Source organism: Liquorilactobacillus satsumensis (assembly GCF_964065465.1).
Taxonomy (GTDB): Bacteria; Bacillota; Bacilli; order Lactobacillales; family Lactobacillaceae; genus Liquorilactobacillus; species Liquorilactobacillus satsumensis.
In genome coordinates this window covers 2,249,190-2,364,532 of record NZ_OZ061606.1, presented here as the reverse complement: position 1 = coordinate 2,364,532, position 115,343 = coordinate 2,249,190, and the positions used below count along the sequence as shown (strand labels likewise).

Sequence of the window (115,343 nt, the reverse complement as noted above, 5' to 3'; positions counted from 1 at the left end):
AGCGGTAGTAATCAAAGGTTCCTTGGGTAGACCAAAGCGTGCTTTTAATTCATAGGCTAATTCAGCTGTAATACTTGAATATCCTGAGTCTGCTATAATTGCCTTAACCTGCCGCGGAAGTTTTTCACCACTGGTCATCATAACAGTTGCTGCGCCCATACTGACACCGAATAACCCAATTTGCACCTCTTGGCCTTGGCGTTTAATTAGCAATTCTATCCATTTAAGATAGTCCAAGCGATCAGGCCAGCCAAATCCAATATAACTTCCCTGACTCTGACCTGCACCGCGATCATCAGGTGCCAAGACATTGTATCCTTGGTTATGCAGCATTCTAATATAACTAGCCATTAAGCGATGATTTTCTTGATAGCCATGGGCAACAATGATTGTCTGCTTGCTGGAGTGCTCTGCTGGAAGATAAAAAGCCTTCAATTTCAACTTTTGGGTAGCTGCTGTTTCAGTCCAGACTTGTTGGCTTTCATTTTTCAACCATCTCTGGTCTGCAGCCAATCGCACTTGCTTTTTACGCGGCAATTTCCCATTGAGCGGTTTTTGCGGTTCAAAAGCAAAATAATAAAAATAGGCACTTGCAGCAGTAATTGTCCCTGCCAGCAAAAGACAAACTATGATGAGCCCGCCAACTATTATTCTTTTTGATTTCTTTTTCACTTCAGTCTCCTTGATTCCTAAAAATCACTTTTTTAATACTCTAGATAAACAGAAGGCTTTATACATCAACTTCAAATCCTGAATAGCCCTTTAAGGCTACATCCACTCTGAGGTCGACCCACAAAGCCTCTGAATTATTGCACTTAATCTTTAACAAGCTGCTTATAAAATAGGTGAAAGCAATCGTGAAAAATACTGTTTAAACTTCAGCCAGTATGATTGTGCATTAAAATCAGCAATCGTCAACTTAGTTGAATGCAGCATATCGTTTTCAAAAATGGTACGTAATTGTGTGCTAAGTTCCTGATCATATAGAAAGGCGTTCACTTCAAAGTTCAGTTTAAAACTGCGATAATCCATATTAGCTGACCCCACAGATGCAATCTTTCCATCGACCACCAAGGTTTTTGAATGTAAAAATCCATTATTGTAACGATAAATTTCCACATTGTTTTCAAGCAATGCTTTGGCATAATATTGCGTTGCACGATACACAAAGGCGTGATCTGGTTTCGCAGGAATCATAATCTTAACTTTCACTCCAGAAAAAGCTGCTAGCGAAAGGGCTTCAAGCAGCGAATCATCAGGAATCAAGTATGGTGTTTGAATCAAAACATACTCAGTAGCATTGTTGATCATTTTGATATATCCCAACTTGATTTTTTGAACCTCGTTATCCGGTCCACTAGAAACAATTTGAATACTCGTATTTCCCTGGCGATGGATTAAAGGAAAATAATTCTCCTGATAATCTACTCGGCGCTGGGGAACCGTAGCATTCCAATCCATAAAGAAGCGTGATTGCATCGCCTCTGCAACATTGCCGACAACTCTCAAATGAGTATCACGCCAGTAACCAAATTTGGGACTGCGTCCAAGATACTGGTCACCAACATTGAATCCACCGATGTACCCAATTTGGCCATCAATAATTACTAACTTTCGATGGTCGCGGTAGTTCAAGCGAAAGTTGGAAAAGGAATGATGTCCACCAAAGAATGATTCTGCCTCTCCTCCCAATTTTTCCAAACGTTCGAAAAAGCGCTTCGTAGTCCCGCGTGAACCAAAGCTGTCATAAATGACGCGGACTTTAACTCCCTGACGTGCCTTCTCCTCTAATAAATGCAAAAATTCATTACCAATTTTATCGTTATAAAAAGTGTAATATTCCACGTGAATATGATCTTTTGCATTTTTTACATCTGCAAAAAGGCGCCGGAATTTTTCCTGACCATCAATAATAATTTCAACATGATTATGTTTGGTCAAAATTGCACTGTCTGTTTCCAAAAACAAGTGGACCATTTCGCGCGCAGTATCAGACATTTCGTCAGCCGGCAGCAATTCCTTTTCATTCCACTGTTCTTTTTGGAGTTTAACTAACTGGTCGATTCCCATCTGTTGTTGTGTCCGAATATCATAAATCTGATTGCGGGGCAATTTTTTTCCGACAAATAAGTATAAAATAAAACCAATAATTGGCAACAGCACCAAAACAAGCAACCAAGCCCAAGTGGCTGCAATTTCACGTTTTTCTTTAAAAACAGTAATAACTGCTGCAACAAGGTTAGCAACAAAAATGAGCTGCAGTGCTAAATTAACATACGACAACTTACCCACCTCTTTGGTGTTTCCAAATTACTCCTAGAGTGCAGAGTTTAAGATCTAGTTAAAAGTTTACACTTTATCGGCTTTTTTGTCATGCTATTCCCCTACTTTGACAGAATTATCGACACCAAACCACTTCTCACTGATCCTCTTTAAAGTCCCATTTTTTGAAAGCTCATATAAAGCGTGATTAATTTTACGACGCAACGTCTGATCGCCTTTTCTCATGCCCACTGCAAAGTCTTCTTTTGGAAATCCAATTGGCGTTTTTTCATAATCGGCTGCCTGAGTTTGATGCTTAATGTAATAATTTGCGTACACACTATCAATTAATAATCCTTGAATTCGGCCAGCATTCAAATCCATAAAGGCATTGTTAAATGTATCATACTGCACTGAACTACCTACATAATTTTTTAAAAGTTTGGGGCTATCGGTATATGATTGATACCCTGAAGATCCGCTCTGCAGGCCAAGGACCTTGCCTTGCATCGCGGCTGCATTTTTAATATTATTAGCTTTTTTTGTTACCAGAATTTGTTCATTTTTCAAATAAGTCTTACTAAAAGCAACGTTTTTTTCACGTGCAGGTGACTTAGTATAACCATTCCAAATCAGATCAATTGTGCCATTTCTCAGCTCGGTTTCTTTCATCGACCAATCAATCGTTTGAAAGTCAACCTTAATTCCATAGCGCTTAAAAACTGCACGTGCCAAATCGATATCATAACCTACAAGTTGTCCATTTTTTTCGCGAAACCCCATTGGAACAAAACTATCGTCTAACCCGATAATTACCTTGTCTCTTTTTTGGACTGTTTTCCACGTATCTCTGGTATTCGCGCGTTCACGTACATTCGTACAGCCAGTCAGCAAAACCGTCAACAAGAACAAACCTAATAGTGCAGACAGAGTCAATTTAATTTTAGTTTTCATCATGCCAATCCCTCTTCCGCAACTATTTCTTTAAAGCTTCGACTTTAAGAATCTTATCTGCAATCTGTTGTGCAAACTCCATATCATGTGTAACAACAATTTGTGACATTCCTTCACTCTTGAGGCCCAATAAGAGATCCTTAACAGCATCACGCAAGGCAGGATCCAGTGCAGAAGTTGGTTCATCATAACACAGAATTTTAGGCTTCATTGCTAATGCACGTGCAATTGCTAGGCGCTGTTTCTGCCCACCTGACAACTGATACGGGTATAAGTCTGCTTTATCCGCTAGTGATAACTTCTCCAACAGCACCAACGCTTGCTTTCTGGCTTCTGCCTTTGATTTTTTTAAAACTAGCTCAGGCGCTAACATAATATTTTCTAGGACCTTCAAATGAGGAAATAACTGAAACTCCTGAAAAACAACACCGATCACTGAATCTTCATTTTTTGTACTAACAGGATCAATCTGTTTGCCGTCCACCAGAATCTGTCCACTGTCTGGCTTTTCAAGCCCACTCACACAGCGTAGCAATGTAGTCTTGCCTGCACCGGATTGTCCAACAACACAGAGAATCTTACCGTCTTCAAGTGACAAATTCACATTATCTAAAATTATGCGTTTTCCAAACCGCTTTGTGATATTTTTAAGTTCTAACATTTACTTGGCCTCCTATCTCCAGTAACTGTAATGCTGCTCTAATTTACGTAAGATATATGTGCACAAGGCCGTTAATATCAGGTAAATTACTCCTACTAAGATTAGCGGAGTTAACGTAACGTCGCGACTTGTTGCAATATTGCCTGCCCGTAATAAATCACCTAGGCCAATTACATAAACCAAACTGGAGTCTTTAATTAAGTTAATGACCTCATTTCCAATTGAAGGAAGCACAATCTTAATGACCTGAGGAGTTACAACTTTGCGAATTGTTTGCCAATATGATAAGCGTAAAACCTTTGCACTTTCATATTGACCCCGGTCAATTGATTGTAAACCACCCCGGAAGATCTCTGCAAAATAGGCAGTATAATTCAAAATAAAAGCAAAAAGTGCAGCATCGTATCGCTGCAAGGTTAAAACTCCATTAGCGATCAAAGGCAAGCCATAGAAAACAAAGATCAGCTGCAATAAAAGCGGGGTTCCTCTCATCAACCAGACGTAAAAGCGTAGCACTGCACGCAGTGGCGTAAACTTAGAAGTTAATCCAAGTCCCACGAGTAGCCCCAGCGGAAGTGCACCCACTAACGTCCAAAAAAAGATTTCAAGTGTTAATTTTGCACCTTCTAGCAAAGAAGGCAAGACTTCAAAAATATAATTCATTCTTTCAACTCCCTCAATTTATTTAAAATCTAAGCGCATTGTAACGACAAAAAGCCCTCTTGGATACCTAAAAATATCCAAGAGGGCACAGGAAAAGCGCGATTCCACCTCAACTTGCTAGTTTCTCACGAAAATAGCCTCAGCGAGTTTAAAAAACTCAAATTGTTAACGGTCTTTACACCGAGCAACCCTACTAATACTTCAAGTCACTAACTTGCAGACGTGGTTCAACCATTCCTTCTCTATCTTCACAGCAACCAGATAGTCTCTGAATTCAGAAATTGCCTACTCTTCTGTTCATTGTCTTTACGAATTCTTTATAATTAATTATTTTTAAATTATCATTAATACTCTAAAAAGTCAATGTCATTTTTTGCCAAACCAGTTTTTCAAGCGGCTGAAAAAACCTTGTTTTTCGAAAGACTCAAGATTCATTAACGGAACTGTTTCGCCTTGCAATCTGCGTGCAATATTGCGATAACCTTGCGCTGCCGGATTATGTTCATCAAGAACAATTGGTTCTCCCTTGTTAGAAGTACTAATCACTTGATCATCATCAAAAACGATTCCCAGAAGTTTGATCGAAAGATGACGCGTGATTTCATCTATATCCATAGCTTGCCCATCATTCATCATATGCGTTCTAATCCTGTTGATTATCAACTGTGGTGCCTCGCTTAACGATTGCTTTTCCAACAGTCCGATTACACGATCAGCATCTCTGACTGCAGAAATTTCAGGTGTAGAAACCACGATGGCTTGATCAGCCCCTGCAACGGCATTCACAAATCCTTGTTCAATGCCTGCAGGACAGTCGAGTAGCACATAATCAAAATCTGGTTTGAGCTCCGCAACTATTTTTTGCACTTCTTCGGGTGCCAAGGCCGATTTATCAGCATTTTGAGCTGCCGGTAAGAGAAAAAGCTTATCTTCAAAACGTTTATCCTTAATCAACGCTTGGTGCAGCTTCGCACGTCCTTTGGCCACATCGACAATATCGTAAATAATACGGTTATCAAGGCCAAGAATTACATCCAAGTTGCGTAGGCCAATATCAAGGTCAAGCAAGCACACTTTTGCACCTGAAAGTGCGAGGGCCGTTCCCAAGTTTGCGGTGGTCGTAGTTTTACCTACACCACCCTTTCCAGAAGTCACAACAATTGCTTTCCCCATTTTAATATCCTCCCATACGTGCAAATAGCTTTGGTCGAATGGTCTTAACCTCTGTATGCTTAGTGTAGTCTAAAACATGCAGATCATTCACATACACCACTGTTCCTTCATCATCCGCAACTTGTTCTTGTGCAACAATTGCCACAGCATCCGCAATCCTAACCTGCTGTGCTGCGTGCACATTTCCGACAATGATTGCTTCTGCATTACTAGGATAACCAGCGTGCACGATACCTTCACAACGCCCTAGCAAAAAGACATTTCCGGTTGCCCGCAGCATGCCGCCTTGATGCAGATTCCCGATGAACAAGACATCACCTTTAACATGCTCGACCTGACCATTACGAATAGTATTGGCATTCAAGTGAATTGACTTGCTTTCGATCATCTCAAGTGCATCTTGAACACGCATCACTTCGGAAGTAATTTTATGTATCGAAAACAGCGGATAGCGACTGACGATTTCCTCAATTTTTTGCTTCTCGGTCGCATCCAGCAGACGCATCCCCGTTGTGATGTTAAAAGAAAGCGGTTCACTATCCATTTTTTTGTCCTGTTGCAGCTGTTCAAAAAGTTCGGTCAACTCACGCAAAATATCAACAAATTTTGCATCAGCTTTTAAGTTGATCACGTAGCCATCCTGATGCCCTTTTAAAACAACACTCTGCATTTTAACACTCCATTCATCTTGAAAAAGTCTCGATAAAGCGCTGCAGTGGGAAGTAACAAATCACAAAAGCAGCGAGATTGTATGCTAGCGTTGGTCCCAGTGTTGTACTGATAAAACTTGTTAATGAACTGTTAGTAAAGCCGATCATTACATTTATCCAGTAAAATAAAAGGGTCAACAGAGCAATATCTATCAAGTATATTAATAATACCACAATAAACGAAGGCTTAAAAAAGCTATACATTATTTTCGTTAAATAAACAATCAGCGGAACAATCATTACAAATGGACCAATAATTCCAGTGTAATACAGATCGAAGACAAAACCTACACAAACTGCCCAAAACATTGAGTGTTCAACCTCGCCTAAACATACACACATTACCAACCATAAAACGAAAAGACGGCTTTCAATTGAAAAATTAGTGGAAAACATCTGTTTTGAAAAAAGATTGCTGAATGTTCCATCCAAAAATAAACCGAGAAACAAACCTAGTGGGAAAAAGTAACGCATTTTTGAAATTCTCATTTTCTCACCCTCTAATCCGTACGCTTCGCAACAGTCACAACATCCAAGTTCGTTAAATCAGCCGCTGGTTTGAGCTCAACTTTTGAGGCTAATCCATAGTCATCTTTTGCAACCTTAACAACTGTACCTACTAAGATTCCTTTAGGTGAATTTCCACCCATTCCTGAAGTAATCACCTGATCACCTTTTTTAATCTTCTTTTGCGAGGTAATCTGCCCCATCAATAGTCGATTAGTGTCACTGTTGTAACCAGTTATCAAACCATTAACTACTCCTGAGTCAGTCTGAATCTGAGTTGCAAAACGGTTAGCGGAATCATTCGTAGAACTCACAAGTTCAACCTTGCTGTTGGTTTTATTAACTTCGACAACTCTCCCGACCAAGCCCTTTTCAGATAAAACAGCGGCATTTTTTGTCACACCTGCCAACGATCCTTTGCTAATAACAATCTGATTTTGCCATGAAGAAGGCGCTCTACTGATCGTATATGCAGAAATTTTCTTGAAATCTGTCAATGATTTGTTAAGCTTAAGCTGTTGTTTTAACTGGGAGTTTTCTCTACGCAGCGCTTCATCACTTGCCTTTTGGGTTGCCAGACTATCAACCTGTTGCTTGAGCTTTTGGTTTTCACTGTAAGTGTTCAAAAGATCTGAGACTGTCCCGCCAGCACCCTTAACAAATGCAACTGGATACTCAACTACCCGGTCCACAATTCCCACAGCATCATTTCCAATTTGCTGGACAAGTGGTGGTGTCGCCTTATTATTTCGGACAGTGATCGACAATGCTATTAGTAAAAAACCGATAATCAGTGACACCAATATAATGATGAGTCTTTTATTGAAAAAAAATCTTTGCATAGTTCCCTCCACTAAAGTTAAAATTGTATCAAAAATTAAGAGGTTGGATAACTAATCCCCAACCTCCTACACGATACTTTTTAAGCGCCACTATTATTTTTTCTTCATAACATCGATACTCTTCAAAGATTCACCAGTACCAATTGCAACACAGTCGAGTGGCTCAGAAGCAATAAAGACAGGAACTTTGGTTGCATCGGAAATTACTTCAGGTAAGTGCCGCAATTGAGCACCACCACCAGTCAATACGATTCCATGGTCAATTACATCGGCTGCAATTTCTGGAGAGGTCTCTTCTAAGGTCTCCTTGATCGCCGAAATAATCTCTTGAATGACTTCTTGAATAGCCTTTGCGACATCAACTGCCTCAATTTCAATTGTCTTAGGTAATCCACTAACCAAATCACGTCCACGGATAGTTTGATTATCCAACTCCTTGGCAGCTTCAACTGAAGCAGATGCAACGTCCATCTTAAGTTGTTCGGCAGTTCTTTCCCCAATCAACAGATTATTGTGCTGTCTGACATAATAAACAATGGCATCATCAATCTTGTCGCCTGCCATTCTGATTGAACGACTTGAAACAATCCCCCCAAGAGAAATTGTTGCAACATCTGTCGTCCCACCACCGATATCAACAACCATACTTCCCGTTGGGTCCATCACGGGGAGCCCGGCACCGATTGCAGCAGCAAATGGCTCTTCAATTACATAAGCATCACGCGCACCTGCAACTCGGGTAGCATCAATGACCGCTCGTTTTTCAACTTCAGTCACTCCGCTTGGTACACAGACCATAACATAAGGCTTGCCAGTTTTATGACCTAAAGCCTTATCAATATAATACTTCATCATTGCTACCGTGGTATCATAATCAGCAATTACTCCGTCCTTCATTGGGCGAATCGCAACGATGCTGGCAGGTGTCCTTCCGATCATATCACGTGCCTCAGAACCTACTGAGACAATTTCTCCGGTTTTAGTATTTTTAGCTACGACTGATGGTTCGCGCAACACAATGCCTTTGCCCTCAGCATAGACAATCGTATTGGCAGTTCCCAAGTCGATTCCAATATTCTTAGTTCCGATTCCGAACACTATTTTTCATCCCTTCACATTGGCCATCTTTAAAACTGATGACTCTTTCGCAATACACGTATTATATCATACTTGCATGCTCTCGTTTAGTCCAAATTAGCTACTATTCAAGCATACTTAAATCGTTCCTGAAAGTCCTAATTCAGCTACATTCTTAACCAATTATTTACAATGTTTCAATCAAGTAAAACAATCTTTAGTGCCTGTGGGCCCTTTTTACCGACTGCCACGATAAATCCCACTCTTTGTCCTTCTTCCAAGCTAATGACTTTTTGCTGTTTTAATTCCACTATTGTGAATAAAAAAATTCTCTGTCCTCATCTTTGCAGTGATAAAACCACAGCCAATATCCTTAGTAAAAGACCGGACTTTCTCTGTTAGCATCTTCACACATCCTTATTTCCAACTATCAGAATTTTAGCATATCCCTACACCTTGAACAAGAAATAGCAGAATAACTAATTTATAATTTTCTCCTCACGCATGCTGAGATAGTGAACCGACCCCACAATTAAATGGTCTAAGAGATTGATCCCCATAATTTCACCGCATTTGCGTAATCTGTTCGTTAACTTAAGATCATTTTGCGAGGGCGTAGGATCTCCGCTAGGATGATTATGCACGACCATGATATGCGCTGCATGGTAACGCAACGCTAAGCTGAAGATTTCGCGCGGATGTACCGTTGCCGCATCGAGCGTCCCTTTGAAAACCGAACGACTTTCTAAAATCTGATTTTTAATATCCAACAAAATCACTTGCAGAGTTTCTTGCTGCAGCATTCCAAGTTCAGCCACCATTCGTTTGCCAATCTCCTGACTGGTATAAATGCGCCCCAAGGTTAGTTTAGGACAGCGTCTAAGTCGAATGGCAAGCTCGCACAAAATTTTTGTCACCATGATCAGTTGTGGATTCCCCCAGAGAACAGCCAGCTCCGTCTCAGTTAAATAGCGCAATTGTCTAAGATCGGAATACTGTTTAAAAAAAAGTTCAACCTTTTTGGCAGCCATTTCTTTTTTTAAGAAAAAATTCAAACACAAAAACAAAAGTTCATGATCGCTTAGACTGCCTGCGGTATAGTTTTCAATCTGCTTAAGTAAGCTACTAGGTTCAATTCTATTGGTCAACAAACTAAAACCTCCCTTTACACTAAAATACGTGTTTCGGGGAAGCTCTGCTTACTTTTGGATGAAGGTTTTAACTTCAGCCAAGTTTGGCAGAACTGCCAATGTTTGTGCACTAACCTCAGCTGTGGCCGGCATCAAGTCTGGAACCATAATTGAAGGAATTCGGGCATTAAAAGCAGCCTTGATCCCATTAAAAGAATCCTCAAGCACAAGTGCTTTTTGTTTTGCAGGAGTTCCCGCTAACGTCCATGCCCGTTCAAAAATATCAGGATCTGGCTTGGAATGCTGCACATCATCGGCTGAGACAATATATTCAAATTGATTGTCAATTTTGGCTGCTTGCAGGAAAAAATCAATTGCAGTGCGATCATTACTAGAAGCTAGTGCTTTTCTTACACCATGATGGGCAAGAAATGTGCTAAGCTCCAAGAAACCCTTTTTGAGGGGTAAGCCATTTTCTTTGATGACATCGAACACAAATTCATGACTCAAATCAATAAACTGCTCAACCAAACTGCGACTGCCATAATCTCGAGTCATGGCATTAATCATTTTTTGCGTACCAGTGCCAATGTATTGTCGATAATATGCAAGTGAATAATTCATTTTTAACTCATCCGCTGCGCGCTGATTAGCAGCATAATAGATTTTTTCAGAATCCACGACGAGTCCATCCATATCAAAAATAACCAGATCTAAGTTCATTGCAATTCTCCTTCATTTTTAGTATTTTTTACTTAAAAAATTGACGGACCTCTGAAATAAAATAAAGCGATCCTGTTACTAATAACACATCATCAGTTGACATTTGCTGCACAGTCTTCACAAGTGCTGGCTGCCATTGCTTTTCATATTGAATCAGCTGATTGTTTGCTGCCATTGCTTGCACATCTGCGACTTTGCGGGGTCCGTTAAAAGTTGTAGCAATCACCGTCGTATTAGCGAGCTGTGCCAGTTCAGCCAGCATTTCACGCGGTTGTTTATCTGCCAGTATCGCAATCAAAATATAGACATGTCGTCCTCGAAAGTCCTGTTTGAGTGATAAAACTAATTCATCGATTGCAGCTTGATTGTGAGCACCATCAAGAATTATCAATGGTTCCTGATTAACAGGTTCAAACCGACCTGGCCAGCATGTTTTCCCCAGCGCTGCTTGCACTTCACGGCGCTTAATTACGCTATGATTTTGGTGTGCCCAGACCAGATAGCTTGTCACAGCAACCGCAGCATTTTCGACTTGAAAATGTCCAGCTAAATCTGTGTGCAACTTTCCAAAGCGTTCTCCAAGACCGGCATAAGAGAAGTCTTCTCCCCAACTGCTTTTCACCAATCTTTGGACGTGATAGTCTTCATTAAAAATATACAGCGGAGCATTCAAAGTGGCTGCCCTTTGACGAATCACTTTTAAAGCTGGTGCTGGCACATTTCCTACCACAACTGGACAGCCTTCTTTGATGATTCCTGCTTTGTGCTGTGCAATTGAAGCAATCGTTGGCCCCAATAATTCTGTATGATCATAGGCAACAGTCGTAATCACAGAAAGAAGTGGAGTTACTACATTTGTTGAATCAAAGGTCCCTCCAATTCCAACCTCAATCAATGCGAGATCAAGCTGGGCTTTTGCAAAGTAAACGAACATCATTGCAGTCAAAATTTCGAACTCAGTTGGACCGCCCTCGGCAGCGGCCAACTGCTGATCCAATTGCAGCGCAACGGGGCCGACCTGATTCACTAGAGACACAATTTCTTCATCAGAGATCATTTTCCCATCAATCTCAATTCTTTCATTGAATTTTACAATAAAAGGAGACGTATATGTTCCAACTCTTAATCCCTGCTGCTGTAGGAGTTCACGCAAAAAAGCAACGGTCGAACCTTTACCATTTGTACCAGTAATATGAATTATAGGAAACTGCTTTTCTGGGTGTCCTAGCGCCTTAACAAAGCGCTGCATTCTTTGCAATGTCGGGCTTTTCTTAAACTTTGTTCTGCCATGAATAAATGAAAGTGCCTCTGCATAGTTCTTTACCAACATCTAGCTGTCCAACCTTTCTCTCACACCTGTTATTTTACCCTAAAAACGCTTTAATAACAAAAAACTCATTTATTGTTGCCGGTGAATATGACCTCCCTAGAAAATTAGAGATGCTCAATTGCACCGCAAAAAGTGAGCGCAAACTCTGAAACATTAAGTTCCAACTGCAAAATTTAAGGAAGGGGCTGTGACAAAAATTAAATTTTGTCACAGCCCCTCTTTTATTCCGGATAAACGTGTTCCATAAGCCAAAATTCTCCGTCTAACTTCGAATTAGCACTCAAATTTTCCCGACTTATGTCACACACTCTCTCTTATGACAGGCTTTTGCAGACGCCTGCTATTTCATTGTTAATCCCTTTATCCTAGTACTATTAATTATTTTTTAACTGTTTAATCCGTTCATTAGTAGAAAGCAGTTTAGCTTTGTAATCTGTCAGTTTTTGGCGTTCCTTTTCAACTACTGCATCAGGAGCATTTGCAACAAAGCGTTCATTCGCAAGTTTCTTTTCTGCACGTGCCACTTCGCCAGCAAGCTTCTCAGCTTCTTTTTGCAGCCGTGCACACTCTTCATCAAGGTTAACCAGATCAGCCAATGGCAAGTAAACTTCGGCACCTGTAATGACTGCAGTAATTGCTAATTTTGGTGCAACTAACTGAGCTCCGATTTCAAGCTTCTTTGGATGACAAAAACGTTCAATATATTCAGTATTGGTCTCAAAAATCTGCTTGGTCTCATCGCTTTTGGTTTTAATAAAAATATCAATTGCACTTGACATTGGTGCATTAGCTTCAGCTCTGCTGTTACGAACAGCTTTGATCAATTCAATTAAATTCTCCATTTGTGTCTGTGCAACCGGATTGTCATATTCAGGATGTACAATTGGATAAGCTGCCGTTACCAACGAAGCCCCCTCATGTGGCATCTCTAACCAAATCTTTTCAGTTACAAATGGCATAATTGGATGCAGTAAACGTAAGGTCTGATCCAATACATAGCACAAAATATCTTGTGTATTCTTCTTTAAGCGCTCATCTTGACCATTAAGGTCTTCTTTTGCCATTTCGATATACCAATCGCAAAAATCATTCCAGATAAAATTGTACAAGGCCCGCCCTGCTTCTCCAAATTCGAAGCTTTCAAATAAACGTGTCACATCAGCTACAGTTTGATTAAGTCTGCTGATAATCCATTTGTCCGATAATTGCCACTGTTCTTTTGCGGGCAACTGTGCCTTAGTATTTTCTGCGAGATTCATGATCACAAAGCGACTTGCATTCCAAATCTTGTTGATAAAATTCCAAGCTGCATCCATCTTGGTATAACTAAAGCGAACATCTTGACCAGGCGCAGAACCATTTGATAAGAACCAGCGCAATGCATCTGCACCATATTTATCAATGACATCCATTGGGTCAATTCCATTTCCAAGCGACTTACTCATTTTACGTCCCTGTTCATCACGAATTAAACCATGGATTAAAACATGCTTGAATGGGCGTTTTTGCGTAAATTCAAGGCTTTGGAAAATCATGCGTGAGACCCAGAAGAAGATAATATCATACCCTGTGACCAGCGTATTAGTTGGGAAATAGCGCTTGAAATCAGGTGCATCTTCATTAGGCCACCCCATTGTAGAAAATGGCCAGAGCGCACTTGAAAACCAGGTATCCAACACATCTGGATCTTGCTTCCAATTTTCAAGATCTGCAGGAGCTTCTTCACCAACATAGACTTCCCCAGTCTTTTTATGATACCAAGCTGGAATCTGATGCCCCCACCACAACTGACGTGAAATTACCCAATCATGAATGTTATCCATCCACTGCGTAAAAGTATGTTCAAACCGCTCAGGCACAAAATCAACCCGTGCAGCTGTCTTTTGATTCTTGAGGGCTGCCTCAGCTAAAGGTTTCATTTTCACAAACCACTGTGTTGAAAGCCGTGCTTCAACCTGTACCCCAGTTCTTTCTGAGTGCCCAACACTATGCACGATTGGTTCAATTTTTAACATATAATCACCATCTTCAAGATCCTTGACAATGGCCTTACGTGCCTCAAAACGATCCATTCCTTCGTACTTGCCTGCATTTTCATTCATTGTTGCGTCTTCATTCATGGTGTTAATACGCTCAAGGTCGTGGCGATTTCCGACTCCAAAATCGTTAGGATCGTGGGCTGGAGTAATTTTAACCATCCCAGTTCCAAATTCAGGATCAACATATTCATCAGCAATAATTGGAATATGACGTCCTTGCAAAGGCAAGACCAACATTTTGCCTACAAGCTCCTGATAACGCTTATCACTCGGGTGAACCGCAACCGCAACATCTCCCATCATTGTTTCCGGACGAGTAGTGGCGATTTCAATGTAATTTTTGCCGTTAAAAGTTGTGCCATCCGCAAAGGGATACTTAACATGGTAAAAAGCACCTTTAACATCCTTGTGAATAACTTCAATATCGGACAAAGCAGTCCGCGCTTTCGGGTCCCAATTGATAATATAGTTTCCCCGATAAATTAAGCCTTTCTGATAAAGATTTACAAAAACCTTCCGCACAGCCTTAGAAAGCCCCTCATCCAGCGTGAAACGTTCACGGCTATAATCAAGTGATAAGCCAAGTTTCTTCCACTGTTGATGGATAATATCAGCATATTCACCCTTCCAATCCCAGACAGTTTGAATGAACTTCTCTCGCCCGAGGTCATAACGTGTAATCCCTTTTTCTGCTAAGCGGGCTTCAACCTTCGCCTGTGTAGCAATTCCAGCATGATCCATTCCTGGCAGCCATAAAGTATCAAAACCCTGCATTCTTTTTTGTCGAATCAACATATCCTGTAATGTTGTATCCCAAGCATGCCCTAAATGTAGTTTTCCAGTTACATTTGGTGGTGGAATAACAATTGAATATGGTTTTGCCGTCTGATCAGCACTTGGTTTGAAAACATCTTGATCAAGCCACTCTTGGTAGCGTCCCGGTTCAACCTGTTGCGGATCATATTTAGTTGACATCGAAATCTCTTTTGTCATTTTTTTCACCCTTTCTCAACTCTGCTAAAAACAAAAAAGCCGCCCTAAAAATAGGACGACTGTGCCGTGGTACCACCTAAGTTGGGTTTTTACCCCACTCTTTCCTCGTTAACGAACAGGTTTCGGTCACACTTACTAATTTCAGTGCAACAGCTCACAAGCTACTCATCTTGCTAAAAGTTATGAGATATCCCAGCAAAAAAATTATCTCTTCTCTGGTAACTTCAGTACAAGATCTTCTTGTTCAAAGCTTATGAAGATATCATAACTTTCATTGTAAGCATCGTCAAGGAGTATTAGAGCAATTCTGCAAAAGTATCACTATTTTCAGTTAAAAACTTCTCGCCACTTCTAATTTCTGTGACCTTGACTCCAGCTAAGGCCCGCTTTATCAAAGCGTCAACCGCTAGCCTTGATTCATAAAGACGAGCACGTTCTAACCGGGGTTTTGTTTTGGGAGCCGGTGGAGCAAAGATTGTACAGCAGTCCTCAAAGGGCATGACCGACAATTCAAAAGTGCCAATTTTTTGAGCAATCTCGATAATTTCATTCTTATCTAACGAAACGACTGGTCTTAAAACTGGAAGAGTTGTCACATCGTTAATTGCTACCATACTTTCCAATGTCTGCGAAGCAACTTGTCCCAAAGACTCTCCATTAAAGATTGCAAGATCATCCCGCTTGTCAGCTAACAAAGCTGCAATCCGCAACATAAAGCGGCGCTGAACCGTCATTAAATAACCTGCCGGAACATCATGCTTGACAGTTTCTTGAATTTCAGTAAATGGAACCTCAATAAATTTAATTCTTCCAGCAAAGGGTGCTAGTTTAGCTGTGAGTTCCTTTGCCTTATTTAAAGCCTGCTCGCTAGTATAAGGGGGACTAAAGAAATGAACCATTTCTAGTTCAACCCCTCTTTTAAGTGCTAAATAGCCCGCAACGGGTGAATCGATTCCTCCCGAAATCATCAACATCCCTTTTCCAGCTGTTCCAACTGGCAACCCACCCGCACCATCAATGGTCTGACTGGACAAGAAGATCCCGTTTTGCCGAATTTCTACACGCAAAATCAGATCAGGTTGCTTCATTTTAACCTTGATGCCCGGGATTGTACGCAAAATGTGACCACCTAAAAGGTCGTTCATTTCATTAGTGTCGAGCTTAAAATCATGATCAGAACGACGTGTGTTGATCTTGAACGTCATTCCCGCTTGATAATGCTCTTTGATCATTGCCACAGCAGTTTGCTTAACCGCCTCAACGTCACGCTCAACTTTAATTGAAGGTGAAAAATTCTGAATTCCAAAAACCTGCTGCAATCTTGCCATAACTGCGCTGCTGTCTTCACCATGTAACTGGATATGCATCCGATCACGATTGGCCTTCACCACCAGATCAGGAAAGTCATGCAGTGTTTCACGGACATTGAATCCAAGACGATCAATGAACGCACGCCGATTCTTTCCTTTGGTTGATAACTCGCCATAGCGAACCATTATTTCTGTATACTGCACGTTGGTATTTCCTTTCTTTTATAAAAAACTAATTAATTTTTGCAAACCGTTGATACAGCTGCTCAAATACTCGCACAAATTCTTGTGCTTCTTCCAGTGTATTATGCTCATCGAGACTTACACGCACCGCCGAAGTAGCAATTTTTTCTGGAACCTTCATTGCATTCAATGTCCCAGAAATCACATGCTTTTTCGAAGAACAAGCGCTTGTAGTAGACAAATAAATCTGGTGTTCCTCAAAAGCATGTACAATCGTTTCCCCACGCACACCATCAATTGTGAAACACAAAATATGCGGTGCAAAGGTCTGATCGAGCTGCGAAAACATGGTTACTTTGGGATACTTAATTACATTTTCATAAATAAACTGCTTGATCTTAGCTTGGCGTGCAACTTTTTCCTGTTCGTCTGTCAATAATAAACGCAAGGCCTTTGCCATTGCCGCAATTGCGGGCAAATTTTCGGTGCCGCTGCGCAAATTCTTTTCTTGACCACCACCACTCATTAATGGTGCAAGCTTACGTCCACGTCTCTTGTACATGAACCCAATGCCTCGCGGAGCATGGAATTTGTGACCTGAAAAAGTTACGAAATCGACCCGCTCGTTCATGATCAACTTTTGAATCCCTTTGCCAATCCCCTGAACAGCATCAATGTGAAAATGAATTTTCGGATAATTTTGCAAAACTGCTGCAATCTGCTCAAGCGGTTGAATTGCTCCAATTTCATTATTAACCGCCATGATTGAGACAAGGATAGTATCAGGGCGCAATGCCTGTTCCAAGTCAGTAAGCGAAACATGCCCATGCTGATCAACCGGCAGATAAGTCACTTCAAAACCAAGTTTCTCAAGTTGAGCCATTGAATTCAAAACTGCTGGATGTTCAATACTTGAGGTAATTAGATGTTTTCCGTAGATCTGTTTTTCAATTGCCGTCCCTTTAATTACCCAGTTGTCGCCTTCTGTCCCACCACTCGTGAAATAAATTTCATCCTGTGCAACACCTAACAACTTCGCAATTTGTAACCGCGACTGTTCCAACAAGCCAAAAGCTTGTTCACCTAATGCATGCAGGGAAGAAGGATTTCCCCAAATACTGCTGCTAACCTTCGAGTACGTCTCCAAAACTGCTGGTGCAACTTTTGTTGTTGCGCTATTATCAAAATAAATCATTGCTACCCTTCCTAATGGCTACCTTATTATTAACTAAAAATACCTGTTTAATCAAAAACCTACTAGTCATTTTCCTATAATATAAGCTTCTAAAAACAAAGTCAAATTCTGATGAAAACAAAAGTTCATTGACCAGCAACTGTTCCCCATTGCAGCAATACATCTCAAACGCATTGCAACTAGTTGCTCAATTAATGGCCATTACTCGTACAAAAAGACAAAACTAAAGGACTCAGCCAAAGTATCTTGACCCAGTCCCATTCCTTAATTCTACTTCAAAACATTTACAAGACTGCAGACTCGCAGTTGACATTAAGCTCTACCTTTAGAGCGCATTTTAATGCTACTCTTGTTCCTTACCATTTTGGGTGTGGTAATAACCATCTTCAATTTTTTTATACGCTCCTGGTTCAACTTTATCAACTGCAGTTGCAATTTTTTCAAGGCTGGCAGCATAATCAAATTTTTGATTAAATAGTGCGTAAGCCTCATTAGCTGCCTGTGCAACTTCAGGATAACGCACACGATACCGGTTAGCGTACTGTAACACGCGTTCCGTCAATGCTGAACTATCAACAATATCATTTGTCTTTTCGCTAAGTGCATCTAAATCAGCTTGAACATCTAGCAACGCTTTAGTAATTTCTTCCATATTAATTTTTGTTTTTTCAAGGCTGACACTAAGTGCTTCGATTTCATCACTCACAGTATAGAAATAGTCGAGATATTCCTTAGACAAACCTGGAAGATGTAATTTTTCAAGGTCACGTTTTAGCCGATGGATCTCAAGATCAAACTCTTTAACAGCATTTCTGGCCGCTTGTTCTTCTTGCCATAAATCTTGAACACTATTTCCAATCTGCGTCTGTTTTTTCTCAATTTGTCGGAGCTGTTCGGTCTGTTTGTTCCGTTTTGCAAGCACCTCGGAATAAACAACTGCTTCTTTTGTGACATCTTTTTTGAAAGTAGCCAAGTCTTCTTCAATCGTCTTAAGTTGCTGCTCCAACTCCTGCGCCTCGGCAAGCTCATTATGATTAAATGTATAATTTTGATTCAGGCGGTCAAGTTCTAACAATAATTCATGCTGATTACTGCGCGCATGTTTAACAAATTGCGAAAAAGTTTGTTGCCCCTTTTCAACGTGTGCACGCGCCTTGAGCTCAGCTTCCAGTTCATCATAGAGTTGATTAATCCCCTGATCAATCTTCTGATCATAATTAGCAGCTTCTACTGTCTCAAGCTTAGTCAACCCAATAATACTTTCAGCTACTAAATTCTTTAATTCAGTAATCTTTTTAGCTGGATCATCTTTGAATCGATATCCTTGGCCTTGCATTTGCTGGCTGCCCGCAGTGATTTCTTTTAATTGCACCGGAAAAACATTTTTCAAGTTTCTATAAATAGGTGGAATCGCCTTGAGCATTTTCTCAAGCTGTACCGTTTCTTTGGTCAGTTCATTTAAGATCTTTGAAGACTTGATGTAGTCCCCACCAAGAGCAGTCTTTGTATATGTATCAAAAGTTTTCTCAATACTTGCAAGTCTGTCTTCAAGTTGATCAATACTTGGCCCGTAAGAAAAATTCTTTGCGAGGAGTGTTTTACGCAAATTCTGATACTTTTTTTCCAATTCTTTGATTTTCTTTTGATGTTCAGAATTGCTCCGTTTAAGTGCTGTTAATTCTTTTTTCGTTTGCAGCTCAAGTTTTTGAGCAGCTATAATTTTCGCCTCAATCAGCTTTAGTTCACGTCCCACCTCGAAAAAACGGTAACGCTCATTGCTGACACTCAATTCATCCAAGCGCTCTAAGATTTCCGGCATGTCATGATTAACCATGTATCGATAATCTTGCTTGGTTTCTTCAAAGTGAGACAATGTTTCACCTGCTAATTTGCTTTTTTCAGCATCTTGCAGTTGCTCTTGTACAGTTGAACCTGTAAACTTATTGATTTCTTCTTTCTGCAACGCGATTTCATGTGCATATCTACGTTGAAAGTAGAAAAATGAAAAATAGACCACCACCGCAATTATTACAATTGCACTCAAAACTAGCATCATCCAGTCCACACTCCTAAATATTCACCAGAAGTTCCCCACTTTCCCGAGACTTTCCTTCTTAGTGAAAACACTTAATTCTTTTTAACTTGCTTTAATCTTCCCTTAAGTCTAAAATCTATTTAATTATAGCATAGTATCACCTACACATACACTAGATAACCATTATTAAAGGAGTTTTAAAATGACAAACCACTTGCTGCTTGAGCAACTTGATGCCCTAATTGCAGAAGAAACTAATCCGATTGCTAACATGGCAAATACTGCCGCGTTGCTCTATCACTCTCTTCCAGCGCTTAATTGGGCTGGCTTCTATCTTTACGTTGAAAATACAGATGAGCTTGTCCTGGGGCCCTTCCAAGGAAATGTTGCATGTGTCCGCATTAAAGCTGGTCAAGGAGTATGTGGTAGCGCCCTCGCTGCCGCTAAAACAATTCGGGTTGCTGACGTAACGGCTTTCCCCGGACACATCGCATGCGATGCAGCCAGCCGGGCGGAAATTGTTATTCCGTTGAAGAAGGGAACTCGTATTATAGGTGTGCTTGACATTGACTCCCCCCAAAAGGAACGTTTTAGTCAAGCAGACACCGTTTTGCTAGAAAAAATAGCGCGACTACTGACACGTCGTTCCAACTGGTCTGAAGGTCTGTACATCAGTGCTTGACTTCAAAAAAAAGTTTGGTTATACTTGAGGTTGTGTAAAATAATGCAGCAGTCTGCGGTAAGCTCGTCAACAGTTTATTGCCCCAATCTTGGGTTCAATCAGTACCTCTTCGGCTGCAAGAGTGAACATTGTAAAATAAACTGCACGAATACTAAGCGGACATTAGCTTATTTTACTCCAAAAAAATAATTGGAGGAACTCAATTTATGTCTCGTTATACAGGTCCAAGTTGGAAAGTTTCCCGCCGTTTAGGAATTTCTTTGAGCGGTACAGGAAAAGAATTAGCACGTCGCCCTTACGCACCCGGTGATCATGGTCAAAACAACCGGCGCAAATTATCAGAATATGGTTTGCAGTTACGTGAAAAACAAAAGTTAAGAATGACATACGGCTTGTCTGAACGTCAATTCTCTAACCTCTTTGTCCGCGCAGGTAAAATTCGTGAAGGCCGTCATGGTGACAACTTTATGATCCTGCTTGAACGTCGTCTGGACAACGTTGTTTATCGCTTAGGGTTAGCAACTACTCGTCGTCAGGCCCGTCAGTTGGTAAACCACGGTCATATTACTGTTAATGGTAAACGTGTCGATATTCCTTCATATGAAGTAAAAATCGGCGAAGTTATTTCATTGCGTGAAAAATCAAAGAATTTGCAAATTGTTAAGGCTGCCCTCGAATCAATCGTTGGTCGTCCTCAATTTGTAACTTTCGATGACAACAAGCTTGAAGGCTCATTAGTTCGTTTACCAGAACGTGATGAACTTGAAGGTGAAGTTGACGAAGCGCTTATTGTTGAATACTATAACAAACTTTAATAATTAGCTTAAGCGTTTTGAAAAAGCTGCACAAGGTTGGATTTTTCCAACTTTATGCAGTTTTTTTGTACTTGATTTTATTGGTGATAGCTTAGGCCCTAAAATTGATTTACGCTTTATCCAGACAGAAAAAGAGCGACCATTTCCATCATGAAATAAAGTCGCTTTTTATTACTGATATTAAACTAACACTAAATGCTTTTTATTTAACATTCCAAAAGTAGCTGCAACATCTTTTCAGCAACCGGTGCATCTTGTTGCATCAAAGTATGTTCATGCAGCGTCAAAGACGGTTCCGCATGTGCATTTAGAAAAATAAACTGTTCGCGCGCATCCTTTTCTCTGAGCGGTTGGTAAAGGTTAGGCAGGATGATATCGATTGCTCCGTTTTGCAGGTGCAGAATCTGCGCAAGTTCACGTATTTTCTGTAAATATGATTTGTCCATCTCAGACAAACATTCCAGATACTCTTCCCCAGTTCCAGTTGTTGCATCATAGCGCAAAAAAAGTTGCTCACCGCGTGCCAAAATGCTGGTCTCTTTTCTTCCCTGAAGAATGAGATTGCTTTGCTGTAAGTTATCAAATGGAAAATCCCGCTCTATCTGAGCATAGCGCTTCTGTTTGCGTGTGATTAATTCACTGACTGGACTATGTCCATCGCCCACAATATTTTGTGGAATTCGTTCTAACATGCTGATTGCCTGTCCTTTAACAAGGAGCACTCTGTAAGCAGCACCTCCCTGATATTGCTCAATCACACATTTTTGCTTCTTTTTTAAGAATCCATGCACTGTTTGTCGGAAAACTTTTCGCGCAGGTACATTTCTAAAAGTCAGCGCACCTGTAGTAAAACTTCCTTTGACTACAATCGCACTTTCTTTAATGAGTTCATAAATTTCATCAATTTCTGCTGGATTAGTGATCGTCCAAGTATTTGGAACACCAATTCCGCGACTTTGTACAAGTTGTTGGCAAAGCAAGCGAGCATGCCAGATTTTTGCATACAAAGCACTCGTTTGTGCATCCGTTATTCCATTTAACACCAATTTATTTTCAATCCGCAAAAGTTGCTCTTCTTGTGAGATGATTTCAAAGTCTTTTCCTTCTTTAAGTGCAGCTTTAAGCAAAAATTGCATATTTGCGGTGACTTTTGTTTTCCCAGCCGTTGATTGCCCACCTTTCAAAAAGAAAGCATCAATTTCACGTCCGCTACGCAAAAGTTTAGCAGCTGGCGTCTGCATTGAATCGGTCACTAAATTTTGGAGTTTTTCTAACCCTCCCTGATATATTTGTAACTGAGTCTGCGCAACAAAATGTAATAAACTTGCGATAAATTGTTGTGCTTTTTTATAACAAGCGCTTTGAGCAAATGGATTCTCACGCGCAACTACTTGCTCAAATTTGCAAGCTGCCTGTATTTTTGGTGTGAGTTCCTGTTCTGCAATTCCAGTTGTACACATAAAATAAGCTGTCATTACACTCAACAGGTCCAGCAATTCGGCTTTGAACCCCGTCTTTTCGAATGGGTTCAACTCAATCCCCGTAAGCTTAAAACTACGGACACTTTCCATTTGCACCCCTTTGCTTTCAAGTTGTGTTGTTGTTAAACCAAAGCCTGTCGCAAAAGCAGGTCTAGTTTTTATGTAGGCAGACAGTGTACGATAATCGACTGGTTTTTCTGGTACACCTGCACCTGCTCGAACAGCACTTCTTTGCGGGGTTGCGGTCTGATTCTTCATAGTTAAAAAGGGCGTACATCCCGTCAAATATGTTAATAACCAGTGGTGTGCTACTAATTGCTGTAAAACCTTAAGCGCTAATTGGTTGCGAAAAACTAGGTAATCTATCTTTAGGTGCTGATACTGATTATCATATAAGGTTTTAAAAAGTTGTTCTGGAATGTTCCAATAAAAAGTAGTTGTATTTTGACTAGAATTGGACTCGGAAAAAGCTTGTATTCTTTTCTCAGGTTCAAGTGCAGACTGCACCAACCTTAAAAGCAGCTCAAATTCAGAAAAAACTTTTCCTTTACTCATCCCTGCATGAGTACTTAACTCAAGCAGGGCATCTTTTGCAAAAAACGTACACCGTTCGCTTTGTTTCAATGGGATCTTTGAAGCTTCACTTGATTTGCCGGCAACAATTTCAGCGACTTTTCTGCTTTGTTTAAGCTGCCAGCGGAGTGCCTTAAAAGCACCCATTAATTTTGCGGAATCGATCTGTTTGCCGATTTCATCATATTCCATTTCCGTAACTCACCTTTTCATTTTTCTCTTATTGTACTATTATAACAAAACATGCATCAGATTGCGGTCACTAGTTCAATTCTATGTGAATCTCCCCCATAATGCTATAATTGAAGCAGAAAAGGAGCGAAACTATGAAACAACCACTAGCTTATCGGATGCGTCCTCAGAAAATAGAAGAGATTGTCGGGCAACAGCATCTGGTTGGCCCCGGAAAAATCATTCGCCGTATGGTGGACGCAAAACTGCTGTCCTCTATGATTCTTTATGGACCACCTGGCACAGGGAAAACCAGCATTGCAAGCGCAATCGCTGGTTCTACTAAATATGCTTTTAGAATGCTAAATGCTGCGACTGACTCTAAAAAGGAGCTTGAAATTGTTGTCGCAGAAGCCAAAATGAGTGGTACGGTGATTTTGTTGTTGGATGAAATTCATCGTCTAACTAAACCGAAGCAAGATTTTCTGCTACCACATCTCGAAAATGGCAGAATAATTTTAATTGGCGCCACTACTGAAAATCCTTATATTGCAATCAATCCCGCTATCCGTAGTCGGACACAAATTTTCGAGGTCAAACCTCTTTCAGAAAAAGAAATCGCAAGTGCTTTAAAAAGAGCGCTGGCAGATAAAGAACGCGGTCTTGGAAAACTAAAGCTTAAGCTAGCAGCCGCTGCCCAATTACACCTTTGTCGTGCAACCAATGGTGATCTGCGCAGTGCCTTAAATGCCCTCGAACTCGCCGCTGAGTCAACCAAGCCTGCTGCCGACGGGACTATCACTATCACCTTAAAGATTATTGAAGAATGCTTGCAGCATAAGGCGCTCGTTCAAGATAAAAATGGGGACGCCCACTATGATGTTGTGTCGGCTTTTCAAAAGTCGATTCGCGGTTCAGATGCTGATGCCGCACTTCATTACCTTGCACGCCTCCTGGCTGCTGGTGATTTGATTAGTGCTAACCGTCGCCTTTTGACAATTGCTTATGAAGATATTGGATTAGCTAATCCGCAAGCGGCAGCACGAACAGTTGCTGCCGTGACTGCTGCTGAAAAAATTGGTTTACCGGAAGCCCGAATTCCTTTAGCAAACGCAGTCATTGATCTCTGTTTAGCGCCTAAATCAAATTCAGCCATCATGGCCATCGATGCCGCACTTTCGGATATTGATAAAGGTGGCTACGGGGATGTCCCTGCACATTTAAAGGATGCTCACTATCGTGGAGCCGCAAAATTAGGTCGCGGCATCGACTATCATTACCCGCATGAGTATCCGCATGATTGGATTGCACAGCAGTATCTCCCGGACCCTCTTAAAAGAAAACATTACTATCAGCCCAAAAATAATGGCCGTTATGAAGAAGCATTAAAAGCTCAATATGAACGCTTAAAAACGGCTCAAGCTAAGGGTTTGCATCTATAGCTAGCATGACTCAAATTGTCAACACATTCCTAATATGCTAGAATATAGATAGATCTGGAATGTACGCGTTATCTCATAAATGTAAGGTTGACCGAACACCTATATATTAGGTTTCTGGAATAGTTGGACGATGACATGCCCCAGCGGGGAAGTTTGAATTCAGCCTAACGGAAACCACCTGCTAGACAGCGGGTTCAACTACAGAGATGATTAACGGCATTAGACGGATTTGCAGGGTTTTCCTTGCTGGGGACTGTGACAAAAGTTAAATTTTGGCACAGTCCCTCTTTATTCCGGATAAACGTGTTCCATAAGTCAAAATTCTCCGTCTAACTTCGAATTACTCATAGCAAATTACTCGCTATGTTCGTAATTTCGAGTTAGCACTCAAATTTTCCCGACTTATGTCACACTCTCTTTAATTTTATGTGTAGTATATGAATTAAGGCATTCAAATAATCATTTTTTCATAGCACTCCTCTCTCTTTCATAAAATGGATTAATCTTACTCTTGAAGAAGTTTGCTCCAGCTAAACTACATGTTGTTGAGACTTGAGTTGCTAATTATGCAAAAGTTTGAACAGCATCCTTACCTTGAATTTTTTAAAATAAATTAGTTTAATACCACTAAGGTTTTTACTTTGTTTTTTACGCAACATAACGTACAATAGAGTTGATAAGATGGAGGGGTGATTCGTATGCTACAACAATATAAAAACGTTTTGGTTCCAGTTGATGGATCAAAAGAAGCAGAGCTGGCTTTCAAAAAGGCGGTTGCTGTTGCCCAAAGAAACGGTGCAGCAACAAAGGTCCATTTGCTTCATGTTGTTGACACTCGCGCTTTTCAAAATGTTTCAAGTTTCGATACGACTATGGTTGAACAAGTTGCAGATACCGCAAAAGAAACGATGGAAAAGTACATCAAACAGGCTAAGGAAGCTGGAATAACTAATATTGACTATGCAATTGAGTATGGTGCACCCAAGCCTGTGATTGCAAAAGATATTCCACAAGAACAAAAGACTGATTTGATTGTGATTGGAGCAACCGGTCTCAATGCTGTTGAACGTCTCTTGATTGGTTCTGTAACCGAATATGTTACTAGAACTGCAACTTGTGATGTTCTGGTAGTCAGAACCGACACAGAAAACAAACCTGTCAAAGCCGAAAAGAAATAATCGCTTCAATGAACATGATACAATTTAATAATAACAAGGCTGGCTATTAGGGATATTTGATAGCCGGCTTTTTATTTGGGGACAGCCCTTCTCAATCTTCCTGCGCTCTACCTTCACTGCTTACATTTATAACTTTGTGATACTTATAAAAACAACTTTCAAGATGATCATTCACTATCCCAAGCGATTGCATTAATGCGTAAACAAGTGTTGGTCCAACAAAATTGAAACCCATTTTTTTAAGTTCAAATGCTATTTTCGTTGACAAAATTGTCTTTTCAGGTAGCTGATTTCCAAACTGCCAATGATTAATGATTGGCCGCCCCTCCGTAAAATGCCATAGATATTGTGAAAGCCTAAATGTGCGTCTGTGTAATTCAGACAGAAGCTGGGCGTTTTTAAGTACTGCATCAATCTTTCTTCGATTTCTAATAATGTTTGGATTTAATAACAAACTGCTGATTTCAGCCTCTGTCAACTGCGTCAACAGCTCAATATCAAAATTTTTAAAAGCTTTTTTCAACGCAATCCGCTTTTTTAAAACTACTTCCCACCTCAAACCAGCCTGCATGATTCCAAGACTAAGCAGTTCAAAGCTTTCTCTTTCAGCGACATGTATCTTCCCCCACTCTTCATCATGATACTGTAATAGCAAGTCATCGCTAACTGCCCAAGAACACCGATGCACCATTTTGTTCTCGCCTCCTTAATTGTTCCTGTTATAAAATACGCAATAGTATAAAAAAGGGCTGTGACAAAATTTAACTTTTGTCACAGCCCTTTTTTATTTCGGATAAACGTGTTCCATAAGTCAAAATTCTCCGTCTAACTTCGAATTACTCATAGCAAATTACTCGCTATGAGTAATTTCGAGTTAGCACTCAAATTTTCCCGACTTATGTCACACTCTCTTTAATTTTACCTGATAAAACTACAACTCTCGGCAAACTCTCTTAAACATTGCCTTTAATCTAATCTGGAAGCTTTTCTGCGCCCAATTCAACAAAATCATAATGCAACTTCGCATTGTCGTTGAATTCTTCAATAGCTAATTCGATTAAACGATCCAATAAATCACTGTACCCGATTCCAGTTACTTCCCACAACTGTGGATATAACGAAATGTTTGTAAAACCTGGGAGAGTATTTACTTCTCCAAAATACGGAACATTATCTTTATCTACTAGAAAATCCATCCGTGCTAATCCGCGGTTACCTAAAACTCTAAAGGCGTCGAGGGACATCTGCGTAATCTCTGCCGCTAACTCCTGGGGTAAATTAACAGGCAACTGAAATTCAACTCCTGAAGCATCAACAAACTTGTTGTTATAATCATAGAAGACATCTGATTCAGGAATTTTAATTGCACCCAGCTTTGAAGCTTGTGCTTTACGATTACCCAGGACAGAACATTCAACCTCGCGTGGCTGTTGAATTGATTCTTCTACCAACAGCTTGAAGTCATAATGAAAGCCATCTTGAATTGCTTTGTCAAACTCAGCTTTGTTCTCAACTTTATAAATACCAACAGAAGAACCTTGACGAGCTGGTTTCACAAAAAGGACATTTCCAAGTTTTTCACTGCATTTTTCGTAGGACCACTCAGCCTGATTTTCAGGAGTTACCACAACATACTTAGTATTTCGGATCCCATGATAAGTCAGAAGCTGTTTGGTCAAATCCTTATCAAAAGAAATCCCTGATGAAGCAACACCGCTTCCAACCCACGGCTTATTTAATAACCGGAAAAGTCCTTGAACAGTTCCGTCTTCACCCATATTACCGTGAATAACAGGGAAGAAAACATCGATATTCTTTACTTCAGAAATATTCTGAATGTTTGCTAACGGATTAGTAAAATCAACATGCGGCACTACATCCGCCACAACTTGATCTTCGTCTTCTCCATCAAAAATGCGCATCGAATCCTTGTTTCCTAACAAGTAACCATCCTTGGTAAACATAAATACTGAAACTTCGTACTTATCCTTATCCAGTGCATCATAGATATTATGCGCCGAGCGCTTAGAGACATCGTGTTCGGATGAATTCCCTCCAAAAAACAATGCAACGTGCAATTTTTTCTTATTCATGAATATAACTCATTCCTATTCAGTAATCTTATTATACGGTTTATTCTATTATACGATAATTTTTAGCTTAAGGTTGTCCAAGCAGCTCTCACTGCTATAAAAGATAATACCACGAGAACACCACATTTGTCAGTTAAATGTCTTCGTTATTTTATTTTGGGCTCTTTTTGAACTCATATTTACATAATCTTTTCTTTATAACCGACATGAACATGTTAAAATTAAGGTAGTAATTAAAAATCGGGGTGATTTATTTGGCTGAAAAATTGTACGGGATCATCTATATGACTTCGAGACAGGTCAATCTTTCAATTATTAATCTGCACTCTCTCAAGGTAGTTGAGAGTGCAACTTCTAATTTTTTTGATAATCGCAGTTATGAATATAAACATAATATAGAAACAATTACCACTTCACTGAATGGCTTTATCCACCTGTTAAAAGATTATGGCGTCAAAAACTATCATTTCTGGGCAAATCAACAATCACTAGACGCAATTAGTGCACGCTATCTGGGTGAGCAAATTTATATTAGAACTTCATTACGAGTTCGCTGGTTAAATACCAGTCAGCTGACGTACTATAAAGCTGCGGCAGTGATTACGCATCTAGACAATTTTAAAAAACTCAGCCTGGCCTCTACTTTCTTGCTAAGTCTTGGATCAGAACGTGTTTCACTTTCTCACTTTAACAAGCAAAAATTTGCTTCAACCTGGAACATTGACTTGGGTGCTGTACAGATTCATGAAGTATCTGCTGCTTTAAAACCCGTCACTAGTAATCCAGTTGAAGTCCTCGATGATTATATTGGCAGCAAACTTGAACATCTGCGCCATATTTTCTTTGGGAAAAGAGCTCCTTCCAGTCTGATAATTCAAGATGCTACGGCACTCAATAAGCGTTTCATTCCGCAAGGAAAAAGTTATTACGCTTTAAACAGTACAGAATTTGATGAACTCTACCGTAAAATTATTAGTTCTTCTGATCAATTTCTAATGGACTACTTTAATGTTGATGAAAATGATGTCGCACGTATCGTTCCTTACTTCTTATTAATTCATAAAATCATCAAATTGATCAATGTTAAGAAAATTGTTGTGACCAATATAACAGTCTCTGATGGCTTGGCAATTGAACGTGCTGACAAAATTGGAATTTCAACAAGTCACTTAGAAGAAATGATCGTGACAGCAGCTGAAAATATTGCTGGGCGTTATTTAACAAGTAAATCACATCGTGAAAACGTGTCAAAAATTGCACTGCATCTTTTCGATCAACTGAAAAAGATCCATCATCTAGGAAAACGGGAACGTCTTTTACTGCAGGTTGCTTGCATCGTTGCAGACATTGGAAACTACATTAATCAACAAGGCCATTACCGTCACTCAGCGTACATTCTAGAAGCTAATAAGCTAATCGGTCTTTCCAATGAAGAAAATCAGATCATTGCTGAAGTCTCACGCTATCACAGCAGTGAATCTCCCGAATCGCAGCAGCCGCATTTTCAAAAACTCGACCCAGAGGTTCAAATGAAAGTGGCTAAATTAGCTGCACTGCTGCGCTTGGCTGACGCACTTGATGACTCACGTGAAGAAAAGATCAGTAAAATCTCAGTTTCATTACGTAACACCGAAATGATCATTTCTGCATATTCAAATCAAAATCTAGCTTTAGAAAAATGGTCTTTCTCCAACAAGGCCGACCTTTTTGAAGAAGTCTTTGGCATTAAGCCTATTTTGAAGCAACGGAGGCAACTAAAATGACAGAAAATTTTGATAATCATAGTTATTTTAAAAATCGCGAGTTAAGCTGGCTTGACTTTAACGGACGTGTTTTAGAAGAAGCGCGTGATCCGGAAAATCCTCTACTGGAAAGGGTTAATTTTCTGGGAATTACTCAAAGCAACGTCGATGAATTCTTTATGGTCCGAGTTGCTTCGCTCAACAAGATGTATTCTGTTAATATTCAAACAACAGATGCTTCCGGAATGACGCCCAAGGAGCAAATTGACGCCATTAACATTCAAGAACAAAAAATGGTCGAAAAAAGATACACAACTTACAACCGTTCGCTCCTTCCGCAACTCGAAAAAAATAATATAAGAATTATTAAAGCCTCAGAAGCTACCGAAGAACAATATAAATTTATCAGGCGCTATTTTAATGATGAACTGTATCCGGTCTTGACTCCACTGGCAGACGATTCATCGCGTCCTTTCCCGTTCATCAGTAATAATTCGCTCAACATTGCAGTCAGAATTCATGAAAGCAGTAATGAGAAAAACAAACGTTTTGCTACCGTGCGCATCCCTGATGTTTTCGCACGCATCATTCGACTGCCGCATGCAGACAATACCTTTATCCTCTTGGAAGACGTGATTAAAGAATTTATCGGTAGTCTCTTTACGGGATACAGGGTTAGCGAAGCTGCTGCTTATCGTGTGATTCGTGATATGGACCTAGATGTTGCAGAAGAAGACACCTCTGATTTACTGCGCGAAGTTCAAAAACAATTAAAGCAGCGTGAACATGGTGGTGTAATGCGTCTTGAAATTGAGAACACAATGAGTGAGCGCCTTAGTAAACGGCTTATCAAAACACTGGCAGTTGACGATAAGGCAGTTTACCGCATAAACGGACCAATTGATCTAACTTTTCTCAAGAAACTACCGCGTGTAGTCACGGGGCATGCAGATTTGTCCTATCCTGCTTTTAAACCTTTCGTGGATCCCAAATTGACGGCAGGTAAAAATATCTTTGCTGCCCTAAGAAAACGGGATTTTTTGCTGCATCACCCCTATGATTCCTTTGCAACCGTTGTTCGTTTTATCGAACAAGCTGCAACTGATCCAAATGTTTTAGCCATCAAGATGACCCTGTATCGGGTCTCTGGGAACTCTCCAATTATTAAGTATCTTGGAATGGCCGCTCAACATGGTAAACAAGTTACAGTTTTAGTCGAAGTCAAAGCACGTTTCGACGAAGAAAACAACGTCCGTTGGGCAAAACAGCTTGAAAAAATGGGCTGTCATGTTATCTACGGTCTCGTTGGATTAAAAACTCACTGCAAGGTTGCTCTAGTCATCAGGCACGATGAAGATGGCATCAGACGTTATCTCCATCTAGGCACTGGAAATTACAATGACGTGACTGCTAATTTCTACACCGATATGGGAATTTTAACTGCCAACAGTGATATTGGAGTCGATGCTTCACACCTCTTTAATATGCTATCAGGTTATTCTAAACCGCCTTATTTCCACAAACTGCACATTTCTCCACATAAAATACGAGAGTTCATTAACAAAAAAATTGATGAGGAGATTAAAATTTCCAAAACCGGTAAGAAAGCCCTGATCAAAATGAAGATGAACTCATTGTCCGATCAGAAAATCATCGAAAAACTCTATGAAGCTGCTGCTGCTGGAGTTAAAATCCAGTTAATTGTTCGGGGAATTTGCTGTCTAAAAAATGACCTGCCCGCTATTGGTAACAATATTGAAGTACACTCGATTGTTGGTCGTTTCTTGGAACATAGTCGCATTTATTACTTTTATAATGAAGGCAAAGAAGACGTCTATCTCTCAAGTGCGGACATGATGACTAGAAATTTAGATCGCCGTGTGGAACTTCTCTTCCCTGCTTTGCAAGAAGATTTGCAGCGCAAAATAATTTCAATTTTCAAAACAATGTGGGAGGATAATGTTAAAACCCGCGTTCTTAATGGCGAGTCCTTTGAAAAAATCGATCGTCGCGGATTAGCGCGCTTAAGTGCGCAAGAATACTTTGTAGCAGAAGCACAGAAGAAAAATAAGCTATTGTTGGACAGGCAAAAAGAAGCTGCACGTGATGATTCGGTGTTCACACCAATGACTCAACACGATAGCTCGTTACCTGATGATCAGAGGGAGGAATAAGCACACATGATTAATTTTGCGGTGATCGATCTAGGCTCAAATTCTGTTAGAATGACAATTACACAGATTAAGAAAGATGCCAGTATTGAGGTCACCCATCAACTCAAAGAAATGGTACGCCTTTCAGAAAACATGGGACCTAAAAAAATCTTACAAGCAGAACCGATTGAGCGCACACTCAACGCTTTGAAAGAGTTCAAAAAAATCTACGCGGCACTACCAAATGTCCATATAGAAGCCTTAGCAACTGCTGCGGTTAGACAAGCCGTAAATCAGGCTGATTTTTTGAAATTAGTCAAAAAAGAAATTGGACTCAATTTTCAAGTTATCACTGGCCGTAGAGAAGCCTATTTAGACTTTCTGGGAGTCACAAAAACCTTAGCTGTTGGAGATAATTGTCTGATAATTGACACAGGTGGTGCCAGCACAGAATTAATTTTAGTAAAAGATCAGCAAGTCCGCAAGCTGATCAGTTTGCCGTTTGGTTCTGTCACCATTTCTCAGACTTTTAATTTGAATGATGAAATCAAAGCCTCCGATCTTTTTCTTGCGATGACCGCAATTGAAAAGGAATTGACCGATGTCAATTGGCTGTTTGAAGCACATAAAAGCAAGTTGGTCGTACTGGGAGGAAGTAATCGAACGCTTGCAAAAATCGCACGGCGCAAACTCAATCTTGATCCTTTGCCTGATCTGCATGGTTTCAAGCTGCCTAGTCAAAATGCCTTTGAAATTTTTGCAAATCTGGTTGACCGTGACCGAAAAGAACGTGAAAAAATCTCTGGGCTATCAAAAGTACGTGCAGATGTAATTGTTGGTGGTTTAATCCCAATTTCTCTTATTTTAAGAACTTTGCACATCCCTGAAATTTTGTTCTCAAATCATGGGCTACGTGAAGGTGCGTTCTTTGACTATCTTGAAACAAGTAAACTAGAAGTGCCGACTTCCAGCATTCAGCCGCCGTGGACTAAGGCCTGAATTATAAAGTAACCTGGGTTTGGTTACGCATAATTCTGGCTTAGGCACAGGAGGTTGCTGGTTGGAGCACGTTAAGATAGAAGTGCGACAAGCGCCGGGAGACTTCGAGCACTAGCGCTAAATTGCAAAATAGTCGGTCTGTGACTATGCGCAATTTTTAGCTAGGCGCAGAAGGCTGGTGGTTGGAGCACGTTAAATAGAAGTGTGCAAAAAGGCGCTAGGTTTTGAGGCTTAGCGTCGGATCACAATGGTAACTGAACTTGTTACCGGTGTGATCCATGCTAAACACAAAAACCTGCCTTTTGGAGCACGTTAAATAGAAGTGCCGACTTCCAGCGTTCAGCCGCCGTGGACTAAGGTCAGAATTATAAAGTAACCTGGGTTTGGTTACGCATAATTCTGGCTTAGGCGCAGAAGGCTGGTGGTTGGAGCACGTTAAATAGAAGTGCCGACAACCACCGTTTAGCCTTTGAGCACTAACATCAAATTGCAAGATAGTCGGGTTGTGACTATGCTATGAATTTTTTCAAAATAAAAAATAAGGGGCTGTGACAAAAGTTAAATTTTGTCACAGCCCCTCTTTATTCCGAATAAACGTGTTCCATAAGTCAAAATTCTCCGTCTAACTTCGAATTACTCATAGCAAAGTACTCGCTATGTTCGTAATTTCGAGTTAGCACTCAAATTTTCCCGACTTATGTCACACTCGCTCCTTATTTTAGCCTACAGTATGGCTGTAAGTTATTAAAGCGAAAGAATCGCATCTTTATTTTTAATAGTTTTAATCATCCCTGCCGCCATCGAACCAAATTTACGCCCTGGGTGAGTTAGATTATATTCACAAATTTCTAGCGCACAGAGAAACAGAAGACAACGTTGTAAAGCATGTCCCGGAATTTCAAACTCATGCACTGCACTGTAGCCTTTCAAAAAAATATTCCGTAATGCAGGTTCCCTGACTTCATTATAAAAAAATTTAATAAAGTCTTGATACGCAGTTCCCATATGTGCACGTTCAAAGTCAATCAAGATCTCATTTCCCTGATATTCCATGATATTACGTACACTAAAATCACCATGAAGTACGACTTTAGGGATCTGCTCGTACTCAAGATCACTCTGGTCAAAGTCTTTTTGTAAAAGTTCCAGCACAATTTCAGTATCTGCCTGATAAATACTACCGGTTAAAGCCTGCACCTTTTCTTGTAATTGTTCAGATAATTTCAATTTAGACTCTGCAACTTTAACATTTCCCGTTAACTGCAGATGGAAGTTGCCGAGAAGCTGGCCAAAATGATAAGCACGTTCTTGGTTTATCTCACGCTCATCAAGATCTTTAAGTTCTCGATCGTGAAGCGTAACGACATAATTATCTTCAAAAATTACACTATCAAGATAAACCTCTGGATAGTATACCTGATTTACATGCTGTTCTGCATAAAACATTTCAGGATCCTTAAAAATTTTAACAAACAAGGGGCATTTATAAATTTTGCTATTCCCCACCAAATGCTGATTGCCTGCAACATCATGGATACTCTTCAAATCAGCTTGATAATAATCATTTAAAAAATCGACCAGCAACCTTCTCATCCCCATTCTAAACTAATTATATTGTACTGAACTATTTCTCAAATGGCAAGAACCCCTTGGTGCGGTCAATCTGAATTACTTGTATTGTACACTGTCACAAGTTACCCTAAGACTGATAAACTAATAAAATTCACTTTTTGGGGGCAATTACATGTCTAAAAACAAAGTCAGTAGTTCTTTGATGTGCTTCTCGTTTTTTCCCCTTTTATCTTCACTTTAATTAGCGGAATTGTCTGCACTGCTAAACCAGATATGCGAGATAGAAATTAAGCTCTTGGCTGCATAAAACGGCATACGCACTAACCTCTTCTAATCACGTTTTTGAATTTGTTTAAGTAAACGCTCCTTAAGCAATCGTTGTGTCGCAGTATTGCTGTGCAGTTTTGACACAAGTGCGCGCGCAACTTGATTTTCACCTTCTAAATATGCTTGAAAAATTGCGGCACTGACGTACAACTGTTGGTGTCTTTTCTTTAAGCTGCTTTTTGTAAGCCGCTCGTTAAGTTGGTCAAGTATCTGTTGTGCTGCGTTCTTTTCTCCAAGTTCAATTAAAGCTGCACACTGATATCGGAGAACATACGGCTGTATTCTAGGGGTAAATATTAATGCTTTTGCCAAATGATGACATTCTTGATAAGCCCCCAACGCATATAAAACCGCGATAGCATACTCACTAATTACGGTACTAATCAACGTCATCTTGGTTTGCGGCACCGCAAAATAAAGTTTGATGAATCCCCAGACACTTTGATAGTGTCCTTGATCAATTTTATGTTTTAAGCTTAAAAGTCGGCTGTTCTCACACACTACTAACGCTCCAAAAAATATGATCAGACTACTTATAAGAAACATCCATGAAATTCCAAATTGACTAGAACTATTTGAAATGATAAAGGTTAGAAATAATATCAAAATAAAAAACAAGTAAAGTTCAAAAGAAAACAAACGCAAATTTATACTGTGCTGCAATAGTTGATAGGCGAGCTGATCTTTTGCCAGTTCTCCTTTGAATAAAGGCTGCAGACTTAAGGTCCTAATCTTTGCTTGCAGTTGCTCATTTTTGTGTGTCTTATGATGTACCCAAACTCGGAAAAGCCAAAGCAACAACCCATAAAAAAGCAGTAACGGCAGCACACTCAGATAACTAAGAAGTTCTGCATAACGCAAAGCAGCAATGCTAATCCCAACTTCAGCAGCTAAAAAAGCAAGTGTAGTTAATAGCAGCTGCCTTTCACTCTTTTTCCAAATAACACTGGGAGCAAGCGCAGGTACTTGGGAAACATGCAGTCCTAAGTAAGCCTCCCTAAAATACAATAAGCTGACGGCCCCTCCTGCTACTAAAAGCTGCGTTCCTTGGCGAAAGTCGTGAAAAACAAAATAAAGCTTGGCTGCATTATATAAATAAAATGTTGCACAAATTGCAGTCACAAGCGCAATTAAAACACGCATCTTTTTCAATGAAAGTCTCTCCTTTTTAATCTCGCGCAGGCTGTTCCTTGACAAATTTAAAATTGGTTGCAGTCTCACTTCTTACAAAGAGTCCTTCTTGCAACTGCCCCTTTTTTGCATAATCGCCCGCTTCGCCTTGCCCAACTCTTAAGTACAGCTTTCCTGCTGCATAATACATATTTACTGGAGAATTAAAGGGCGACTCACCCGTAGTTTGCTTAAAACTATTAGGAATGTCATAGCTTACACTAGTAAAGTTCTGCCCACCATCACTTGAATATTGTAACCCATGGAGCTTAGAGGCGTAGTAACACTCCCTAGTATTTTCCCAAAAGACGCAGCTCAAATTACTAAGAACGGTCTCCTTTAATGGGACCGCCGTCCAAGATCTCAAATCGGTGGTTTTGACAGTTTCATAATAGTCTGTCCCTAGGGAACGGTTAACCGCATACGTCACATATAAAGTCCCTCCCACCTGTGAAATAAATGCATTTGCCCGATAACCATTTTCTGGTAATGCTGAAAAATGCCAAGAACCTGTCCGCAAACGAAAAAGGAGTCCCGTTTGTTTATCTTGGTAAGCAATAAATGCTGTAAATTGTGGTGAAATTAAATAACTGCCGCTATTTAGGTCCTCATTGCTAGTTTCAGATGCCGTTCTAAAAACATTCGTATAACCACCTGGAACTTCAATCTTGCTCTTGCCACCATCATACGTGACATACAATTTTTTGTTTTCTGTCAAAAAACGATACTGCGCATTACTATTTTTTTGCGGAGTTTGTATCGGCAAGGATTCTTGCTGCTTATTACTTGACTCCTTTGAAGAAAACATTTTTCTCGCTGCAGGAACACTTTTCGTAAGTTTTCCTTTAACAGAATCGACATGCCACTGCTTGTTGTCAGCAGAAAATTTCCAAAAAGTTGTACTATTAATGGCTTGTCCATGCTGTGCAGTTCCCTTAAAAAATCTCAGTGCCTGCCGGTTTAAACTAGCTGGATAAATTTTTACTTTGACCATGGTAGTATCATTGCCAATATCACTGATCGTTCCTGTGTATCCACGGCCGATGCGATAATTATATGGTACCCGCCACCCTGTCAGTCTTTTATTGTATCTTTGCATAATTTCTTCAGTTGCACTGCTGATATCGAATTGTGTTGCTTTTTGACCACTAATTTTTGGAACTTGATACTGCCGCCAGATCATTTCCTGAAAAAAACCAACTCCACAAAAAATTGCGATAAATCCAATGATTACCAAAAAGACCTTTTTCATCTTTTTTCCTTTCCAGAACTGCCACTTAGTCAACTTCTGCAACTTTCCACCAAATCACTGCAGCTTTTGCTATTTTTCCAAATTAAAGAGGCTGCAACAAAACATCTGCTTTGTCACAACCTGACTGTTAATTTCTTCTTATTAATGTGGAATATATTGAATTCGGGAAAAGATTATCTTTGCCCCCTTCATATCTTACAAAGGCAAGTCACCTACTTGCTAGGAGATATAAGGATCACTTCCTTTCAGTCACTTAAGCAACAGTTTTTCGGAAATGCATTCAATACCTCTCACCCCCCTTAATATCAAGAGATCAATTCCACGCTTTTATTTTAACACAGAAAACTTTCATTTTGCTAGACAATTCTTTTTTTAGCTTGAATTTTTTGAAAATAAGCAGTAACATTATTGCAAACTTTCGCTTAGTTAACAGCCATCACTGTCAACGAGAATTTTAGTAAAAAGTAGTTTAAAATTATGATTTTAAGGTTGGATTAAGGAGCACATTGCAATGGAAGAAGATCTAGGATTCGTCTACGCCTTGGAAAATAAATCTTTTCCTGGGTATATCAAAATTGGACAAACAAAAAATTTAACAAATCGATTAGCACAACTAAATAATACTGGTATTCCAGATGGGAAACCAACACTACTACTATTTGCAGTCCAGCTCAATAACTATAAACACGCCGAACGTTTATTACATAGTGCTTTAGCTGACAAACGCGAAAGCACCTCCAAAGAATTCTTTAAAGCAACCTATAATCAGGTCAAAACAGCTTTCGATCTGCTGACCTTCAACGATGAACACGCAGCCTTAATTCGCCCAGAAGAATATAATTCAAAAATTACCGGTAAAACTTATCAGATAATTACGCGTAAAATCGGTTCACGTCCTAATAGAACTTTTAAATATCTGAGCATTCCTGCGGGTGCAAAGCTTTCATTTAAGGAAGATCCTAAAATTCAGGTCACTGTGCTCGATGGTAAAAACCATGTACTTTGTTATTGTGGTCAAAAACATACTCTTTCACGCGCAGCAATTTGTTGCTATGATTTTTATCACTGCTTATCCGCGGAAAAGCAGGGTCACGATAGAAACGGTTTTGATTGGTTTAAATATAACGATATTCTCGTTTCAGCGATCAAACCCATGGTTAACCAAGAACTTGGGTAATTTATCGCAATACCGTTTAATCTTGGCGGGTTGTGTGCCTAACCTGTTTTAAAAAATTAGTCATAATAGGGGCTGTGATAAAAGTTAACTTTTGTCACAGCCCCTATTTTATTCCGGATAAACGTGTTCCATAAGTCAAAATTCTCCGTCTAACTTCGAATTACTCATAGCAAAATACTCGCTATGTCCGTAGTTTCGAGTTAGCACTCAAATTTTCCCGATTTATGTCGCACACTCCTTCTAGTTATTCTGCATAAACGTGTTCCATAAGTCAAAATTCTCTGTCTAACTTCGAATTACTCATAGCAAAGTACTCGCTATCTTCGTAATTCCGAGTTAGCACTCAAATTTTCCCGACTTATGTCACACTCTCCTTCTAGTTATTCTGCATAAACGTGTTCCATAAGTCAAAATTCTCCGTCTAACTTCGAATTACTCATAGCAAAGTACTCGCTATGTTCGTAATTTCGAGTTAGTACTCAAATTTTCCCGACTTATGTCACACTCTCCTTAAATATCTATTAACGTCGTGTTTGGTTCCACGTAACTGAGAATTTAACCAACCGAACCTTCCATCTGATATTCAATCAGCCTATTCAACTCAACTGCATACTCCATCGGAAGTTCCTTGGTGAAAGGTTCCACGAATCCCATAATAATCATCTCAGTCGCTTTTTCCTCAGAAATTCCGCGACTCATCAAATAATATAACTGCTCCTCTGAAATCTTTGAGACTTTAGCTTCATGCTCCATTGAAACATTTCCATTTTTAATTTCATTGAAAGGAATTGTATCACTTGCACTTTTTTCATCTAAAATAATCGTGTCACATTCAACGTGTGAAAATGAACCATCACTATGCCGTCCAAAACGAACCTTTCCACGATAGTCGACCCGCCCTCCATCTTTACACAAAGATTTAGAAACAATCGAACTTGAAGTATTCTTGGCATTGTGAATCATCCGTGCTCCTGTATCAGAGTCAATATTTTTGCCAGCAAAAGCAATTGATAACATTGTTCCCCGGGCACCTTCGCCATTCAGATAGACACTTGGGTACTTCATTGTGACTTTTGAACCCAAGTTTCCGTCGACCCATTCCATTGTGGCATTTTCCTGCGCACGCGCGCGCTTAGTCTCTAAGCTGTATACATTATCAGACCAATTTTGAATAGTGGTATACCGGCAATACGCATCGCGTAAAACATTCACTTCCACTACGGCAGCATGCAAGCTGTCTTGCGAATAATTAGGTGCGGTACATCCTTCGACATAATTCACGCTGGCACCTTCATCAACAATAATCAGCGTTCTTTCAAATTGTCCACTATTACCAGCATTAATCCGAAAATAACTTTGAATTGGAATCTCAGTCCGTACCCCTTTAGGTACATAGATAAAGGTCCCACCTGACCACACGGCTGAGTTCAGTGCCGCAAATTTATTGTCAGATGGCGGAATCAATTTACCAAAATACTTGCGTACTAAGTCAGGGTATTCCTGCACTGCAGAATCTGTATCCATAAAAACAATTCCCAAATCTTCGAAATCCTTGCGCATATTATGGTAAACAACTTCTGACTCATACTGCGCCGAAGAACCTGCTAAATATTTTCGTTCAGCTTCTGGGACTCCCAACCGATCAAACGTCTTTTTGATGTCGGCTGGAACATCTTCCCAGTTACGCGCAATCCGATCACTATCACGCCTAAAGTAATTAATGTGGTCCAAATCCAATACAGACAAATCTGGTCCAAAATCGGGCAATTCCATTTCTTGGTAACGTTTAAATGCCTTAAGGCGAAAATCCAGCATCCAATCAGGTTCATTTTTTGCTGCCGAAATTTGACGGACTGTCTCTTCGGTTAAACCCTCACCAGTCGTTAAAATGGGGGCAATATTATCTTTAAACCCATACTTATACTCGCCGCCTAAGCCAAGTTGATTTGCATCAGCCATTGCTGGGCCTCCTTCTCTTATCTTGCTTCATTCGCTTAAACTCTACACTGCGTCTCTAATTCTAATCCTGAACTTCTGCTAATATCTGATAAATAGCTTTCCACGCCAGAGTTGCACATTTGATTCGTGCTGGAAATTGCGTAACCCCTTCCAGGATCGCTGCATCGCCTAAAATCTCATCAGCATTTGCAGGATCTTGACCAGTTACCAGTTCTGAAAAAGTCGTGACCATTTTCTCTACTTGTGCCGGTGTCTTATGCAAGACCTCGTCCGTCATCATGCTGGCTGAAGCTTGGCTAATCGTACACCCTGTTCCAGAAAACGCGATTTCACTAATCTTTCCATCGTCAAGACTAACCTCAAGCTGTAAAACATCGCCACAAGTTGGATTACGCAATTCCAATTGCTGCTTGGCATTGGTTAGTTTACCATGATGGTGCGGATGAGCTGCATGATCAAGAATCATCTGCCTGTATAAATTATCCAACCTAGACAGTGCCATTTTTAAAGAACTCCTTCGTTGCCTTAACTGCCTTGACTAACTGTTCAACGTCTTGTTCGGTATTATACAGGTAAAAGCTTGCCCGCGCCATTGCAGCGACTCCAAGATATTTCATCAATGGTTGTGCACAATGATGGCCTGCTCTGACAGCAACTCCCTCCATGTCAAGCGCAGTCGCGACATCATGCGGATGAAGTTGCTCAAGGTTAAATGAGATAATTCCTGTTCGCAGCGCCGGATTCAATGGTCCATAGATTTTTAAGCCCTTGATTTGTTCCAATGCTGGCAATGCTCGTGCGCTTAAAGCCTGTTCATGCGCTTCAATTTGTTCCATTCCAATTTGCGAAAGATAATCAATAGCTGCGCCTAAACCCACAACTCCCGCGATATTTTGCGTACCACCTTCAAACTTCCATGGGATTTCCTTAAAAGTTGTCTCCTGGAGCTGCACCCAATCAATCATTTCGCCGCCAAATTCAAGAGGCGGCATTTCATTGAGATAACGACTCTTCCCCCACAAGATTCCAATTCCTGTAGGTGCAAGCATTTTGTGTCCCGAAAAAGCAAAAAAATCTGCGCCTAAAGACTGTACATCAATTTTCATATGCGGGGTTGACTGTGCCCCATCAACTACCATAATTGCCCCATGACTATGAGCGAGATTTGCAACCTGAGCAATCGGGTTAACGACTCCTAAGACATTAGAGACATGCGTCAACGCAACAATCGCCGTTTTATCAGTAATTTGTTGACGTGCACTTTCCAAATCAAGTCGCCCATCCGCAAGTAATTCGATATACTTCAACTGTGCACCCGTCTTTTGTGCCAATTGCTGCCAAGGAACAAGATTACTATGATGTTCCATGTAAGAAATGACAATCTCATCCCCCTGCTTAAGATGAGACATTCCATAGCTTCGAGCAACCCAGTTTAAACCCTCAGTTGTACCCTTAGTGTAAATAATCTCACGCTCACTAGGAGCATTAATAAAGTTTTTGACTTTAAGCCGCACTTCTTCAAACTTTTCAGTAGCACGTTCCGCCAAAGTATGGACACCACGATGAACATTTGCATTATCATGATAGTAATAATTTGTTAGTGCCGCAATCACAGCGCGCGGCTTTTGCGAAGTGGCAGCGTTGTCTAGGTATACTAACCGTTCATCATTAACTTTTTGTTTCAAGATTGGGAAGTCCTGTTCATAATTATTCATCTTTTTGTCCATCAACAAGCTTCCTTTCTATTGTAACTTTGAGCTGTTCACGAATCAGTTGTGACGGAATTTCTGCTAACACTGGTCCTAAAAAGCCGCGAATCACAAGGCGTTCAGCAATCTTCTTTGGCAAGCCTCTGCTCATCAGATAATAAAGCTGTTCTTGATTAACCCGTCCTACACTGGCGGCATGCCCAGCTGTTACGTCATTATCGTCGATCAACAAGATAGGATTTGCATCCCCTTTAGCCTTAGTGGAAAGCATCAGCACACGGCTTTCCTGCTGTGCATCGGCACCCTTTGCACCTTTTATGATATGTCCAATACCATTAAAAGTCAGTGTGGAGCGTGATAAAATGACACCATGTTGCAGAATATGACCAATCGTATGTTTGCCGCTATTAGTCACCCGTGTGTCAATTCCTTGGACTTGATTGCCCGTTGAGATTGCCACTACTTTGACTTCTGAATGAGACCCGTCTCCGACAAGATCAGAATCAAAATCTCCCACAATATTACCGTCATTCATCATCCCCATCGACCAATCAATCTTGGCATTTGTCCCGAGATGACCTCTGCGATTAAGATAAGTGGTTGTATTGCGTCCTAGACGATCCACGCTTGCAAACTTAACATGACTGTTAGTTCCCGCAATCACTTCCACAATGATATTAGCTGTTGTTTCAGTTTGCCCTAAGGTTGTCAGGTTTTCCAAATATGAAAATTCACTGTTTTCTTCAGCGACAATAATTACATGGTGCACATAATCTTGCTTTTCTGTTGCATCCTGTACAAAATAGGAGGTTAAAGGATCCTTTAAAACCGTATTTTTAGGAATATAAACAAAGAGCCCACTAGTCAAGTAAGCTACATGCTGCGCTGTCAATAAGTCTTCATCAACTTTAATTGCTTTTTTCATGAAGTACTTCTTTACCAATGCGGGATGTTCACGTAAAGCAGTTTGCCAGTCGCAGATAATCACACCTTGCTCTTCAAAGAGGTCCAATCCCTTTGTAGTTACAGTTTCTTGGCCTAATTGAACTACTAAATGAGCAGCATCTTTTAAAGAAAGCTGCTGTAGTAATTCTGGTTTAGAATGGCGTTGCTTAAGTGCCCCTTTTAACTGAATTGGCCACCGTTGATATTTGATTTTCTCGAACGAAGGAAGAGTCAGCTGCGGCAATGCTTCTAATGCTTTGAGTCGCAGGGCAGTGAACCAGTCGGGTTCGCCCACCTTTTGTGCATATTCTTTGATCTCAAGGTAGTCCTTGGTTTCAACTGTCATATTATCTCTCCTCTAAGCTTCTTCATCGACGAGTTTAATATCAAGTCCCAACTCGTCACGTAACCCTGCATAGCCTTCATCTTCCAGTCTCTTAGCAAGTTCAGGGCCGCCTTGCTTAACAATCCTGCCACCCATCATAACATGAACTACATCTGGCACAATGTAGTTCAACAGGCGCTGATAATGTGTAATAATTAATGAACCAAACTCTGGTCCCCGCATTTTATTAACTCCGCGTGAAACAACTTTTAATGCGTCAATATCAAGCCCAGAATCAATCTCATCGAGAATTGCAAACTTGGGTTTAATCATCATCATTTGTAAAATTTCATTGCGCTTCTTCTCGCCACCTGAAAAGCCCTCGTTCAGATAACGTTCAGCCATTTCTTCTGTCATATCAAGTACTGACATTGTTTTGTCAAGCTCTTTAAGAAAAGCTCGAATTGACATTGGATCGTCTTCCGGACGGCGTGCATTAATTGCACCGCGAATAAACTCAGCATTTGTCACTCCCGGAATTTCAGCCGGATACTGCATTGCCAAGAAAAGACCAGCACGTGCTCTTTCGTCAACCGGTTTATCCAAAATATTTACGCCATCAAGTAACACCTCACCTTGTGTAACTTGATATGCAGGATGTCCCATAATTGCTTCAGAAAGCGTTGATTTACCAGTTCCATTTGGACCCATAATTGCGTGGATCTCACCTGTCTTCATTTTTAAGTTGACACCTTTGAGAATATTTTTTCCTTCAATTGAAACATGCAGATCTTTCACTTCAAGCGTTGTCATAGTTGCTTCCTCCAATTTAAAAACTCGCTCTCATTCTAGCCTAACTGTTACTTGATTTCAATTAGCTTCGATCAAGCACATAATTTAGATAACCTTTTGCTGATCCATAAAATACCGTCTTTAGAGCCATTCACGTTGATAAAGATCCTCTTTAAAACCACAAGTGAAATGCTCTCCTTCAATCATTAATGGTCGTTTAATCAGCTTACCATCACTAGCCAAAAGCTTGCTTGCTTCGAGATCACTTAAATCAGCAATCCGATCCTTAAGCTTTAATTCACGATACTTAATGCCACTTGTATTAAAGAAGTACTTGAGTGGATGTTTTTTAGTTGCAATCAACCGCAATAGCTCTGTACTATCTGGTGGAGTTTCGACAATTTCAATTTCGTGATAAGGTACGTTGTTTTGTACTAACCATTTGCGTGCTTTAGCACAGGTACTGCACCTGCGATAACAATAAAATTTTTTCATAGACACACGCTCTCTTTCATTTAATTTTAATAATTCTATTATACAAAAAAAATGAACATGTTACATAGATAATGAGAAGTTTTGCATTGTTTCTGAAAACTTTTGGCTATAAATTAGCTCATCAATAGAGATGCTGCACCAATAATGTTACTTTGCAAAATAGGTACCTTTTAAAACTCTACGTAATTAGTAATCGGCTGCAAATCATTACGAATAGAAGGATTGAGTAGCTAATAAAGGGGCTGTGACAAAAGTTAACTTTTGTCACAGCCCCTCTTTTATTCCGGATAAACGTGTTCTATAAGTCAAAATTCTCCGTCTAACTTCGAATTACTCATCGCAAAGTACTCGCGATGTTCGTAATTTCGAGTTAGCACTCAAATTTTCCCGACTTATGTCACACTCTCTCTTTTATTCCGGATAAACGTGTTCCATAAGTCAAAATTCTCCGTCTAACTTCGAATTACTCATAGCAAAGTACTCGCTATAAGTAATTTCGAGTTAATACTCAAATTTTTTCGACTTATGTCACACTCTCTTTATTTGATACACATCAAATATGATTTTTATTTGGTAACCTACTTTTCCAAACTTTGCATTATTACATCTTGTTACCTAGGTTAGTGAAATTCACGACTGCTGCTGAACATGTAACTCTTATTATGATACCTCATTGACATGACTAAACCAACTCCAACCATATTACCAATCAAAGACGAACCTCCTTGACTGATAAACGGCAACGGAATCCCTGTTAAAGGTAATAATCCAATACTCATCCCCACATTTTCAAAAACATGGAATAAGATCATCATAATAACACCGGTTGAGAGGTAAGCATAAAATTCATTTTTTGTATCAAATGTGACCTGAATCATCTGGAAAATCAACAAGAGATACAAGAAAATCAAAACACATCCTCCAATGAAACCAAAATTTTCTCCAATTACAGAGAAAACCATATCAGATTCGCGCACGGGGACATATACATTTGAGACATCAAAACCTTTCCCAAACAACTTACCAGAACCAATTGCTTTCATACTTTGCCAGAGCTGATAACTGCTATCTGATGTATTAGCTGAAGGATCAAGCCATGCTTCTATTCGTTGAAATTGATAAGTTTTAAAACCAATATTCAGTAAAATACCTCGCCAAAATACTACAAGTGCAATCAACAATGACCCCACTACTCCCACAATTGAAGCGACTGGGATGATAATTTTCCAGGTAATCCCAGATACAAGGATTACTCCACCAAGAATCGCGAAGAAAACAAGCATTGTCCCAAAGTCATTTTGAAGTTTAAGCAAAATTGGAATTGGTACACTCCAAGCGAACATTTTTCCAAGCAAGTGCCAGTCGCTATTAACCGTGTGAACCGGATACTCATTGTTGTGCTGCGCCACAACACGTGCCAGCATCATAATATATGCCGGCTTCATAACCTCAGAAGGTTGGAAAGTTATCCCTGCAAACGAGAACCAGCTTTTAGCACCAGTGTCTGCATAATAACTCCTGCTATACATAAACAGAACAAGTACCAACATAGTAATCCCAATTCCATAAGCAATCGGTGCCAGTTTCCATAACTGTTCAGCATCAAATTGCATGATGATCACCACCGCAACCGTTCCGATCAAGTACCAGACCAATTGCATCGCAAGCATCTTACCAATACTGGTTGTACTGGTATCGTGGTTGGCAGCCACAAAAATTGAGGCCATTCCAATCACAGCTAAAGTCAGTACGGAAAAAATGATTCCATAATCAATCCGTACATCCGCGTTATCTTCTCTCGTCAGCTGTCTTTGTGCCAAAATTGCCCTCCTTAAAAATAAAGCCATGCTTTAAATTGAAAGAGCCGTAACAAAACAAGCATTTTGTCACAGCCCCCCTCAACTGTCTTAATTGCGGTGAAGATGATATTCCCGAATCAGCAAATTAACTGCTTCCTTATGCGATCCAGTTCTAAAAGTTTCTCCGTTTGGAAAGACAGCGATGAATTTTTGCCCATCCTGCTTGACAGAGCCCACACTTACCGTCCCAATTTTTAAATTAGTTTCCGGAGTGCCGTTTACTTCCTTTTCTTCTTCCACAATCTCAATATTTTTCTCTCTTTTAGACACGCTACTCCTCCTAAAGTTTCATCATATTTTATTATTTTTTGGGTTGCGTCTCAGACTGAACTTTTCAGGTACAGGATCGTACCCTCCGCGTACAAAAGGATGACACCTTAAAATACGACTGAACCCCATTAAGAATCCTTTCGCAGCACCATGCTTTTGAATTGCCTGCAACATATAATTAGAACAAGTCGGATAATAGCGACAACTGGGCGGAAAAAAAGGGGAAATTCCCCTTTGATACATCCGAATCAATAAGAGCAGGATTTTTTTCATCATTCTCTCCACCCCTCATTCGCTTTATTTAGCCTTTCTGTTCTTTTTACTGTTTTTTTCAATATGTTCCAGCAAAAAGCCTGTTCCCAACGCAACATCATCAAGAGGAGTATCTGCTACTACGACCGGAACTTTCAGATATTTAGCAAACAAGCTGTCAATGCCATCAAGAAGTGCACCGCCACCAGTCAGGACGATTCCACGATCAATAATATCAGCTGCCAACTCAGGTGGTGTCTGCTCAAGAACTTCTTTGGCAGCTTCAATAACTGAAAGCATTGTGTCATGCAATGCCTTTTCAATCTGGTCTGAAGAAAGTGTGACCGTCCGCGGCAGACCATTTACAATATCTCGTCCACGTACTTCCATTTCCTTTGTGCGATGACCAGGAACAACCGTCCCAATTTCAATCTTAATCTTTTCCGCGGTATGTTCACCAATCTGAAGCCCATGTGATTTGCGCATATAAGTCATAATGTCCATATTCAAACGGTCTCCGGCAGTTCGCAGTGAACGACTGACAACAATATCCCCTAACGAAATAATTGCAATGTCACTAGTCCCACCACCGATATCAATGACCATACTGCCGCGCGGTTGGAAGATGTCAAGTCCGGCTCCGATTGCAGCAACCTTAGGCTCTTCTTCTAGATAGACAGAACCGCCGCCGCCTGACTTTTCAGCGGCTTGTCTAATTGCCTTGCGTTCAATCGAAGTCGTACTTGTAGGACAGCATATCAAAATATTAGGTTTTGACATGATCCCCTTAACATTCAATTTTTTAATAAAGTAGGAAAGCATCTGTTCTGTCATATCAAAGTCTGCAATTACTCCATCTTTTAAGGGACGAATTGCTCGAATGTTGCTGGGGGTCCGTCCGACCATTTTATATGCCTCTGACCCGACAGCTAAAACACGACCAGTCTGGGTATCGATTGCAACTACTGAAGGCTCATTCAAAACGATTCCCTTACCCTTGATATTTATTAAAACATTAGCAGTTCCCAGATCGATCCCAATATCTTTAGCCATAATTATTCTCCTTTAATCAGCCCCATTATGTATCCATCCGGCGGTTGCTCTTACCGTTAACTTACACTCAAAAAACCTATTTAATTATAGCATAAATAGGTAAGCACAAAAATATCCAATCGTATAAATCAGCTTTCTCTAACCAAAAAATAAACTTCTTAGCAAAAAAGAAACAATTTATAAGCGACTTGCTTTTTTCAACTGTTCAGTCGTCACTTCATCTTCACTAACCCGTGTAATTTCAGCACCTAAAGCCGCTAATTTCTGATGGAAATGATAATAACCACGATCCAAATACTTCAAATTAGTGACTTGAGTATACCCTTCTGCCACCAATCCAGCTAAAACTAAGGCTGCAGCTGCGCGTAAATCAGTTGCCGCCACTTCAGCACCATGGAAGTGTGTTGGTCCTTGCAAATAAGCTGAATTACCGTCAATTCTAAATTTGGCATTCATCCGTCTTAATTCATCAAAATGCATGAAACGGTTTTCGAATACGGTTTCAGTAATTAAACTTTCTCCTTGAGCAAGTAACTGTAAAATTGAAATTTGCGGCTGCATGTCAGTCGGAAAGCCAGGATAAGGCATCGTTTTAACATTTGTCGGTTTAATTGCAGTGGTTCCAATCACCCTAATTCCTTGGCTTTCTTCCTGCACGGAGACGCCCATTTCCTCAAGCTTAGAGATTAAAGGACGATTATGCTCTGCAATTGCATTTTCGACCAACACATTACCGCCCGTAACCGCAGCTGCAACCATGAAAGTTCCAGCCTCAATACGATCCTGAACAATTGTATGCGCAACCCCGTGAAGTTCAGCTACCCCTACAACCTTGATGCGCTCAGTTCCTGCTCCGGAAACTTGGGCGCCCATTTTATTTAAAACATTAGCTAAATCCACGATTTCTGGTTCACGCGCAACATTTTCAATAACCGTCGTCCCCTTTGCAAGGGTTGCAGCCATCATAATATTTTCTGTCGCACCCACACTTGGAAAATCAAGGTAAATGTCGGCGCCAACCAAACCAGTTGTTGTCGCCTCAATAAAACCATCATGCTGTTCAACTTGGGCTCCCATAGCCTCAAGTCCCTTAAGATGCAGATCGATTGGACGTGATCCAATCGCACAGCCACCAGGCATCGCAACCTTCGCATGTTTTAAGCGTGCCAAGAGCGGTCCAAAGACCACAATCGAAGCACGCATTTTCGAAACATATTTAAAGGGAGCTTCATATGAAAGCTTCGCAGCAGCATTTAGATCAACTGTCTTTTCTTTTTCATTCATCTCAACTTTGACATTCAAAAAACGTAAAACATTATTCATCATGTACACATCGGACAAGACAGGCACGTTATCCAAATGCACAGTTCCTTCGTCAGTTAATAAACTGGCAGCCATAATCGGCAAAACAGCGTTCTTCGCACCTTCAACCTGAACTGTACCTTCTAACCTGTTTCCTCCATGAACAATTATTTTTTCCAATGTGAATTCCTCCAAATAAGTTTCGCTGAAATTAATTTAAACCACAAAATTTCTCTTACAGAAGATACGATAAGTTCCGCACATTATTGATAAAATCAATAAAAAACGAACTACAAGCGTAGCCGATCGCAACCGAAATCAAAATAATCAAAAAACTAAAATTTCTCTGTCTTTGTGAGGATATGTACCTATCGAGCCTTAAAGATTGCAGGCAAAAGAACGTAAGCAAAATAAATGCAAAGCTACTGATAAGATTTAATAAAGCCATAATTCCTTCGTATTTCATTTTCATACCCTCCAAAATCCATAGCTTAATAATATCATAAAAAAAATATGACGTCTTGTGTCAAGTAACATTTTTGTAATATTTTAATATTTTATTTTGGCGAATTACGCAAACCTTATATTTCAGACCTAAAAAAGAAATTTATTTTTTATGAAAAGTCTACTAAAATAATAAAAAAATTATGCTAAATATCCAATGAAAATAAAATAGAGATTACGTCAAAGCTTTCACTTTAACATAATCTCTATTTAACTTGTGCTGGTCATTAACAGGTTTGGTATGTACCTGTTAACACCTCAATCTTCATAACTTTAGAGCAATCTTGTTGTTTAGTAACTAGTGTTTAGAAATATTCAAGCGATTAAGTGCACGCCGTAATGAAATCTCAGCACGTCGTTGCTTATCGATATTTTGCTCTTGCCGCGCTTTTTCCAAACGTTCCTGTGCACGCTTGCGTGCACGTTCAGCACGCGCAAGATCAATATTTTCTTTACGCTCGGCACTATTAGCTACGACTGTTGCAATGTTATTGGAGAACTCTACAAACCCTCCATTGACAGCAATCTCATCAAATTTGTCCTCAGTTCCGGGAACTTTAACCCGGACTTCATCAATTTCGAGTGAAGCCAATAACGGAATATGTTCTGGCAGAATTCCCAGCTCGCCAACAGTGGTTTTAAAAACCGCCATTGGAGTTTTTTCATCATAAACACTGCCGTCAGGGGTAACCACATTAACTGTCAATAGCTTTTCTTCAGCCATTTCGCGTTACCTCCCTACTTGCTCTTGCTAGTCATCTTTTTAGCTTTTTCAACGACTTCTTCAATCCGTCCGACAGAACGAAAGGCATCTTCAGGAAGATCATCATACTTGCCCTCAAGAATTTCCTTGAAGCCCTTAACCGTCTCTTTGACAGGAACATAAGAACCTGGAACGCCGGTAAACTGCTCAGCAACGTGGAAATTCTGTGATAAGAAGAATTGAATCCGACGTGCACGTGCCACGATTACCTTTTCTTCATCAGATAATTCATCCATCCCTAAAATTGAGATGATATCCTGCAATTCGCGGTAACGTTGTAATACATGCTGTACATCTGTCGCAATTTTATAATGTTCTTCCCCAACAATTTCTGGCGAAAGAGCACTTGAAGTTGAAGCTAAAGGATCAACGGCTGGATAAATTCCTTGCTGTGTCAAACTCCGCTCCAAGTTAGTAGTTGCATCCAAATGCGCAAAGGTTGTAGCTGGAGCAGGATCAGTATAATCATCGGCAGGGACATAAACAGCCTGAATTGAAGTAACTGAACCCTTTTTCGTTGAAGTAATTCTTTCTTGCAATTGACCCATTTCAGTTGCCAACGTCGGCTGATAACCAACGGCTGAAGGAATCCGTCCCAACAAAGCAGAAACTTCAGAACCAGCCTGTGTGAAGCGGAAGATATTGTCAATAAAGAGCAAGACATCTTGTCCTTCAGTATCACGGAAATATTCCGCAATCGTCAAACCAGTCAGCGCAACCCGCATACGTGCACCAGGTGGCTCGTTCATCTGACCAAACACCATCGCAGTCTTTTCCAGAACACCGGATTCTTTCATTTCAAAGTAAAGGTCATTCCCCTCACGAGTTCTTTCTCCAACACCCGTGAAAACAGAAATACCATTATGTTCTTGGGCAATGTTATGGATCAGTTCTTGAATCAAAACTGTCTTACCAACACCGGCACCACCAAACAATCCAATCTTCCCACCTTTAATGTAAGGTGCTAACAAGTCAATAACTTTAATTCCTGTTTCAAGAATTTCAATTTTTGTATTCAATTGATCATACGGAGGAACATCACGGTGAATCGGATTGCGTTTTGCATCTTGACCGAATTCCTCGCCACCATCAATTGTTTGACCTAAGACGTTGAAAACTCTTCCTAATGTTTCCTTGCCGACTGGAACACTGATTGATGAACCAGTATCCTCAACTTTTGCACCACGTTGAACCCCATCTGTGGAATCCATCGCAATCGTCCTCATTACACCATCACCAAGTTCAAGTGTAACTTCGACGACTAAGTTTGAGCCGTCTCCGCGCTCAACATTCAATGCATTATTGATATCAGGCAAAGTTTCACTAAGAGGAAATTGAACGTCAATAACAGGTCCGATAACTTGAACTACTTTACCAGAACTCATCTACTCATTCCTCCCATCATCTTAATCCAGAGCTGCTTGTGCACCAGTAATTTCAGTGATTTCAGTTGTAATTGCACTCTGGCGTGCACGATTATACTGTAATTCCAAGGATGAAATAATATCCTTAGCATTATCAGTCGCTGATTTCATTGCAGTCGAACTAGATGCATGCTCTGCAGTCTTAGCGTCAAGAATCGAGCCATATATTAAGCTCTCAGCATACTGCGGTAAAACAACTTCCAAAATTGCATCTTCAGAAGGTTCCATCTCATATTCAGCCGTAAAGCCGGACGCTGACTCTTCTCCAAGACCTTCGCTCCCGATATTCATTGCTGAAATTGGCAGCATTGGTTCTGCTCTAAACTCAGAAGTCATTGAATTGACAAAATGGTTATAGCAAACATACAATTCGTCATAAATTTCTTCACTGTACATTGTAATGATTCGCTTCACCAACTCATGTGTCTCCCTAAATTTAGGAATATCACTTACACCGCGATATTCGTAGGCAACATTGAAGCCACGCTTTTTGAAGAAATCTGCGCCTGTTCCACCAATTGCAATAATTACAATGTCATCAGTAGAATGGTTACCATTTGTGATCAGGTCCAATGTCTGTTTGATCACATTACTATTGTAACTGCCAACAAGCCCACGATCTGAAGTAACCACAATAATTCCTGTCGTTTTTACAGGACGTTTGACAAGCATTTCCAAACCATTAATCTGATCTCCATCTGCATGGTTTGAAGCTGCTGAACTGCTGGCAACCCCACTATCCAAAAGGTGTGATTTTGCAAGATGAGTAATGACACTGCGGATCTTTTCTGCATATGCCTGATATCCAGTAGCATGTCGCTGGATTTGACTCAGTTTAGCAGTTGACACCATTTGCATGGCACCTGTGATCTGCTCTGTTTTCTTTGTCGAAGAAATACGGCGCTTAACTTCTTGCAAAGAAGCTCCCATTAGCTCTCACCAACCTTCCTATTTAGCTGTAGACTGAAAGCCGGCAGCAAAATCTTTGATAGCAGCATCAAGTTTTTCTGTTTCAGGTAAGTTACCCGTTTTCTTGATTCCATCAAGCAAATCCTTATGATTGCTGTCAAAGAAATCAAATAACTCATTTTGAAAGCGTGTAATATCATCTACTGGAACTGCATCTAAAAAGCCATGTGTTAAAGCATATAAAATCAAAACTTGTTTATCAACAACGAGTGGTTTATGCAGTGGCTGTTTCAAGACTTCAACTGTCCGCCGACCACGAGCAAGTTTAGCTTGGGTTGCTTCATCCAAGTCAGAACCAAATTGAGCAAAAGATTCCAGTTCACGATAAGAAGCAAGATCCAGCCGCAAAGTTCCTGAAACCTTCTTCATCGCTTTAATCTGAGCAGAACCACCAACACGTGAAACAGAAGTTCCGGCATCAATCGCAGGCCGAATTCCAGAATAGAAGTTATTACTATCTAAGAAAATCTGACCATCTGTGATTGAAATCACGTTTGTCGGAATATATGCAGAAACATCCCCAGCTTTGGTTTCAATAAATGGCAATGCAGTCATTGAACCGCCGCCTAATTTATCGCTCAACTTAGCCGCACGTTCCAGCAACCTAGAATGCAGATAGAAAACATCACCAGGATAAGCTTCACGACCAGGCGGACGTCTCAAAATCAAGGACAGCTCACGGTATGCATCGGCTTGTTTTGAAAGATCATCATATACAATTAAAACGTGTTTACCATTATACATGAACTCTTCACCCATGGCAGCTCCCGCATATGGTGCAAGCCATAATAACGGTGCTGGAGAAGAAGGACCCGCTGCAACTACAATTGTATATTCCATCGCGCCAAAACTGCGTAGCGTTTCAACCTGACTTCTAACAGTCGATTCTTTTTGTCCGATCGCAACATAGATACAAATCATGTTTTGATCCTTCTGGTTAATAATTGTGTCAATCGCAATTGAAGTTTTACCTGTTTTACGGTCCCCAATTACTAATTCACGCTGACCACGACCAATTGGAACTAACGCATCAATCGCCTTAATACCAGTTTGAAGTGGTTCATTAACTGATTGGCGTTGCATAACACCTGGTGCCTTTTTTTCAATTGGACGAGTCCGCTCAACTTTTATTTCACCCAGACCATCAATGGCCTGTCCTAAAGGATTAACAACACGGCCAATCATTTGTTCGCCTACTGGAACTTCCATAATACGACCGGTGCGTTTTACACTATCACCTTCACGGATTCCCTTGAAAGAACCTAAAATAACAATACCAACATCATTTGACTCCAAGTTTTGAGCCATACCATAAGTACCATCATCAAATTCTAACAACTCTCCTGCTAAGGCATTATCCAGACCAGTTGCACGAGCGATCCCATCACCGACATATGTAACTGTCCCGACTTCATCAACTCTGAGCTCATCTTGATAGTTTGCTAATTGTTGCTTAATCAGAGCACTGATTTCCTCAGCCTTAATGCTCATAGAAGTTTCACCTCTTTATTAATCATTTCAATAGCATCCTTCTGATACGAGCGATTTTTAGTTTTAGTGAACCATCATAAACATAATCATTTGATCTTAAAATAGCTCCACCAATCACACTAGGATCAACTCGTTCATCAAGAATAATTTTGTTTGCTCCGACAATCTTTGCAAACGCGGATGTTAATCTGTCCTTTTGCTCCTCTGCTAAAGGAATTGCAGTTGTAACTGTTGCACGCACTGTGTTCTCAAAACTGTCATTTAGACGTACATATTCAGTGATAATAACATCCAAATCAGCAATGCGCCCATAGTCAAACAACATTCTCAAAAGATTAGCTGCAAGTTCAGAAGAAGACGCAGCTAATTTTTCGATAACTTCACGCCGCACCCCGGGTTCAATTTGCTTACTGGTAAGAAAAACCATTAACTGTGGTTCTTCCGCCAACGCTTTTTTCATCTCCAGCAACTCAGCAAGCAATTCTTCCCGAACATTTTTTTCTTTTGCAAGAGCAAACAGGGCGTTACCATAACGATGCGCAACCATTGTTTTACTTAACTTCATTTTGCTTCCCCAACCCTTCAATATATGAATCAATCAAGGCTTTTTGGTCATTCATTTGTAAATTCTTAGAAATAACCTTTGAAGCAATTTCAAGTGACAACTCCGCCACATCATTTTTCACACCTTCAAGTGCATCTTGACGCTCGCGTTCAATGTCTTGCTTTGCAGTATCTTTCAAAGCTTGAGCTTCACCATGCGCATCCGCGACAATTGTGGTTTTTTGTTGCTCACCATTTTTGCGTGCACGCTCAATTATTTGAGATGCTTCTGCATGAGAATCTTTCAAAGCTGAAACACGTTGTTCTTCAACTTGTTCCGCATTTTTACGTGCTTCTTCTGCAGAATCAAGATCGTTTGCAATTTTGGTAGCCCGTTTTTCCATCATATCGGTCACGGGACCCCATGCATAATGCTTAATTAAAGCCAGCAATACTACAAAGAGTACCGCATAGAAAAGCATATCGCCCCATTCAACACCTGTAGCAGCACCTAACACAAATGTTAAGCCCATTTAGTGACACCTCCTCTTTTATATTGCTTCGGAAACCGAATTGTCCAAAATAAAAGATCGCCTATTTTGCCAACAACAGGAATGAAATCACGATTGCGATGATTGGAACAGCTTCAACTAAACCAACACCGATGAACATATTTGTCCGCAGTTTACCTTCAAGTTCTGGCTGACGTGCCATCCCCTCAAGCATTTTAGAAATAACAAGACCGTTACCAATAGCTGCACCAATCGCAGCACCAGCAGCTGCAAGGCCTGCACCAATTAAAGCTAATGAACTCATAATAAAATCCTCCTTGTTTACTCTTTTTCAACCTTTTGAGAAATATAAACCATTGTCAATGTAACAAAAACATAGGCTTGGATACTCCCAATGAAAACGGAAAAGCCTTGCCAAATAATTTCAAGTGGAACAGCAGGAATAAATGACGCAATTCCAAATGACTTACCAAACTGATAAATCAGTTTCAGCAAAACTTCACCAGAATAGATATTACCGTATAAACGAAGAGCCAGCGTTAGAAAGTTTGTAAATTCTTCAAGTACGCTTAGCGGAAGTAGAAAGGGAAGCGGGCTCAGATACGTGTTCTTAAAGTAACCTTTGAATCCGAATTTTTTGACACCCAAGAAATGTGCTGTCAACAAAACGATAAAAGCAAGCGTCATTGTTGTCATTGCATTTGCTGTCGGACTTTGAATATATCCAACGTCGTTTACATCTACCTGAAACATCAAACCAAGTTGGTTCGACACAAATATAAATGAAAACAACGTGAAGATTAGAAGCCCAAATTTGCTGCCTTCTTTGCCCGGCATTGTACTCTTAATAATACCGTTTGTAAAATCAATTATCCACTCAATAAAGTTCTGCCTGCCAGAAGGTTTGAGTTGAATTCTTCTTGATAGCCAAAGCATCGTAAAGAAAACAATCATTGCTGCTACTAGCCCCGGTAAATCATTGCTAATATTGAAAGGAATTCCAAAAAATTCTTGAACAGATGCTCCTTCATTCACCAAGTCTCACCTCTTTTCTTCTGACGCATGACCCATCAATTTTGTAAAAAGTGTTGCAAAACCCCCAAAGGACGCGCCTTTGAGTACACAAAAGATCATACCACCAATCTACAAAAAACACAAAATCTTAAAAATTACGATTAAAGCGCTATCTATATTGCCACAAGCGGTTTTTTAAAAAATTAACAAAATAAAAAGAAATTGAAAAGGTACGTATTTTTAAGTGCTTGTGCGCAATTGCGCAAAATTTTTCAAAAGATTTCAAGGATCAGTATTACTTCTTACCGTTAAATTCACCCAGCATGTCCATTAGCAAACTTTTTGATTTTTTGACGCTCGTTGCAGGTATGCTAAGACCGCGTGCTCTAAATTGGTCATCGACTCTTGCCTGATAGTAACCGTTTATCCGCAATAAAATATAGAAGAGAGTGTGACATAAGTCGAGAAAATTTGAGTGCTAACTCGAAACTACGAACATAGCGAGTACTTTGCTATGAGTAATTCGAGGTTAGACGGAGAATTTTGACTTATGGAATACGTTTATCCTCTTTAGTTATAGCCAATAAAAGAGGGGCTATGACAAAATTTAACTTTTGTCACAGCCCCCTCTTAAATTTAGGCGAACGGAGCACCTTTTTGTTTTTCACACTTTTATCTGTTGCTTGCTCATTATTACTACTTCTTATTTAGTACCAAACAAACGGTCACCTGCATCGCCCAAGCCAGGAACGATATAACCATTTTCGTTTAAATGGTCATCCAAAGCGGCTGCAAAAATATCAACATCCGGATGTGCTTGGCGGAATGCTTTGACCCCTTCTGGAGCAGCTACCAAACAGACAAATTTGATAGTCACTGCTCCTCTTTTCTTCAATGCATCAACTGCCATGATTGCGGAACCACCAGTTGCTAACATCGGATCCACGACAAAGATCTCGCGGCTCGATAAACTGTCAGGCATTTTAACAAAATACTCAACTGGTTTTAAAGTCTTTTCATCGCGATACATCCCTACGTGTCCGACTTTAGCCGCCGGAATCAGCTCCAAGATGCCATCCACCATTCCTAAACCAGCCCGCAGAATTGGAACAATTACCACTTTTTTACCGGCTAAATGTTTTTTAGTTGTTTTAGTAATTGGTGTTTCAACCTCGTAGTCTTCCAAAGGCATGTCACGTGACACCTCATAAGCCATCAATTCAGCAATTTCATTGACAACCTCCCTGAATTCACGTGTCCCACAATTCTTATTCCGAATAATCGTCAATTTATGTTGGATCAAGGGATGATCCAATACTTCAAATTTTCCCATTTCGCCACTCCTTTATAGTCCCAATATATTCTAGCGGATAATCTTGCTTTTGGCTAGCTTAATCAGTTGATTCAGTAGTAAAAAATTGATCACCGGCCGATTTCCTAAGTCGATTCATATAAGCTGTCCCTAACCCTTCTTCAGGAAAACCAGCTGCTAAGATCCAATTTACTTTGAAATCACTGTCAAAATAACGGAGTCCCGCAAAAAGCCGACGACTGGCACTTTCAACATCCGGTCCAAGGTTAAAGCCCTGACAATTGGCTGGCAAGTCTGCCTGCAAAATTGTTGCTGGTGCCATCACACCGACTTTTTCAGTTTGCCTACTTGCCCAGCGTAAAGCTTGTTGCCACTGCTCGTTTGCTACTATTAAAACCTGTGCATCTGGAGCATAGTGCTTATACTTCATTCCGGGTGCCTTAGGAACTTCTGTTTGGCCAACATGATGCCGATCAGTCATCACTTCCTGACCAAGAAACGTTGTTAATTCCTCAGCAGTGATTGCACCTGGCCGTAAAATTGCGGGTATCGCAGCTGACATATCAATAATTGTCGATTCAACACCGACCTGGGTTGGTCCATCATCCACAATCCCGGCAATGCTGCCCTCTAGGTCATGGTAGACATGCTGTGCGGTCGTGGGGCTCGGCTTTCCCGATGAATTAGCAGATGGGCCTACCAGCGGCACGCCCGCCGCAGAAATCAGTTTCCGTGTCACTTCGTTTGCCGGCATTCTGAAAGCGGCCGTGGTCAGCCCCCCTGTGACTGCTTTTGAAAGTGATCCTGGTTTGATTTTAAAAATTAAGGTCAACGGTCCTGGCCAATATTTAGCTAATAAGCGCTTGGCTGGTTCACTCAACTCAACAACGTAGTTCTTCATCATTGCAATCGATGACACGGTCACAATCAATGGGTTATCAGTTGGTCGTCCTTTAGCCAGATAAACTCGCTTAACAGCTTGCTCATTAGTTGCATCCGCACCTAGTCCATAAACTGTTTCAGTTGGAAACGCAATTAACTCTCCCTTTCTGAGCTCTGCTGCAGCTTTTGCAACTTCATCCGGTTGATAAATTTTAGTAATCAGCATTACTTTCATCCCTTCTTATGTTAAATTCTACCTTGACCATACGTTCATTTCCCGCAAGGTCTCTTTTGACAGTCACACTAGCTGTTGGGAAGCGTTCATCAAAAATTTTTTTGACAGCCATTCCTTGCTGGAAGCCAATTTCAAGGTATAAACATGTCTCAGCTGATATAAATGGCTTAATCTCTGCAGCTATTCTGTGGTAGAAATGCAAACCATTTTCACTTGCAAACAAGGCTGCATTCGGTTCATGCTCCAACACAGATTTGTCCATAAAGCGCTGCTCATTTACTGCAATATAGGGTGGATTTGAAACAATCACCTGATACTGACCTGTCAAAGGGGCAAAAAGATCTCCCTCTAAAAGCCTGACATGTGCCTTTAGCCTAGCTGCATTTACTTGGGCAACTTGAAGCGCTGCTGGAGAAATATCTGTCAATGTAACCTCCCAAGCAGGTCGCTCCTTTTGCAGTGAAATTCCAATTGCGCCCGTCCCTGTTCCAATATCCGCCACGCGCAACTGCTGAATCTGCGCAGGATAATCTGCTAAAACCCATTCAACTAATTCAGCCGTTTCAGGACGTGGAATCAATGTATTTTCATTAACTTTAAATTCATGTCCAAAGAAAGACGCCTTACCTAACAAATATTGCACAGGCCAACCGTCATTATAACATTTAACCCATTTTTTAAATTGAACAAGCTCTGCAGGGGTTAATTGTTCACTATAATGACAAAGAAGTTCAACAGAAGACCAGCCGCGCAACCCCTTAAGTAGAAGTTCAATTGCACTGCGCTCACCGTCATGTTTCTCTACAAAAGAAAAAGCCCATTTCTGAGCCTCAAAAAAAGTCAAATTACTCATTTTGCAAATTCTCCAACGCTTTAGTCTGGTCATACAGAACCAACGCATCAATCACGTCTTCAAGCTCACCGTTCATAATGCGATCCAACTTATTCAACGTCAATCCAATTCGGTGATCAGTCACCCTGTTTTGAGGATAATTGTAAGTCCTGATCCGTTCTGAGCGATCACCCGTTCCGACCGCTGATTTACGGTTTTGATCATATTCATGCTGCTCTTTTGATGAATAGTAATCATACACACGGGCCTTTAAAATCTTCATTGCTTTTTCACGGTTTTGCTGTTGTGAACGCTGATCCTGCATTGCAACAACAATTCCCGTCGGCAAATGGGTCATCCTAACAGCTGATGAGGTCTTGTTAATATGCTGCCCACCGGCACCAGATGAACGGTACACATCGACTCTAATATCTTTAGGATCAAGTTCAATTTCAACATCTTCTTCTTCCGGCATGACTACCACAGTTGCCGTTGAGGTGTGCACGCGACCAGCCGACTCTGTGACCGGCACTCGCTGTACCCGATGCGCGCCGCTTTCATACTTCAGCTTCGAATAAACGCTTTGTCCATTAATCAGCAATGCAATTTCTTTGAAACCACCAACTTCGGTAACGTTCTTATCCAGCACCTCAATTGTCCAGTTCTGTTTTTCAGCATACTTTGCATACATGTTAAATAAATCAGCCGCAAAGAGACTAGCTTCGTCTCCACCAGCAGCTCCGCGAATTTCCATAATGATATTTTTATCATCGTTAGGATCCTTCGGTAGCAGTAAGATTTTGATCTCATCTTCCAATTTTTCACGTTTATTTTTTGCAATGGTTAATTCATCCTTAACCATTGCAGCCATCTCATCGTCTAGTTTTTCACCAAGCATTTCCTCGTCATCAGAAATAGTTTGATTTACCTTTTTATATTCATTGTACTTCTCAACTGTTTCACGTAAATCTGCCATTTCTTTTGACAGCTTGGTAAAGCGCTGTGTGTCGGAAATTACTTCCGGATCAGACAATAATTCGCCTAATTCTTCATAGCGATCTTCAAGTGTCTGCAGTCTGTCAAATAAATCTTTCATTATAAAGTTTCCTCCATCAAAAACTTTTCTTCTATATATATAGTGCGCAAAACAACTTACATAAACTAACTTTTTAAAGAACCCAGGGGTGGTGTAAGGTAGTGACGCCGACAAACGGGATAGTAAGATTCGTTTCCTCCGATCAGAATCTGTTCCCCACTATAAATTGGTTTACCATTATTGACCCGTAAATTCATAATCGCTTTTTTATTACAGAACCAACAGATCGTCTTCATTTCTTCAATCTTATCCGCATATAACAACAAATACTTTGACCCTTCAAATAATTCATTTCGAAAATCATTTTTAAGCCCAAATGTCATTACTGGAATCCGTAATTCATCTACAATGCGCGCCAATTCCAAAATATGATGTTTTAACAGAAACTGAGCTTCATCAATTAAAACACATGCAATTTTATGATCAATTCTGCTAACTACCTTGTGTAGGTCCGTTTCAGCATAGATGGGCAAAGCCTTGCGTTTCAACCCAATTCTGCTAGTAATCCAACCGACCTGTTCACGGTCATCTACTGCACTAGTCATGATTACAACTGTTTTATGCTGTTCTTCATAATTATGTGCAACTTTTAAAATTTCAATGCTTTTTCCGCTATTCATTGCACCGTATCGGAAAAATAACTGCGCCAAAAAAACCAACCCCAAATTTAGACTTTCCTATTTAGTATATATGATTTTACAGCAAATTTCACTAAGCAAGTTCAATTCACGCTGTTAGTGTCTCAAAAAATGTAATTTAACTAAAATAAAGTCAAATTACCCGTTTCTTTTTATTTTTGTGCTATCATACAGAATGTTATTATTAATTGAAGTCATAATTATGTTACACAATGGAGGAATTATACATGTCGCTCAAAAGCTCAACAGCCATTGCTGCTGGTCGTTTTTCTTACTGGTTCTTACACAATTTCCGACACGGCGGCACCGCCTTACCCGGTAAAATAACCTTAGCACTTGATCCCGATGTGTTGCAAACCTTAGCCCAACATTATGAGGTAGCAATCATTACCGGAACAAATGGTAAGACGCTAACTACGGCTTTGACTGTGAAAGTACTGCGGACAACCTACCAGCACGTTTTAACCAATCCAAGCGGTTCAAACATGAAACAGGGGATCGTAACTGCTTTTTTGACGGCACAAAAAACTAAGTCGGGTAAACAACTTGCTGTGCTTGAAACTGATGAGGCAAATGTAGCACTTGTTACACGCTATGTTCACCCCAAACTTTTTGTACTGACAAATATTTTTCGCGATCAAATGGACCGTTATGGTGAGATTTATACGACCTACAAGAAAATACTTGCAGGGATAAAACTGGCTCCCCAGGCAACTGTAATTGCTAATGGAGATGCCCCTATTTTTAATAGCGTAAAACTTCCTAATCCAATCATCTACTACGGCTTTGATGCGGTAAAAGATAAAGAACAACAGGCTTTGCCCAATACTGACGGTCTTTTATGTCCACAGTGTCAGCACATTTTGCGCTATAAACAGCTAACCTATAGCAACTTAGGCAAATATTATTGCCCTAATTGTGACTTTAAGCGCCCTGAATTGGCCTATGCGGTCACAAAATTAATTGCCCAAACTCCACAAAGTTCCACATTTGAAATTAATGACCAGCCCATGGCGCTCCACATCGGAGGCACATACAATATTTACAATGCACTCGCAGCTTATAGTATCGGGCGCTTTTTCCAAGTATCTCCTGCCAAGATTGCAACAGCGCTCGGCGACAAAGATGAGAAAATCTTTGGCCGCCAAGAAGTCATTAAAGTTGATGATAAGGAAGTTACCTTAATTCTCGTTAAGAACCCTGTTGGTCTTGACCAAGTCTTAGAGATGATTAAAACTGATCCACAGGAATTTTCTTTAGCTGTGCTATTGAATGCCAACTATGCAGATGGCATTGATACCAGTTGGATCTGGGACGGTCGTTTTGAAAATCTGCCCTTTGCACGCATTCCCGCCGTACTTGCAGGTGGGGAACGCTACCGTGATATTGCATTTAGGCTTCAGGTAGCCGGTGTTCCAGCAAATACGTTCACTAAACGTGAAAACTTGGAAGCAGTCCTCACAGCTGTCAAACAAATGCCGACTCGACGCGTCTATATTCTGGCAACCTATACAGCTGTACTGCAACTGCGTAAACTGCTTGCCAGTCAAGGCTACATTAAGGAGGGGATGGCTTAATGAAATATACACTGAATGTAGCACACCTGTATGGGGATTTGTTAAACACATATGGTGATATCGGTAATCTTTTAGTTCTTGAATACTATGCCAAAAAGATGGATGTCACCCTTAACACTGAAATTGTCAGTATTGGTCAACCATTCGATCCGCAAAAATTTGATCTTGCCTTCTTCGGTGGCGGTCAAGATTATGAACAGATGATCGTTTCACGTGATATCCAAGAAAAAAAAGCAGCCTTAAGTACTTTTATTGAAACAGACGGACCGGTACTCGCCATTTGCGGTGGTTATCAGCTGCTTGGAAAATATTATATTGGTGCACAAGGTGAACGGATTAATGGAATTGGTGCTTTGCCCCACTACACTGAAAGTCAAGATAATCATCGTTTTATTGGTGACATTGTGATTAAAAACAAAGAAACTGGACAAAAGTATCACGGTTTTGAAAATCACAACGGAATTACCTTCCTTGGTCAAAACGAACGTCCGCTGGGTGATGTGCTCAGTGGTCATGGCAATAACGGCAAAGACAAAACAGAAGGTGCTATCTATAAAAACGTCTTTTGCTCATACTTCCATGGCCCAATCCTTGCGCGTAATGGGGAACTCGCTAAACGACTGCTTTTATTGGCCCTTAAACGCAAGTATCCAACGACTGATTTTTCACAACAAGAACACTTACAAATTAAGCCTACCTACTAATTTATCAACTTGCTAATATTAAGTGGTGATCTTAATACCACTTAAAAAATTACGAGGCAAGTGCTCTTTCAAAAGGTTCTTGCTGAGGTACATTAAGTTACTGTATAAAGGGGCTGTGACAAAAGCTAAATTTTGTCACAGCCCCTCTTTTATTCCATATAAACGTGTTCCATAAGTCAAAATTCTCCGTCTAACTTCGAATTACTCATAGCAAAGTGCTCGCTATGTTCATAATTTCGAGTTAGCACTCAAATTTTCCCGACTTATGTCACGCTCTCTTTTTTACATTAACGTGTTTTTTCAGCAACCACTTGTTGGCTAACCTCGTATTACGCGTAACCAATCCCGCGTTACAGCGTAATCCTTTGCTTAGACCACCGTGGTTAACCGCTGCAATTCAACACTTCTGCTTTAACGTGTTCTTCCAGCAACCATTCAAGCGTTAAAAACTGCGCATTATCTTCTCCGCAAAATCTGCTCAATATAACTCAAAACACCCTGCTCCTCATTAGAAACCGTTTGACAAGGTGCAGTTTGTTTAACCACAGGCGCAGCATTCGCCATGGCAACTCCTTCACCAACCGCAGACAACATCTCCAAGTCATTCCCTCCATCACCAAAAGCACACATCTCAGCAAGCGAGATTCCCCACTGCTTGCCCAAGTGCTGCAATCCTGCTGCCTTATTCATTCCTGGTTGGATAATATCAATCCCACCATGACCACTGGAAGTCGGTTCTGCAATTCCGTGCAAACGTTCACGTAATTGTTCCACAAGCTGCTCAGTTTCCGCCGGAGGACAGTTTAGCGAAAATTTCATAATTTGATCGCTAACTGACTCGAAATTGTCTACAGCTACTAACCGCGGATAATATTGGTGTGAAAGCTTAACAAAAGTTGGCGCTGCACTTGTCAGGTAGTACGCACTTCTCATTCCACTCAGCAGTACCTGAATATCCTCAATTCCAGTCAAACGCGCAAGTATTTCATTTTTACTATAATTTGAAAAACTGGTTGCTTGAAAAACTTCCGCTTGATTTCTGATATAAGCACCATTTTCTGCAATGCAGACCAATTCTGGGTGGTCAGCAAAAAAAGAGTGTAACTGATAATATTGATTTCCGCTTGCAATTACAAACTTAATATTCTGTAAATTCAATTGTGCATAAAGATTTTCAAAGCGTTGCCGATCGTAATCCATCATTTTATTTAAGAAGGTTCCATCCATATCAGTTGCAATCAATTTAACTTTCGCCAAAATTCTCAACTCCTCCAATTACTGTATTCTCCCAATTTTTGTACTTAACCACAAGTAATTTTTTGGTAAGGCTTACACTTTAATAATTTAAAAATACACAAACTAGCCTAAGTTACGCTTTTTCTCCGGGCTCTGAAGCAATAATTTCAAGGGTTCCACTTAATTGCCACTCTTTTACAGCAAACGGCAAAATTAAATGCTGCCCCTTATGTAACGGGTATTTTTCCCCTGCCAGCTGCAACTCGCCAATTCCTGAAAGTACAGATATTAGTGTATATGGCGCTGTGGTTCGTTTAAAGGTTGCTGCTCCTTGCGTAAGTTTCCAACGATAAACACTAAAAAAGTCAGTTTTAATGAAGGTCGTGACTTGTGCATCTTCATTTTGAGTTGTAGTAATTTTTAATTTAGGATCACTATGCGGGACATTAGTAACTGCAATTGATTGCTGAAGATGGAGCGCCCGCTTTTTACCCGTCTTTTTATCAACGCGATCAAAGTCGTAAACACGATAGGTCGTATCACTACTTTGTTGTGTTTCAAGAACCATTACACCCTTGCCGATCGCATGAATTGTACCACTTGGGACATATAAAAAATCACCAGGTTTAACAGGAATTCGCCGTAAAAGGTGATCCCATTGACCCTTAGTAATCATTTCTGCAAGCTGCGCCCGTGTTTTGGCATGATGCCCATAGATCATTTCCGCATCCGCAGCGGCCGCAATTACATACCAACATTCTGTTTTACCAAGCTCGTGTTCATGTTCCATAGCATATTGATCATCAGGATGCACTTGAACAGAAAGAGCTGTTCGTGCATCAAGAATTTTTGTTAAAAGTGGGAAAACATCGCCTGGGGCATTGCCAAATAACTCACGGTGCTCATCCCAGAGTTCATTTAATTTTTTTCCTTGATAAACTCCATTTTCAACCGTTACCGGCCCGTGCGGATGTGCCGAAATTGCCCAGCATTCACCCGTATGCTTACTTGGAATCTGATATCCGAATTCTGTTTGAAGCCGGTCACCACCCCAAATTTTTTCCTGAAAAACAGGCTTTAAAAAAAGCGGTTCCATTAACATTGAAATTACTCCCTTCATGTCTCAATCATTTACATTTGATATTATAAGCCCTTTTCACTTAAATATGCAGCGACAATCTCATCTCGCTTCCGCAAAAACTCGTCATTAGGTGTGTGCGGATGCACTCGGTTTGTTAAAACAATCAGTGCATTTTGCCCTTTTTTATCAAGTAACATAAAAGTCCCGGTATATCCAGTGTGGTAAAGGCACGCATTTCCTTGGGGATCATAGCGCAAGTCCCACCCAAAGGACCTCCCTAAAGTATGGGTCGGAGTCTGATCAAAAAAAAGCTGATCAATCAGTTTTGCAGAAACTAACGGATGCGGCTGTTCCTTAGCTAGCATCCACTGTGAAAATTTAACTAAATCATGGAGCGTTGTGAAAAGTCCCGCCGAAGCACACTGCTGCCCTAAAATAAATGCCTTAGGATCATGTACCACCCCACAGATGAGTCCCCTCCCAGGTTTAATCTCAGTCGGAACACATTCTGTTGCCTGCGGCTGAAAGGTACTTTCATTCAACCCCAAAGGCTGCAGCACCTTTTCGGTGATTACTTTTTGAACAGGCTGCTGATACAAATGCTCAATGATGAGACCCAAAAAAATTAAGCCAATATCTGTATATACTACTTTTTTACCAAACCATTCTCCAATCTGAAGATGATAAAAGGCCTCCAGCAATTGCGGGGCGCTCAGCTCATTGCGTCTGGGAATGTATCCAGTAATAGCAGCAGTATGTGTCAATAAATGACGCAGCGTAACACGGGTATCAAAAAAGCGCGGTAAATATTTTTGAACCGGATCATCCCAATTAATCTGTTGCGCCTGCACTAATTGCAAAAGTACCGTGGTGGTCCCAACCACTTTAGTCAATGAAGCCACATCATATTTTAAACCTGCAGTGAGCGGTTTAACGACTGGTTCGATTTCCTTATTTCCAAAAACTTCTGCTTGCAGTTGCCCCTGATGTAGCATTGCATAAGAGACACCAGGCACAATCCCGCTAGCAGCAAGTTGGTGTAAAAGTGCAGTTGTTTTCTGATTAAACAATTTTTTCACTTCATTCGTTTTTATTCTATTTCAATAATTTTAAACTTTCCGTTTTCATAATCCACTCTGCTAAGATGCGTATTTTGCAACAGGAGAAATGGAAGATTGCCACTAAGGTTTTCGATAAAAACTGACAAGATAAGTGCGTGTGACACAATTAAAATATTGCCGCCTTGAGCTTCATATTTTTTCCCCAGTTGCATTAATGTTCTAGTAATCCGCTGATTTAATTCTTGTGCATTTTCAACTTTGAAACCATGATTGGCACTTTTAAAAAGATCAACAACGCGTGAAACTCGCTTTGGTCCCCGCACAATTGAAAAGATTTGGCCAGGTTTAACTTTACTTAAAACTGCCGGAATCATTCGCCGATTTTTCATTTCTTCATAAGAACCAAAGCTCAATTCTCTAAGACCTGGATCACAGTGAATCGCAGGCCGCGGTCCTTGATTCTCCGCAATGATGATCTCAGCAGTTGCCTGAGTTCTTTTTAAGTCACTGGCATAGACTGCTCGAAATTCAACTTGATTCAACCGCTTTCCTAACTTATAAGCTCTTGCAGCCCCCTTTTTAGTCAACGGAGAATCTGTAATTCCTTGAAGCCTGTGCATTCTATTTAATCTTGTTTGACCATGCCGAACCAAATAAAAATGAACTACCACTGTGATCACCTCCCATCTCCAACTAAAAAAATTTCAAGATCTTACAGGAACAGTTCAATTATACCAAAATTACTGCTACAATTGAGCTAAACATTAAAGGAATGATAATTGTGGCAAGCAACTCTGATTCTATTTTCCATCTGTTGTCATTTTTAAAACGACACCCTGATAAATTTCGAATCTTAAAAACCGGCTACAACAATGTGGTCAGACTAAGTGTCAGCGCAGATGCTCCTGTCGCAGATGCAGATCTTTATTTCCCACAAGATCGTTTAATGGTCAATCGCTTAAGCGACGATTTTGTAGCGCAACATGGCGCATTGCTCGACTTTTACATGCAAAAAATGCAGCTGCCTAAAAAGGGCTTCCTTGAAACTTGGGTAACAACTGCCTACCTGTCACAAAAAGATCGCTATTTTATTGAACTTTCTTTTGAATAAAAAATAACAGCCGGTAACAACTGGTAAAACCAGACACCACAGGCTGTTTTATTATTCAATTTTTTTGCCAATGAAACCTTTAGTACTACAGTCTGTTCAATCAACTATGTTGCACTACGCGGTAAACAACCACCAAATTCAATAGAATTAACAATGAAGTTACCAAGAAGACACTTTGATAATCAAAGAGGCTTGAGACTAACGATCCCAGCAGTGGACCTACAACCCCGCCAGTTGCTTGAAACGATTGATTATAGCTAAAAACCCTGCCAAAAGCTTCAGCCGGTACATCAATTGTCAAAATAGTTTGAACTGCCGGTAACAAGGCCGCGCTTGAAAGTCCAAGAATAAAACGCAAGCCGCCCAATTGCCAAGGAGTGGTTACAAAGAACATTGGCACAAAAACTAAAATTGTAATCAATAAGCCAAAGATTAGGACTTTCTCTGGTTTGCTACGATCCATCAGATGTCCCACTTTAGATGCAACTAAGAGCGTGCCAAAACCTGGCATTGCAGCAACCACCCCACTTATTAGCGAAACATTTCCCTGATTATGCATCAGTTCGCGGACAAACAAACTAATAATTGGGGCGATCGACATCAGTGAAGATTGTACCAGTAAAGTCGTTAGAAACATCGTAATAATCAAGCGTCGATTTGCTAGCCCCTTAAAAATCACCGCCATCGATTTCATCTTCTTAGCCGGAATTGGTTTAAAGTGTTCCTTGGTATACAGGAAAGTCAACCCAAAAACCACGGCCATCAAGATTCCTGTGATAAAGAAAGTCCCACGATAGCCAACAAAGCCAGCAATTAGCCCTCCAAAAAGAGGTCCTAACAGTGTCCCTGAAACATTTGCTGTCATCAAATTACCCATGACCTGTCCACTTTTTTCGTGAGTTGTCTCAGCCGCCATCAACGCTGTAGCGTTATTAATGTAACCAGAAAATGCCCCTTGCAAGAGCCGCAGTAAAATGACCATCCACACACTATGGGCAGTTCCAATTAGAAAAATAGTACATGCCATAACACCTGATGCACGCAAACACATCAATTTTCTTCCTTTTCTGTCAGCTAAACTCCCCCAAAAAGGCGAAACAATTGCCTGTGAAAGATACGTAATTGAAAAAGCTACACCTGAATATAAGTTCAACTGCCAATTGTTAAAATGTCCTAAAGTATCCAAGTAAAGTGAAATGAAGGGCATCGTCATTGAATAACCCAAGGCTGTAATAAAGCAGCCAAACCAGAGCGTTAGGAAACTGCGCCGCCAAACATTTGGTTCCTGATTTCCCTCTTTATACATTCAACTGAAACTCCCTCCAAAAGAAAAATAAACAATTATTATTGTACCATTAATTTGGTAATTAGCCTATTTAAAGTTTTTAGAAAAAATTTCAAATTTGCATAGCAATGTTAAAAATTCCGCATTCGCCAAAAAATCAAACAAACAAAAAGGGTCACCAAAAGCATTCGCTAATTGCAACCCTTATTATGAGAAATATTGTAATGGCAAGCACCTACAATCAGGGAGAATGTAAGTGGTACTTGCTATATTTATTAAAATAACAGATGAGTGGTCTAAACACAATCCAAGCAATTCAAAAAAATTAATTCAAAAGAATTTTGCTTATTCGACTTTTTCATCGAAAAAAGGATCCCCTTTCAACTGTTAAGTCTTAAGTTCCAACAACCCTGCCATTTCAAAAATTCTGAATATTTACAATTTTTTTAACGCCTGTGCAACTTTAAAGTTGTGCACCATTCGTAGCAATGACCTGTTTAAACCAGTAAAATGAATCTTTTTTAATTCTCTTTAATGTCCCTTTGCCATCATCATCTTGATCTACATAGATAAAGCCATACCGTTTAGACATCTCAGAAGTAGAGAAACTAATCAAATCAATTGGTCCCCACATCGTGTAGCCCATTAGTTCGACGCCATCTTTAATTGCTTCCTTCATTTGAATAATATGCTTACGCAGGTAATCAATCCGATAATCATCATGCACCTTGCCAGCTTCCAGCTGATCAAGTGCACCTAAGCCATTTTCAACGATAAAGAGTGGTTTGCGGTAACGATCCCACATCTCATTAAGCGTGATGCGTAACCCAACTGGATCAATCTGCCACCCCCAATCAGATTCTTCTAGATAAGGATTCCGCCCACCAGTTGCCATGTTTCCATTAACTTCTTCTCCTTGCTGCGCACTTGTAACTGTCGTCATATAATAACTGAAACTCACAAAATCAACCGGATTTTCCGCAAGCACCGTTTCGTCTTGTTGTTCCATTTGAAGTTCAATTCCATGCTCAGCAAAGTAACGATTCATAAATTCAGGATATTCTCCACGCGCCTGCACATCAGTAAAGAACAGATTTTTTTGATCTTCAAGCTGCGCCGCCCGGACATCTTCAGGACGACAGCTAGCTGGATATGTTTGCATACGCGCGAGCATACAGCCCATCTTTGCCTTTGGATCAATTTCATGCAATTGTTTGGTTGCCAGTGCACTGGCAACCAGCTGATGATGCAGTGCTTGGTACCTGACCGTTTCTTTTTCTACAGCACTTAAATTAGTTTCGACAACTCCTGTTTCATGAAATCCCCATGTACCAGTGTTAATTTCATTAAAAGTTAACCAGTACCGCACACGCCCACGATACCTTTCAAAAACTACCCGGGTATATTTTTCAAACGCTGTAATTGTTTTACGGCTCAACCAGCCATTTTGTTTTTGTGTTAATGCCAATGGTAGTTCGTAATGTGAAAGTGTAATTAAAGGTTCAATCTGATATTTTTCAAGCTCATCCAAAACGCGGTCATAAAATGCTAAACCTTTTTCGTTGGGATCTGCGTCATCACCGTTTGGAAAAATTCGCGCCCAAGCAATCGAGAAACGAAAAACCTTAAATCCCATTTCTGCAAAAAGGCGAATATCTTCTTGATAGTGATGGTAAAAGTCAATCCCACGCCGCTTAGGATAATTAGTAGTTGTCTGATCCTGAATTGCTTCTTTAATGGATTCCTCGTCAACTAAATTCATTGACATCTTTTTTCGATCTTCTGCTTTCCGAACAACTTCAGCTGTCGTTAGACCTTTGCCATCAATATTCCAAGCTCCTTCAATTTGATTTGCGGCAGTTGCGCCGCCCCATAGAAAGTTATCTGGAAATTGCTGTGGAAATTGTTTTTTATACATTACACTCCAACTCCTTATCTTTAATTATGTGCCAACTGCAACTTCAGTAACCAATTATTATCCTGCGCCAAAGTCTCTGCAGTTGTCGCAACTGTATATTGTTTACTATTGGTAATAATTAACATCACAGTGTTATCATATCCAGCTTCCGCGATTTTGTCAGGTGCAAAAGTTACTAATTCGTCACCGGGATTAACATGCTGATCCTTTTTGACCTTTGTTTCAAAGTACTTACCATTTAATTTAACAGTATCAATCCCAATGTGAATCAAAATCTCTGCTCCTTGATCAGAAATCAATCCAATTGCATGACCCGTAGGATAGACAGCACTAACGGTCCCAGCAACTGGTGAAGTTACATGACCATCATCTGGTTTAATCGCAATTCCTTTTCCCATTGCTTCTGAAGCAAAAACTTCATCTGCAACACTTGTTAAGGGTAAAATTGTTCCTGCAACAGGCGCTATGAGTTGTTCGCTTTCTTTCGAATTTGTTTCAGCCTGCTGTGACACTCCCCTCAATCCGAAAAAGTAAGTCAAAAGTGCCCCCAAAAGAAATGCAACCCCAATTCCGATGACAACTCCGCTGAATCCTTTGCCAATATACGTTGGTAAAGCTAATAAACTTGGTAATGTAAAGGAACTGGCCTTGGCTTGAAAGCCACCAATAATTGCACCACCTACGCCACCGGCAATTACTGCACAGATAAATGGACGTTTTAATTTAAGCGTCAATCCATAAATAATTGGTTCTGTAATTCCAAAAATTCCGGTGACAACACCCGAGCCAGCTAATGCCTTTTGCTTTTGATCTTTAGTTTTCAAGAAAATTCCTAAAGCAGCACCGGCCTGTGACAAGACTGCTGCGGACAAGATCGGCAGTAACGGATCGTAACCCATTTTGGCAATATTATTCATCATCACTGGGACAAAGGTCCAATGCACGCCGAAAATTACAAAGACCTGCCAAAAGGCACCCATCAGTGCACCCGCCAAAGGAGGAGCAAAATTGTAAATTGCTGAAATTGCGGTTGCCAAAACATTGCCAATCGATGAACCTAAGGGCCCCACCACCAGCATCGTGAGCGGTACCATAATTGCTAATGAAAAAAGCGGTGTAAAAATGTTTCGAACTGCTTCTGGAAAAATTCGGTCAAGCACCGGTTCAATGTAAGATAATACCCAAACCGCCAACAAAATTGGAATAACTGACGAAGTATATGTTGTTGGAATTACTGGAATTCCTAGAAACGCGATTGTTTGTGATTTGCTGGCAATTGTCACAAGCGTCGGATAGACCAATGCTGAGGCAAGTGCAACCGCCACAAATTGATTAACCTTCAATCTTTTGGCTGCTGTAAAAGCTAAGAAGATAGGTAAGAAATTAAAGAGGCCATCTCCAGCAGCATATAAGATTTCATAGGTGCCACTAGTTGTATTCAACCATTTTAGTGCTACAAATAATGCTAGTAGTCCTTTTAAAATCCCAGCTCCTGCCAATGCACCTAAGAATGGTGTAAAAGTTCCAGAGATAAAACCGATAAAGCGATTGACAATATTTTTATCAGTTTCCTTAACTTCTTTTTGCCGGTCTTCGTTCTCCAACCCCGCTAAACGCGCTAAAGCTTCAAAAACATTGGCAACTGCATTGCCAATCACTACCTGATATTGACCTGCTGATTTAACAACGGTAATTACACCCGTTAACTCCTCAAGTGCAGCTGTATCAGCTTGGTGCTCATCTTTTAATTTAAAACGCAACCGAGTCGCACAATGCCATGCTGTATTAATATTTTCTTTGCCGCCAACGTCTTTTAAGATCGCCGCTGCTAGTTTTTCATAGTCCATTTTATTCACCCCTAATTTTAAATAAAAACCCGGATCAAGCTCAAGCAAGGACAAAGCAGTCCTTGGTTCAGCTTGACCCGGGTTTTGCCTAATTCAATAGTTACAATCCCACTGTTATTCAGCTTGTTGATTAAGTTCATCTATGATTCTTTGGATATGCATCGTTAAATAAATCTGTTCGTTTAAAGACAATTCAATTTTCATTTTAGTTTTAATAAAAAGTGCTACCTTTTTAGTGCATTCATATGACGTCGGATATTTGCGGACTAAATGTTCCAATAAAAACCGATCACCCTCTTCAATTGTTTTCACTCGATGTTGCAACATCCGCTCGGTCAAAAAACGTAAGTGAACCAGGAAACGACGATAACTAATTGATTCAAGCTTAAATGTGATTTTTAGTTGATACTGCACAATCTGCAGGATATCCCCGATCAACGCCGTCATTTTAGCGGTCCCATTACTTTCAGGATGTTCCCAACTGTTCTCAACGAACTTCATTGCAATGAAACCTGCTTCATCTGACGGTAAATCCACCGCAAATTGCTCATTTATTAGTTCAAGTGCTTTTTCACCGGTCTGATATTCTGCCGGATAATAATTTTTAATCTCCCACAAAATTTCATTACGGATTTTTTGCTTATTTTGATAACGTGTTACAGCAAAACTGATATGATCCATCAATGAGATCAGCAGATAATCATTAAACTTTGTATTTAATTCATCTGAGGCCATCTGCACAATTTTAGCGGCAAGTTCCAAATAGGCTGGAGAAACATCACTAAGCAAGTCATGGAATAATGAAAACCATTTATCATCTGTAGGTGCAAAAACTTGTTCAATTTTACTTTGATCGACCTCCATTCCACGCTTTTTCTGAAAACCGATTCCACGTCCTAACAAAACGACTTCCTGCTTTTTTTCTGCAGCTAAAAGAACGTTATTGTTAAAAATCTGCTTAATCTTCATCTCTTCGTCTCCAGTATTTTAATAAAATAAAAAACCTGCACACCCTTCTTTCGGATAACCGCTTAATTGGCCATGCCGAAAACCGTGTGTCAGGTTTTGCCCACTTTAATGTTAGCGGTAACAATCCTTCAACAAAAGTAATCATACACCCTGATTATTGTTTTTGCAAGTGCTTTTTTGAAAGCCCTTCAATTAAGATAACACTTGGCGTTCGATTATGCTGGAATTTAAAAACCAATAAGCATGATAATCACCCGTTAATTTAGAATACGGAAACGGTTTTCTCCCCATTTGCACAAGCTGTTCATTCAAATATTGCCGCAAAATCCAGGGATCTTCAATTGCAACATTTTCAAGTTTTAAGATTTCAGCAACTCTCTGGGGGGTTGTTCCTAATTGTATCGCAACTTCAGCCAAAGACTTTCCTAGTAACCTGAAATTACTCTGCAATTCGTTAATTGTTCTTTCACGTTCTTTTTTATTTAACGACATTTCACGCACACCTTTCCACTTCGATTGCAGTTATGATACTCTTTTAACTAACTTAAGGCAATTAATCAGAATTAACTGCAAGCCTGTCTCACCTGTACCCAAAAATAAGAGGTTCCAACAAAATCGTAATTTTGTCAAAACCTCTCAATTATTCTTCATTTACGCCTTAAAAACTGCCAAGCGCTTCATCAATCATCAAGATCACGCTCAATATCTAACCCGTAGATCTTGCTAACAGGTGTATCTTTTGCAAGCGGATGTACCACTAAAACTGCAATGGCACCTTTTTCACTTACATATCCAGCAAAAAGGGCAACTTCTTCCACCTGATAGGCTAAGCCGTCAGAGTTATAGATATATTGACCTGCAACAGGCATGCTTTCAAAGCTGACCTTGTTCATGCGGTAGTATCCCTCATCACGACTATGCATTACCAGTAAAACTTTGAACATTGCTGACCACCTCTTAAAAATTGAAAGTCACAAACCGTAGTCGCTCCCTAAAAGAGATGCTCTGCACCACACAGTCTAATTAGACATTGATAACCTTCTCCAAAAATGACTTTGTCCGTTCATTTTGTGGATTATCAAAGATCGCATCCGGACTGCCTTCTTCCATGACTTTTCCATCAGCCATAAAGACAACTCGATCAGCAACTTCTTTAGCAAAGCCCATTTCATGTGTGACAACCACCATTGTCATTCCATCTTTTGCAAGATCTTTCATGACAGCAAGAACATCCCCGACCATCTCAGGATCTAGTGCGGACGTCGGTTCATCAAATAACATTATATCAGGTTTCATCGCAAGTGCACGTGCAATGGCTACACGCTGTTTTTGACCACCTGAAAGTGATTGTGGCATGGCTTCGTACTTATCTTCAAGCCCAACTGTCTGTAATAACTTTTTGGCTAAGGCGCGCGCTTCTTCTTTGTTATCTTTGCCTAACTCCGTGGGTGCTAGTTCAATGTTTTCACCAACCGTCAGGTTATTGAAAAGATTAAAGTGCTGAAAAACCATGCCGATATTTTGACGAGCCTTATCAATATCTGTACTCTTGTCACTGATATCATTGCCATCAATCACAACTTTACCTGAGGTTGGTTCTTCAAGTCTGTTTAAACAACGTAGCAATGTACTTTTACCAGAACCAGATGGTCCGATTAGAACAACCACTTCATTGTTTGCAACTTTGAAATCAATTCCCTTTAGAACATGGTTGTCACCAAAACTTTTATTTAAATCCGAGACATCAACTTTTAATGGTTTCATTAGTCTTTGACCCTCCGTTCAACCCATTTGGACAATAATGTTAAGACAGTGATAATCACCAAATAGATCACCGCAATAATTGTCCAGATTTTAAAGCCCTCTAAGTTACGGGCAATGATAATCTTCCCAGTCTGAGTAAGTTCAAGAATTCCAATTATTGACAGAATGGAAGTATCTTTTAAGGTAATGATAAACTGATTAATAAATGAAGGTACCATAATCTTCAAACCTTGTGGCAAAATAACCCTGCGCATAGCTTTTCCAAATGGAAGGCCCAAGCTACGTGCTGCCTCCATCTGTCCAACATCTACGGCCTCGATTCCACCCTTAACAAAAGCAGCTGTATACGCCCCTTCATTCAAAGTAAGGGTAATAATTCCTGCGACAAACGCTGGAATTTTCGAGCCAGTCAAACTTGGAATCCCATTATAAATAAATAATGCAAGCACAAGCAACGGTAACCCACGGAAAATATAAATTATGGTGGTGGAAGCACCTTGCGCAAATTTGCTAGGAAGTACCCCCAAAAGACCAATCAGCACACCGAAGATTGTTGCACAAATAATTGAAACAACCGTCAATTCAATGGTTTCCCAGACACCGCTCAACAGAGCATCTTTATTTTGCTTAAGTAGACCAAAGAAGGTGTGGCTTTCTGCTTCACTTTTCTGATTAGAAGCTTTCTTTGAACTAGTCGCGGCAGCTCCAGTATACTTTTCAATAATCTGTGCGTACTTGCCGTTCTTCTTAAGCTTTTGCAACCCACTATTGAACTTGGCTAACAATTCCTGATTCTTGCCCTTTTGAACTGCAAATCCATATTTGCCCGTGTTCGTAGGTTTAGTAACAATCTTCAAGCCAAGACCAGTTTTAACTCCATAGTTCAAAACAGCACTGTCATCAAAACAAGCTGCTGAATTACCATTTTTGACATCGTTATAAACATTATCTGAGTCGTCAAAAGTCACGACCTTAAACCCGTAGCGATCTTTAATCGAATTGGCGTAATCAGCACCTGAGGTTCCGGTTTTAACTGCAACCCGTTTACCTTTTAATGCACTCAAATTCTGAATGCTGCTCTTGGGAGCAACTGCCATGACAATCCCTGATTCATAGTATGGCGTTGAAAAATCAAATTTTTGCCGCCGTTCATCTGTAATCGTCATCCCAGCAATCACACCATCAATTTGTCCTGAACTTAGTGACTGCACTGCGGCATTAAACCCAATTGGCTTAATGTCAACATTGAATCCCTCTTGTTTTGCAATTGCGCGAATCAATTCCATATCGATTCCGACATACTTGTTATTTGAGTTCGCATACACAAAAGGTGGGAAAGTCACGTCGGTCCCGATCGTATATGTTTTTTCAGCAGCCTGGACTGTCGACTGTGAAAACATAATTCCAGCGATTGTAAAACTGAAAATACAGCTGAATAAAACAAAAATCTTTTTCATCTAACCTACTCCTATTTCTCATAATAGTTATAAGTATATCATAAAATTATCAGAGAAAGAGCAAGGACTTTGATGATAGCGGTTTATACTAACCAACACTTTGTCTTTCAAAGCTAAAAGCTTGCCAAACTTTTATAAGCAAAAACTTCAATGGAACTTTTCCTTCCATTTAATCTTTTATCCATTATTTGATCACAACTTTTGTACCAACTTTTAAGTTTTCGTACATCCACTTTGCGTCCGGAACTGATAGACGCACACATCCATGAGAAGCAGCATGTTTCCCGAGCTTTTCAGCCTCGCTTACAATATAGTTGCCGCTTTGATCAGTGGGAACACTGTGGAAAAGATAGATCCCATGATCTTTCCAAGAAACCCAGTAATGTGCTCCTTCACCCGAAGCAGCATTATAGAAAAAGTCACCCTTTTCTTCTTGGACTGCATAAGTTCCAAGCGGAGTGCTATTGTCATCCGTCGCGGTTTTCTCCCCACTCCCGGTAGAAGCATACATCGTGTAGATAACTTTAGCACCATCTTTTAAATAAACCCGTTGATTTTTGGTAGAAACTTCAATCCAAAAATTCTGTACTTTACTTAAATCTGGATAAGCAACTGTTTCGGAAGATTTTCTCCAATCAATCGGGGTTCGCATTACTGATTTTTTTTGGGTCTTTTGTTTTTGAGCTTTTTGCTTTCCATTTGTTTTTACCGCCGTCTGCTTAGTAGAACTATCAGTTTTCTTTTGTGCTGTGGATTGCCCTGACAGTTTCCAACCGACCAATCCCAAAACAATTATCACTAGCACAACCAACGCAATGTTTCTTCTCATTTCCAATGTTCCTCCCAAAATAATCTGATTAGCTGTTTACTCAGATTCCAGCAAAATCAGTAATTCCAAAATGCTGCGTCTTCAACTGCTCGACATTAAAAAAATGTCAGCAAAAAAACTCCAACAACTGCATGAATAATTTTCATTATAACAAATTCAGCACGCCTCGCCCCACTTTGAACCAGATTCTTTACAATTCTATTCTAATATTAGGCGCTAACTTACAAAAAATAACCAAATTTCGGAGATATTAATGAAATTTGAACTTTTTGCCGTTCATTTCCTGATCCGCCTTAATTTTTAACCATTTTTCTTTGATTTTATGTGTAATTGCTTGCATAATAGCAGTGGTGTTAAAATAACGATTTCAAAACAAAAACTTGAATTTAATTTTTTGCTATCTTAATGTCAGAAATGAGGTCCTTAATTTATGAAACAGATCAATGAAAAAATTCCTAATTTATCGTCAAAACTAAGATCCGATATTGTTGAAACCCCGGAAATTATTCGCCGCGTCTCTGGTATCAACCTTTTCGGTAAAAGAATCAAGAGCATTGTCTATACAACTGATGTAGCAGTGATTGCAAACTGCAATGCAGATGCCGTCTTAGTCGTATATCCTTGGACACCTAACACCCGAATCTTAGACGCAGTTTCAACAGTCTCGAATATTCCAATCTTAGCTGGAATCGGTGGTGGCCTAACGAAGGGACTCCGTTCTGCCGTTGTCGGCTTTTTTGCTGAAGAAAGCGGTGCTCAGGCAGTGGTGCTGAACGCTCCCACAACCATTGAAACAATTCAGAGCGTGGTAAAAGTTGTCGATGTTCCGATCATCTATACAGTTGTCAATCAAAGTGTAGATCTTAAAGAACGCATCGAAGCGGGCGTAAAAGCCTTCAATGTCGCTGGTGGTAAAGAAACACCTGCATTGGTTGCATGGGTTCGTCAAGAACTCAGTAAAAATGGGCTCGATCCTAACTTCCCCATCATCGCTTCGGGAGGAAAAGGTGATGCACAGATTATGAAAACAATTGAAGCTGGAGCGAACGCAATTTCTTTCACAGCATATGGAGTGACCGAAGCCACATTTCAAAAAAAGATGGAGCAATATCGTCGCGAAAATTAATTATTTTTAAGAGATACTCCAAAAATAAACTAGCGAGTGTGACATAAGTCGGGAAAATTTGAGTGCTAACTCGAAATTACGAACATAGCGAGTACTTTGCTATGAGTAATTCGAAGTTAGACGGAGAATTTTGACTTATGGAACACGTTTATCCAGAATAAAAGCGAGAGTGTGACATAAGTCGGGAAAATTTGAGTACTAACTCGAAATTACGAACATAGCGAGTACTTTGCTATGAGTAATTCGAAGTTAGACGGAGAACTTTGACTTATGGAACACGTTTATCCGGAATAAAAGCGAGGCTGTGACAAAGGTTAAATTTTGTCACAGCCCCACTTTTATTTTGACATTTAAATTATCTTTAGTTATGCAAATTGGGGTCTGCTAACGTCTATTCTGCTTGATTTTTAGTACCAAAAAAGCTGTTTCCGTATTCTTACCACCCTCTAGAAAGGTAAGCTCTCAGAAACAGCTAAAAACAATGTTTAAACAGTGCCTTTTGTCCCACTTGGGGACAACTGCATTGTACTTTAGATTGCCAAAATAAGCAATCAATTCAGACAAATAATTAAGATGTCTTTGCAACTGGTTAAAATCTACCCTTAAAGCTTCAGATCATCACTCACCAAACGATCATATAATTCACGCATCACAAAGATGATTGTCGCAGTTAAAAAGACCGAGAAGGTTACGTCTGAAAAGAAATGAGCACCGATTAACACGCGGGACAAAGCGAGTAAAATTGCATATACGATCCCTGTAATCCAGAGGCGTTTGCGCAGTTTAGTTTGGACAGCGAACCATGAAAATACAATACACAAGGTTCCCGCCATCGAGTGCCCTGAAGGAAATGACTTATGACCGTTTACACCATTAGGATGGAACCATGGGGTAAAGTCTTTTTGTGACGCATTGAGTTCATAGGGACGAACTCGGCCCCAGTAGTCCTTAAGTGCCAAATTTACCTCAAGGGCAAACCAAACAGTCAAAGAAGCAAACACTGCAACTATCAAGTAACGTGTTAGTTGATCATTATCCTGCTTGCCCATCCAGTATTGGACTAATAACGTAATGATCACATAAACTACAATCCATAAAATAAGGGCAGCGCCTGCAGAAAGTTTTACTGTAGCTGCATCACTGTTTGCTAATCCCATCGGTTTGCCAGCATGAATATTCTTTAACGCTGATAATGCATAACTTGAAATTTCATTTAAGTACTGCTTGAGTTGCCAAGCTGAAAGTGCAAAGCCACCGATAAATAAGGTACCTGCAAATAATTTTTCCTCACTGTGCCGCAGAGCATATGCCATGGCAATTTCTCCACATAAAACAAAAATCAAATAAACTGGAAACTCACCGAATGTTTGAAAAACAGTTCCAACAGTACTGTTATAGTTAATTACGGTGTTACTAATCGCTAAATCACCAAATGAGGCGATCGCCAATAAAACTACGCAGATCAGTGCGGCAGTTCCAAATAATTTTTTCTTAGTACTTTCTTCCAATTCTCTCATCTCCCTTAGCTTTAGTTTACCTGTTGATTGTAAAGAAACTGTCATGACTCTATGTTAATTGCGTAAATTAATTAACTTTAAACACTTTCTATTAAAAAAATCGTTTACAGTATGTGTACCTTTTGTCTTTTTAAATTATTTTAGTACCGGCTTCTTCATCAATTTGCTGACTGCGTTTTTGACACTTTTCACAAAGAGTTATGTTAAGGTTTACTAAAGGAGAGTGATTCTATGCAATCTAAAAGAAAACAGTTTTTATCTTTATTACTCACAGTTTTGGTTGTCGAAGCGATTGGCAGCCTGTCAGCCTTATTTGCAGGTAACATTAAACAAACTTATCTCAGCCTAAAATTACCTCTTTTTTCACCCCCAGCCTCGCTTTTTGGCATCGTCTGGCCTTTACTTTACTTATTAATTGGAGTTTCAGGCTACTTATTTTTTTCGCAAAAAAAGCCCCGGCGCAAACAAGTCGTTCTAAGTACGCTTTTTGGGCTTCAACTCTTGGTCAATTTTAGTTGGAGCATTGTTTTCTTTGCTGGTGGCCATTACTGGTGGGGATTCTTATTAATTGTGATCTTAGACCTGCTTGTCTTGTGTTATCTTCTTGAGGTTTATCCTATCCATAAAGGTGCCAGCATACTTTTTTACCCCTATTTTGCATGGCTCTTGTTTGCAACCTACTTAACACTGGGAGTCGCGATTCTTAACTAGCTTCGCATTCAACTTAACAGGCTAGCAACAAAATTAATTACCGCTGCAATTAAAATAGTATTGAACAAAAAGGAAATTAAAGCTTGTCCTAAAGCAGTTTTTCGAAAAGCAGTGGTCGAAAAATTCGTATCAGAAACCTGATAAGTCATTCCGATCGTGAACGCTAGATACGCGAAGTCCCAGAAGTTTGGCAGCTGATCATTGTTAAAGCTTACTCCGCCTTCTCCTTCACCATTATGATCCTTATAATATAGTTCCGCATAATGTACTGTATATAAGATGTGAATCAAACTCCATGAGGAAAAAACACTGAAAATGCAAAAAGCAATCTCAAATGGACTCCCTTTGCTGCCAGTCAACAAAAGTGCGACGACTACAAGGCTGACTACACTAGCAATGATTATTAAAAAATCCAACACAGGATAACGAACACGTTCATTTTGTGTTATTTTCCGCGTTTGTGCCCCCCCATGTGAAAAATAAGCAAAACTGATTAGACTGATCAAAGACAAAGCGGCAGCATCCCATCCCACCAATAATGCCATTTCCCAGTTCACTACTAATTCAGCACACGCTCCAACTAAAATACCGAAAAGATATGAGAAGATAAAACGATTCTTTTTTTGCCGCACCATTTTACGCTTGCTCATTTTTCTCATTGCAAAACTTCCCTTCTCCACACAACTAAGTTTCTCACTCTTTATTTTTGGGGTTATGTGTTACTTGTTTTTCCAGCAACTCTAGTAAATTATCGATTTTACGTGATTGCTGCTCTAATTTTTTCTCAACTCTTTTTAATCTACGTTCGGCCACAATATTAGTATGGTAATCATTTTCTGCATCAAGATGGTCGCGTGCCGCTTGCCTATTTTGACTCATCATAATAATTGGTGCTTGCAAAGCTGCTACGCAACTTAAAAAAAGATTTAACAAAATAAAGGGGTATGGGTCAAAGCGTACTCCGAAAAGATGTACTACATTGAGGGCCATCCAAATAAATAACACAATACAAAATGAAATAATGAAACTCCAGGATCCACCAAAACGTGCGACGGCATCTGCAACACGATCGCCCCAAGATTCTTTTTCTGTAAAAGTATTATTTACATTTTTAATCTGATAATCCTCATTTTTTTCATCAATCTTATTCATTGCTTATTTCTCCCATCTTTAGATTTTCCACATAACATATTATAATTTTTGCAGTATAGTTTTAGTTTTTCTGCAAATAAAGTCTGCGCAAATCTGCAAGATCCGCAGCAGACAACTGCATTGCCTTGACTAAATATTCTTGGATGCTGCCGTAATTTTTTATGATCACCTGACGAGCAGCATCCAGTGATGCACCTTGAACATTGAATGAGGAGTTCAGGTCATTAATAAACGCCGCTAAGTTATCATTTTGTAGTTTTTTGCGCAACTCATGCTGGTCGCTTGTTTCATAAACAAGGTTTGTTAACAGATAATCTCTTTTAATAAGTGTATAGTCCACTCCCAAAGCCGAAAGTACCAAAAAACCCGCCACTCCAGTCCGATCTTTCCCAGCAGCACAGTGGAAAAGAACTGACTTGTCTGGCTGTTCATTTTGCAGCAAGGTTGCAAACAACATCCGAAAGGCTAATTGAGCATGCTTGTTCATGACCATCATTTCATAAGGATGCAAAAAATCCTCTTTTTGATCGGTTTCGTGCCCCTCTATCGGCAAATCAGAATGTTCACCATCCCCCAACGGATATACAGGATAAGAAAGATAGCTGGTACTTTTAGGAATCTGATCAGGTGCCATTTCGTGTTCAAAAGGCGAACGCAGATCAATGTCATAAGCCAGCCCATAGCGAGCCAATTGCCAAGTTGCCCTGATTGTTAAGCGGCTCATGTCTCCTGAACGCAGTAACTTTTTCCAACGAATGACTTGTCCATCTTTTGTCGGATACCCGCCCAGCTCGCGCAGATTAATACTCCCGGGAACACTCAAAATCCGTTCCTTTTTCATTTTTATTCACCTCACAGTTTCAAATTAAGCTTATACTTACTCCCTAATTTTAAAGCTTCATCCGCGTAAAACAAAACTTATTACTCGCTGAAAATGTGATTCTCTAAGCACATTTCGGCTGTAAGCTAACAAAAAGCCCCAATTAGAGAAACTGATAAAATCAGTTATCTAACTGGAGCAAATTTAAAAGATTATGCTAAATGTAAATAGTTGACCTATGTCTTACAAAATTTCTGCACAATTATTTATTATTAACGATCTTTAAAGTAGAAAATGTCCGTTGCAAGTTGATAATATCCCATGGCAGGAATTCAGCAATCGTTAAACCAACAATTTCACTGGCTTCTTGAATCGCTTTAAGGTATTCAGCCGCTTGCTTTAGCGTCATTTTGCCATGCGCAGAAGGATACTCGGTTGCATGTGGTTCAGAGAAATATTGTAGTCGGAAGTCATCTGGACTCAAAACATCTAAATCAAAGTGAACAAGAACTTTCTCGAATCCATGCTGTTTGATCCAATCCTGAACTTCAGTTGTTGAAAGAAAGCCTTTGTCTTGAATCTTGTACTTGAGACCGATCTTTTCAAGTGCAGCTGGTTCGTCTTCTGTTAAAGGTTGTAAACCAAGCATCAATACAGAATCCGGATTAAATTTATTATGAACTTCTTTAGCAAGTTCTGGATCGCCATGTCCTAGCAAATTGCCAAGCACCATTGCATGCTCATTGTCATAAAAAGTTGGCTCTGAAACATCTGGATGAGTATCAATCCAAATAATCCCTAGCTTATCACCATACTTCTGATGAAGATAATCAAATGGAACTTGTGAAACAAAACAATTCCCACCGATAGTTACAATTTTAGCAGGGTCTTCTTGCTCTAAAGTACTCCAAATATTGCGAACTTCGGCGATCAAATCCTCTTGTCCGTGAATCCCGTTTTGGAGTTTGTTAACTTGTCCTTGCGGATTAGTTAGTGGCAGCGTGACTTCTTTAATATCATCTGACAAAGGTGCAAGCATAGACATCAATTGCGCCCCGCGATAATACTCAGGGCGATCGCCGGCACGCCAATCTGGAATAACTAGTTTTAATGTATTTTGCATAAAAAAACTCCTTTCTTTAATTCCCATTAAACCACATTCTGTGAAAAACTTTGAAAGCTCAAAAATCATCGTTCAAGTTATCGAATCAATAATTTTTAATATAAAATGAAAAATTCACTAATAAAATAATTTTTTTAATGACCCGAAAGAAATTGGTAAAGTTCTTCCAACCGTTTCTTAAGACTTTCCACCTGTTCTTCGGAAAAATGCTGTAACACACCTTCCCACCAAGCATCCATAATCCATTTGATTTTTTGGGCTTTTGCTTCACCAGCAGTCGTCACCGCAATGCTTTTTCCTCTGCTTGAGTTTGGACTTGCTGCTTTAACCAAATCTCCCCGTGCCTCTAAATATTGAAGATCTCTGGTAATCATTCCCGGATCCAAAAACATCCCCTGCGCTACTTCTTTTTGCAGTAACCCGGGATGTTCCGAGATAAAGAGCAGTAAATTGCCCTCCGTTACGTTAACATTGAGTTCTTTCAACTGAATTTTTAATTCAGCATTTAATTTGCGCGTAATGCTCCCCAAATATTTATTTAACAAATGTAAATTTTCCAAAAATAATTCTTCCTCTCATTTAAAATTGACTTGTCAAGTCAATTTTAAACTTATAAAAAAATTTGTAAAGGAAAAATGCGGCGCTTTTAATCTGCGCTTTAAAAAATATTTTTTTGAGCGTCATTTAATGCGCTAATCAATTCAAGATCAAGTCCATGCTTTAATGAATAATTCAAGAAAACCATCCCAGTCGCCACGTATAAGTCGGCCAAATACTCTAACGGGAAATCTTGTAATTTGAACCGTTGCGGATTGCGTTTCACTTGATAGATAAATTCGTCTCTTAACATTGACTTAAATAATTCGTTCAAATCTGATCTTGAGGTATGAATCTGTAACAGCTTTAGTATATATTCTGCTTGATTAGCAAAAAAACGCGTAATTTCTACTAATGACTGCGTAATGTCAAATCTTTCTAGCCGCTGAGTAATGAATTTTTTCAAAATTGCTGCATAATGCTGATTAATCGCCGTGAGTAATGCATATTTATCAACATAATGCCGATAAAATGTCGGACGACTGATCCTGGCAATTTGACAGATTTGACTCACTGTAATCGCTGAAAACTTTTCCTGATCCAATAAGGAAAAAAATGCCTCCCAAATAGACTCGTCAGTTTTGGTCAGCTCGAAAACGCTCATCTTGAAACCCCATTTCAAATTATTATGTGACACATTCCCAATTATTGTTACAAACGTTACACTCAGTTAGCAACTGATACTCGCAATTACTGTGAAAAACAATAACATAAAAAGTAACAAAAGGAGGTAGATCACCATGTACAAAAAATATCTTACTAACGAACAATTCAATTTTCAAATTAATCGTTTCTTGGAACCTTACTACACAGATGACAATGTGCAACAAACGATCAAAGAAAACGCAGAAAAGCTAGTTAATGAAGAAAGCTGGTATCGTGTTTGGAATCAGCTTGGCCTTAAAACCGAAAAAAAAGGTCGTAACGATCTTGCTGCTGCATACTATCAATTAGCTGATTTCTTTTTAGCTGAAGAAGACATTCGAAAAGAACAGACCTATGCAGCTTTTCAGAGAACATTTTACACCAGCATTGCACAGGTACAAATTAAATTTGAAACTGTTCCCTATGCCGGCATGCTGTTGCCAATCGCGCGCTTTAGTCATCCAGGAGCTACTAAAACGCTGATTTTCCATGGTGGTTTTGACTCGTATCTAGAAGAGATCATCAGACTGACACTCACTTCAGGCTTACTCCAGTTAAAAGACTATAACATTATTCTATTTGAAGGTCCCGGTCAAGGTAGAGTTTTAAAAGACGGATTCCCAATGACGCATGCGTGGGAAAAACCGATCAAAGCAATTCTAGACTACTATCAGATAGATGCTGCTGTCTTATTAGGAATGTCTCTAGGTGGATATTTGGCTGTTAGAGCAGCCGCTTTTGAACCGCGCATCAAAAAAGTAATTGCCTTTGACGTCTACTATAGCATGCTCGACTCATTTACGATGAAATTATCTCCCCAGGCGCGCACCGCACTTACAAAAATTGCAAATCCAGCGATTGCAAGTAAAATTGATGCAGCTTTAACTGAAGCAGCTAAATCTAATATTGACCTTGCTTTTAAAATTCGTAAGGGAAACGAAGTGATGCAGACGCACAACGCTTCTGAGTTAATTAAAGCAGCTCAGCAATACACGCTCAAAGGCTGTGAAAAAAAAGTCACCCAAGATGTGCTGCTGCTAGCAGGCAATCAAGATCTGTATGTCCCTACATCCACAATTGCTTTAGTCGCTAAAAAATTAGTTAATGCAAAATCAGTCACACAATTTTTATTTACCGAAAAAAGTGGAGGAGAACGCCACTGCCAAGTTGGAAACAAACAAATTGCCTTTGAAAAAATCATTTCTTTTCTGGAAAAATAGTATTAGCCATGGTTTGTGAGTATTTAGTCGCATTAGAACATGATTTCAACTGCTAAATTTCCATACTGAAACCTTAGTTAATCAATTTTTTAGAAATTTTTGTTAATTTCCTTACAAATTATAAAAAGGAGCGTATTTAGAATGACTAACCGACTAACAAATAAAGTTGCTATCATCACCGGAAGTGCCTCGGGAATCGGCGAAGGAATTGCTCGTTGTTATATCAGAGAAGGTGCTAAAGTCGTGCTTACCGCTAACCATAATATCGTAGGTGGAACCGCATTAGTAAAAGAGTTTGGCACTGAGAACGCTCTTTTTGTCCAACAAGATGTCGCAAGCGAGTCGGATTGGGAGAAAGTTATCGCTGCTACCCTCACCAAATTTGGCAAATTAAGTATTCTTGTAAATAATGCAGGCATCACCGGTCAACTAGTTCCAATTGAAGATGAAACGTTGGAAGACTGGCAAAGAGTCCTTGCAGTTAATCTAACTGGTAATTTTCTTGGTGTGCGTGCTGCCATCCATGCAATGCAAAAAAGCAATCAAGCACAAGGCTCAATTGTAAACATCTCCTCTGATGCTAGTCTGGTTGGCTTTCCTTTTGCTCCTGCTTATTCACCAAGCAAAGGTGGAACCCGTTTATTGACGCACTCTGCTGCTCTTTCGCTTGCACATCGTGGCATCAATATTCGCGTTAATTCTGTTCACCCTGGTTGGATTGATACCCCAATGGTACCGCAGGATATCTACGCACAAATTATCCCCGAAATTCCGCTGAAACGTTTGGGAAAACCACAAGACGTCGGTGAACTTTGTGTCTACCTCGGAAGTGACGAATCAAGTTATGCAACTGGTGCAGAGTTTGTTGTCGATGGCGGAATACGTGCTTAAATGTTCGCTAAGTTGACTTTTAAACATTTTTGATCCGACTGTAGAAGTTCAACTTGTAATTTATTCACAATGATGCTACCATACTTTTATGAATATCAAACTATCAGACAATGATTTTCGGCGTGCGGAAATTTTCAAATGTTTATCTGACCCGAATCGACTTCAACTAATTCGTTTGCTTTATAAAAACAAAAAGGAGATGAGCTGCACTGAACTAGGAGAGCATCTTAATTTAACGCTTTCCACTGTCTCTTATCATTTCAAAGCACTCCGATTAGCCGGGCTGACAAACACAATTAAAGATGGCCGCACTAAGTATGTTTCACTTAGATACGAAACATTTGCAAAATTCTTACCGGGATTTTTAGAAACCCTTCTGATTGACTAGCAGAAGGGTTTGTTTTTACAGAATACTTTCATAATCATAAAAGTATAAAAATAAAAGAACTTGAAGGGACTCTTTTTATGCAAAAACAAAGCACTTCATATCCAATTATCTTTTTTTTAGTAATGTTCGTCGTTGGAACAGATACATTTTTAATCTCGCCACTCTTACCAACACTCATCAAATTCTACGGGATTTCAACTGCCACTTCCGGGTTGCTGGTAAGTGCTTATGCTTTAGGATATACATTGAGTGCTTTAGTTGCTGGGCCAATTTCTGACAGTCATGATCGCCGCAAAATATTATTAACGGGATTATTATGTTTTGCTGGCGCCACCTTTTTTTGCGGCTTGGCAAATACCTTTTGGATAATGATGCTAGCCCGACTGCTTGCAGGCATCAGTGCTGCTTTTATTGGTCCGCAGGTTTGGGGTTCAATTCCATTAATAGTTCCTCAGGAAAAAATTGTTGCTGCGATGGGGCTGGCAGCCGCTGGTTTAGCAGTTTCACAGATTATCGGAATTCCTCTTGGAAGCTATTTGGCCATTGTCTCTTGGCGTTTTCCTTTTTTCTTCATTGCTTTTCTTGCACTTTTACTTTTGGGCCTTTGTCATGTCAGCTTACCTAGCCTTAATCAAGCTAACGCAACACCCCAACTAAAATTCACCGCTGTCTATCAGGAACTCTGGTACAATCAACAGGCACGATTATCTCTACTAGCCTATTTCATCTTTCAACTTGGAAACTTTTGCTCACTTTCTTTCATTGGAACTTGGTTCAACAAAAGTTTTCAACTGAGTGTTGGTCAAATAGGAACTGCAATGATTTTAATTGGGTGTGGTAATCTTATTGGTACCCTTTTAAACAGTAAGCTGGTAGTTTTTGGGGAGTGAAGAGAACTTTCTTTGGCGGGCTCATAGTCTACATTTTGCTCTACACATTGGTTGCAACTTCTAAAACGCTATTTGTTGCCCAAATTCTATTGACTTTAATCTTTGTGGTCGGTGGAATCATTTTCCCTTTGTTCATGACTAACTTGCAAGCAACTATCACAACAGCTCGCAGTACCATTTCTTCAGTTTCAAATGCAGCAATGTTTTTAGGTGAAGCACTTGGAGGCTTTGCTGGTGGAATTTTGATTGCAAATTTCCCTGGCTTTTGGGGTATTGGAATTTTTACAGCTCTGTTAGCCTCCATCTCTTACTTATTATATGCGCTCACCCTGCATTTTTGGTAAACCACTATTCAGTGATCATTCACATTGCAGCTTCTGCTTTCATTGTTCTGGTCAACACCCGTTTTTTTTAAATTGGTTGTTCAGCCAAGTTGACATGCCTGCCAAAGAACCTAATAATTGAATTAAATTAATTCAATTCCAGATCACATAAAATAATTGGAGGAATCATAATCATGCCAAAAGCATTGCTAATCATTGACTACACCAACGACTTTGTTGCTACTAATGGAGCTTTGACGGTTGGTCCACCTGCACAAGAGCTTGCTCCTGCGATCGTCGACTTAGCCGCCCAATTCAAGCGTGCCGGTGACTTTGTTTTCTTACCGACCGATGTTCATACTCCTGCTGACCCTTATCATCCTGAAACTAAGCTTTTTCCGGCACACAATGTGCGTGGGAGCTGGGGACGAGAGCTGTATGGTCCCCTTGCCCAATGGTATGCCGCTAATAAGGGACAGCAAAATGTTATTTTTTTTGATAAAACCCGCTATTCAAGTTTTGCAGGTACCCCGTTAGATCTCTGGCTGCGCGAGCGTCAGGTGACTGAAGTCCATCTTGTAGGTGTTTGCACCGATATTTGCTTATTGCATACAGCAGTTGATGCTTATAACTTGAACTATCCACTGGTTATCCACCAAAAGGCTGTTGCCACTTTCAAACCTGGAGGACAAGCATGGGCGCTTGATCATTTTAAAACAGTCTTAAATGCTAAGATTGTTTAACAAAAGACTTGCAGCATGCTTAGTCCTTGGGTAATTCATACTTAAATGAAAAAAGATTGCTCATTGGAACATGTTAATTGGATACTAAAAAAGCAAAGGGACTGTGACAAAAATTAAATTTTGTCACAGCCCCTCTTTTATTCGGATAAACGTGTTCCATAAGTCAAAATTCTCCGTCTAACTTCGAATTACTCATAGCAAAGTACTCGCTATGTTCGTAATTTCGAGTTAGCACTCAAATTTTCCCGACTTATGTCACACTCTCTCTTTTATTCCACATAATAACCGCTAACAAACACGTACAGGTTTTGCTTAAATCAAATTAAAAGCAGTTTGCTTATAGCCGTACCTCATATGATTGTGCGACCCGATCAGCAGCCATGCGACCCTCATGGATCCCCCAGATAACTAAACTTGGACCACGCCGCGCATCCCCTGCAACTAAGACTTGATCATCATTAGTCGTATAATCATCATTCACCTCTGTGATCTCAAAGGCTGATAAGACTGATTGTTGCGCTCCAGTAAAGCCCATTGCTAAAAGCACCAAATCAACCGGTTGCTCAGCTTCAGTTCCTGCAACTGGTTTAAACAGTTGTACATCACTCGTAGTCATGCTAGTAAGTTGCCCGTTTTTACCCTTAAATCCAACAGCGGTAGACTCATAAGATGTCAGCTCACTTCCAAAAAGCTGCTGCGCCTCTTGTTGACCATAGCCTGTTTTAGCAACCATTGGCCATTGTGGCCATGGGTTACTAGCAGCACGTTTCGTGGGTGGTCGTCGCGTAATTTCAAGCTGTTGAATTGCTGCAGCTCCCTGACGGACTGCGGTTGCAATACAGTCATTTCCAGTATCTCCACCGCCAATTACAACCACCTTCTTGCCAGCTAAGCGCTGGTTAGCCCGTGGTCCATCTTTAAGAACCTGTTTGGTGGCGAGTGTTAAATAATCAACCGCCTGCATGATTCCTTTAAGTTCACGACCTGGAACCTGCAAGTCGCGAGCTGCACGTGCACCAATGGTTAAAATAATCCGCTCATATTGAGCCTTAAGCTCTTGTGCAGTCACATCCACTCCAACATTTGTATTTACCACAAATTTAATTCCGACAGCTTCCATCACCTTAATTCGACGTGCAACAATCTCTTTTGGCAATTTCATATTAGGAATCCCATACATTGTTAAACCGCCTGGTCGATCGTCGCGTTCATAAACTGTAACATCGAAACCAAATTTATTCAGCTGCCAAGCTGCCGATAAACCAGCAGGACCACTACCAACGATCGCAACTTTAATGCCATTGCGCCGGACAGGCATTCCGCTGTCAACTACCCAATCGTATTTGAAACCTTGTTCAATAATAAAACGTTCATTATCTTTAATCGTAATTCCCTGTCCATGAAGCGCCTCATTACAAGAAACTTCACAAGGAGCCGGACAAACCCGACCAGTAAATTCAGGGAGTGGATTCGTTTTGGTCAATCTTTCAAAAGCTTGCTTATCTTCCTGCCGATATACCAGATCATTCCACTCAGGAATCAAATTATCATTCGGACAGCCACCAACTGCACGTCCACCAGCATAAAAGAAACCAACGTGACAGTGCGGTACTCCACAATTCATACAACGTGCTGCCTGGCGCCGTCGTTCTTCATCACTGAGCGGGCCTTGCATCTCTTCAAAGTCTTTGATGCGTTCTGCCACACTGCGATATGGGTTATTGACCCGTGGATATTTCATAAAACCAAATGGATCTGCCATTTTCGCTTCCTCCTCTTATTTCATGATTGTTGGCTGGGCACCAACCACTACGTCAAATGCTTTTTGTTTAAGTTGCGCGTTGCTGACTCCTTTAACAGCATATTTGGCCATAATTTCGTTAATCTGGCGGTATTCTTTCGGATATACTTTAACAAAATGCTGTTGCGCTGTTTGCCAATTATCTAAAAGATCCTTAGCCCGCTGTGAGCCAGTATAGTGATAGTGCTTCTTAAGCAGTTCAGGAAGAAGCTCATCATTTCCCTTTTCATTTAGTTTAAAGAGTTCAATCATTTCAAAATTACACTTTTGCGCAAAATCACCGTCTGGATCGTAAACATAAGCAAGCCCACCAGACATTCCTGCTCCAAAGTTGCGCCCGGTTGAACCCAGAATTACTGCAACACCATCCGTCATATATTCACATCCATGATCACCGATTCCTTCGACGACCACTTGCGCCCCAGAATTGCGAACACAGAAACGCTCGCCGGCACGTCCATTAAAGAACGCTTCTCCACCAGTTGCTCCAAAACAGGCTACATTTCCAACAATCGGCGCACCGCTAAAGAGTTTTTGGGCCTTTTTGGGAGCACGTACAATTAGACGACCACCGCTCAGGCCTTTGCCCACATAGTCATTTGCTTCACCAATTAAATCAAGTTCCAAACCTTGCGTAATAAATGCTCCAAAACTCTGACCGGCAATTCCAGTATACTCAAATTTCAAACGACCAGCGGGTAGCCCGTCATTTCCAAAGCGCTGTGCAATCCAGCCACCAATTCGCGCCCCAACAGTTCGCATTCGATTGTTAATTGACTGTTTAATTACTACTTGTTTGCGCCCAGCAATTGCCGTCTCAGCAAAGGCATTTAATTCTGGCCACTGGTCCTTAGGTGCAAACGGATCAGTTGCTTTACGTTGAATCCCAATTGAAGTTCCCAAGATACGTGAAAAATCAAGTGATTTTGCTTTGCCTTTTGCAATAAAGCGTGGCTGCAAATTCTCCGTATGACCAACCAACTCGTCAATCGTCCGATAACCTAAAGCTGCCATTTCTTCACGCAGATCCTCAGCTAAAAATTGCATACAATTTTTAACATGTTCTGGCTTGCCAATAAACAGCTTGCGCAACCCCGGATTTTGAGTTGCAATCCCTGTTGGACAGGTATTCTTACTGCAAACTCTCATCATAATACAACCAATTGAAACTAACACTAAGGAAGCAAAACTGAATTCCTCGGCACCCAGCATAATTGCGATCGCAATATCACGCCCTGTCATTAACTTACCATCTGTTTCAAGTGTTGTCCGTTGCCGCAGATTATTAAGTGCGAGTGTCTGGTGTGCTTCCGCTAAGCCCATTTCCCAAGGCAAACCCGCATCACGGACAGAATTTCTCGGTGCTGCACCAGTTCCGCCATCATAGCCGCTAATAACAACCTTATCAGCACCAGACTTCACAACACCTGCAGCAATTGTACCTACTCCAGTACTTGAAACCAACTTAACCGTAATTTTGGCAAACGGATTAACCTGTTTTAAGTCATGAATCAATTGTTTTAAATCTTCAATTGAATAAATATCATGATGCGGTGGCGGTGAAATCAATCTTACACCTGGAACGGAGCCGCGAATTTCAGCAACCCACGGGAAATTTTTGTTTCCTGGCAACTGTCCACCTTCACCAGGCTTAGCCCCTTGAGCAATTTTAATCTGAAGTTCTTCCGCACTCATCAAATATTCAGCATTAACACCAAAGCGTGCAGAAGCAACTTGTTTAATTTTACTATTCAAGTTACGCCCGTCAGCTTGCGGTTTAAAACGGCGACGATTTTCTCCGCCCTCACCACTATTGCTCTTAGCCCCTAGTTCATTCATTGCTTGTGCAATACATTCGTGTGCTTCCTGAGACAGTGAACCAAAGCTCATTGCACCAGATTTAAAGCGTTTCACGATCTGACTAACAGGCTCTACCTCACTTAACGGAACAGCAGCTTGTTGCAGCTTGATCTCCCATAGTGACCGTAATGTTGTTGGAGTACTTAACTCCTCTTGGCGCATTTCTTTTACATACTCCTGATAGAGGGGATAATCACCACTGCGAACGGCTTGTTGAAACTTGTACATGGTTAACGGGTTATATAAATGATGTTCTCCATCATGCCTAAATTTGAAGCTTCCACCAGACGATAGCGGCTCAATTGCCTTCATTCCAAAGGCACGCTGGTAACGTTCCAAGTATTCTGCTTCAATTTGATTAAGGGACAATCCTCCAATTCGACTCTCGGTCCCCGTGAAGTATTCATCAACAACTGTCTGGGACAGCCCGACTGCTTCAAAAAGCTGAGCTCCTTGATAACCGACAATTGTCGAAATTCCCATCCGGCTCATAATCTTAACGATTCCCTTTTCTGCTGCATGTCTGTAATTAGTCAACTGATCAGCTAATCCATATGCTTCCAAAGTTGCGTAAGCTCCATAAGGGTGAATTGCCGAAGCTCCATAACCTAGCAAGGTTGCAAAATGATGAATCTCGCAGGCCTCACCAGTGTCAACAATCACTGAAGCAAGTTCGCGCTTACCCTTGCGTACTAAATAATTGTTAAGCCCTGAGACTGCTAATAAAACAGGAATAATCAATTTATCCCGGGTAGCTCCACGATCAGTTAATAAAAGGAGATTTGCTCCATTGTCAATCTGACTTTCCGCTTCTTTAAACATGTCATCTAAAGCCTGTTCTAAGCGGTTTGTGCGGACAACATTATCATAACAAAGAGAAACTTCCGCAGCTTTGAAGCCGTACTTTCCATTCAAATGACGCAACTTTTCATAGGCTGCAGAACTTAACAAGGGGGTTTCTAATTTAATCTTCTTAGCATTTTGCGGAACATCGCTGGTAACATCTCCATCAGCTCCAAGAAACATCTCAGTTCCAATGACTAATTGCTCGCGAATTGCATCAATCGGTGGATTCGTAACCTGTGCAAATTGCTGTTTAAAATAGGTAAATAAAGATTGCGGTTTTTTGCTCAGTACAGACAATGGAGCATCATAACCCATCGAAATGACAGGCTCTTCACCGTTTTTAGCCATCGGAATTAAAGCATCCTGAATGACATCTTCTGTGTATCCATGACGCCGCCACAGAATTTTGAGCGCATTAGCAGAAAGTTTTTCATCAACGTCTGCTGCTGGTAAATCCTGCAAAGAATGTTGTTGCGTCTTCAACCATTCTGCATACGGATGCTGCTTGGCATAATGTTCTTTAATCTCTGCTGTCCGATAAAATTTACCAATGCTCGTATCTACTAAAATCATATCTGCAGGTCCCAGAATTCCTTTATCGAGAATCTCTTCTGGTGCAACATCATAGACACCTGATTCAGAAGCAACTACGAGGAAGTTTCCCTTGACTAACTGAAAGCGTGAAGGTCGCAGCCCATTCCGATCCAGAGCTGCCCCAACTTGAACCCCATCAGTAAAACACAGGGCGGCTGGCCCGTCCCACGGAGCAATAAAGCTAGCATTATATTCGTCAAAGGCCCGCTGCTTTGGTGTCAATTGCGTTTCTTTTCCCCACGCTTCTGGTACCATCATCAAGAGAATCTGTGGAATATCACGTCCATGACGATAAAGATATTCCATACAATTTTCCAATTTAGCCGAATCAGAGTCATCGTCATTGTAAATTTCAATGTTGTGGCTTACCATCCAGTTCTCAGCACGTTTTAATGTATTGATTTCCCCATTGTGTGCCACAAACCGAAATGGCTGTGCACGTTCCCAGCTTGGAAAAGTATTTGTTGAAAAACGTGAATGGATTAGTGCAATCGCTGCACTCATCTTCTCAGCGTGCAAATCAGGGTAGAACTCACCAACCTGATAGGCATGTAACATTCCCTTGTAACAAAGAGTCCGACTAGAGAGACTAACAATTGCAAACTCTTCCGCAGAAAATGTCTTTTCCAAATGACGCCGCAAGCGATACAGTTCATCTTCAAAGTCACGCCCAGCCGCAACTTCTGCTGGTTTGCGCATGATTACCTGTGCAAAACCTGGCATTGCTTTTTGCGCTGTCGGGCCACAACTTTCATACACATACGGAACATCTCGAACAGCCAGAATTCTAAAACCAGTTGCCGTAATTTCATCAGTTACAGATTGCAACATTGCCTGTTTTTCATCTTCTTGCTGCGGTAAAAAAAGCATTCCCACTGCGTATTCACCGGCAAGTGGCAACTTAAAGTTTTTTTGTGCCGCATATTCCCTAAAAAAGGCATCAGGCATGGATAACAAAATTCCGGCGCCGTCTCCAGTATCAGGTTCGGCCCCTGTGCCGCCACGATGATTCATCCGCTGCAGCATTGTCAGTGCTCGTTCGACCAGTTCATGACTTGCCTGGCCATCGATCTGGGTAATAAATCCCATCCCACAGGCATCATGTTCAAAAGTCGGACTATACATAGTTTCCTTTTTGATTTTCATTGTTATTCCCACCTTAATCTCCAAATTAACGCCTTCAAACTCATCAAAAACCGAACACTAAAATAAAATTTATTTTAAAGCAATCTAATGTAGTTTTAATTTTAATAAGCAATTTAGAAAATAACAAGCTGTACCCCATAATTCTTTGTAAACAAAAGTATTTAGACTTAAAAAGTTTGTTATCAAACATTGACTAACACTTAAAAATATTTCTAAACGTTGTAAATGTATTCTAACAGTTAACTGTTGCTGTGCCACGAATTTTCTGTCCAAAACTGAAATATTAATAGAATCAAAAAAATTGCACAAAATTAGTGTCTACCGATTTTATGAAAACTCTTTACTTGAATTGCTTGCTAAAGTGTTATTAGTTAATCACATATTTACGACGAAGAACTGTCACGTTTCAATTATCACTAGTCTTGTAGCAGTTAAGCAGCCTTAGCCACTAAAAAAGCACCTCCATTAAAAAGAGATGCTAAGTCGCGTTTATTTTAATTTTCATTTCAGAGCACCATACTTATTCTGATTAACAATATCAGTAGTGCCCATAAAATAATACTCGGTAAAAGCGCATATTTTAGCCCTTTGAAAAATTCCATTGTCACTACCTCCTTGCTCTTCTTATTAAGAAGGATAACGTAGGAATTTAAATAATTTACGAAGAACTCTTAAAGTTTTGCATAAATATGATTCCAAGCGCCCACTAATACATATTTTACGCGCAAAATTTCGTTTGAAGCAGCGTATCTTAATCTGTATACTTGTTGTGTAGTGGCAAAAATGGTTTAAATTGCGGAGCAACTATCTAGCACGAATTGGGGGAATTTGGCTCCAAAATACGCTGTTTGCATTTGCTAAGTTTTTAACTCAGGGAAGGTTTTTCTAATGAAAGATAAATTCACGCTAGCAGCTGGAATTTTAAGAAAACCGTTAATTGGCGTTTTCTCTATCTGGCTTTTATTAATTGTTTTTGGTATTCTACAAAATCCCAACTTTTCACTTTTGAATACAACACCTTTAATTGTGATAATTGCAGTCACTTTTTCAGTATTGGTAATTGCAATCTTCAAGATTCCAAAGATTCAGCAAGGTTGGCGATTCCTCTTTATCACTCACAAATGGTGGAGTGTATTCGTGATTACCGTTTTATGTCTGGTATGGCAGTTCTTCATCGTAACTCAACTTATTACTCCGATCGGTTTTGATGTTCAGTTTATTCACGGTGCACTGCAACACCCCCAATCAGCCGAGACAGCATGGTATTTTAAGTACAATCCGAATAACTTATTTCTAGTATTCTTCCAAAAAACGCTCCTAAACTTTTTTCATGCAACCCCAACATGGCATAATTTAGGGATCCTATCTTTTTGTTGTGTCGTTGGATCCTTCATTTTCAACACGCTATCGATTTATTTTTTAAAACCACAACACACCATTACTACCGTCTATTTGCAAGATCTCCTGCTTGTTCTTTTTCCAATGGTAATTGTGCCTTACTCTGATACCATGGTAATGCCTTTAGTCTCTTTTTATCTCCTTGGATTTATTTTGCTAAAGGTTAGGCACTCTTTTTCAATCCAGTTCTTAGGCTGCCTTTGCTTAGCGCTCGGTTTAACTGGTGCTTATTTGATGAAGCCATCTGCAATTGTACCATTTATTGCAATTATGATTTCAGAACTGCTGCTGGCTTTTGATCACATTTTTAGGATTCAGCGGTTACCACACTTAAAAAGCATTCTGCTTTTGTTTATTTTCCTAGGAATTACAATTCCGCTCACCTTACAATATCAGCATTTCGCAAACACACAGCATTTTATCACTTATGCGAAGGGCCATGAAGAACCTCCAATTCATTTCATTAGTATGGGCATGAGTAATGGCGGCGGCTTTAATCAGGAAGAAGTTATCCGTAATCAGCAGTTAAAAACCGTTAAAGAACGCTCCCGCTACTCACAAAAATTGATCAAACAACGTTTAAAGCATTTTGGTTTTTGGGGCTATCTTAAATTTTTACTGCTGAAAAATCAAAATAACACATCTGATGGAACTTTCGGCTGGAACAAAGAGGGCCGCTTCATTCTAGCTAAACCCACGAATCTAATTAAAGCCTTTTTCTATCCAGGTGGAAAATATCTTGGTGATTATTACTGGTTTGCTCAACTTTTTTGGTTAGTTTTTAGCTTAATTCTGCTATTAGGTGTTAATTACATTGATGAATTTTCTCAAGTCTTTAGATTGGCTATCATCGGCGGTCTAAGTTTTCTTTTGTTATTCGAAGGTGGTAGGAGTCGGTATTTAATTCAATTCTTGCCCGTTTTTTTACTGCTTTTTGGGCTAGTCGCCGAAACCGCCTTTGCCAAAATAAAAGAAAGTATGGCAGTTTTTAAAAAAGATTGATTACGCTTCTATCCTATCCTCTATTTTAGAAAACAGCCGTCAAGCAGTCGCAGCAAATTCAAGTTAGCGCAATCCTTTCTTTAATTAATAGAGTCCAAAAGAGAGTGTGACATAAGTCGGGAAAATTTGAGTACTAACTCGAAATTGCGAACATAGCGAGTACTTTGCTATGAGTAATTCGAGGTTAGACGGAGAATTTTGACTTATGGAACACGTTTATCCGGAATAAAAGCGAGAGTGTGACATAAGTCGGGAAAATTGAGTGCTAACTCGAAATTACGAACATAGCGAGTACTTTGCGATGAGTAATTCGAAGTTAGACGGAGAATTTTGACTTATGGAACACGTTTATCCGGAATAAAAGCGGGGCTGTGACAAAATTTAACTTTTGTCACAGCCCCTTTTAAAAACAAAAAAAGAAGAGGTTTTCCAGGCCTCTTCCGGCGGTGCTGTTTAAGTAGCGTCTATGGTTAATATACACAGATTAAATTAACATTTATCTATTTTTATTTGAAGTTATTTTGAATTATCTAAGATATTTGATAATTAGCAACATCAAAACCTAATTCTAACGAAAGCTTTCTTCACTTTTCAGTTAAGCTCATTAACAAACTCTAATAACTTTACCCTCAACAGCTAACTTTGCACCTTGTCAATTTTTGGTGCCCTTCACTGGCTAATGTAGTGCAGTTACAAATGCAAAGACCCCAAAGAAAATTCCTGGTAGATTTGCTAGAAAAACTGGCCAATCACGATTTTTCTTAAAATACGCATAAACACACCAGAACAAACAATTAATCGCAGCCACCAGCGGTTGAATGGGATTACCATAATTTCCCTGGAGGTTGCTCATGATTTGCGGTATGTATGAAACATACATTAACACAGATAAAACAGTCGCAACTCGACCTAGGACTTGAATAAACTTGTCTTCTTCCTTCAAGAAAGAACCTCCTTAAATATTCACACCATTCGATATAGTTGCAATTGTATACATTCCCCAGTTTGATTGCAAGCCCGTCACGCTTTTGACACTATTCGCAATCACTTGCCAGCGGCACTATAGAGCTAGGAAAACATTATCTTAGTTTTTGTAAATTCACCCCAAAATAGATTTAACTACAAGCCTGTCGTTATATTTTTGAAAAACATTACTTAACAAGACCTTCAAAACTCAGTTTCTGCCATTGTCTATTAAGCCTTGAATGCCTTTGAGAGATGCCATGTCCGTATTAGTTTCAAAAAACTAGCATCGTGCCCTATTTAATTTGTTAAATTTTTGACAAGTTCAAACTTGATGATTCAAAAAGGAAAAGTTGCCAATTAAAGGAAAGCTACAACTATTAAAAAACACTTTAAGCTCCAAATAGCTTTAAAGAATGCCCCTAAAAATACGCTTATTACCCTAACTGCACAGACAAAAGATATAAAAAAGCATTATATTAACCAACTCTTGTTCTTAATCGCCTTGAATAATAACTTGCAGAATTTCATCTACTTCAGAATTATATCCTTGTTACTCTATAATATGAAACTAGATTAAACAAAATAACCAATTATATTCTGTAATCCACCTATTATCGGCGTTTATATTAAGCGTTGTTTTTTAGCTCTATCTATTTTAAAATTAGCTTGAGCCTAATAAAATATTGTGCACTTCCTAAAACTGAAATTGTGCTTGCGGTTCAAGCAGTGAAGTCTATAATTATTTCGTACGTAATTAAAAACACTGCTTAGTTAGCATGCATAACAGAAAGGAATTTTTATGAGCGAAGAAGAAAAATATTTTATTTATAGAATTGGTATTTGTTTAGAGGAAGCTCTCGATGTGCAAAAAGCAGAGCTTACTGACCAAGACACTCTCGATGATGATTTTGCGATGTTTAAAGTCATTGAAGAACTTAATCGATATGTAGATGTCAGCAACGGTTGTAAAATGTTGGAAAATACCGATTAGAAAATGTCGGTTTTCCAACATTTTTTTACGGTAAAATAAACGCATCTCAAATTTGGAGGAACTGAAATGCGTTTAGATGTTGAGCAGTGTGTCCAGCAATATATTATGAACAAAATAAAGCCCAACTTCGCTGAAATTGGTCGGCGATACGGTGTTGATCCACGAACGGTAAAAAGATACTACAATTTAGGGCTTACGCCCCCAGATGAGCAGCCACAACCCTTACGGCGGCCGAGTAAACTTGACGATTATCGAAAAACGATTGAAGAAAAGGTTCTAGAAGGCTGTTCGGCAACGGCAATTTATTACTTTATCAAAGAACGTGGCTATCAAGGAAAGCAAAGTATTCTCAGAGACTATTGTCGAACCATCAGAAAAGCCGCAACGAAAAAAGCCACTATCCGGATTGAAACCTCGCCAGGGATTTCAGCCCAGGTTGATTGGAAAGAAGATTTAACGTTGGTTTCTCGGCATGGAGAGATTGTCAAAGGCAACATCTTCTTATATGTTTTAGGGTACTCGCGAATGAAATACATGCAATTTACCTTCAGTCGCAGCCAAATTACCTTTTTTGATTGCTTAACTAATGCCTTTTGGGCAACCGGGGGTGTGCCGAAAGAAATCTGGTTTGACAACCAAAAGGTTGTCGTCGATCATCATAAAAGTAATTTTGGTAAGCCGGTATTTAATGAAACCTTCGTTGAATACGCTAAGGACGCTGGTTTCAAGCCAATTGCTTGTCGACCGTTTCGGCCACAAACCAAAGGAAAGGTTGAGGCGCTGGCCAGAACTACTCAGCGAATCAAAGTTTACAACCATGAGTTTGAAGAGCCGCTAGACTTAGCCGAGATCGTCCATTTGACGTGTGATCAGCTGAATCATGAGAAGTCTCAGGCGACTCAAATTCCGCCTTATTTATTGCTTGATAAAGAAAAAGAGTATCTCCAGGATTTTGATCACGACTTACTCGATGCCTATGCCAGCCAAACCATCGCAAGGAAAGTTAGCAAGGAATCAATGATTGTCTTTCAAAATCGGAAATACTCCGTCCCCATAAGATATATTGACGAAACCGTACAAATTAAACACGATGACAATACTCTATACATTTATTATAACGGAGAATTAATTCGTTCTCACCCTATTTCACTGAAAAGATTTACTTACCTTCGCGATGACATGGAAGAGATTGTCCGATCAGACCTTTATAAGAATCGTGATGACCGAGTCATTGATGATTACGTCGACCGAAACCTGAAGATGTTTGATGAAATGGAGTGAGAAAATGGCCAATTACCAAGCTTTATACACCAACCTTAGACAATTAAAGTTAGATCGTTTCGCCGAACATTTAGGCTACCTATTGGATCATCAAGATGAAGCACCCAAGTCCTTGAGTGATGCCTTATTCGAATTGACAACGGCTGAGCTTAAATACCGGGAACAAAAAAAGATTAATTTGAGAATTAAACTAGCCCGCTTTCCATATGAAAAAACGTTAGCTGACTTTGACTTTAGTTATCAACCGGGAATTAACCAAGGGATAATTGAGGACTTGGGATCACTAAGATTCACCCAAGAGAATCAAAACGTTTTGTTTATCGGCACCTCCGGTGTCGGTAAAACTCACCTAGCCACCGCCATTGGAATTGAAGGGTGTAAACAAGGAATTTCAACGCAGTTTATTCGATGTAGCGACCTCATCAACAAGCTTCAAACAGCACAAGTTCAAGGCCGGAGCGAAGAAGTGCTACGCCGGTATGCCCGTTTTCAAATTCTAATCATTGATGAGATTGGTTATCTTCCAATTGAGTCAGTGGGCGCTAAGCTGTTTTTTCAGTTAATTGAAAGACGATACGAACGGAAATCAACCATTATCACCACTAATATTCCGCTTTCTAAGTGGGGAAACACCTTTTCAGATAAGATGTTAGCTAACGCCATTTTAGATCGCTTGGTTCATCACGCTAAAGTTATCCGAATCACTGGTCGATCATATCGAATGAAAGATCATTTAATTGAAAAGAAGGATAATTCCGGACCTGATTTATCAGGTTTCAACGCACAAAATAAAGAAAGGAGCAGTGAGACACTGTAAACTTTATCGGTAAAAAACAGCATTTTTTAATCGGCAAAAAACTACATTTTCACATCGGCGTTGACATGTAGAAGAAGATTCGTTTATTCGTCACAAGCTTTATCATGTGTATAAACAAAATTTGCAAGTTTAAGATGCTCATCAGCAATAGGTTCGTGAAAGTCATCCCTTTATTTGATCACCATTTTAAATGACTGTATAGCGCATCAGTTATTTTGATTATGCAGCCACTTGTCGGTTTTGTGTGCAACAAGTTCTTCAATTTCTTTTTCTGTCGCCCCGACTCTGATTAATAATGCCAGATTCACGAGTAAAACATCAACCAATTCCTCTTTAACATTATTACGATTAAGTCCCTTGTATCTATTGCCAGAGATTCCCTTGCTGGAAAGATACGCTTGGGCTGCTTCTCCCACTTCTTCAGTCAATTTCAGAAACTGCTGTTCGATGCTTTTAGGTTCTCTGTTGGCTGCTTTTTTGAGATGATCGTCAAGATATTTCATTCGCAAATCCTCCTGTTTGATTGATTTGGTTATTTATTACTTTTTCAAAAACAATTTCACTATTTTTTAGGCTGTATCTAGACTATGGATACACATAAGCAGTTAAAGAGCAGTACCTAACTTGCATTGCAGCCTCACATAGCGAAGGTTGCTGTCACTGCTAGTTTTCCAATTAGCTAACTATTCAGAAAATGCAGGAAAATATTTTTTGCTGTTGCATTAAACGTTTATAACATATATATTATAAATAGATTAAAATACCATTCTCAGTATTTTGATCACATTCTTCTTTTTAGTTTAATACAGTAGCCGCCAGTTATTTGGTGGCTACATTTTTATTATAAATAAACAACTCGCTTAAGTTTGTTGAAATTCATAGCTTTAAATTTAAAAACACTTTAAGAAAATTGCTTTTTGCTGAACACATCGCTATCCGTGATTATCGTAAAGTTGGATTAAATTTTCCCACCTTAAAACTAACCTTTTAGCGCGAGTGCTACATTTATTCTAAAGCCAGTCTGATTAAAATGTAAAAGTATTCCACAGAACCGACTGTTGTCGCCAAATGTATCACGCACAAAAACACCTTCATCAAAGTGGCCGCGGGTGGACTTAAAAAATATTTCTGTCCAATCAACTCAGATCTGCATATGTAACAGAACAGTATTAAAGAACATGGTAGCAAAAAAATGATGTACTTCCCTTTTCCCCAAGCATCTACACCGGTCAATCCAAGATGTACAGGCACATTTTCTGGTAAGAAGAAATATAAGATAACAGCTAAGACTAGTTCGCAAAAATAAAGCAGTATAAAATAAGACAATATTTTTTTGTAAAAGTGATTAAATTTTCCCATGGAAAGCAGCTCTTTTATTTTTTTATTTATTGTTACTCAAACTTCGGATAGAACAATAAAAAGAACTTATACCGGCATTTTAACGCAGCATAAGCTCTTTGTGCAATATGTAATTGGGCATACTGGACTCGCGGTTCCAATCACAATCAGTCACTAAATAGCTGTTATATCAATCTTTTAACTTGTGAATATTTCTTGAACACTAACAAAACACTAACAACGTTCAAAATTTTCTGGCGGCAAGTGGCTGTTACTCTACCGAGTAGCAGTTTTTTAGTGCAGAAAAATAACCAGCTCTATCTGAGTTGGTTATTGGCCGTGCTATTGCCATCTGTATCTCACAATATAATTGTTCATTTGACTATAATCTATTATATGTTTCTTCTGCAATCTTCCAACAACAATGCCGGTATTTATATTAACTTTCTCCGCAAATTCTCTTACCGAACGTTCATCAAACCTACCCTTGGACATAAATGACTCCCATTCTATATCGGGAATCAAAACATTTGCTGCAAATTTATCGGCTTGTTTTTCTTCTTCACTATTTACATACTCACCCTTAAAAGTATAGAATGCTTTCTTTTTGTGTAAAATGAGATGTGCTAATTCATGAAAAAAAGTAAACCATAAAGAATCATTTCTTTTATATCTTAAACTGAGCTGTATGATTGCTTTAGGATACGGAGTTAACCAACGTGTCAACCCACAAATTTTTGATCCCTTTAGCTCAGGAACAAAGATAACAGCTACTCCAAAACTGGCAGCTATTTTCTGCAATTTTGGAATAAAAATGCTCGGATCTGTATCATTAATTAAGCTCCGCATCTCTTGAACTTTACTTTTAGCCAATTCTTTATTGAAGCTAGCTGTCTTTATTTGTGTCGCTAAAATATCACCTTGGTTTATCCAAGCCATTAAGGCATATTTGTCAATTTCGCCTTGCTTTGTAGCTAATCTATAAGCTCCTTCAAGTAAGGAATTATCTAACATATGTTTTTCCATTACTTCGAAAGTTGGGAATCTAAAAAATGAAAGTAAATTTCTTACTTTTTCACTTTTTTTTCTAGTTTTACTAACAAAACCCTTATTTGCCATATCTGCATAATTAAAATTATGCAAAAAAATGGTTTGTCTGTCTAAATTTTTTTCTTGCTTAATTTTTTCTTTACTCACGATAAAGTTCTTATCTAAAGTTAGCCAAAAATTAGCACTGACACCCAAAGTTAGTTCTAACTTCGCAGCTAACCCCGATGTAATTTTTACATTTTCATTTATTATATTTGACAAATGTTTCTCTGTTATGTTTAAACGTTTTGCTACCTCAACTTGAGTCATATCCAAACTGTGCAAAGTTTCCTTCAACGTAACTCCTGGAGAAGTTGCATAATCTGGTTCAACTTCATATAACTTAATTGCCATGATCATCAACGACCTCCTTTATGTATACACTGACACAATTTTCCTTTATACAACACAAGTTATCTTCTGAATCTAACCCACAAAAAATCAAACGCCAATTATCATTTAAATCAACTGAAAAGCAATTTTTATAATTACCACTTAAAAGGTGCAATCTAGGTGGTGGAAGATAACTAATTTCAGTTAGATTTGAAGCTGCTTTAAATTCAGAAACCCTTTGTTTTATTTTTTTCCCACGTTTTTTTCCAAATTCTTTTATGATAAGTTGTTCTTTGTCCAAAATTTTTGTTAATTTATGTGTCTTAGCATATACTTTCACATTAACCTTAACCTTTCCGGTTAACTTCCATACTTCATAATACAGTATAACACATGGAAGTATATGTCAATGTAGGTTTTGCTCTACTTAGGTACTTGATTATAAAACTTTATCAAAGCTTTATTCTTCATATAGTTAAACTTACTCCTTGAGCATTGCCACAACTGGCAACATTCATTTACTGAATAACGCTTAATAATAATATGCTTGCTAAAAAAGTAAGCAGGTACATTCAAAACGGCTTTTTAAGACCATTATCACTTGTTTAATTTGACAATCTAAATTAACCATAAATTCTCTTTCTACATGCTAAGTTATGCTGTATACTTAATACTTGGTGAAACTTATGTAACCATCTTCGACATTTATATACTTACTCAGAACACGCTTAAAGTCTGCTTTTTCAGAATCCAAATGATACCCTATATTCCACCTAGTAGTGTCGGTAATATTACCGTTATCATAGAGCTTTTTCAAATAATAACAATCTACCTCAGAAAATGAAAACCCTATTGTCGAGACTAAACCATAAACTATCCCAGAATCAATCTTATTGAATAAATTTATTTGACATTTACTAACTGGTTTTTCTGTTGAGTTAACCAACATGTTTAAAAGTTCTTGATCATTTCCTCCTCTTTGTTGATCTATAGTTGTGTAACCTACTTCCCTCTTTGATGTGCTTTCTTCGCTTCCTTTATGTCCAATAATTTTTTTATCTTTTCCGTGTATATGAAACACTTTTTCACTTGTATTTGGATATTTTTTTTCAACAGTACCCGTATAATTAAAGTTTATTATAAAATCAGCTTCCTTAACAATTTTACAATACTCAGAAACCTTTTCATCCTTTATTTCGTCAATTGACGGTTCAATTTCAGCTATCCACTCATCTAGACTTAACTTTAAATTTCTGATCAATTCTTCTATTTGTTTTTCATCATAATTTAAGATGGGATTACTATAAATATCACTTCCTTGAGAATCAGTAGCTTCTCTAGTTGGGTATTCAAGAGCAGCTTCAAAATATTTCCAAAAATCAGCTTCCGTGCCTAATTTGTCATATTCATATATATAGTAATACTCTAACAATTTAGTTAAAGTATTGTTTTTTTCACTGATGAATTCCTTAAAATTTGAAAATTTTGTATGTAGTCCTAATGATAGATCAAAACCATTTCCTAAAATTAACAATTGTTCCATTACTTACCAACCTCTATCTCTTTAATTGTATTTTATAGGAACTAACAGCTATTATAGTTGATTCAGAAGGAAAATCCTCAGCCCTCTTTCCATATTTTATTATCAATTTACCTTCTCACTCTCTTTCAATCTCCCATAGACTTCTGCTTTCTCCCGACCATTCAAATTAAGCTCATTGGCCAATCGTCCTGCTTCCATCCCTTCACTAAGATTCAGCTGCATTTGTCGTTCCAAACAGTGCCTTAGTTCTTGCATCTGCGGCTTTTAATAGGCGGAAGGCATTTACGTTAGCCACACGTTTAGAACAAAAATATGTGTCCTGGTAAGCCTTAGTTTTGTTTCTGCGGGCCAAATATCTCAGCAGAAAAAACATATTTCTGTCAGTAAGTTCCTTGTGTTCTATGTAGTACTCACAACATTCTTGGATTTCCTCTATCCCCATGAGAAAAGGTGATCTCGTGGTCTCAACTTACTGTACGATATCGTTAATTTTTTCTTTTGAATCATTGACCACGGTTATCCCCTCCTCTCATTTTTGTGTGCAAAAAGGTGTGCGCCTGTCGCATTTTGTGTGCACTCATCGTTTATCCATTGAATATACTTGTTTACCTACACACCAACGTTTATACCGCTATTATATACTTAAACCGTAGCTATTACTTAGCAGAAATATACTAGCATTTATCAGTATCACCTTGCACAGAAAATTAAGTCTTATGAAATCTTACCTATTCTTACCACAATAGTGTATGCACTATCTCAATTATCCCCGTTGTTAAACCAAAAAGTAGCTTTTTTGTGTGCACTTAATTCCCTATAAATCTGAACAATTCTGAACCTTTTTGTGTTAGCATTTGTTAGCATTTTTTGCAGCTTATTTTTTAGGTAATTACTATTTTAATGCTTTAGTTTCGCTTTTTATTATGTAAAAAAATTGTGCAACCTTTTCATTTTGTGTGCACCCTTTTTGTGTGCAGTTAAACTCTAGAAAATCTTAACAACTCTTGCAGTATAAAAAGTATGCAATAAAACTACTAAATACTGCTATTAAGCCAATTCTGACTGCATACAAAACCCAAGGGTGTGCACGTACTAATTCAGCTAAATCAATTTTATTCCACCAATTTCCACTATTTTCCAATATCGTATTCGGGAAAAATGTTAGGTTTTGTTAGGTTCTCTTAGGGGGGTAACGCTCCTTTTCAATCGGAGCGCTCTGATTCACTGTTTCCCGTTAGAATGGCAAGTAAGCCACATTCCATCTGTGTTTATTTTACAAAAAAGACACCATAAGCGATGCAACGTTTTTCGCTCATAATGTTTCGTTTTGTAATTTACACTTAGCAGCGTTGCAAATACACTTTCAACAAACGCTACTATATCAACATTCAGCTTTCACTCATCGTGTTGTTTTGCATTTTTGCATACAGAGAGCTGCAACGTTTTTAATCTGCGTTACATGACGATCCCAAGTTAAACTTCTATGTTACTCGCTCATCGTATTGTGTTGTTTTGTAACCTGCAGCTCAATGGCTGTCGAATGTTAATCATTTTTTTCATACGTAGGATGATCTAGTATAATTGCTAAATGTGAAAGCATTTTATAATCAATTTTTTTAGCAAAGGAAGCTGTTTCTCCTACTAGTCTATTTTCAGCTATCATAGCTCGTCTCAACCTAATTGCGAATCTAAACTCTCTCTGATCGTCGTACCTCTTTCTTTTTACGAAAGCATTTTCATAATAATTTTTTTGATGCTCTAATTCTGATAAATCATTTTCATAATAATTCACCAAGCTATAATCAATATTATTTTCTTTAGCTTTATTTAACAGCTTTTGATAATCATATATCGCCACTAATTCCCTATTATCTTTGTTGAATCGTTTTAACCACTCAATTACTTCAGGTTTTATTAAATAAAGATCTTGTTTCTTGTCGATGTCATGACTTACTAGGTAATAATCATCTTCAAGAGAAAAGTATGTAAAACTTGAGATTCCTATTATCTGCTTGTCCGATTCATTAAGACCAACTTTTAATTCTGCATTCTTAGGCTTAATACTGTATATTTTACTTTCTATTTTCTCGTGCTCGTCTAAAAGAGCCATTTTAATACTGTCACTCTGTTTGAATTTATAAAGGAATTCTCCTTCATTTCGATCGCCAAACACATGATCTTTTTTTTCTTTTTCTAACTCTGCAAAACATTTAAGAGGAGTAAAGTGTATCTCTCCCTTTTTTAGAAAACTATCGGCGTGTTGTGGCTCCATGAACTTTATCATAACACCAAGGTTTCTTGAATCTACAAAATATGTCATAACTTCCCCCAGTAACATTTTTTATCTCCTAAATTAAACATCTAATGCCTAAAAAAGTAAACAAAAACAGCGCTCATTACTGAACGCTATTATAATTAGCTACTATTTTCTTCACTTTACCTCATTATTTTATTAAATATGCCCTTTAGCTTAATCCTGTACTCTTTTACATCTATTTTTTCTGCATTTGCCAAAGCTTTTTCAGATAGACTTAGTTCATAGCATAACCGCTTAAGTATCGCTAACTCATCTTCTGCTAGGCTTTCTAACTTATTCTTAAAACCGCCAAACAGCTCATCGAAAAAACGGACTTCAATCTTAGAACTATATTCTTGATGAACAGACATTTTTAAGACAATCTCTCGAACTTTATCAACCACTCTTCTGGGCGAATCATCATTATAGAAATTCTTTTTTAAAATATTTCTCTCTTCATCGGTTAAGTAAGATAAACGAATATAGAATTCTCTTACATTTTTAAATAATTCATCAGACTGTAAATTGTTTTTTATTTCGAGAATATGATAATCATAATATTGCCATCTTACAAGATATCTTTTCAAATATTTTGGTGTCCAGTAACCTATATGCTGTTCAGCCCGCATCTTTTTATAACTGTTTTCAAGTTTTATATATTCCTCTTCTTGACACACAATTTATTTTCTTTCATTATCTTCTATGACAATAATTCAAGAATGGCCTCTAAATTTTCATTTACATCATCAGTGATATGAGTGGCTAACTCTGGTTTCAGTTCATACTTCCACGAAGCAGCTTCTTCAATTTCTTCTACCTCTGCCATAAGTCTTTTTGCCACATTCACACTACATGGTTCACCTTTCTTTAACAAGAAAATATCTTTTATACGTACCTCACGTAAAAGGGGAGTAAAATGTTTATACTTAAACTCAAGTATTTCAATTGCCAAGTCAATGTATTGTAATTTTGATACGTAATTTATAACTGCTTTATCAACTGGCATCACTGAAGCCTTGGTTCTGTCTTCGTTGTATCCCATGCAGCTACTAATAACTGGCTGTTGGTTGAAATTATAATCAACTTGTTTTTTATGGCCAATAAGTCTTTTTATTTTAAGTGAAATATTTATATATTCTCTAATCATATAGAAGGCGATAATAAAAGGTAAGAAAACGGCGATGTAAAATTGCCTAATTTCTTACCTTTTTTATACTCATTTTATATTGTTGAAGGAGTGGGTATAAAAATGCGCAATGCTATTTTTGAAAGAATGAATAGATTTGTAGTTGATAAAATAAAACCTAGTTACAGTGCAGTGGCAAGACAGTATGAGGTTGATCCATGGCAGTAAAAGTAGCTTATCAACATGCCCTAACTGGCACGCACAAACAAAAAAATAAATGGATACGAAAAAGTAAATCGGATGGATTTAAAAATATTATTGAATTAAAGTATCAAGATGGTTGTTCTGCCAAAGCTATTTTAAATTTTATTTCTGAAAAGGGATTTCAAGGTAAATATACGATTGTTAAAGATTATTGTCGTCAATACAAAAGAACGGAATCTAAAAAAATGGCTACACAAGTTGACCATAGCTCAAGTCGATTGGAAAGAGAGAGTTTCAATGTACAGTAAAAACCATGTTAAATATACTTTTAGTATTTTTCTGTAAGTTTTGCCATATTCTAAACGCAAATATCTTAGGTTAACCTTTGATCAAAAGCAAGATACTTTATTTCGAATTCTGAACGATGCTTTCCAATTTATGGGCGGCGTTCCACAAGAAATCTGGTTTGATAATATGTCAAAGGTAGTTGACCATAAAAAAAGTACTTTAACACACCATCGATTTAATCATCATTTCCTTTCATTTGCGCATTATGCTGTCTTTCATTCAATCGCTTGCCGGTTCCCCTTTAGACCATAAACAAAAGGTTGTGTAGAAGCTCTAGCGATGGATTGTTTTAAGTCTTATGATGGTGAATTTGAGACAGTAACTGACTTAAAGAAGATTGTCGCTAATTTGTGTGCATGTCTTAATCAAGAGAAGTCCCAAGGAAATAATTAAATACCAGATAAAGTTTGGCAAAAAGAACATTTCAAACCCTTAAACCCCGATCTCAAAAGATACTTTTCTAACGTCCAAACTCGTAAAATATCAGAAGATACCATGGAATTTAAAAGCCATCAATACTCTGTATCCACTAATTATATCGAAAAAGAAGTTCAAATCAAATCATCTGAAGATATAAAATCCATTTGAATTTTATATAAAGGTGCTGAAATTCGTTCTTACAGTATTTCAGGCAAAGTATTTAGCATACTGTCGACTACTATACCATATTAAAAAGTAATCTCATGAAAAATAGTAACGAAGAAAAAAACGATGAATATCTGCATAGCGATTTAAGTATCCACGATAATTTATAGAGGTGGACATGTACTGGATCAATATAAGCAATTAATAACCAACCTTGGATACCAACATTAGCCAAAATATGAATGCTTATATTAACAAAATTAATGAACAAACAACGAGCTTCAACGAAACCCTATTTGATTTAACAAATAAAGAAACAGATTACCAATACCAAATAGAGAGTGAACAGAGAGTTCAAAGAGCCCGATCTCCCGTAATTAAAAAATTAGAAGAATTAAATTCTTAACTTTCAACCGTTGGTTAAATCTCAAAGTATTTCTGAACAGGCAACAAGGTCATTTTTATACAATTTTATTCCGCCGTTTTATGACATTTTTAACCCAGCCCTTGACATTATTCCTAAAATGGAAAGAGAAGCCAATTCATTAGCTTTAAAGATATTAATTTCCATGCAGGATATGACCGAAATTCAAGGGTTGACCAAATACCAATTGCTTAACTACTTAGGGCTACCATTCAAACTGAAATTTTTTTGAAGCAAAAAAAGAACATACGTTTGATAAAGGGGGATTTTATAGATTATGGACAAGCAACAATTTCAAGATTACTTAGAAAAGAATAGCCAAGCGGTTAACTTATTTAACCACAAGGCTTTAGAATTCCAAGAAAGTAAAAATAAGAATCGTCCGCCTGAAAGAAAATGGAACGAGGCAAGATTAGAACGTGAAGCTGAAAAAATGCTGAATATTTTTGTAACTAATATCTACGAAAAAATGAAGTCACATATTAATCCAAATAGTTCAGAACCAGTGAAAGCGTGGATTAGTTTTATTGATGAGAACGATATCTTAGATGAATTGGAAGAATCTATTATTAAAATGAAATTTGTATGATATATTAAGATTGTTTAAAGATTATAAGTCACTATTTTAATAATTGTCAACGCCGATGTGAAAATGTAGTTTTTTGCCGATTAAAAAATGCTGTTTTTTACCGATAAAGTTTACAGTGTCTCACTGCTCCTTTCTTTATTTTGTGCGTTGAAACCTGATAAATCAGGTCCGGAATTATCCTTCTTTTCAATTAAATGATCTTTCATTCGATATGATCGACCAGTGATTCGGATAACTTTAGCGTGATGAACCAAGCGATCTAAAATGGCGTTAGCTAACATCTTATCTGAAAAGGTGTTTCCCCACTTAGAAAGCGGAATATTAGTGGTGATAATGGTTGATTTCCGTTCGTATCGTCTTTCAATTAACTGAAAAAACAGCTTAGCGCCCACTGACTCAATTGGAAGATAACCAATCTCATCAATGATTAGAATTTGAAAACGGGCATACCGGCGTAGCACTTCTTCGCTCCGGCCTTGAACTTGTGCTGTTTGAAGCTTGTTGATGAGGTCGCTACATCGAATAAACTGCGTTGAAATTCCTTGTTTACACCCTTCAATTCCAATGGCGGTGGCTAGGTGAGTTTTACCGACACCGGAGGTGCCGATAAACAAAACGTTTTGATTCTCTTGGGTGAATCTTAGTGATCCCAAGTCCTCAATTATCCCTTGGTTAATTCCCGGTTGATAACTAAAGTCAAAGTCAGCTAACGTTTTTTCATATGGAAAGCGGGCTAGTTTAATTCTCAAATTAATCTTTTTTTGTTCCCGGTATTTAAGCTCAGCCGTTGTCAATTCGAATAAGGCATCACTCAAGGACTTGGGTGCTTCATCTTGATGATCCAATAGGTAGCCTAAATGTTCGGCGAAACGATCTAACTTTAATTGTCTAAGGTTGGTGTATAAAGCTTGGTAATTGGCCATTTTCTCACTCCATTTCATCAAACATCTTCAGGTTTCGGTCGACGTAATCATCAATGACTCGGTCATCACGATTCTTATAAAGGTCTGATCGGACAATCTCTTCCATGTCATCGCGAAGGTAAGTAAATCTTTTCAGTGAAATAGGGTGAGAACGAATTAATTCTCCGTTATAATAAATGTATAGAGTATTGTCATCGTGTTTAATTTGTACGGTTTCGTCAATATATCTTATGGGGACGGAGTATTTCCGATTTTGAAAGACAATCATTGATTCCTTGCTAACTTTCCTTGCGATGGTTTGGCTGGCATAGGCATCGAGTAAGTCGTGATCAAAATCCTGGAGATACTCTTTTTCTTTATCAAGCAATAAATAAGGCGGAATTTGAGTCGCCTGAGACTTCTCATGATTCAGCTGATCACACGTCAAATGGACGATCTCGGCTAAGTCTAGCGGCTCTTCAAACTCATGGTTGTAAACTTTGATTCGCTGAGTAGTTCTGGCCAGCGCCTCAACCTTTCCTTTGGTTTGTGGCCGAAACGGTCGACAAGCAATTGGCTTGAAACCAGCGTCCTTAGCGTATTCAACGAAGGTTTCATTAAATACCGGCTTACCAAAATTACTTTTATGATGATCGACGACAACCTTTTGGTTGTCAAACCAGATTTCTTTCGGCACACCCCGGTTGCCCAAAAGGCATTAGTTAAGCAATCAAAAAAGGTAATTTGGCTGCGACTGAAGGTAAATTGCATGTATTTCATTCGCGAGTACCCTAAAACATATAAGAAGATGTTGCCTTTGACAATCTCTCCATGCCGAGAAACCAACGTTAAATCTTCTTTCCAATCAACCTGGGCTGAAATCCCTGGCGAGGTTTCAATCCGGATAGTGGCTTTTTTCGTTGCGGCTTTTCTGATGGTTCGACAATAGTCTCTGAGAATACTTTGCTTTCCTTGATAGCCACGTTCTTTGATAAAGTAATAAATTGCCGTTGCCGAACAGCCTTCTAGAACCTTTTCTTCAATCGTTTTTCGATAATCGTCAAGTTTACTCGGCCGCCGTAAGGGTTG

The 115,343-nt window shown here is 39.4% G+C and carries 103 protein-coding genes, 1 other RNA gene, 2 pseudogenes and 2 other annotated features (2 of these 108 cut by a window edge); of the genes and pseudogenes, 25 read left to right on the top strand and 81 right to left on the bottom strand.

Going from position 1 to position 115,343, the window contains the following annotated elements; translation table 11 throughout:
• The 17 genes from AB3Y88_RS11065 to ezrA form a co-directional block, all read right to left on the bottom strand.
• Window positions 1-672, bottom strand: partial view of an alpha/beta hydrolase gene (locus tag AB3Y88_RS11065; protein WP_228889671.1) — the 5' portion only. Its footprint begins 270 nt before the window's first position; the window shows 672 of its 942 coding nt (coding positions 1-672); the start codon lies at window positions 670-672; its stop codon lies off the left edge, out of view.
• A 162-nt stretch (window positions 673-834) separates the two neighbouring features.
• On the bottom strand, window positions 835-2,283 hold the full coding sequence (gene cls, locus AB3Y88_RS11060) for a cardiolipin synthase (RefSeq protein WP_056960942.1): 1,449 nt from the start codon (window positions 2,281-2,283) through the stop codon (window positions 835-837).
• A 93-nt stretch (window positions 2,284-2,376) separates the two neighbouring features.
• A complete protein-coding gene (locus tag AB3Y88_RS11055; RefSeq protein WP_228889700.1) occupies window positions 2,377-3,216 on the bottom strand; it encodes an amino acid ABC transporter substrate-binding protein in 840 nt (279 codons plus the stop codon).
• A gap of 22 nt (window positions 3,217-3,238) precedes the next feature.
• Window positions 3,239-3,877, bottom strand: a complete 639-nt coding sequence (locus AB3Y88_RS11050) for an amino acid ABC transporter ATP-binding protein (protein ID WP_054757373.1) — start codon at window positions 3,875-3,877, stop codon at window positions 3,239-3,241.
• 12 nt (window positions 3,878-3,889) lie between these two features.
• Window positions 3,890-4,540 (bottom strand): amino acid ABC transporter permease, encoded by a 651-nt coding sequence (locus tag AB3Y88_RS11045; RefSeq protein WP_056960941.1) that lies wholly within the window; start codon window positions 4,538-4,540, stop codon window positions 3,890-3,892.
• Window positions 4,541-4,618: 78 nt separating this feature from the next.
• Window positions 4,619-4,850, bottom strand: a binding site (T-box leader).
• Between the two features lie 56 nt (window positions 4,851-4,906).
• A complete protein-coding gene (minD, locus tag AB3Y88_RS11040; protein WP_056960940.1) occupies window positions 4,907-5,713 on the bottom strand; it encodes a septum site-determining protein MinD in 807 nt (268 codons plus the stop codon).
• Between the two features lies 1 nt (window position 5,714).
• The gene (locus tag AB3Y88_RS11035; RefSeq protein ID WP_056960939.1) at window positions 5,715-6,383 is read right to left on the bottom strand and encodes a septum site-determining protein MinC; all 669 of its coding nucleotides are present in this window, start codon (window positions 6,381-6,383) and stop codon (window positions 5,715-5,717) included.
• A gap of 13 nt (window positions 6,384-6,396) precedes the next feature.
• The gene (gene mreD, locus AB3Y88_RS11030) at window positions 6,397-6,912 is read right to left on the bottom strand and encodes a rod shape-determining protein MreD (protein WP_054757370.1); all 516 of its coding nucleotides are present in this window, start codon (window positions 6,910-6,912) and stop codon (window positions 6,397-6,399) included.
• Between the two features lie 11 nt (window positions 6,913-6,923).
• Window positions 6,924-7,772, bottom strand: a complete 849-nt coding sequence (mreC, locus tag AB3Y88_RS11025) for a rod shape-determining protein MreC (RefSeq protein WP_056960938.1) — start codon at window positions 7,770-7,772, stop codon at window positions 6,924-6,926.
• Window positions 7,773-7,865: 93 nt separating this feature from the next.
• Window positions 7,866-8,870, bottom strand: coding sequence for a rod shape-determining protein (locus AB3Y88_RS11020; RefSeq protein WP_056960937.1), 1,005 nt, complete (start codon window positions 8,868-8,870; stop codon window positions 7,866-7,868).
• A 458-nt stretch (window positions 8,871-9,328) separates the two neighbouring features.
• The gene (locus tag AB3Y88_RS11015) at window positions 9,329-9,997 is read right to left on the bottom strand and encodes a RadC family protein (protein WP_228889674.1); all 669 of its coding nucleotides are present in this window, start codon (window positions 9,995-9,997) and stop codon (window positions 9,329-9,331) included.
• A 51-nt stretch (window positions 9,998-10,048) separates the two neighbouring features.
• Window positions 10,049-10,702, bottom strand: a complete 654-nt coding sequence (locus AB3Y88_RS11010) for an HAD family phosphatase (RefSeq protein ID WP_054757368.1) — start codon at window positions 10,700-10,702, stop codon at window positions 10,049-10,051.
• A gap of 28 nt (window positions 10,703-10,730) precedes the next feature.
• A complete protein-coding gene (locus AB3Y88_RS11005) occupies window positions 10,731-12,032 on the bottom strand; it encodes a folylpolyglutamate synthase/dihydrofolate synthase family protein (protein WP_056960935.1) in 1,302 nt (433 codons plus the stop codon).
• Window positions 12,033-12,406: 374 nt separating this feature from the next.
• Window positions 12,407-15,064: a valine--tRNA ligase gene (locus tag AB3Y88_RS11000; RefSeq protein ID WP_228889677.1), complete on the bottom strand. Its 2,658-nt coding sequence runs from the start codon at window positions 15,062-15,064 to the stop codon at window positions 12,407-12,409.
• Window positions 15,065-15,112: 48 nt separating this feature from the next.
• Window positions 15,113-15,321, bottom strand: a binding site (T-box leader).
• 39 nt (window positions 15,322-15,360) lie between these two features.
• Complete coding sequence (gene thiI, locus AB3Y88_RS10995; RefSeq protein WP_056960933.1) at window positions 15,361-16,578, bottom strand: tRNA uracil 4-sulfurtransferase ThiI; 1,218 nt, start codon at window positions 16,576-16,578, stop codon at window positions 15,361-15,363.
• A 28-nt stretch (window positions 16,579-16,606) separates the two neighbouring features.
• Window positions 16,607-17,752 carry a cysteine desulfurase family protein gene (locus AB3Y88_RS10990; protein WP_056960932.1) on the bottom strand — a complete coding sequence of 382 codons (1,146 nt, stop codon included), beginning with the start codon at window positions 17,750-17,752 and terminating at the stop codon, window positions 16,607-16,609.
• A 343-nt stretch (window positions 17,753-18,095) separates the two neighbouring features.
• Window positions 18,096-19,808, bottom strand: coding sequence for a septation ring formation regulator EzrA (gene ezrA, locus AB3Y88_RS10985; RefSeq protein WP_056960931.1), 1,713 nt, complete (start codon window positions 19,806-19,808; stop codon window positions 18,096-18,098).
• 181 nt (window positions 19,809-19,989) lie between these two features.
• Here ezrA and AB3Y88_RS10980 point away from each other — a divergent pair, with 181 nt between their 5' ends.
• Complete coding sequence (locus AB3Y88_RS10980; protein WP_228889680.1) at window positions 19,990-20,469, top strand: GAF domain-containing protein; 480 nt, start codon at window positions 19,990-19,992, stop codon at window positions 20,467-20,469.
• 206 nt (window positions 20,470-20,675) lie between these two features.
• Window positions 20,676-21,284, top strand: a complete 609-nt coding sequence (rpsD, locus tag AB3Y88_RS10975) for a 30S ribosomal protein S4 (protein ID WP_054757363.1) — start codon at window positions 20,676-20,678, stop codon at window positions 21,282-21,284.
• A gap of 206 nt (window positions 21,285-21,490) precedes the next feature.
• On the opposite strand, the gene AB3Y88_RS10970 is transcribed toward rpsD, so the two are convergent.
• Entirely contained in the window at window positions 21,491-23,530 is a 2,040-nt protein-coding gene (locus tag AB3Y88_RS10970; protein ID WP_228889683.1) for a hypothetical protein, read from the bottom strand.
• Window positions 23,531-23,664: 134 nt separating this feature from the next.
• Between AB3Y88_RS10970 and AB3Y88_RS10965 the strand changes: the two genes are divergently transcribed.
• The 3 genes from AB3Y88_RS10965 to AB3Y88_RS10955 all read left to right on the top strand — a co-directional run bounded on the left by AB3Y88_RS10965 (window position 23,665) and on the right by AB3Y88_RS10955 (window position 26,129).
• Complete coding sequence (locus tag AB3Y88_RS10965; protein ID WP_228889684.1) at window positions 23,665-24,951, top strand: replication-associated recombination protein A; 1,287 nt, start codon at window positions 23,665-23,667, stop codon at window positions 24,949-24,951.
• Window positions 24,952-24,999: 48 nt separating this feature from the next.
• Window positions 25,000-25,185, top strand: a non-coding RNA gene (ssrS, locus tag AB3Y88_RS10960) — 6S RNA.
• Between the two features lie 464 nt (window positions 25,186-25,649).
• Complete coding sequence (locus AB3Y88_RS10955; RefSeq protein ID WP_054757358.1) at window positions 25,650-26,129, top strand: universal stress protein; 480 nt, start codon at window positions 25,650-25,652, stop codon at window positions 26,127-26,129.
• Between the two features lie 91 nt (window positions 26,130-26,220).
• Here AB3Y88_RS10955 and AB3Y88_RS10950 read toward each other — a convergent pair whose 3' ends face one another.
• Both AB3Y88_RS10950 and AB3Y88_RS10945 read right to left on the bottom strand, forming a co-directional pair.
• Window positions 26,221-26,820 (bottom strand): DNA-3-methyladenine glycosylase I, encoded by a 600-nt coding sequence (locus AB3Y88_RS10950; RefSeq protein WP_228889688.1) that lies wholly within the window; start codon window positions 26,818-26,820, stop codon window positions 26,221-26,223.
• Window positions 26,821-27,100: 280 nt separating this feature from the next.
• The gene (locus tag AB3Y88_RS10945; protein ID WP_228890188.1) at window positions 27,101-28,222 is read right to left on the bottom strand and encodes a D-alanine--D-alanine ligase family protein; all 1,122 of its coding nucleotides are present in this window, start codon (window positions 28,220-28,222) and stop codon (window positions 27,101-27,103) included.
• Between the two features lie 254 nt (window positions 28,223-28,476).
• Between AB3Y88_RS10945 and AB3Y88_RS10940 the strand changes: the two genes are divergently transcribed.
• Genes AB3Y88_RS10940 through AB3Y88_RS10930 form a run of 3 tightly spaced genes read left to right on the top strand, consistent with a single transcriptional unit; the run spans window position 28,477 to window position 33,116 of the window.
• Window positions 28,477-29,985, top strand: coding sequence for an exopolyphosphatase (locus AB3Y88_RS10940; protein WP_228890185.1), 1,509 nt, complete (start codon window positions 28,477-28,479; stop codon window positions 29,983-29,985).
• Window positions 29,982-32,138, top strand: a complete 2,157-nt coding sequence (locus tag AB3Y88_RS10935; RefSeq protein ID WP_056961166.1) for an RNA degradosome polyphosphate kinase — start codon at window positions 29,982-29,984, stop codon at window positions 32,136-32,138. The genes AB3Y88_RS10940 and AB3Y88_RS10935 overlap by 4 nt, the downstream gene beginning before the upstream one ends.
• Before the next feature lie 6 nt (window positions 32,139-32,144).
• Window positions 32,145-33,116, top strand: coding sequence for a Ppx/GppA family phosphatase (locus AB3Y88_RS10930; RefSeq protein WP_228890180.1), 972 nt, complete (start codon window positions 32,145-32,147; stop codon window positions 33,114-33,116).
• A gap of 744 nt (window positions 33,117-33,860) precedes the next feature.
• Here AB3Y88_RS10930 and AB3Y88_RS10925 read toward each other — a convergent pair.
• From AB3Y88_RS10925 to AB3Y88_RS10915, 3 genes are all read right to left on the bottom strand, one after another.
• A complete protein-coding gene (locus AB3Y88_RS10925) occupies window positions 33,861-34,700 on the bottom strand; it encodes an aminoglycoside phosphotransferase family protein (protein ID WP_056961168.1) in 840 nt (279 codons plus the stop codon).
• A 318-nt stretch (window positions 34,701-35,018) separates the two neighbouring features.
• Window positions 35,019-36,167 (bottom strand): hypothetical protein, encoded by a 1,149-nt coding sequence (locus tag AB3Y88_RS10920; protein ID WP_228889345.1) that lies wholly within the window; start codon window positions 36,165-36,167, stop codon window positions 35,019-35,021.
• 16 nt (window positions 36,168-36,183) lie between these two features.
• Window positions 36,184-37,437, bottom strand: coding sequence for a hypothetical protein (locus tag AB3Y88_RS10915; protein ID WP_156653523.1), 1,254 nt, complete (start codon window positions 37,435-37,437; stop codon window positions 36,184-36,186).
• Between the two features lie 511 nt (window positions 37,438-37,948).
• On the opposite strand from AB3Y88_RS10915, the gene AB3Y88_RS10910 reads away from it, so the two are divergent.
• Window positions 37,949-38,614, top strand: coding sequence for a GIY-YIG nuclease family protein (locus tag AB3Y88_RS10910; protein ID WP_054758143.1), 666 nt, complete (start codon window positions 37,949-37,951; stop codon window positions 38,612-38,614).
• A gap of 555 nt (window positions 38,615-39,169) precedes the next feature.
• On the opposite strand, the gene sufB is transcribed toward AB3Y88_RS10910, so the two are convergent.
• From sufB to AB3Y88_RS10785, 25 genes are all read right to left on the bottom strand, one after another.
• A complete protein-coding gene (sufB, locus tag AB3Y88_RS10905; RefSeq protein WP_228889342.1) occupies window positions 39,170-40,573 on the bottom strand; it encodes a Fe-S cluster assembly protein SufB in 1,404 nt (467 codons plus the stop codon).
• 61 nt (window positions 40,574-40,634) lie between these two features.
• Window positions 40,635-41,075 carry a Fe-S cluster assembly sulfur transfer protein SufU gene (sufU, locus tag AB3Y88_RS10900; protein WP_056961172.1) on the bottom strand — a complete coding sequence of 147 codons (441 nt, stop codon included), beginning with the start codon at window positions 41,073-41,075 and terminating at the stop codon, window positions 40,635-40,637.
• Complete coding sequence (locus tag AB3Y88_RS10895) at window positions 41,062-42,300, bottom strand: cysteine desulfurase (RefSeq protein WP_315972238.1); 1,239 nt, start codon at window positions 42,298-42,300, stop codon at window positions 41,062-41,064. Before AB3Y88_RS10895 ends, sufU begins: the two co-directional genes overlap by 14 nt.
• The gene (gene sufD / locus AB3Y88_RS10890) at window positions 42,281-43,573 is read right to left on the bottom strand and encodes a Fe-S cluster assembly protein SufD (protein WP_228889338.1); all 1,293 of its coding nucleotides are present in this window, start codon (window positions 43,571-43,573) and stop codon (window positions 42,281-42,283) included. Before sufD ends, AB3Y88_RS10895 begins: the two co-directional genes overlap by 20 nt.
• 12 nt (window positions 43,574-43,585) lie before the next feature.
• Entirely contained in the window at window positions 43,586-44,365 is a 780-nt protein-coding gene (gene sufC / locus AB3Y88_RS10885; protein ID WP_056961175.1) for a Fe-S cluster assembly ATPase SufC, read from the bottom strand.
• A gap of 120 nt (window positions 44,366-44,485) precedes the next feature.
• On the bottom strand, window positions 44,486-44,839 hold the full coding sequence (locus AB3Y88_RS10880; RefSeq protein ID WP_054758127.1) for an arsenate reductase family protein: 354 nt from the start codon (window positions 44,837-44,839) through the stop codon (window positions 44,486-44,488).
• Between the two features lie 620 nt (window positions 44,840-45,459).
• Window positions 45,460-46,659 carry an FtsW/RodA/SpoVE family cell cycle protein gene (locus tag AB3Y88_RS10875; RefSeq protein ID WP_228889335.1) on the bottom strand — a complete coding sequence of 400 codons (1,200 nt, stop codon included), beginning with the start codon at window positions 46,657-46,659 and terminating at the stop codon, window positions 45,460-45,462.
• An 87-nt stretch (window positions 46,660-46,746) separates the two neighbouring features.
• Window positions 46,747-46,968 (bottom strand): DUF2969 family protein, encoded by a 222-nt coding sequence (locus tag AB3Y88_RS10870; RefSeq protein WP_228889332.1) that lies wholly within the window; start codon window positions 46,966-46,968, stop codon window positions 46,747-46,749.
• 21 nt (window positions 46,969-46,989) lie between these two features.
• Window positions 46,990-47,241, bottom strand: a complete 252-nt coding sequence (gene yidD, locus AB3Y88_RS10865; RefSeq protein ID WP_056961358.1) for a membrane protein insertion efficiency factor YidD — start codon at window positions 47,239-47,241, stop codon at window positions 46,990-46,992.
• A 24-nt stretch (window positions 47,242-47,265) separates the two neighbouring features.
• Window positions 47,266-48,273: a rod shape-determining protein gene (locus AB3Y88_RS10860; RefSeq protein WP_056961177.1), complete on the bottom strand. Its 1,008-nt coding sequence runs from the start codon at window positions 48,271-48,273 to the stop codon at window positions 47,266-47,268.
• A gap of 177 nt (window positions 48,274-48,450) precedes the next feature.
• On the bottom strand, window positions 48,451-49,755 hold the full coding sequence (murA, locus tag AB3Y88_RS10855) for a UDP-N-acetylglucosamine 1-carboxyvinyltransferase (protein ID WP_056961178.1): 1,305 nt from the start codon (window positions 49,753-49,755) through the stop codon (window positions 48,451-48,453).
• A gap of 55 nt (window positions 49,756-49,810) precedes the next feature.
• Window positions 49,811-50,023, bottom strand: a complete 213-nt coding sequence (locus tag AB3Y88_RS10850) for a DUF1146 family protein (RefSeq protein ID WP_315972266.1) — start codon at window positions 50,021-50,023, stop codon at window positions 49,811-49,813.
• A gap of 354 nt (window positions 50,024-50,377) precedes the next feature.
• Entirely contained in the window at window positions 50,378-50,803 is a 426-nt protein-coding gene (locus AB3Y88_RS10845; protein ID WP_056961179.1) for a F0F1 ATP synthase subunit epsilon, read from the bottom strand.
• A gap of 14 nt (window positions 50,804-50,817) precedes the next feature.
• Window positions 50,818-52,227, bottom strand: a complete 1,410-nt coding sequence (gene atpD, locus AB3Y88_RS10840; protein WP_056961180.1) for a F0F1 ATP synthase subunit beta — start codon at window positions 52,225-52,227, stop codon at window positions 50,818-50,820.
• A gap of 21 nt (window positions 52,228-52,248) precedes the next feature.
• Window positions 52,249-53,196 (bottom strand): F0F1 ATP synthase subunit gamma, encoded by a 948-nt coding sequence (locus tag AB3Y88_RS10835; protein WP_056961181.1) that lies wholly within the window; start codon window positions 53,194-53,196, stop codon window positions 52,249-52,251.
• Window positions 53,197-53,214: 18 nt separating this feature from the next.
• Entirely contained in the window at window positions 53,215-54,726 is a 1,512-nt protein-coding gene (atpA, locus tag AB3Y88_RS10830) for a F0F1 ATP synthase subunit alpha (RefSeq protein WP_056961182.1), read from the bottom strand.
• A gap of 22 nt (window positions 54,727-54,748) precedes the next feature.
• The gene (gene atpH / locus AB3Y88_RS10825) at window positions 54,749-55,291 is read right to left on the bottom strand and encodes an ATP synthase F1 subunit delta (RefSeq protein WP_056961183.1); all 543 of its coding nucleotides are present in this window, start codon (window positions 55,289-55,291) and stop codon (window positions 54,749-54,751) included.
• Entirely contained in the window at window positions 55,278-55,802 is a 525-nt protein-coding gene (atpF, locus tag AB3Y88_RS10820) for a F0F1 ATP synthase subunit B (protein ID WP_056961184.1), read from the bottom strand. The genes atpH and atpF overlap by 14 nt, the downstream gene beginning before the upstream one ends.
• A gap of 61 nt (window positions 55,803-55,863) precedes the next feature.
• Window positions 55,864-56,085, bottom strand: coding sequence for a F0F1 ATP synthase subunit C (atpE, locus tag AB3Y88_RS10815; protein WP_056961185.1), 222 nt, complete (start codon window positions 56,083-56,085; stop codon window positions 55,864-55,866).
• A gap of 17 nt (window positions 56,086-56,102) precedes the next feature.
• Window positions 56,103-56,816, bottom strand: a complete 714-nt coding sequence (atpB, locus tag AB3Y88_RS10810) for a F0F1 ATP synthase subunit A (protein WP_056961186.1) — start codon at window positions 56,814-56,816, stop codon at window positions 56,103-56,105.
• A 682-nt stretch (window positions 56,817-57,498) separates the two neighbouring features.
• Window positions 57,499-58,128, bottom strand: a complete 630-nt coding sequence (upp, locus tag AB3Y88_RS10805) for a uracil phosphoribosyltransferase (RefSeq protein ID WP_056961187.1) — start codon at window positions 58,126-58,128, stop codon at window positions 57,499-57,501.
• A 58-nt stretch (window positions 58,129-58,186) separates the two neighbouring features.
• Entirely contained in the window at window positions 58,187-59,215 is a 1,029-nt protein-coding gene (locus tag AB3Y88_RS10800) for an L-threonylcarbamoyladenylate synthase (protein WP_056961188.1), read from the bottom strand.
• Window positions 59,202-60,077 carry a peptide chain release factor N(5)-glutamine methyltransferase gene (gene prmC, locus AB3Y88_RS10795; protein WP_228889329.1) on the bottom strand — a complete coding sequence of 292 codons (876 nt, stop codon included), beginning with the start codon at window positions 60,075-60,077 and terminating at the stop codon, window positions 59,202-59,204. Before prmC ends, AB3Y88_RS10800 begins: the two co-directional genes overlap by 14 nt.
• Entirely contained in the window at window positions 60,070-61,152 is a 1,083-nt protein-coding gene (gene prfA, locus AB3Y88_RS10790) for a peptide chain release factor 1 (protein ID WP_054757507.1), read from the bottom strand. The genes prmC and prfA overlap by 8 nt, the downstream gene beginning before the upstream one ends.
• Window positions 61,153-61,217: 65 nt before the next feature.
• Window positions 61,218-61,802, bottom strand: a complete 585-nt coding sequence (locus tag AB3Y88_RS10785) for a thymidine kinase (RefSeq protein WP_228889351.1) — start codon at window positions 61,800-61,802, stop codon at window positions 61,218-61,220.
• 215 nt (window positions 61,803-62,017) lie between these two features.
• Here AB3Y88_RS10785 and AB3Y88_RS10780 point away from each other — a divergent pair, with 215 nt between their 5' ends.
• On the top strand, window positions 62,018-63,367 hold the full coding sequence (locus AB3Y88_RS10780) for a Mur ligase family protein (RefSeq protein WP_228889325.1): 1,350 nt from the start codon (window positions 62,018-62,020) through the stop codon (window positions 63,365-63,367).
• Window positions 63,367-64,071: a type 1 glutamine amidotransferase gene (locus AB3Y88_RS10775; protein WP_056961191.1), complete on the top strand. Its 705-nt coding sequence runs from the start codon at window positions 63,367-63,369 to the stop codon at window positions 64,069-64,071. Before AB3Y88_RS10780 ends, AB3Y88_RS10775 begins: the two co-directional genes overlap by 1 nt.
• A gap of 456 nt (window positions 64,072-64,527) precedes the next feature.
• Here the strand turns inward: AB3Y88_RS10775 and AB3Y88_RS10770 are convergent, their stop codons facing one another.
• The 4 genes from AB3Y88_RS10770 to AB3Y88_RS10755 form a co-directional block, all read right to left on the bottom strand.
• Window positions 64,528-65,331, bottom strand: a complete 804-nt coding sequence (locus tag AB3Y88_RS10770; RefSeq protein ID WP_261909459.1) for a Cof-type HAD-IIB family hydrolase — start codon at window positions 65,329-65,331, stop codon at window positions 64,528-64,530.
• A gap of 109 nt (window positions 65,332-65,440) precedes the next feature.
• Window positions 65,441-66,409, bottom strand: a complete 969-nt coding sequence (gene manA / locus AB3Y88_RS10765; RefSeq protein WP_228889322.1) for a mannose-6-phosphate isomerase, class I — start codon at window positions 66,407-66,409, stop codon at window positions 65,441-65,443.
• A gap of 41 nt (window positions 66,410-66,450) precedes the next feature.
• Complete coding sequence (locus tag AB3Y88_RS10760; protein WP_056961193.1) at window positions 66,451-67,458, bottom strand: serine hydrolase; 1,008 nt, start codon at window positions 67,456-67,458, stop codon at window positions 66,451-66,453.
• A gap of 20 nt (window positions 67,459-67,478) precedes the next feature.
• Window positions 67,479-68,120, bottom strand: coding sequence for a histidine phosphatase family protein (locus tag AB3Y88_RS10755; protein ID WP_056961194.1), 642 nt, complete (start codon window positions 68,118-68,120; stop codon window positions 67,479-67,481).
• 110 nt (window positions 68,121-68,230) lie between these two features.
• On the opposite strand from AB3Y88_RS10755, the gene AB3Y88_RS10750 reads away from it, so the two are divergent.
• Window positions 68,231-68,560: a hypothetical protein gene (locus tag AB3Y88_RS10750; RefSeq protein ID WP_054757497.1), complete on the top strand. Its 330-nt coding sequence runs from the start codon at window positions 68,231-68,233 to the stop codon at window positions 68,558-68,560.
• A gap of 100 nt (window positions 68,561-68,660) precedes the next feature.
• On the opposite strand, the gene AB3Y88_RS10745 is transcribed toward AB3Y88_RS10750, so the two are convergent.
• From AB3Y88_RS10745 to AB3Y88_RS10705, 9 genes are all read right to left on the bottom strand, one after another.
• Window positions 68,661-69,866, bottom strand: coding sequence for an MFS transporter (locus AB3Y88_RS10745; protein WP_056961195.1), 1,206 nt, complete (start codon window positions 69,864-69,866; stop codon window positions 68,661-68,663).
• A gap of 442 nt (window positions 69,867-70,308) precedes the next feature.
• The gene (locus AB3Y88_RS10740) at window positions 70,309-71,763 is read right to left on the bottom strand and encodes a glycoside hydrolase family 1 protein (protein WP_056961196.1); all 1,455 of its coding nucleotides are present in this window, start codon (window positions 71,761-71,763) and stop codon (window positions 70,309-70,311) included.
• A 20-nt stretch (window positions 71,764-71,783) separates the two neighbouring features.
• Window positions 71,784-73,610 carry a beta-glucoside-specific PTS transporter subunit IIABC gene (locus AB3Y88_RS10735; RefSeq protein WP_056961197.1) on the bottom strand — a complete coding sequence of 609 codons (1,827 nt, stop codon included), beginning with the start codon at window positions 73,608-73,610 and terminating at the stop codon, window positions 71,784-71,786.
• Window positions 73,611-73,724: 114 nt separating this feature from the next.
• Window positions 73,725-74,579, bottom strand: coding sequence for a BglG family transcription antiterminator LicT (gene licT, locus AB3Y88_RS10730; protein WP_054757493.1), 855 nt, complete (start codon window positions 74,577-74,579; stop codon window positions 73,725-73,727).
• A gap of 192 nt (window positions 74,580-74,771) precedes the next feature.
• The gene (locus tag AB3Y88_RS10725) at window positions 74,772-75,071 is read right to left on the bottom strand and encodes a DUF2316 family protein (protein WP_054757491.1); all 300 of its coding nucleotides are present in this window, start codon (window positions 75,069-75,071) and stop codon (window positions 74,772-74,774) included.
• A 188-nt stretch (window positions 75,072-75,259) separates the two neighbouring features.
• A complete protein-coding gene (locus AB3Y88_RS10720) occupies window positions 75,260-75,523 on the bottom strand; it encodes a hypothetical protein (protein ID WP_054757489.1) in 264 nt (87 codons plus the stop codon).
• A 79-nt stretch (window positions 75,524-75,602) separates the two neighbouring features.
• Window positions 75,603-76,343, bottom strand: coding sequence for an amino acid ABC transporter ATP-binding protein (locus AB3Y88_RS10715; protein WP_054757487.1), 741 nt, complete (start codon window positions 76,341-76,343; stop codon window positions 75,603-75,605).
• A complete protein-coding gene (locus AB3Y88_RS10710) occupies window positions 76,343-77,743 on the bottom strand; it encodes an amino acid ABC transporter substrate-binding protein/permease (RefSeq protein ID WP_228889349.1) in 1,401 nt (466 codons plus the stop codon). Before AB3Y88_RS10710 ends, AB3Y88_RS10715 begins: the two co-directional genes overlap by 1 nt.
• A 241-nt stretch (window positions 77,744-77,984) precedes the next feature.
• Window positions 77,985-78,629, bottom strand: a complete 645-nt coding sequence (locus AB3Y88_RS10705) for a L,D-transpeptidase (protein ID WP_056961199.1) — start codon at window positions 78,627-78,629, stop codon at window positions 77,985-77,987.
• A gap of 430 nt (window positions 78,630-79,059) precedes the next feature.
• On the opposite strand from AB3Y88_RS10705, the gene AB3Y88_RS10700 reads away from it, so the two are divergent.
• A complete protein-coding gene (locus AB3Y88_RS10700; RefSeq protein WP_054757480.1) occupies window positions 79,060-79,755 on the top strand; it encodes a hypothetical protein in 696 nt (231 codons plus the stop codon).
• Between the two features lie 602 nt (window positions 79,756-80,357).
• Here AB3Y88_RS10700 and AB3Y88_RS10695 read toward each other — a convergent pair.
• A complete protein-coding gene (locus AB3Y88_RS10695) occupies window positions 80,358-81,263 on the bottom strand; it encodes a phosphatase PAP2 family protein (protein WP_056961200.1) in 906 nt (301 codons plus the stop codon).
• Window positions 81,264-81,503: 240 nt separating this feature from the next.
• Here AB3Y88_RS10695 and AB3Y88_RS10690 point away from each other — a divergent pair, with 240 nt between their 5' ends.
• Window positions 81,504-81,983, top strand: a complete 480-nt coding sequence (locus AB3Y88_RS10690) for a TspO/MBR family protein (protein WP_056961201.1) — start codon at window positions 81,504-81,506, stop codon at window positions 81,981-81,983.
• An 8-nt stretch (window positions 81,984-81,991) separates the two neighbouring features.
• Here AB3Y88_RS10690 and AB3Y88_RS10685 read toward each other — a convergent pair whose 3' ends face one another.
• From AB3Y88_RS10685 to AB3Y88_RS10660, 6 genes are all read right to left on the bottom strand, one after another.
• Entirely contained in the window at window positions 81,992-82,642 is a 651-nt protein-coding gene (locus AB3Y88_RS10685) for a DUF1345 domain-containing protein (RefSeq protein ID WP_054758033.1), read from the bottom strand.
• A 34-nt stretch (window positions 82,643-82,676) separates the two neighbouring features.
• Window positions 82,677-83,135 (bottom strand): DUF1003 domain-containing protein, encoded by a 459-nt coding sequence (locus AB3Y88_RS10680; protein ID WP_056961202.1) that lies wholly within the window; start codon window positions 83,133-83,135, stop codon window positions 82,677-82,679.
• A 61-nt stretch (window positions 83,136-83,196) separates the two neighbouring features.
• A complete protein-coding gene (locus AB3Y88_RS10675) occupies window positions 83,197-83,976 on the bottom strand; it encodes a tyrosine-protein phosphatase (RefSeq protein WP_056961203.1) in 780 nt (259 codons plus the stop codon).
• 241 nt (window positions 83,977-84,217) lie between these two features.
• Window positions 84,218-85,078: an arginase family protein gene (locus AB3Y88_RS10670; protein WP_056961204.1), complete on the bottom strand. Its 861-nt coding sequence runs from the start codon at window positions 85,076-85,078 to the stop codon at window positions 84,218-84,220.
• A 134-nt stretch (window positions 85,079-85,212) separates the two neighbouring features.
• Window positions 85,213-85,638: a MarR family winged helix-turn-helix transcriptional regulator gene (locus tag AB3Y88_RS10665; protein ID WP_056961205.1), complete on the bottom strand. Its 426-nt coding sequence runs from the start codon at window positions 85,636-85,638 to the stop codon at window positions 85,213-85,215.
• Between the two features lie 98 nt (window positions 85,639-85,736).
• Window positions 85,737-86,279 carry a TetR/AcrR family transcriptional regulator gene (locus AB3Y88_RS10660; protein WP_056961206.1) on the bottom strand — a complete coding sequence of 181 codons (543 nt, stop codon included), beginning with the start codon at window positions 86,277-86,279 and terminating at the stop codon, window positions 85,737-85,739.
• 136 nt (window positions 86,280-86,415) lie between these two features.
• Between AB3Y88_RS10660 and AB3Y88_RS10655 the strand changes: the two genes are divergently transcribed.
• The 5 genes and pseudogenes from AB3Y88_RS10655 (at window position 86,416) to AB3Y88_RS10635 (ending at window position 90,775) form a co-directional block, all read left to right on the top strand.
• Window positions 86,416-87,540, top strand: coding sequence for an alpha/beta fold hydrolase (locus tag AB3Y88_RS10655; RefSeq protein ID WP_056961207.1), 1,125 nt, complete (start codon window positions 86,416-86,418; stop codon window positions 87,538-87,540).
• Between the two features lie 141 nt (window positions 87,541-87,681).
• Window positions 87,682-88,431 (top strand): glucose 1-dehydrogenase, encoded by a 750-nt coding sequence (locus AB3Y88_RS10650; protein WP_056961208.1) that lies wholly within the window; start codon window positions 87,682-87,684, stop codon window positions 88,429-88,431.
• Between the two features lie 88 nt (window positions 88,432-88,519).
• On the top strand, window positions 88,520-88,819 hold the full coding sequence (locus AB3Y88_RS10645) for a helix-turn-helix transcriptional regulator (protein WP_054758026.1): 300 nt from the start codon (window positions 88,520-88,522) through the stop codon (window positions 88,817-88,819).
• Window positions 88,820-88,896: 77 nt separating this feature from the next.
• A pseudogene (locus AB3Y88_RS10640) lies at window positions 88,897-90,053 on the top strand (MFS transporter).
• Between the two features lie 173 nt (window positions 90,054-90,226).
• Window positions 90,227-90,775, top strand: a complete 549-nt coding sequence (locus AB3Y88_RS10635) for a cysteine hydrolase family protein (RefSeq protein WP_056961209.1) — start codon at window positions 90,227-90,229, stop codon at window positions 90,773-90,775.
• A 337-nt stretch (window positions 90,776-91,112) separates the two neighbouring features.
• Here AB3Y88_RS10635 and AB3Y88_RS10630 read toward each other — a convergent pair whose 3' ends face one another.
• Window positions 91,113-92,537: a glutamate synthase subunit beta gene (locus AB3Y88_RS10630; RefSeq protein ID WP_056961210.1), complete on the bottom strand. Its 1,425-nt coding sequence runs from the start codon at window positions 92,535-92,537 to the stop codon at window positions 91,113-91,115.
• Between the two features lie 15 nt (window positions 92,538-92,552).
• Window positions 92,553-97,022 (bottom strand): glutamate synthase large subunit, encoded by a 4,470-nt coding sequence (gltB, locus tag AB3Y88_RS10625; RefSeq protein WP_228889319.1) that lies wholly within the window; start codon window positions 97,020-97,022, stop codon window positions 92,553-92,555.
• 888 nt (window positions 97,023-97,910) lie between these two features.
• On the opposite strand from gltB, the gene AB3Y88_RS10620 reads away from it, so the two are divergent.
• Window positions 97,911-99,422 carry a hypothetical protein gene (locus AB3Y88_RS10620; protein WP_056961212.1) on the top strand — a complete coding sequence of 504 codons (1,512 nt, stop codon included), beginning with the start codon at window positions 97,911-97,913 and terminating at the stop codon, window positions 99,420-99,422.
• 676 nt (window positions 99,423-100,098) lie between these two features.
• On the opposite strand, the gene AB3Y88_RS10615 is transcribed toward AB3Y88_RS10620, so the two are convergent.
• Window positions 100,099-100,365 carry a SemiSWEET family transporter gene (locus tag AB3Y88_RS10615; RefSeq protein ID WP_054758163.1) on the bottom strand — a complete coding sequence of 89 codons (267 nt, stop codon included), beginning with the start codon at window positions 100,363-100,365 and terminating at the stop codon, window positions 100,099-100,101.
• Window positions 100,366-101,187: 822 nt separating this feature from the next.
• Here AB3Y88_RS10615 and AB3Y88_RS10610 point away from each other — a divergent pair.
• The 3 genes from AB3Y88_RS10610 (at window position 101,188) to istB (AB3Y88_RS10600) (ending at window position 103,477) form a co-directional block, all read left to right on the top strand.
• Entirely contained in the window at window positions 101,188-101,379 is a 192-nt protein-coding gene (locus tag AB3Y88_RS10610; protein WP_367293434.1) for a hypothetical protein, read from the top strand.
• A 66-nt stretch (window positions 101,380-101,445) separates the two neighbouring features.
• Complete coding sequence (istA, locus tag AB3Y88_RS10605; protein WP_228890254.1) at window positions 101,446-102,660, top strand: IS21 family transposase; 1,215 nt, start codon at window positions 101,446-101,448, stop codon at window positions 102,658-102,660.
• Complete coding sequence (istB, locus tag AB3Y88_RS10600; RefSeq protein ID WP_313819558.1) at window positions 102,647-103,477, top strand: IS21-like element helper ATPase IstB; 831 nt, start codon at window positions 102,647-102,649, stop codon at window positions 103,475-103,477. Before istA (AB3Y88_RS10605) ends, istB (AB3Y88_RS10600) begins: the two co-directional genes overlap by 14 nt.
• Window positions 103,478-103,683: 206 nt before the next feature.
• Here the strand turns inward: istB (AB3Y88_RS10600) and AB3Y88_RS10595 are convergent, their stop codons facing one another.
• The 8 genes from AB3Y88_RS10595 to AB3Y88_RS10560 form a co-directional block, all read right to left on the bottom strand.
• Window positions 103,684-103,980 (bottom strand): MazG-like family protein, encoded by a 297-nt coding sequence (locus AB3Y88_RS10595; RefSeq protein ID WP_056961213.1) that lies wholly within the window; start codon window positions 103,978-103,980, stop codon window positions 103,684-103,686.
• 502 nt (window positions 103,981-104,482) lie between these two features.
• The gene (locus AB3Y88_RS10590) at window positions 104,483-104,836 is read right to left on the bottom strand and encodes a DUF1648 domain-containing protein (protein ID WP_367293433.1); all 354 of its coding nucleotides are present in this window, start codon (window positions 104,834-104,836) and stop codon (window positions 104,483-104,485) included.
• A 321-nt stretch (window positions 104,837-105,157) separates the two neighbouring features.
• The gene (locus AB3Y88_RS10585; protein ID WP_228889316.1) at window positions 105,158-106,258 is read right to left on the bottom strand and encodes a HigA family addiction module antitoxin; all 1,101 of its coding nucleotides are present in this window, start codon (window positions 106,256-106,258) and stop codon (window positions 105,158-105,160) included.
• Entirely contained in the window at window positions 106,248-106,577 is a 330-nt protein-coding gene (locus AB3Y88_RS10580) for a type II toxin-antitoxin system RelE/ParE family toxin (protein WP_228889313.1), read from the bottom strand. Before AB3Y88_RS10580 ends, AB3Y88_RS10585 begins: the two co-directional genes overlap by 11 nt.
• 327 nt (window positions 106,578-106,904) lie before the next feature.
• Window positions 106,905-107,780 (bottom strand): bacteriophage abortive infection AbiH family protein, encoded by an 876-nt coding sequence (locus tag AB3Y88_RS10575; RefSeq protein WP_261909456.1) that lies wholly within the window; start codon window positions 107,778-107,780, stop codon window positions 106,905-106,907.
• A gap of 1,543 nt (window positions 107,781-109,323) precedes the next feature.
• Window positions 109,324-110,118, bottom strand: coding sequence for a hypothetical protein (locus AB3Y88_RS10570; protein WP_228889311.1), 795 nt, complete (start codon window positions 110,116-110,118; stop codon window positions 109,324-109,326).
• A 98-nt stretch (window positions 110,119-110,216) separates the two neighbouring features.
• Window positions 110,217-110,753 (bottom strand): hypothetical protein, encoded by a 537-nt coding sequence (locus AB3Y88_RS10565; RefSeq protein WP_228889308.1) that lies wholly within the window; start codon window positions 110,751-110,753, stop codon window positions 110,217-110,219.
• Between the two features lie 23 nt (window positions 110,754-110,776).
• Complete coding sequence (locus AB3Y88_RS10560; RefSeq protein ID WP_228889304.1) at window positions 110,777-111,223, bottom strand: hypothetical protein; 447 nt, start codon at window positions 111,221-111,223, stop codon at window positions 110,777-110,779.
• Window positions 111,224-111,420: 197 nt separating this feature from the next.
• On the opposite strand from AB3Y88_RS10560, the gene AB3Y88_RS10555 reads away from it, so the two are divergent.
• The gene (locus AB3Y88_RS10555; RefSeq protein ID WP_228889303.1) at window positions 111,421-111,714 is read left to right on the top strand and encodes a hypothetical protein; all 294 of its coding nucleotides are present in this window, start codon (window positions 111,421-111,423) and stop codon (window positions 111,712-111,714) included.
• A 1,326-nt stretch (window positions 111,715-113,040) separates the two neighbouring features.
• Window positions 113,041-113,352 (top strand): hypothetical protein, encoded by a 312-nt coding sequence (locus AB3Y88_RS10550; protein WP_228889299.1) that lies wholly within the window; start codon window positions 113,041-113,043, stop codon window positions 113,350-113,352.
• A gap of 110 nt (window positions 113,353-113,462) precedes the next feature.
• Here AB3Y88_RS10550 and istB (AB3Y88_RS10545) read toward each other — a convergent pair whose 3' ends face one another.
• On the bottom strand, window positions 113,463-114,293 hold the full coding sequence (gene istB / locus AB3Y88_RS10545; protein ID WP_313819558.1) for an IS21-like element helper ATPase IstB: 831 nt from the start codon (window positions 114,291-114,293) through the stop codon (window positions 113,463-113,465).
• Window positions 114,280-115,343, bottom strand: a pseudogene (gene istA, locus AB3Y88_RS10540) (IS21 family transposase); it runs 150 nt beyond the window's last position. Before istA (AB3Y88_RS10540) ends, istB (AB3Y88_RS10545) begins: the two are co-directional and overlap by 14 nt.

Bases quoted from the DNA above. Each gene is read 5' to 3' on its own strand.
- atpH (WP_056961183.1), bottom strand. From the start codon at position 55,291: ATGAAGTTAAGTAAAACAATGGTTGCGCATCGTTATGGTAACGCCCTG.
- istA (WP_228890254.1), top strand. From the start codon at position 101,446: ATGCGTTTAGATGTTGAGCAGTGTGTCCAGCAATATATTATGAACAAA.
- AB3Y88_RS10555 (WP_228889303.1), top strand. From the start codon at position 111,421: ATGGCAGTAAAAGTAGCTTATCAACATGCCCTAACTGGCACGCACAAA.
- sufU (WP_056961172.1), bottom strand. From the start codon at position 41,075: ATGGCACTGTCTAGGTTGGATAATTTATACAGGCAGATGATTCTTGAT.
- ezrA (WP_056960931.1), bottom strand. From the start codon at position 19,808: ATGATGCTAGTTTTGAGTGCAATTGTAATAATTGCGGTGGTGGTCTAT.
- AB3Y88_RS10970 (WP_228889683.1), bottom strand. From the start codon at position 23,530: ATGGAATATGATGAAATCGGCAAACAGATCGATTCCGCAAAATTAATG.
- AB3Y88_RS11050 (WP_054757373.1), bottom strand. From the start codon at position 3,877: ATGTTAGAACTTAAAAATATCACAAAGCGGTTTGGAAAACGCATAATT.
- AB3Y88_RS10945 (WP_228890188.1), bottom strand. From the start codon at position 28,222: ATGAATAAGAAAAAATTGCACGTTGCATTGTTTTTTGGAGGGAATTCA.
- AB3Y88_RS10670 (WP_056961204.1), bottom strand. From the start codon at position 85,078: ATGCAAAATACATTAAAACTAGTTATTCCAGATTGGCGTGCCGGCGAT.
- AB3Y88_RS10915 (WP_156653523.1), bottom strand. From the start codon at position 37,437: ATGAAAAAGGTCTTTTTGGTAATCATTGGATTTATCGCAATTTTTTGT.
- AB3Y88_RS10780 (WP_228889325.1), top strand. From the start codon at position 62,018: ATGTCGCTCAAAAGCTCAACAGCCATTGCTGCTGGTCGTTTTTCTTAC.
- AB3Y88_RS10930 (WP_228890180.1), top strand. From the start codon at position 32,145: ATGATTAATTTTGCGGTGATCGATCTAGGCTCAAATTCTGTTAGAATG.
- AB3Y88_RS10845 (WP_056961179.1), bottom strand. From the start codon at position 50,803: ATGGCTGAAGAAAAGCTATTGACAGTTAATGTGGTTACCCCTGACGGC.
- AB3Y88_RS10685 (WP_054758033.1), bottom strand. From the start codon at position 82,642: ATGAGAAAAATGAGCAAGCGTAAAATGGTGCGGCAAAAAAAGAATCGT.
- AB3Y88_RS10965 (WP_228889684.1), top strand. From the start codon at position 23,665: ATGAAACAACCACTAGCTTATCGGATGCGTCCTCAGAAAATAGAAGAG.
- AB3Y88_RS10690 (WP_056961201.1), top strand. From the start codon at position 81,504: ATGCAATCTAAAAGAAAACAGTTTTTATCTTTATTACTCACAGTTTTG.
- licT (WP_054757493.1), bottom strand. From the start codon at position 74,579: ATGAAGATTAAGCAGATTTTTAACAATAACGTTCTTTTAGCTGCAGAA.
- AB3Y88_RS10590 (WP_367293433.1), bottom strand. From the start codon at position 104,836: ATGGGAAAATTTAATCACTTTTACAAAAAAATATTGTCTTATTTTATA.
- AB3Y88_RS11055 (WP_228889700.1), bottom strand. From the start codon at position 3,216: ATGAAAACTAAAATTAAATTGACTCTGTCTGCACTATTAGGTTTGTTC.
- AB3Y88_RS11005 (WP_056960935.1), bottom strand. From the start codon at position 12,032: ATGTTGGTAAAGAACTATGCAGAGGCACTTTCATTTATTCATGGCAGA.
- AB3Y88_RS10715 (WP_054757487.1), bottom strand. From the start codon at position 76,343: ATGAAACCATTAAAAGTTGATGTCTCGGATTTAAATAAAAGTTTTGGT.
- AB3Y88_RS10550 (WP_228889299.1), top strand. From the start codon at position 113,041: ATGGACAAGCAACAATTTCAAGATTACTTAGAAAAGAATAGCCAAGCG.
- atpF (WP_056961184.1), bottom strand. From the start codon at position 55,802: ATGGGCTTAACATTTGTGTTAGGTGCTGCTACAGGTGTTGAATGGGGC.
- AB3Y88_RS10650 (WP_056961208.1), top strand. From the start codon at position 87,682: ATGACTAACCGACTAACAAATAAAGTTGCTATCATCACCGGAAGTGCC.
- AB3Y88_RS10735 (WP_056961197.1), bottom strand. From the start codon at position 73,610: ATGGACTATGAAAAACTAGCAGCGGCGATCTTAAAAGACGTTGGCGGC.
- AB3Y88_RS10895 (WP_315972238.1), bottom strand. From the start codon at position 42,300: ATGGACAAAAAGATGAATAATTATGAACAGGACTTCCCAATCTTGAAA.
- AB3Y88_RS10710 (WP_228889349.1), bottom strand. From the start codon at position 77,743: ATGTTTTCACAGTCGACAGTCCAGGCTGCTGAAAAAACATATACGATC.
- AB3Y88_RS10850 (WP_315972266.1), bottom strand. From the start codon at position 50,023: ATGGCTTTATTAAATCTTATCAGTAGCTTTGCATTTATTTTGCTTACG.
- AB3Y88_RS10700 (WP_054757480.1), top strand. From the start codon at position 79,060: ATGAAACAGATCAATGAAAAAATTCCTAATTTATCGTCAAAACTAAGA.
- AB3Y88_RS10880 (WP_054758127.1), bottom strand. From the start codon at position 44,839: ATGAAAAAATTTTATTGTTATCGCAGGTGCAGTACCTGTGCTAAAGCA.
- istB (WP_313819558.1), top strand. From the start codon at position 102,647: ATGAAATGGAGTGAGAAAATGGCCAATTACCAAGCTTTATACACCAAC.
- AB3Y88_RS11035 (WP_056960939.1), bottom strand. From the start codon at position 6,383: ATGCAGAGTGTTGTTTTAAAAGGGCATCAGGATGGCTACGTGATCAAC.
- AB3Y88_RS10560 (WP_228889304.1), bottom strand. From the start codon at position 111,223: ATGATTAGAGAATATATAAATATTTCACTTAAAATAAAAAGACTTATT.
- gltB (WP_228889319.1), bottom strand. From the start codon at position 97,022: ATGAAAATCAAAAAGGAAACTATGTATAGTCCGACTTTTGAACATGAT.
- atpA (WP_056961182.1), bottom strand. From the start codon at position 54,726: ATGAGCATTAAGGCTGAGGAAATCAGTGCTCTGATTAAGCAACAATTA.
- AB3Y88_RS10955 (WP_054757358.1), top strand. From the start codon at position 25,650: ATGCTACAACAATATAAAAACGTTTTGGTTCCAGTTGATGGATCAAAA.
- AB3Y88_RS10655 (WP_056961207.1), top strand. From the start codon at position 86,416: ATGTACAAAAAATATCTTACTAACGAACAATTCAATTTTCAAATTAAT.
- AB3Y88_RS10675 (WP_056961203.1), bottom strand. From the start codon at position 83,976: ATGAAAAAGGAACGGATTTTGAGTGTTCCCGGGAGTATTAATCTGCGC.
- AB3Y88_RS10775 (WP_056961191.1), top strand. From the start codon at position 63,367: ATGAAATATACACTGAATGTAGCACACCTGTATGGGGATTTGTTAAAC.
- mreC (WP_056960938.1), bottom strand. From the start codon at position 7,772: ATGCAAAGATTTTTTTTCAATAAAAGACTCATCATTATATTGGTGTCA.
- yidD (WP_056961358.1), bottom strand. From the start codon at position 47,241: ATGAAAAAAATCCTGCTCTTATTGATTCGGATGTATCAAAGGGGAATT.
- AB3Y88_RS10835 (WP_056961181.1), bottom strand. From the start codon at position 53,196: ATGGGAGCTTCTTTGCAAGAAGTTAAGCGCCGTATTTCTTCGACAAAG.
- AB3Y88_RS10980 (WP_228889680.1), top strand. From the start codon at position 19,990: ATGACAAACCACTTGCTGCTTGAGCAACTTGATGCCCTAATTGCAGAA.
- AB3Y88_RS10645 (WP_054758026.1), top strand. From the start codon at position 88,520: ATGAATATCAAACTATCAGACAATGATTTTCGGCGTGCGGAAATTTTC.
- prmC (WP_228889329.1), bottom strand. From the start codon at position 60,077: ATGAGTAATTTGACTTTTTTTGAGGCTCAGAAATGGGCTTTTTCTTTT.
- AB3Y88_RS10620 (WP_056961212.1), top strand. From the start codon at position 97,911: ATGAAAGATAAATTCACGCTAGCAGCTGGAATTTTAAGAAAACCGTTA.
- AB3Y88_RS10595 (WP_056961213.1), bottom strand. From the start codon at position 103,980: ATGAAATATCTTGACGATCATCTCAAAAAAGCAGCCAACAGAGAACCT.
- rpsD (WP_054757363.1), top strand. From the start codon at position 20,676: ATGTCTCGTTATACAGGTCCAAGTTGGAAAGTTTCCCGCCGTTTAGGA.
- upp (WP_056961187.1), bottom strand. From the start codon at position 58,128: ATGGGAAAATTTGAAGTATTGGATCATCCCTTGATCCAACATAAATTG.
- istB (WP_313819558.1), bottom strand. From the start codon at position 114,293: ATGAAATGGAGTGAGAAAATGGCCAATTACCAAGCTTTATACACCAAC.
- AB3Y88_RS10725 (WP_054757491.1), bottom strand. From the start codon at position 75,071: ATGTCGTTAAATAAAAAAGAACGTGAAAGAACAATTAACGAATTGCAG.
- atpD (WP_056961180.1), bottom strand. From the start codon at position 52,227: ATGAGTTCTGGTAAAGTAGTTCAAGTTATCGGACCTGTTATTGACGTT.
- AB3Y88_RS10910 (WP_054758143.1), top strand. From the start codon at position 37,949: ATGGAAGAAGATCTAGGATTCGTCTACGCCTTGGAAAATAAATCTTTT.
- AB3Y88_RS10635 (WP_056961209.1), top strand. From the start codon at position 90,227: ATGCCAAAAGCATTGCTAATCATTGACTACACCAACGACTTTGTTGCT.
- mreD (WP_054757370.1), bottom strand. From the start codon at position 6,912: ATGAGAATTTCAAAAATGCGTTACTTTTTCCCACTAGGTTTGTTTCTC.
- AB3Y88_RS10610 (WP_367293434.1), top strand. From the start codon at position 101,188: ATGAGCGAAGAAGAAAAATATTTTATTTATAGAATTGGTATTTGTTTA.
- AB3Y88_RS10575 (WP_261909456.1), bottom strand. From the start codon at position 107,780: ATGGAACAATTGTTAATTTTAGGAAATGGTTTTGATCTATCATTAGGA.
- AB3Y88_RS10720 (WP_054757489.1), bottom strand. From the start codon at position 75,523: ATGTTCAAAGTTTTACTGGTAATGCATAGTCGTGATGAGGGATACTAC.
- sufB (WP_228889342.1), bottom strand. From the start codon at position 40,573: ATGGCTGATGCAAATCAACTTGGCTTAGGCGGCGAGTATAAGTATGGG.
- AB3Y88_RS10990 (WP_056960932.1), bottom strand. From the start codon at position 17,752: ATGATTTATTTTGATAATAGCGCAACAACAAAAGTTGCACCAGCAGTT.
- sufD (WP_228889338.1), bottom strand. From the start codon at position 43,573: ATGACAGTTGAAACCAAGGACTACCTTGAGATCAAAGAATATGCACAA.
- AB3Y88_RS10860 (WP_056961177.1), bottom strand. From the start codon at position 48,273: ATGGCTAAAGATATTGGGATCGATCTGGGAACTGCTAATGTTTTAATA.
- AB3Y88_RS11045 (WP_056960941.1), bottom strand. From the start codon at position 4,540: ATGAATTATATTTTTGAAGTCTTGCCTTCTTTGCTAGAAGGTGCAAAA.
- AB3Y88_RS11000 (WP_228889677.1), bottom strand. From the start codon at position 15,064: ATGACAAAAGAGATTTCGATGTCAACTAAATATGATCCGCAACAGGTT.
- minD (WP_056960940.1), bottom strand. From the start codon at position 5,713: ATGGGGAAAGCAATTGTTGTGACTTCTGGAAAGGGTGGTGTAGGTAAA.
- AB3Y88_RS10585 (WP_228889316.1), bottom strand. From the start codon at position 106,258: ATGGCAATTAAGTTATATGAAGTTGAACCAGATTATGCAACTTCTCCA.
- sufC (WP_056961175.1), bottom strand. From the start codon at position 44,365: ATGACAACGCTTGAAGTGAAAGATCTGCATGTTTCAATTGAAGGAAAA.
- AB3Y88_RS10570 (WP_228889311.1), bottom strand. From the start codon at position 110,118: ATGTTACTGGGGGAAGTTATGACATATTTTGTAGATTCAAGAAACCTT.
- prfA (WP_054757507.1), bottom strand. From the start codon at position 61,152: ATGAAAGATTTATTTGACAGACTGCAGACACTTGAAGATCGCTATGAA.
- AB3Y88_RS10935 (WP_056961166.1), top strand. From the start codon at position 29,982: ATGACAGAAAATTTTGATAATCATAGTTATTTTAAAAATCGCGAGTTA.
- AB3Y88_RS10705 (WP_056961199.1), bottom strand. From the start codon at position 78,629: ATGAGAAGAAACATTGCGTTGGTTGTGCTAGTGATAATTGTTTTGGGA.
- AB3Y88_RS10950 (WP_228889688.1), bottom strand. From the start codon at position 26,820: ATGGTGCATCGGTGTTCTTGGGCAGTTAGCGATGACTTGCTATTACAG.
- AB3Y88_RS10745 (WP_056961195.1), bottom strand. From the start codon at position 69,866: ATGTATAAAGAGGGAAATCAGGAACCAAATGTTTGGCGGCGCAGTTTC.
- AB3Y88_RS10660 (WP_056961206.1), bottom strand. From the start codon at position 86,279: ATGAGCGTTTTCGAGCTGACCAAAACTGACGAGTCTATTTGGGAGGCA.
- AB3Y88_RS11010 (WP_054757368.1), bottom strand. From the start codon at position 10,702: ATGAACTTAGATCTGGTTATTTTTGATATGGATGGACTCGTCGTGGAT.
- AB3Y88_RS10630 (WP_056961210.1), bottom strand. From the start codon at position 92,537: ATGGCAGATCCATTTGGTTTTATGAAATATCCACGGGTCAATAACCCA.
- AB3Y88_RS10740 (WP_056961196.1), bottom strand. From the start codon at position 71,763: ATGTATAAAAAACAATTTCCACAGCAATTTCCAGATAACTTTCTATGG.
- manA (WP_228889322.1), bottom strand. From the start codon at position 66,409: ATGTTAATGGAACCGCTTTTTTTAAAGCCTGTTTTTCAGGAAAAAATT.
- AB3Y88_RS10680 (WP_056961202.1), bottom strand. From the start codon at position 83,135: ATGAATAAGATTGATGAAAAAAATGAGGATTATCAGATTAAAAATGTA.
- atpE (WP_056961185.1), bottom strand. From the start codon at position 56,085: ATGAGTTCATTAGCTTTAATTGGTGCAGGCCTTGCAGCTGCTGGTGCT.
- AB3Y88_RS10800 (WP_056961188.1), bottom strand. From the start codon at position 59,215: ATGCTGATTACTAAAATTTATCAACCGGATGAAGTTGCAAAAGCTGCA.